We start from the raw sequence: 115,343 nt of genomic DNA, 5'->3' as shown, positions 1-115,343 counted from the left end.
AATTACTTTATATTCCCGCACGACAGCCGCCGAATCAAGGCCGATCGCGTCCGCATAATTTTTAAGATATCCCTGTATGAATACCGGTGTAGCAAAATCCAAATCGCCGGCTTCGATTTTTTCGATCGTTTCTAACGGCATTCGGGTTCGCAAGGCAACCGCCGCCGCCGTTATGTGCTGATCCGCACGCGCCTGACGCAACCATCCGGAAAGTTCTTTGTAATATGCATTACTCATCGTTTTTCCAAATACGTGTCCGTCAAAACCTGATACAACCTTGTCACAGGTAATCCCACCACATTGTAAAAATCACCATCAATACGATCTACAAAAATAGCGCTGGCATCCTGTATGCCGTAAGCCCCGGCTTTATCAAACGGCGCTCCGGTGGCAATGTACATGGCGATTTCTTCATCCCGCAACCGGCGAAAGTGCACCTGTGTTAATTCGTGTTCCACCTTATTCACATTGCGTGACCGGTGAGATATGGCAAATGCCGTATATACCTGATGATTACGCCCGCTCAAAAAACGCAGCATACGCCATGCGTCTTTCTCGTCGGACGGTTTTCCTAAAATATGCCCGTCCAAACACACGATCGTATCCGCCGCGATAACAATTCGCTCGGGATATTTTTGAGCAATATCCAAGGCCTTTTTTTGAGCAATTTCGCGCGCATACTCGACCGGTTCGTGGTGTTCAGAAACTTCTTCAATGGCACTCGGCATCACATCAAAATCAAAACCGACTTGTTTTAATATCTGTGCCCGTCGCGGCGAAGCGGATGCTAAAATAATCTTTCCTAAAACACGTGGCAAAAATGTGTCTATCACAATAAACCGAATAAGAATTTGGGTATGAATCTTCGACGTGTACAGCTAGTGCAATGTATTTGTTTTTTCAGGAAGTTACAAGCCTTTTTTGGCTTCCTAAGTCAAGCCTTTTCTTCACTGGATGATACGGCGTCCGTGATCGTCTGGGGTTCCTGACGGGGTTCATTCGGAGTTTGTACATGCGCTTGAATATCCCATTGAGGGTCATCTCTATGTAAAATAACCTCCGCAAGTTGGATATACGCTTTCGCACCGGCTGATGAAGAATCATAAGTAACAACCGGTTTTTTCTGAAATGCAGCGTCCCCTATTTTTACGTTCTTAGGGATAATCACTCCAAAAACCAAATCTTCAAAAACGGCTCGTGCATCGCGTACGGTTTTTACGCTGACATTCGTCCCTTTTTCATACATCGTGATCAAAATGCCTTCGATCTTGAGATACGGATTAATGGATTCGCGCACTTTACGGTAAAACTTCATCAATCGTTCCAAAGCATGCAACGCAAAAAAACCGCATTGAACCGGTACGATGGTCGAATCCGAAGCCGTAAATGCACCCAATGTCAGATTACTGAGAAAAGGTGGGCAATCGATGATAAAATAATCATAATCATTACGGACAAAATTAATCATAATGCGAAGCCGCGTGAGTTTTGCGGAGAGTTTCAAAAGTTCATTTTCTTCTTCGCTCGTCCATACATTGGACGGCATCACATCCAGACGCTCGGTACCGCTGGCGTATATCGCCTTTCTTACAATCGCTTCATCCAAACTTTCGGGATGTTTATACAGATCGTACACGCCAAACGTTGCATTTTCACGCGTAAAACCGACGCCGACACTCGCTGCGCCGCTCGGATCAAGGTCAATAAGCAACGTACGTTTACCAAACTTGGCCAACGACGCCGCCAAATTGATAGAAGTCGTTGTTTTCCCAACGCCGCCTTTGGGGTTGGCCACACAAATTACTTTGGGCATTTTTTTAATTACCTGTAACGTTCCGTAGCGTGATTTTACAAAGGTATATTGCCGTGTTTCTTTTTCGGATTGGTATCTACTTTATTTTCCAGCATGGCTAAAGCGCGAATCAGTTTGGGACGCGTCAGTTGCGGTTCGATGACATCGTCCACGTATCCGCGTTCGGCGGCACTATAAGGGTTGGCAAATTTTTCTTTGTATTCTTCCGTCAGTTTCTCTTCGGTCTCTTTCGGATTGGCCGAGGCGTCTATTTCTTTTTTAAAGATGATCTCAACCGCTCCTTTAGCTCCCATCACGGCGATCTCGGCCGACGGCCAGGCAAAATTCATATCGCCACGCACGTGTTTGGAATTCATCACGTCGTACGCACCGCCATAAGCTTTGCGTGTGATGACCGTGACTTTGGGCACCGTCGCTTCACAAAACGCATAGAGTAATTTTGCACCATGTTTGATAATGCCGCGCCATTCCTGATCCGTACCGGGCAAGAATCCGGGGACATCTTCAAAAACTACAAGCGGTATATTGAAACAATCGCAAAAACGAACAAACCGTGCGCCTTTAATCGAAGAGTCAATGTCCAGCACACCTGCGAGTACCGCCGGTTGGTTGGCGACGATACCTACGGAGCGCCCGCCGAGTCGTGCAAATCCGACAACGATATTTCCGGCGTATTCTTCGTGTATTTCAAAAAAATCACCGTTGTCCACGATAAGTTTGATCACATCTTTGATATCGTATGGTTTATTGGGATTGTCCGGAATGATGGTTTTGAGCGCCTCTTCACAACGATCAGCCGGATCATCGCAGGGTATCACCGGCGGATCTTCCATATTGTTGGATGGCATATAACTGTACAATTTTCTGATTTTCATCAGACAGTCCAATTCGTTTTCCGCCGCAACGTGTGCGACACCGCTTTTGCTTGCATGGGTCATAGCGCCGCCGAGATCTTCAGAACTCACATCTTCATGCGTAACCGTTTTGACCACATTGGGGCCGGTGACAAACATATAGCTGGTATTTTTGACCATCAGAATGAAGTCGGTAATCGCCGGAGAATATACCGCGCCACCGGCACACGGTCCCATAATCGCCGAAATTTGAGGCACTACTCCTGAAGCCAGTGTATTCAAAAGAAAAATATCCGCGTAACCGCCGAGACTTACGACGCCTTCCTGAATTCGCGCACCGCCCGAATCGTTGAGACCGATCACCGGCGCTCCGACTTTCATAGCGAGATTCATAATTTTTATGATTTTTTCGGCATGCACTTCCGACAAACTGCCGCCGAATACCGTGAAATCCTGACTGAAGACATACACCAAACGGCCGTCAATAGTACCATACCCCGTGACTACGCCGTCACCGAGCGGCCTTTCCTTATCCAAACCAAAGTCGTGCGAACGATGGCGTGCGAGCATATCCAATTCTTCAAAACTACCTTCATCTAAAAGAACAGCGATTCGTTCCCGTGCCGTAAGTTTACCTTTTTTATGTTGCGCATCGATGCGCTTCTGTCCACCGCCCAGCAAGGCCTCTGCTTTAAGGCGATGGAGTTCTTCTACGCGTTTATCAGACATATAGAGGCTCCGGAGTATTTATGATTGGAATTGTTATTTTTAGAAGTAAATTCATATCCATTAAAACTTACGGAATCGCCTTTTCTTTTTCAAACTAAAACATGCCAGAATCTTTTTCACACGACCTGAGTTTTTTTCGTAATACAGCGCAGGCCGAAACCAATCTGAAAAGCATTACAAACCAAACCCAACCGCACGATATCCGCTTTCTCAAACGGTTATTGGACGAATTACGCCCTTATCCGAATTGCGACGATATATTCAATTTATTTGAACGCCTTAGCCGTGCGGTGATTGATCGCATCGCTTTTTTTAAAATGCTCAGTGATACGCCGCCTACAACTGCACGTCTGGTGCGGCTCTTTGCATCCAGTCCTTTTATCGCGGAACTAATGATCCGTGATTTCCAATACGCTTATTTTCTCGTTCGCCCCGAGTACGATTGCCGTCCTTTTGACAAACTTGAGGTCCAGCAGCATATCCTCCGCCTTTTTCATAATCAAACGCCGTCGCTCAACAAAGTCATGGATGCTTTGCGGAAAATTAAACGCCGTGAAATGCTGAAACTGGGTATTCGGGATTATATACTACAGGATCCGCTCGAAAAAACCGTCGCATCCGTGAGCGACTTAGCCGAATGTGTACTGCAAGGTGCGTTGGATGCGCAACGCCGGGATATGGCGCCACGTTGGGGAAATCCGGAGACACCGTTTTGTGTAATCGCTCTTGGAAAATTTGGCGGGGGTGAGCTGAATTACAGCTCCGATATTGATGTGATGTTTGTCTATGAAGAAGAAAACGAATACATCGTGAACGAGCATCGCCTGACTCATCATGAATATTTTAATCGCTTAGCGTCCGGCCTGATCGCACACATTGCCAAAAATACATCCGAGGGTCAGCTTTACCGTGTGGACGCGCGGCTCCGTCCTGACGGCGATGCCGGTCCGCTTGCGCGGTGTGTTTCCAGTTTTTTATATTATTACGAAGCGCGCGGTCAAACGTGGGAGCGGCAAATGCTTATCAAGGCCAGACCCGTGGCCGGCGATTTGGAATTCGGTGCTCGTTTTATCAAACGGTTGGAACCTTTTGTGTATCCTAAAACTTTTTTCCAATCGCCCTTGCACGAAGTCGCCGCCATGAAGTGGCGCATCGAAGAGCAAAAATCCTCCGATCACCTAAACATCAAAATATGCCCCGGCGGAATCCGCGATATCGAATTTATCGTACAAGCACTTCAGCTTATCCACGGCGGACAAATGACGGAAATTCGAACCGGAAACACACTCAAAGGACTCAAACAGCTTTTTTCACAAAAACTGCTTTCGCCCAACGAATTTCAAACGCTGAGCTCCGCGTATATTTTTTATCGAAAAATCGAGCATATACTTCAGATCGAAAAAGACACCCAGAAGCACACCCTGAGCGGGACAACCGATGAATTCACAAAAATCGCGATTCTACTAGGTTATACGAACGGTTCGACTTTAGAATCAGTTTTAAATGAAAATTTGAAATCTGTTCGCGCGATTTATCTATCTGTATTTGAAATTGATAACCGTGCAACCTCAGTATTTTCGGGATTGATTTCAGAGGTGTGTTCTGAAGAGGGAATTCGTTTTTTGCAGGAACATCATTTCACCGATCCGGATCGAACGCATCGTACGATTCGCCTTTTGGCTATGGGACAGTTTCCCAAATTATACGGCAACTCAGTTCGTGAATGCCTTGCGGAACTGCTGGAAATCTTACTGACTGATGTTGGTCAGACGCACGATCCGGATTCGACGCTGGCACATCTTGAACGCATCGTCGCGGCGCAACCTTTTGCCGATATGCTATATCGCTCGTTGTCGCAAAATGCCGAATATCGAAAACACCTTGTTTATCTTTGTTCGTTAGCACCGGGATTGACACAGATTTTTTGTGAAAGACCTTCCTATTTGGATTGGCTGCAGATACAGCTCCCGACATGGTTATCAACGCCCCATCAGGACGGGCAAGCCATTTACCGTTTGACAAAAAATCTTCAGCACATTCGCCGTCTTGGTTGGGTTCAATGCGCCCTCACAAACCGCAACCAACCGACTTCGCCGTCAGAGCCCTATTTGTATCTTTCGAAGCTCGCGGACCACATTTTACAAACCGCCTTCAGTGAAGTGCTCTTGATGGAGGATCCAATTATTCTCTTAGGTATGGGAAAGTTGGGCGGAAGTGAACTGAGCTACCGATCCGATTTGGATGTCGTTTGGGTTTGTTCGGATGACGCGGATGTGGATCATTTTATTTCTCAAGCTCGCCGCGTTCATCAGCGCATCACCGACCACGCGTCCGAGGGGAAAATTTATGATATGGATGCCCGTTTGCGCCCGGAAGGTGCCCAAGCGCCGCTTGTCGTTACGCTGTCACGATATAAGGAATATTTTTCAAGCCGTGCCATGTTTTGGGAGGTCCAGTCGTTGATTAAGGCGCGTTGTATTGCCGGTTCGTCTGATCTCCACTCTCAATTCGAATCGTGGCGTTATGAGCAACTAAGGGCGGCATCAAAAAAATGGAATATTCGTCAAGAAATAACCAGTATGCGTGAACGTCAAATACGCGAAAAAATCAAATCTCCGGCCGATGCGGTGTATGAAATCAAAACATGCCGCGGCGGGTTGCTGGACATCGAATACCTCGTACAAGGATTACAATTACTTCACGGTGATCGTTTGCCACAATCACCGGTACACAGCACCGTACAGGCCATCAACAGCTTCACATCGACAGGCCTGCTTCTGGCTGACGATGCGTCTATACTTACAACCAACTATTATCTTTTACGGCGCATCGAAGAAGCGGCTTTTTTACTCTTCGAACGCAAGTCTTCGCGCCTGCCTTCCGATGAAAAACAGCTTGCCTTTATCGCCAATTTTCTCGAATTTGAAACTAGAGGCGCATTTCTAATGCGGCTTGAACAAATCAAAGAATCCAATCATCGTTTATTTCTCCATTATCTGGGAGTATAAATATGGAGCCGAAGATTATTTACGATAATCAGCAAAACCCGGGCATTCCCGTCGTCGGTAAAGTAGCTGCCGGAACACCGCGCTTTAGTGAGGAGGTTTCACTCGGCCATGTTGTTTCTTCCCGTTATTCGCCGGAGGATAAAAAACTTTTTGCACTCCAGATTGTTGGAGACTCGATGATCGAAGACGGTATTTTTAACGGAAACTACATCGTATGCCGTCAGACTAACGAATTTATCAATGGTGACATCGTTATTGCCTACGTCAATGAAGAGGCTACGGTAAAACGTATTTACAAACGCGGAAGTAAAATTATTTTACAACCGGCCAATGCCGAACTTTCGCCGATCGAAGTTGATCCGCAATATCAATCTTTTCGTGTCGGCGGCAAAGTTCTCGAAGTTTTGCGCCATTGATAACCTATTAAGAAATTCACACAAAGGTTGCTCCAAAAAGCGTCATCTGTAGCATACTGAATCACGCATCTGTTGTGCCGATTTTAGATTACCCACACAGATTCTTATTTTTCAGACAAGCTGGACGCATTTTCGAGTGACCTTTTTTATTGATAAGCCTAAACGATCATAGTTAATACATGAAAGTCATTTTAGCTCAAATCAATACCCGCGTCGGCGATCTCACCAATAATACGGAACGGATTATCCAACATATCAGTCAGGCGCGCTCCGAAGGCGCTGATCTGATCGTATTTCCTGAATTGAGTATTACGGGTTATCCTCCGGAAGATCTCGTTGAAAAAAAAGCTTTTGTCCGAAAAAATCAGGAAATGTTGGATCTGATCAGGGAAGCCACCGACGGCATCGGCGTTTTGTGCGGCTTTGTCGCGCCCAATAATGATCCGGAAGGTCATCATGTATTTAACGCAGCGGCATTGATCGAAAACCGCCAGATTATCGGCATACAATACAAAACGCTGCTGCCCAACTATGATGTATTTGACGAAATGCGTCATTTTGAACCGGCAAAACATAAAAAAATATTTACTTTTCGCGGTGTCAAACTCGGCATCTCCATTTGCGAAGACAGCTGGAATGACAAGGATTTTTGGAAGCGGCGCATCTATCACAATGACCCGATCGAAGAACTTTTCAATCAAGGTGCAGAAATACTGATCAATATTTCCGCGTCACCTTTCCATGTACAAAAACATCATTTGCGTTTGGAAATGTTTCGCAGCATCGCTATTAAATACCGTAAACCGATACTTTTCGTCAATCTTGTCGGCGGCAATGACAGCTTGATATTTGACGGGCGTAGTTTTGCGCTCAATGCGGAAGGAATACCAATCGCGGCCGGAAAGGCGTTTGAAGAAGATCAGGTTTCCCTCACCCTTCCTTCAACGCAAACGATCACTATGCCCAATCCGACAACCGAAGAAGAAATTTTTAATGCCCTCGTGCTCGGCGTACGGGATTATCTCCACAAATGCGGATTTCGCAAAGCCTTGATCGGATTGTCCGGCGGTATTGATTCGGCGTTGGTTGCTGCGATCACCGCGAGTGCCTTGGGCCCGCAGAATGTGATCGGCGTATCCATGCCGTCCCGGTATTCCTCAGATCACAGCCAAGATGACGCTCGCGATCTGGCTCGGAATCTCGGCATCACGTATCATAGCGTTCCTATCGAACCCATGTTCCATAGTTTCTTAGAGAGTTTATCCGGTAGTTTCCAAGGTTTGCCCGAGGATACGACGGAAGAAAACATCCAAGCCCGGATTCGCGGCAACATCTTGATGGCGTTTTCAAATAAATTGAACGCCATGGTACTTAGCACCGGCAACAAATCCGAACTGGCTGTCGGATACTGCACGATCTATGGTGATATGTGCGGCGGTTTAGCCGTGATCAGTGATGTGCCCAAGACGATGGTTTATCGCATTTCAAATTGGATCAATCGCGATAAAATAGTTATCCCTAAAAGTACCATCGAAAAACCGCCTTCCGCCGAATTGCGCCCCAATCAAACCGATCAGGATTCGCTTCCGCCTTATGACGTACTGGATGCCATTCTGAAAGCCTATATCGAAGATCTTTTAGAGGCCGATGAGATTATAAAGCTTGGCCACGACCCGGAAACGGTTCATAAAATTCTCAAGCTTATTGATCGGAATGAATATAAACGCAGGCAGGCTGCACCGGGTTTACGCGTAACTTCTAAGTCGTTCGGCTTTGGGAGGCGATTACCTATTGCTCAAGGTTGGCGGTAAAGTAGTATTATCGTTAGCCGTTATATTTTTTCTCTTATTATCAACCTATCGCACATCAAGCTTCTTTGGACAATGCAATCGCCTTTTGTATTTTTTCATGAAGCGATGTCGGCACGCAAGCGCGATCTGTACCGTTGTGACCGCATTTTTGTTTGATGAGATGGCTGATTTTTTCTTCAAATTCGACGAATGCTTTGCAAGGCGGACAATGCGATAGATGATCTTTGTAAGGCGCGACTTCTTCCAATGGCAATTCACCATCTAAATAAGCATACAAAAGTCGTTCAATTTCACCGCAATTGATCGGATGGTTCTGCGCATGCAGATCCGCCTCGCCATGATGTACATGACTCATAACCTCTCCTCCACTCCTCCGAAATTCATAACTCCGCTTTACTATTTATTTCTTCACATACCCGTATTCCACTGCATATTCCCATAGAGATTTTTGCAGCAGCTTACGCCCTCTGAATAATCGTGACATAATCGTACCGACAGGTACATCTAAAATATTCGCCGCTTCTTGATACGAAAAACCTTCGATCTCAACCAACATTACCACATCTTTAAATTGCTGAGGTAACGCCTGTATCGCCGCTTGGATATCTTTATCTAAAAATTGATTTAAAATATCCGTTGGCGCATCGTCCGGAAAAGCAGCACGACTTCTTACTTGGCTGTACAATGAAAACTCTTCGACATCATCGTAACCCGTCGTCGCAGGATCTTTTGCATTTTTACGGTATTGCGATATATGCGTATTGACCAAAATCTTAAAAAGCCACGCTCGAAGATTGGTACCTTCTTCAAACTGATGTATGGAACGAAAAGCCTTGTAAAATGCCTCTTGTACCAAATCTTCAGCATCCTGCGGATTATGCGTCATACGTAGCGCCGTATTATACAGCGATTCCGTATGTGCGAGTGCTTGCTTTTCAAAATCCTTAGACGTCATGAGCCGCCAAAAAATAGAACGTATTGAAATGTCAATTATTCCTATAAAACTACTTTTTTCTGCATGAACTTGCAAATAGTTTCTAATACCGATATTTTGCGCTGATTCTAATATTGATTTATATCATAGCGTACCTATTAACAAAAAATTGCATGAAAAACATTTATTACTTGTGGGCACTCACGTGGCTCTGTGCGCCCGGAACTTGGGCTATTACCTCGGATGAATACGGCAAAGTCATCAAGGAGATTGCCGCCAAAATACAGTCCTCTAATACAACCGGTAAACCGCAGCGTTTAGCTGTAGTTACTTTTGTACCGACCAAAGCCGATGCGGAAAATAAAAATGAATTTGGTGAATATATTACCGAATCGCTCATATCGGCTTTAGGCAGCACCAAACAATTTCGGCTTTTTGAACGCCGGCGATTGGACGCCGTTTTAAAAGAAAATGCTTTGATGATGAGCGATCTGATGAATAGCGAACAGGCACAGAAAGTCGGCGAACTTATTCCGATAGACGTTTTATTTTCAGGCACATATACCAAACTTAAAAACTATATTGATGTCAATTGCCGATTGATTGATGTCATTACCGGCGAGATTTATTTTAGTTTTTCGGGTAGCATCGCCATGACGGCCGATCTGGCCTCGTTATTTCCAGGAGAACACAATGTAGCCACCGCATCCACGGCGATATCCGAAGCGGAACGATGCAAACAAAATGCGGATTTGTTAAAACAAAAGCTCAACGATCTTACGACGCCATCCAAGATACAGTCCGCCGTTGATGAAGCCGTACGAATATCATTTGACACCGAATGCGGTAAAGTGCATTATGATGTGTTGTATGTCTTCACGCGGTATAAAATTCAAAACACGGCCTACAAAAAATTTTTGATACAAACTTTGGGGGGCATTGCCAATCCCGATCAGGATGATCGCACCAAAGAAACCATACGCTATTTTGCGGCAGACAGCGTGATCGATGAAGAAGAATGGCGTATCGGATTAGAAACGATAACACGGATGAGAAATTATCGTTTATACATTTGCCTCAACCTGCTCTTTCCTACCGACGATCTTAGGTTTTCGCCACGTGTCGATGCCTATCTAAATCGGGCACTCGACAATAAAATTGGCTTACCAAAGCCCATTTCGTTTAATCATGCGTTGGATCATTTAGCCGACGGTTTTAAAGATACACCCGCTTTAATGTCTTATGCTTACAAAAATTATCAGAAGCACATTCAGTGGGACTCGCAAGCACAAAAAGATATTTATGCCCTGCTCAATCGCCTGTATCAAACTTCGCCCACGGCTGAAAATAAGCGCCAAGCATTGGATTGGCTCAGCGAATATTTTCACCGTTTCGATGCCTCGGACGATATAGCCGATCGCCTTTTTGATTTCATCCGTCAATTTCGCTTGACCACCAATGCAGAGCGAAACAAAGAAATAACCGCTGTATTTCCCGAATCGGATTTGAAATACTTTGCAAATAAAACGTCCGAACGCATTGCCGCCAATGCACCAAAAACTCCTTACAAAAGTCAAAAAGACGAACGCATTGATTTCTGTTTGTGGTATGACATTGCCGTACCCGGCATTATACCTACCATGGACGAAGCCAAAGTAATACTTAGCGGTAAAGATAATTGGGATGAGCAGTTGCAAACATTGTTGATGATTGAAAAAATGGGAATGCAGCCTAAGCCTTTGGAATCGCAACTTATCGCAATATTCTCCAAACGAAATTTGGAACACAAAGAAACGCTGACTGAAATGCAATCATCGGCAATAGTCACCTTAGGGCATCTGAAAACTTCGGATCCTGCGGCAATTGATTTTATGATGGCTTCGCTTATGAGTTACGATTACCGGTTTTCGGATAATGCTAAAACAGCGCTTGTACAAATAGGAAAATCGGCCGTACCCAAGCTCACATCCAAATTGCAATCATTAACCGATCAGGACGGCGGACTTATGTACAGCATCGCTGAAATACTAGGTAAGATCGGCCCGGATGCACGCTCTGCAAAAACCGTTTTGCAACAAAGCCTCGGCAAGACTAATAATTCCGATGTACGGTATGCCATCGAATCGGCGTTACAAGCCATCGAGGGGCAATAATGAAACATTACTTTTTAATTATTTTGTTTTTCTTTGTTACTTCGTTTGGCCGATCTCAAGATCTTGCGGAAGACACAAAACCACGTATTCGAAAATCAGAATCTCTTCTGGTATATCCTCCCGCTAATCACGCACCGATTCACAAAGCCACGGCAGTTCATTTATTTGCATTTATGGCATTGATAGGACGCTCTGACATCACGCCTTCGGATCCTCGCGGTTTGGCCGTTACCCGCTTAAAATCTACCGACGATCCCGATAATCGTAATGACGACGATGATCTCACGGCTTACGGTGTCAATTCCGGTCAGAATAATATCATCTTCAACAGCTCTATGCAGGGCTTAGACGTGTATGAAGGCAAAGGTCCTCAGCAAAAACTCAAACGTCCGCGTGGCATCGCTTGCAATAGTGATGGTGATGTTTATATATCCGATACCGGTAATAATCGTATCGTCAAACTAAAGAATCCCGGAGGATATTTGCTTTTCGTCAAAGCTTCAGGAAAAAAAGGAAGCAAATCCGGCGAATATGATGAACCGCGCGGCGTAGCCGTAGATCAAAAAAATCAAGTCTACGTGACCGACTATAAAAATGATCGTATTCAGGTATTAGATTCCAACCTCATTCCGTGTCAGATTTGGGACAATGCGGCTGACGCTTCCGGTACATTGTCACTGTATCGTCCCGATGCCATTGCCGTGTCAGATGGCAGTGACCCGGATAATTTCACACAAGACCACTTTTTTATCGTCGTTGACATGGATGGCACACGCATTCAAAAATTAGGATTCGATGGACATTTTCAAATGGGCGTGGTTTCATCAGAATATGGCTTCGACAAAGTCAATCTGACATCGGTAGCTATTGACGGTTTTAATAATGTGTGGGTTACCGACGCAGAAAACCATGTTATTCATAAGTTTGATCGTGATCTTCGTTATATGGGCACTTTCGGTTCACCCGGTGACGGAGAAAATCAATTTATAGAACCTCGTGCCATCGCCATAGGAAAAAAATTTGGTCAGGTATTTATCGCCGATAAAATCAGCGCACAATATTATCATATCGGAACAGACATACAGAATCTCAATGTCGCGCTCAAGGATAGTCAGTTAGTATTTTCGTTTTATTTACCGGAAACATCCCGTCTTACGGCCCGCATCGTGGATGAAAAAGGAAAACTTGTCGCTACACTTGCCCGTAATAGCATGACATCGCCGGGAATCAAAACGCTACAGTGGAACAGAGCATATAAATCCAACAGCCCGTTGCGGGACATTTTACAATTTCGCGAACAAAATAAGTCCGATTCTTCACAAGGCAAACAACCCGCTATGACCGAACAATTAGCACCTTCAGGAATATATAAAATAGAGATTGAGGCCAAATCAACCTACATCTATAACCGTTATTTTACTGCCAAACGCGCATTAGAATTTGCTTTTTAAACAAGGAGGATACCGTGATTGATCACATCGTTTTATTCAAACTTAAACCGGGTGCAGATACTACCGCTATCGAAAACATGTGCGCTGCTTTGGAAGATCTGAAACATCGAATACCGCAAGTCATTGAAATTCATGCGCGGCCTAATTTTTCCGAACGTCGCCAAGGGCACGATATTATGCTTACGAGTCGTTTTAAAAATAAGGAAGATTTGCAAATTTATGCCGATCATCCTGAACATCTGAGGGTCGTTAAGGAACTCGTCGCGCCGATACGCGAATCGGTCATTGTGGGCGATATAGAGTTTTAATTTTTTTCGAAGAACATGAATTGACCAAACTTTAATTGATCGGCCAATGTTTCGATCTCCGTACGATCTTCTTTCGTCAGATACCACGAAAAGTTCTCATCAGCAAAAAAAAGAGGACTTTTTAAATTCATAGCCAAGACTGTCATAGCAAGAATATGCTGAGATAGAGCCCGCTCTGATGAGGATATCGGTATCGTTTCATGCGAAGCTTCATTCGTTTTGTTTTTTCCGAACAGCTGTTTATTTGTAAATTCAACTCGAAATTTCTTTAAATGCGTTTTAATCTGACGACTCAGTTCGTTTTTTCGAAGCTCGATTTGCGCGTTATAAAAATCCATAACCGTCTCGCGAACAAAAAGTAAATGCCGTTTTGATGTGATTTCCCGACGTTTCTGATCGGCCCGCGAAAGATGCTTATCTACGACAAGTTGAAGCGCTTGTATCTCCTGCTGTAACTTTTCTTTTCTTGCAACGGCCGCAGCCATCCGCTCTTTCAGTTCGAGCGCTTGCTGGCGATCCGATGCAACGGCCGCTTCCAGTTTCTGATATTGAGTTTCGTGCTGCGATGCAAATATCTGATCCAGTTCATCTTGCATTTGTTGGCGCTTCACGATCAATTTTTCAGTCGTTGATTTCAACTTTTGCAGATTATTTTGGTTCATGTACTGGCGCGTTTTTTTGAGAATCGTATATTGATGATACGCTTCTTCATGCGTGCGTTTTTCAGTTTGCCAATGCTCCATCGAAGAAGGATCATCCTGCATTTTGGACAACAACAAACGCAAACGACGCGCTTCGGACTCGTACGCTTTTTTTTGCGTTTTTATTTCCGGAGGTAATTTGCCCGTATGCGTGCGATCTATGACCTGTATCTCCTGCTCGATGCCTTCGAGATTTTTTTCTAAGTGCCGTCGTTGTATGATGTTTTCTTCGATGGTTTCTATTTCTTTAAGGGCTTTTTCATATAACCGCGCTTTACGATCCAGCGTACGTATTTCTTCTTCCGACGTATCTTGCAATACGTTGTTTTGCATGACGTTTTGATACGTCGTAATTTCAAAACCTAGTTTGGTAATTTCGCTGCGCTTTTCCTGAATATAGCCGGTGATGCGCTCGGCTTGTACGCGATCGTGTTGCGTTTGAATCAGTCTTTCGTCCAATTTTTGAAGTAATTCGGTATCGCTTTCCAAATCCTTTTCCAACACTAAAACCATTTGTCGCTTTTGTTCTAATAATGACAGTTCGTTTTGGACGAGGTTTTCTTCCGATTTGAGAATAAATACTTTTTCTGACGCTTTTTGTATCAATTCATTTAATCGCACTTCCATATTCTGTACATACCGAAGGCCTACCAACGAAGAAATCGGCATCGTCATGAGATCAGCCATAGTCGTTTCATCACAGAAAATAAGGCGCATCAAAAAATCGTACTGTTCACGCGCCCATTCATTGTGCAAAACAGTCTCACCATCATGTTCGCTCACCGGCCAACCTTGCGTTTCATACAAAAGCCATCGCGCCCAATCATCATACGTTCCCTGGTTTGTAAGGTCTAAAACCGTGCCGGCATCCGGATTTTCTACAGTCCATTGTTGTACAGCACCGCCGGTCCAATTCTTATTAAATCTTAAGGCACTCTTTCCGCAATACAACTCCAAATTGATTTCAGACGTATCGGAATGATTACGGTGAAACAAGGCAAAATTGCGATCAAAATGATCCGTGAGTACAGCGCGCATGGCCATTCGCAAACCGGTTTTTCCTTGGGACGGGCCCATCATCAAAGCGGAAAATCCCTCTTTGAATTCGGTCCGATACACCGAAAAACCCATAAAATCGCGTATTTGAAGCGATCGTATATACATAAATTCCTATTTAAACCTTGAAATAGTACGCGCTGTTGGTTAGGTTATTAAATCAAGTATATATATTCAATATTGACTTTTAAAGTGGCCTCAAAAAAAATCAACCGCCTTCCCGTCGTCACGATAGTCGGACGGCCCAATGTAGGAAAATCAACGCTATTCAACCGCATCATCGGACGTCAGGATGCCATCGTAGACGGCACACCCGGGGTAACACGGGACCGTCACTATGAAATCGCCGAATGGCGTGGAAAAAATTTTATTCTCATCGATACGGGCGGGTTTATTCCGGATTCGCATGATCTCATCAATACCGCTATCCGTGAGCAAGCGCAGCTGGCTATTGACGAATCCGATCTCGTTATTTTACTGATTGATGCCGTAAGCCAACTTTCCACGACAGAAATGAAAATTGCCGATGTTTTAAAACGTTCTAAAAAAACATCGTTATTGATAGTCAATAAAGTGGACAACGAAAAGGTCTATCAAAATACACTGGCGGATCAGGAAATTTATAAACTGGCCATGGGTCAACCGCTGATGATATCGGCGCTTAACAGTCGCCATATCGGCGACATGCTCGATCGTATCATGACGGCGCTTGGTGACCGATTTGCGGCCAGTCCGGACGAAATAACGACCGATACTAGCGCCATTCGTTTGGCTATTATCGGACGCCCCAATGTCGGAAAATCTTCTTTGGTCAACGCCATCATCGGTAAAAATAAACATATCGTTTCGGATATACCGGGAACAACGCGCGACGCGATTGATACTGATTTTATTTACAATGATACCGCATTCAAATTGATTGATACGGCCGGTCTGCGACGCAAGGCCAAAGTTAAAGAAAATCTCGAATTTTACAGCACTCTTCGTACACTCAAGACAATACAAGAGTGCGATGTAGCGATTCTCTTGATTGATGCGATTGAGGGGCTCGCGGCTCAGGACATTCGCGTACTCGAAGAAGCCCGGCAACTGAAAAAAGGATTAATTTTAGTTGTAAATAAATGGGATCTTGTTAAAAAAACAGACAAAACGGCGCTTGATTACGAAAAGCATTTGGACAAAGCACTCGGCGCAACCAAATATATTCCGTATGTTTTTACGTCGGCGCTCACCAAACAACGCGTTGCCAAAGTACTCGAAACAGCTAAAAAAGTGCATGACGAACGTAACCGGACTATTGCAACCGCGCAACTCAACCGCTTTCTCGAACGCATCATTGCACGCAATCACCCGCCCGCCGTACGCGGTAAAGAAATCAAACTGAACTACGCAACGCAAGTCAAATCACGGCCACCTGTATTCGCGATTTTCTCCAATGAACCAACCCTCATTCCGGCTAACTATCGCCAGTACATCGAAAATCAAATGCGGGATGAGTTTGGTTTTGAAGGCGTCCCTTTGTCACTAACTTTTAGAAAAAAAAGCAGGGATCGTTACGAATGATAAACCGTCTATTTGTATTTATAGTCCTTACTACAACCGGTTATGCCTTTGCCCAAGGACGACTTTCGCAAACGTGTAAAGACCACGCCGATGGCATTATCAGCGATCAACAAGCCTACGATACACTGCATGATTTGCTTACGACTTCGGATTCTACACCGATCCATGAGGCTGACAAATGCGGTTTTCCGGCAATTCAAACTTTACAAGCTCTTTCTCAAAAATTAAATAAATCGTTTGCTGTGCAGAAAAAATCTGCCGCATTTGTTTACAATCACGCGTTTGTAACCGGTTCAGGAAAAAATCGTACATTTAAAATATACTACGATACGGTCGGCACAGATAAAGTATCAACTATTGATGCCGACGCCAATACCATTCCCGACTGGGTCGAAGAAAACGGAAAGGCTTTTGAAAAATCATACCGTAAAGAAATCGATACCATGGGATATCGTGAACCCGTCAATATGAAGCGTGACGGATACTATGAGGTATACATTATCAACATCAGCGCTTACGGTCAGACGGCACCGGTGCAGCAATATCCATCCGGAAGCGATACATGGGAATCATTCATTGAAATTGAAAATGATTTTGTAGGCGGTGGATTCAAAACGCACGGTTATGACGCCATGCGGGTAACGGCGGCGCACGAATTTCACCACGCCATTCAATTGGCCTATAAATACGATACCGGTTATACGGACGGTTGGTTTTATGAAATGACTTCAACTTGGCTGGAAGATGTAGTATATGACGAGGTCAACGACTATTACGCTTATCTACCAAGATTTTACAGCAACCCCCACGTGTCTTTATTCAGCGAGACGACGTTTTTTGGTTACCATGTTACACATTGGTTGCATATGATGGAAAAGACCCGCGGCGCTTCTATAGTTCGAAATATATGGGAACGCATGCCCGACGAACGGGCGTTGATCGCTATAAATAATGCTCTCGAAGCCGAAACAAGTACTGACCTTAGAAATTCATTTACCGAATTTTCAATCTGGAACTATTTTACAAAAGATCGTTATGACAGTATTACATATTTTCAGGAAAGTCGCTCGTTTCCTGCGGTAAGTTTTTATAAAAACACTTTAATCGGTAATTTAACTTATACCGATGGCATACCCGGTTTGGCGGCACGGTATTATAACTTTAAAACCTTTGACTCCAGTGATATTAAAATTCGTTTCGAATCAGGTAGCCCTTCCGATTTTAATATCATTACCATTGAACGTTTGGAATCCGGCGATCCTTTTATAACCCGTCGAAGCCATGTTGACAGTTTTGTTGTATCGCATATGAAAGCGGGCGATTCTTTGATCGTTATCGTCAGCAACACGACTACAAATAAGACCAATACGACCTATACGATCAGTACCGGTTTAACAGACGGCTCTTCTTCACATGCAACGGCTACTAATCTGCAAATCTATCCTAATCCGATTCGAACGGATCTACATGACGTGGTCAATATCAAGTTTGATCTTCGAAAAACGGCATCCGTTGTTTTCGAGGTTTATACTATTTCAGGAAAGCGAATGGTACATCATAACTACGGCAAATTTGATCCTAATAATCATCTTTTAAATTGGGATATAAAAGATAATGCCGGAAAGTTTTTACCCTCCGGCATTTATATCTATCGTTTGAATATTGGCGATTATTCCAAAACCGGTAAAATCGCTGTCGTGCGTTGATGCGATTTTACAGACTAAACCGTTTCAACCCGAACCGTATTGGTCGCCCCGCGTCCGCCAAAAGGCAAACCTGCGGTTATCAGGATACGCTGGCCTGCAGATAGGATCTTACGCTTTACAAGATCTTTTTTAACTTTTTCAATACTTTCATCAATATCCTCTTTCAGATCAGCAACATTGATGCCGCGTACGCCCCACACAAGATTAAGTTGACGGCATACCTGCTCCGAATGTGTAATTGCAATGATGGGTGTACCGGGACGGTGTTTAGCCACGAGCTTAGACATAGCGCCCGTCATCGTAATATTAACGATGGCATCGGCTTCTAGCATATCGGCAAGCCCGCAAGCGGCGATGGCTATCCCCTCCTGCATCATTTGCAATTCTACGCCTGTCTTGCGACGTTTGCTCTGATCGTGGGGAATTTCTTTTTCGATCAGTTTAATGATTTGTTTCATGGTGGCGATGGTTTCCACCGGATATTTACCCGATGCTGTTTCCGCCGATAACATCACGGCGTCCGAACCGTCCAATATGGCATTGGCAACGTCCGAAGCCTCCGCACGCGTCGGACGCGGATTGTTAACCATCGAATCAAGCATTTGTGTTGCCGTGATCACCGGCACTCCGGCACGGTTGCAAAGATGAATCAATCGCTTCTGAATGGGCGGAACTTCTTCGGTTTTCATCTCAACACCAAGATCACCGCGCGCAACCATCAATCCGTCCGTTATCGCTATAATACGTTCTATACAATCAATAGCTTCCGGTTTTTCGATTTTCGCTACGACGGGTGTATTCTTGCCGTGCGCACGTATCACTTCTTTCACATGAAGTATATCTTCCGGTTTGCGAACAAACGAAAGCGCGACATAGTCTACGTCATTAGCCAAGCCGAAAAGCAGATCCTCCGCATCTTTTTCCGTCAACGAAGGGGCGCTGACATGCACACCGGGCAAATTGATCCCTTTGTTATTTTTCAGCACACCGCCGATGATGACTTCACACACCACATCGGTACCGGTCTTAGAGACGACACGCAGCCTAAGTAGTCCGTCATCTAAAAGTAAATCATCACCGACTTTTACGTCCCCGGGCAGTTCTTTGTACGTGGTGGAAACGATATGCTGATCACCATCTACATCCCTGGATGTAATTGTAAATTTTTCACCGATACGCAAATCAATAGGGCCGTTTTTAAAAACTCCCACACGTATTTTAGGGCCTTGCAAATCCTGAAGAAGCGCTACCTGCTTACCAACCTGCGCAGCCGCTTTACGAATATTGTCCATTACCTGACGATGCGCGTCATGCGAGCCGTGCGAAAAATTAAGACGCGCAATATCCATCCCGGCATCAATCATCCGTACCAAAGTTTCGTAATCGCTCGATGACGGACCAATCGTACAAATAATTTTAGCGCGGGTTTCAAATAAATTTATCATAAACTCCGATTAAGTTATTTAGCAGGTGTTGATTTTTTTTCATTTTGTTTAGCCTTTTTCTCCAGCATTTCGATCAAATCATCCGCCGGTTTACCGAGAAAATCTATCATCGTTTGCGCATCATCGGCTAATTCATGATTGGGATATTTTTTTATAAATTCTTCATACGCCGCTTTTGCACGATCATTGTCGTTCAGCCCGTTTTCGTAGGTGTATGCTTTTTTGAATAAACTGGCCACGGCTTGAGGCGTATTGGGATAGGTATTTACAATACGATCATAATATTCTATAGTCTTTGTAAATTCATTTTTATATTGCGCATACGCTTCGGCCGTTACACGCCACACTTCACACATCACGGTCGTATCGGATTTAAAACGTGTTTCCATACCGGCCAATAACGTAAACGCCTCATCCGTTTTGTTTTTTGTAAAAAGGCTGTCCGCCTGTTTAAATAAATCAGCCGCCGTCTCCGTTTTCGACGATTGGCATGATGAGATAAAACCAATCAAAACCAACGCAACGAACCAATACCTATTTGACTTCATATCGGCTTAATCCTTTTATATTGTTTGAAAATAAGTTTGTATGTAGTATCTCTGTTGAAATTATAACTAAACCCAATATGCCATCCCTGCGCGCAACACATGAAATTTTTAAAACCCATGTACTTCTCGTCCTCGAAGGGCGATTCGATCCGTATGATTCAGACAATGATTTGATCGCTCTCCAAAATGCCTACGATCTGATCCGCAAAGAAACCGGCCAAACGGATTTGATCCTTGAATTTAAAATGAAACACATCGGTTCAGTCGGAATCAATACGTTGATCAAAGCTTATCAAATGGCACGGACGAATGACGGACGGTTAATCTTCATTCAATTTCCTGATTCAGAAATCCGCTATCTTGAAATTACAGGGTTTAATCGCTATGTGTCGTGCCTGCAAAACCGCACGGAACTTTTCTGAAAAAGCGGCCTAATGTACACACTCACCCGATTTCTTGCAAGCGATAAACCCATATCGGTTCGACGGATCATCACGGAGTTTATTGAACTGAAAACAATATCTGTTAAAGTAAAAATTAAATGCTTATATGGCCTATCAGGTTTGGGTATAAATAAAAAAACCTGCCGAAAGCAGGTTTTTTTTCACATAACAATGGTATTACTTTTCAAAAGGCAAAATTTTGTGTGATCACTCCGGAAGCTGAGATGGTAATTTTTTGAGTTTGTGTACCCCCTTCATGCCATGCCACCAGATCATACGTCCCCGCCGGTACACCGGATAATGCATAACTTCCATCGGCTTCCGTCACGGTATAATACGGGTTTTGTAAAACCAGAACGACCCCGCCCATAGTCGAATGAATGTCACAAAACACTTTGACAACACCCGGCGTAGTAAATTTGACAGACTTGGAAACACCTTTGGCATAACGCCCAAGATCAAATTTGACAGAAGGCGAAAGTGAAAAAATATTGTGAAACAAATCATCTTCATTGGGGAAGTCCACTGTCGTTCCCGCCAGCACCGGTAAAATGCGCGGCGTAATGGCTATATTTTTTTGACGCATAGCAGGCCGGCTTTGCGGCGCGGGGAAATTACCCTTGGCCGAGGCAATATATACCACCGCTCTTTTTTCGCCGGCGGAACCGGATTTTAAACGTGATGTGTTTTTTCCGTATGATCCTTTTACGGCACGCCCGGTAGCATTAGCTGATCGAGGAAAACTGACCGTTCCTGTTATTTTACCATCGCCCGCCGGGCGCATCAGTATTACGTCATGATTTAAGCGGGCGTTTTGACCCATCGCTTCAAATAAACGCGTGGACGTACCTGTCACCGATAATATCCAAAAGGTTATCCCTGCTATCGCTGAAAAAATTAGTTTCATATGAATCCTCTTAAATGCTTTTAAAATGGTACGGATAATTGAACAGCCGTCAAACGGCTCATCGGGATTTCCGATTGATCAAATCGCGTCCACTGTTCGACAAGCTTCAATGTCACATCGGTCGTCACACGAAATCCGATACCCGCTTCATAGCGTTGAACATTATAATCCCACGGCGTTTTTTTAGAACTTAATTTAGATTCACGGATTTCGGAAAAACGCATAATATCGTACCGACCTGCGATATACCATCGTGGATGCAGTTTGTACTTGATATCAGAATAAACGCTCCAGTTAGACAGTTCGCCTTCGATCACCGTCGCATCCCAAGTGCTGCGTACAAATTCACCACTCATCATAAAATAGCGATAACTCAGTTCCCAATCCGCACCGTACGCCGTCTGATGGTACTCGCCTAGTCCTTTACCTTCTTCCAATAATCGCTGGTCATCGGCTTTCGACAAATACGGATTGTATGCTCCGGAAAAACCGATACGAATACCGGGAACCGGATTGAAACCGATACGACCGACAAATTGTTTGCCTTTATTCAGATCCGCCTCCGGATTGGATATGGAACCTTCCGTGACAGCCGCTTGATATTCAAACCAACCGATCGAGCCGAACATTTGTACACCAAAATCCCATCGCGCATCGTATACCGTCGGCGTTGCCGCTTCAAATCGCGAAATCGGTATATTGCCATCATATTTTTTTCGTTCACTCTTTCGGACGACCTGTTCCGCATTGTTCCAGAGATTATTCCAATCCAATGCCGTGCGGTATTGCCGCATCAGGGGTTGACCGATCAAAGGATTGACATCGGAAAATTCACGCTTGGCAAAGTTACCGAACGGATTCGGAATTTTTCCGATCATAAAATTGACGGCTTCATTGGGTACATCAAAAATTGTCACAAATGCACCTTGCAAGCGAATTCGATCCTTAGAACGATCATCAAAAAGAACTTCTACATCGGCGCGTATTTTCGAACCCTGTTGTGCATTAAACATCAACAATGTGCGCATATTGTTAAAATTATTATCCCCAAGCGTATTGGCATTCCCCGCTTTACGCCCGACGGCATGCGCGACATCCACAAAACCGCCAAAACCTACGGATGTTCCTTCCGTTCCGGCTTCCGTATTCGGAGCAACCGTTTCTTCCTGTGCATGAATCGGTGCCGCCAATAAACACACTGCAATCACAATCCAGCAAAATTTACTCATGGCCATATCCTCAAAATAATTTGATTACAACGTTTTTAGATATTCGATCAAATCGTTTTTTTCCTGCTCTGTCAATTCGATATCGAATATGGGTTTTGGCGTCACTTGTCCGGTGCCGTTCCACTTCCATGTTGTCATCTGCGCCGTAGTGATGGTATCTGCGTAATGATTGATCACAGCGCGCAATGACCCGGCCGATCCGTCATGCCAGTACGGCGCCGTTGCAAAAACCCATCGCAAAGACGGTACATCAAATGCCGGTCTAGCCGCTTTGATTTGAATCGAAAACTTACCGGAGAGCGTCTCTCCGGAATGACAAATATTACACTTACCCTGATTTTCAAAAACAATTTTACCGCGCGCTTGCTCGGCAGTTAAAGAACCATCATCATTTCGAAAAGGATTGGCAGGAACATCCAAAAATCGCATATATGCGCCGATGGCTTTTATTTCTTCATCGGTGGCCGTACCGCCCATAATACCCGTGATAACCGTTTTGGTCAACGTATCCAGATCGCTGCCACCTTGACCTTTCCATAGATAGGGCGCCGTCTCCGCTACGCCAAATAAGGTCGGAGTGGAATAGGATACCGCCACACCGCCAAGTGAATCATGAATCAAGTCCAAATGCCACTGCTTGTTATCCATATCTCCTTGAGGGTGACAAGTACCGCAGCTTAACTGTCCGCTGCCGGAAAACTTAGTATCGTTAAAAAGTTTTCTTCCATAAGCGATTTGCGCGTCTTCACTGATTTTTTCTTTCTCACAAGATTGCATAACCGAAAAAATCAAACTCAGAATAAGTACAAATCTCATTTTGTCATGTTTCATAGCTGTACTGATCGTTAGATATTATAAAGTTTTAAGATATTCTACGAGATCGTCACGTTCCTGCGCGGTCAACGGTGCAATAAGCCCATTGCCGGCATAATGTTCAATCACCTCGTGCAGTGTTTTGGCCGAACCATTATGAAAATAAGGTGCTATCGAATAAAGACCGCGTAATCCGACAGTACGAAATGTGCCGCCGGTATAAATATTTTTCGGAATAGGACTTCCGTAGGTCGGAGCAGGATGGCATGGCGCACAGTTGCCGCGATTAGGGTCTTCGTAAATGCTCTTTCCGCGTGCTTGCGCCTCTGTCAGTTGACCGTTGTCCGCCAAGTTCGGATTTTTTGGAAATGCCAGCGATCTTTGATACGCCACTAAAGCGGCCACTTCATCCTCCGAGGCCGTCCCACCCATAATAGTATCCGTATATAAACGCGTAACGGATTCCAACGAACGAAAGGAGTTTTTCCAAAGATACGGCGATCCGGTTTGTGCTATGCCCCATAAAGTAATGGTGCGAAATGAATCGGGAATACCGGCCGTCGTGTCGTGGATCGCTGCAAAATGCCAGTTACGGTTATCCGTGTGCCCTTCGGGATGACACGTCACACAGGACGTTTTACCGTCCGACGAAAATTGAAGGCTGCGAAACAGTTCACGCCCGCGTGTTATTAACGTATCTTCGGTAACAGGTTCTTTGTCACAACCGGTAAAACTCAATGCGCATAACATTAAAAAACAAAATCGCATAACGTATCGCCTGATATAGATAAAGTTTTATTGGGGTACTGAGACGATTACAACGCACAAACATACGCTAAATTCCCCGCGTACACAAGTATCGTTTTTTTTTGTAGGATACCGATAAAACTAAAAAGCCTCCTTATCGGAGGCTTTTTAAGCAATTTCATATCATCAAGACTTGCTTGTTCGCGAAATCCACAATGGCAATCCTAAATAATCCAAATTGAGATGTCCCGCCACTTCCTTTTGTTCACCGTTAATATCTACGTATTTATTGGGAACCGTCGCCGTTACAAAATAAATAACTTTGACACCCCAAAAATTCTTTTGATCCACAGTAACAGCGGCTACATCATCTCCCCGTGTATCTTGTTCATACGAAATATAAACCGCTGAACCGGATACGTCCATAACGGTTTTATCGTTTTTCATGAAATAAATGCGGATCGGCGTATCGGTTGATCGAATTTCAATATTTTTAAAAAATCCTGCCGCCGCTTTATTGGAGCAGGTCATATCAATTTTCCCGGTTCCAAACTTGATGGTGGTTCGCTGTTGCGCAACAAGCGACGCACCAACGATCAGGCTAACAAGCACTACTAAAATTCGCATAGACAGTCCTTTTTATTTTATACAACGGCGTAAGTTACATTTTCGTCTTTACACATTCAACCGAAATTTGCAATTACTTTTTGGGGTAGTCGTAAAAACCTTTTCCGCTTTTTACGCCATAATACCCTGCTGTTACCATTTTTTTGAGCAGCGGACATGGGCGGTATTTGTCGTCGCCAAGACCTTCATGCAATACATTCATGATGGAAAGACATACGTCCAAACCGATAAAATCGGCAAGTTGCAGCGGCCCCATAGGATGATTCATGCCGAGTTTCATTACGGTATCAATGGCTTCGACAGACGCCACACCTTCCATGAGACAGAATATCGCTTCATTGATCATAGGCATCAACACGCGATTGGAAATAAAACCCGGATAATCATTGACCTCGACAGGCACTTTGCCAAGTTTTTCGGACATAGTTTTGACCGTGTCATACGTAGCCTGGCTTGTTGCTAATCCACGGATCAATTCGATCAGTTTCATGACGGGCACGGGATTCATAAAATGCATCCCGATCACTTTATCGGCACGTTTGGTCACTGCAGCGATCTGTGTGATCGAAATCGAAGATGTATTGGTGGATAAAATCACGTCAGGTTTACATACGTTATCCAGAGTTTTAAAAATGCCCGCTTTTATTTCCGGGTTTTCGGATGCCGCTTCGACGACAAAATCACAGTTAGCCGCATCTTCGATTTTGGTGCAAAGCGTGATCCGCGCCAGTGCAGCGTTTTTTTGTTCTTCCGTCAAAGTACCTTTGGTAACCTGACGGCCCATATTTTTTTCGATATTCGCTTTACCGCGTTCGACAAATTCCTGTTTGATATCAATCAAATTGACATCGTATCCGGTTTGCGCAAAAACGTGAGCAATTCCGTTTCCCATAGTACCGGCGCCGATCACGGCGATACGTTTGATTTCCACAGATTCATCTCCTGTTATTATGTATAATCTCGTGATATGTTAAGTGCGACTAAAATGTACCCAAACCTTAAGAGAAGCTCAATAAAAAATCCCGCTGTGACGACAGCGGGATGAGTAAGACTCACGCGCCTTATGATAAGGCGTGAATTAAGGCGTGCCCATCTATGGATCACGCGGTGGCCATTGAAAACTTGAAGAGAACGCGATGGACTTGCTCTTTCAGTTCACTTAAATCGCTGGACTTGACGACATACGCCTCAGCCGCCCAACTGACGAAATCATTTTTAAACTGCGCGTACGCTGAATTGATAATCACCGGTATGCCAACATGCATAACCAGTACATTTGAGAGAAACTCCAAACCATCGCCTTCAGGCATCATGATATCAAGGATGATCAGATCGGGCTGATCAACCGGAAGTGATCGGTAAGCTTCGCGCCCATTGGCGTGGCAAATGACTTCGTGCCCCATTCTTTCAAACTCAGAACGATACAATAGCCTTAGATTCGGCTCATCTTCTATGACACAAATCTTAGCCATCGCGCTCTCCTTTGGGAAAAAAGTTCCTTTCAAGAACCTATCAATTAAACTTCACCGCCCCCAAAAAAGTTCCATCCGCGGATGCAATGCTGTTAAAGCTTGATAAGAAATGAGTTATGGTTTGTCTATGCGCACACGTTCGACATAGGTTGCACGCCCGGTTTCGACATTAACCTTAAAAAACAAGCCGTGAAAGCGCACATCCCCTTTGGAGGGCTCAAATTTGAAGTACGTTTGGAGTATAAATTTTTTTACCGTGGGCTCTTTTTGCATACCGATCACACCGTCGTGCGGGCCCGTCATACCGGCATCGGTAATATACGCCGTGCCGGATGGGGTGATCATTTCATCCGCCGTTTGTACATGCGTATGTGTCCCGATCACAGCACTCACACGCCCGTCAACATAATGACGAAACGCAATTTTTTCAGCGGTCGCTTCCGCATGAAAATCTACAATAATGATATTGGTTTCATCCTGAAGTTTTTCAATTTCGCGTTCACCGACGCGAAAAGGGCAATCTATGTCATACATATAGGTTCGCCCTTGCAGATTGATCACACCGATTTTGAGGCCATTTTTTAATTCGTATACCGTCGAACCACGACCTTCATTGCCCACAGGATAATTGAGCGGGCGAAGTAAGTATTTTTGAATCAACGGGTTTTCCGCATAAAATGTTTTCTTTCGATCCCAAATATGGTTACCGCTGGTGATCACATGTACGCCGAGATTAAAAAGATGCTGGCATTGCCCTTCGGTTATACCTTTACCTTCGAGCGTATTTTCACCGTTTGCCACAACAAAATGAATGTCACGTTCCTTGATGAGTTTGGGCAGCGTTTCTGTGACCATATCCAAACCGGATTGTGCAAAAATATCGGCAATGTGCAGGCAATTGATTTCCATGATGCTCCAAAAGTTAACCGTTCAATGAATCCGAAACTTAAATAATACCGTACAAACTTTTTCCTTTTTCAGCCAATGCATCCACACGACGCGTGACATCGGGATCTTCGATAAGCGGCGGTGCGTGATGCGGTTTGATCCGTGCGTCAATAACCAGAGGTCCCCTGCAACCCCAATGTTTATCCTCCACAAAAGCACCCGCTCCGTCCATATCAGCCGCCGGATCGGAACGCGTAAAAGTCACCCACAGAAAATTGTTGAGTTGTGCTTTGACTAACGTCACATCATCACAAACTATCCATAATGGCAAGTTTTCCAAATCTCTCTGATGTTCCAAATATTCGCATAAAACACGAATGGCTTTTCGGGCGGCTACGCGGTCGGAATATTGGGCTCCTCTGACGGCAACAATGCCCGGTAAAATAACGTGCGCATCGGAAAAACCCTCCGGTAATTTTAATTCCGAAGGCACCTGACTTGCCAATAAGCGACGGACTTTACCCGCGGATGCTATCACCACTTTAGACCCTTGATTAAAACCGAAACCTGAATAATCCAATGTATCAATCGTCGTTCGTGTCTGAAAATGCAGATCCTCCTCCCAACGCACCCGTGAAAGTACGTGTTGCAAAAATTTAGGAATATCATGTACATCAAGCGACAGATCGTCTTCTTTTGCGGTGATGAAGAGATACTTTGCCAAAGAAAGTTGCCCCTGACCGAGAATGGCATTGGCGATAGTAAGAAGTTCCTGCGGTTTACGTTCGCCGTAAGGCACATAACGCTCGCTGCCGATCGCAAGTAACAGCGGATGAACACCCGCGCCGTCCACCGCATTGACACCATGCAAACCGGCGATCACCGTAGGTATAACCGGCCCTGTGATTTCATGAATAATATCCCCGAACGATGTATCCTCTTGCGGCGGGCGTCCGACAACGGTAAACGGCCATACCGCGCCATCCCGGTGATACACCTGCTCCACCTCAATGTACGGATAGTCGTGCGTGAGACTGTAGTAACCTAAGTGATCTCCAAAAGGACCTTCCGGTTTTGTCGCTTGCGTATCAATAGTACCCGTAATCACAAAATCAGCATCCATGGATACCGCATGACCGTTTTGGTAACCATAACGAAAACGCCGTCCTGTCAGTACACCCGCAAACATCAGTTCGGATAAACCTTCGGGTAAGGGCATTACCGCCGCCAAGGTGTGCGCAGGCGGACCGCCGACAAAAATGCTAACACGCAACTTTTCACCACGACGAATGGCGGCGGCATGGTGCACGCCGATACCGCGATGAATCTGATAATGGCCGCCGACCTCACGATCCTGGATATACTGATTACCGGCCATTTGTATGCGGTACATGCCAAGATTGGACATTTTCCATCCGGGGTGATCCGGATGTTCGGAGTAAACCTGCGGCAATGTGACAAACGGCCCGCCATCCTTGGGCCAACAAGTGATTTGCGGAAGCTCACCGATACGGCATGTATTTTTTAAAACCGCACCGTTGCTTTTTTTCCATGGCAACATCGTCAACGCTGAAAATGGAACTCCAGCATAACGCAACGGGCGTTTGGCCAGATTCGCCGGATCAACTTTTAATTCGATCAGTTTTTGCACAGCCGCGAGCGTATGGCGAAACATAAAGCGCGTTCGGTCCATCGTTCCAAAAAGATTGGAAACAGCCGGGAAACGACACCCTTTGACGCGGGTAAATAATAATGCCGGACCTTGTTCTTGATATACGCGTCGTTGGATCTCCGCCATCTCAAGATAGGGATCCACTTCTTCATTAACGCGTATCAAATGACCGTGCCGTTCCAAATCGGCAATACAGTCGGATAAATTTTTGTACATCATAGCGTGGTAGTGTAAGCAATAAAAAACACTTCTAAAAGTGTTTTGAAAATAAGAAATATTGTTTAATATATGCGATGTTTTTTTAAACAATTATATTTTATATATTACATGCACAAAAGGTCATCCATGCACAGCTCGTAGCAAAATCACAGACCGTTTTTGATGTATTGTAACGGTCGGTTCGTCGGTTTCGGTTTGCACGATAACTTGTACAGCAAGTGCAAGAACACAGTTAAATTCAAAATAAAAGATAAATGCATGCAGCACAGCATTGTTTGGTTAAGGCGGGATCTACGATTAGACGATAATACGGCGCTTCTCCACGCTATAAAGGCAAGCCAATTTGTTTCACTTATTTTTATATTTGACAAACATATTTTGGATCGTTTGCCGGCCGATGACCGACGATTGAGCTTTATTTACGAATCGCTCACCTATCTTCAAAACAAATTGAAAGCCCATGGTGCGCCGACCGTACATATACTTTACGGTGAACCAGAAGTCGTTATTCCGCAGCTATTTTCTGAAAACAAAACGGATGCATTATTCTTTAATCACGACTATGAGCCGTATGCCAACGCGCGCGATACGGCGATAACGGAGGTATTAACCCAAAAAGGAATCCTTGTACACTCTTTTAAAGATCAGGTCATTTTTGAAAAATCAGAAATCGTAAAAGATGACGGCACGCCTTATAAAGTTTTTACTGCTTATAAAAACCGATGGCTGAATACGTATACCCATTCTTATCCGAATGCAATAACAGATAATACATCCATATCATGGAAAAAATTTTCTCCTCTGATTTCGTCGCTACCGCTTATTCATTCGCTGCAAGAGATCGGGTTTGTTAAGCGTGAAAATATCATACACGGCGGTTCCGATGCCGCTCAAAAACAATGGACACAATTTACCGGTGATTACCTCGAAAAATACGATACACAACGCGACTTGCCCGGACTGAACGCTACCTCTCACCTTGCGCCACACCTTCGTTTTGGTACGATCAGTGTTCGCCAGCTTATAGACTTTCTATCAAAACATGAGGCGCCGGCGGCTAAAGTTTTTTTGTCAGAACTCATCTGGCGTGAATTTTTCATGATGATACTTTGGCATTTCCCACACGTCATAATCCGTAGTTTTCAAGCCCAGTTTGACCGCATCGTATGGCCTAATCGCGAAGATTGGTTTGAAGCATGGAAATCAGGGTATACGGGTTATCCCATCGTGGATGCCGGTATACGTGAACTTAATGCAACGGGATATATGCACAATCGGGTACGGATGATCGTGGCTTCATTTTTGGTCAAACATCTGCATGTCGATTGGCGTAAAGGCGAGGCGTATTTTGCAGAAAAACTGTTGGACTATGAATTATCCAGCAATAACGGTAACTGGCAATGGGCCGCCGGTACCGGTGTGGATGCTGCACCGTATTTTCGGATTTTTAATCCTCTGACCCAAGGGAAAAAATTTGATCCGGATGCCGTATATATTCGGCGATGGGTACCGAAGCTGGAAAATGTTTCGCTTCGTGAAATACATGACCCGGATAAACGGCAAAACGGATTATTCAGCCATTATCCGCATCCTATCATTGATCTGGATCAGGAACGACAGACGTGTTTAGCGCTGTACAAAGTTTAAAAAAAATCCCCGAACGAAAAATCATCCGGGGATTCTACTCTATCAAAAAAAACCGTTTGTTAGTCCGGCAGTGTCTCTTTGCAGCTATCCTGATAGACCCACTGCAATATCATCGCTAACCTGGATACATCAACTGAAGGATGTCCGGATTTTAATTTGACGATAATAAGACTGGTCGAATCACCGGGTATAGCATTCGGTGTTGCATCGGACCCATTTCCTAAAACACCGGCATACGTGGATAAATCATAATTTCCAAGCTTCACAGCCGTCGAATGACAAGGTGATGCACATCCATCATCAAGTACGGCTTTTATGTCGGTTACATAACTGTATGGTTTTGGCGGATCCGGTGGGCCGGGTACATTACCAATATCTTCGGATTCGCTGCAGCCCACGAAGGCCAAAAGGGATAACATTATTATTAATATTTTCTTTTTCATTTGGCTGTCCTCAGAAATTTTTAAGTGAACCATCGGCTTTATGACACGTGTAACAAGTCGGATCCTGCCCTTCGATGTTATGGCAACTTACGCAGTTTTCCATATCTTTTTTGGCTAACTGAGCGTGCAAACCGCCGCCTACACCCGACGTAAAACCAGCTACCTTATGCCAAGCCGGTTTAGACATTTTATCATTATTATTGTGGCACTGTACACAGAAACTCTCAGCTTCGTGGCAGGTTTGACATTCGGAAGTTTTAGCCTTGGCATCAAAACGGTGTGTGAAAATGAAATCCAGTGCATGGGCTTTACTAATAATCTGACTGCTATTTTCACTCATACCCGACGGTGTACCGGACGGGCTGAATTCGTTTCTATTTTTCATTTTATTCAGATTACCGCCATTATGGCAATCTTCGCAGGATTCGGTGCTATGGCACATGCGGCAGTTGGCATCGCCTTGCGTAGCCACTTCGTGTTTATGCGTACGAATAAATCCGGCCATATGATCCGCAGGTTTGATAAAACGGATGTCCGTATGGCAAGTTTTACAATCATTGCTCGCCTGTGCGCCGTCATGGCAACCCATACAAGACTCCATCGCAGGCAGTGTACGTGCGCCGGTATACGCTTTGTTAGTTATTTCGCTGTGGCAGGTTTCACAATTTACATTTTTCATCCCGAGATGCGCCTTGTGATTAAAGGTCAATTCCCGTTTGGGCGCTTTGTAGGATGAATACGGTTCTTTGGGCTCAAGATGGCAGAGCTTACAGTCCGTCGTTTCTTTGTCGTGGCATTCGTAGCAGGCATCCATTTTGGGAAGATTGCTGTCCATCGCTTTTTCACTAGAAGTGATCGAAGCATGGCAGTCTTTACATTCAGCGCCGCCTTTAGTGGCGTGAAACTTGTGACTGTGTTTGATCAGCTTGGAGCGATCCTCTTCTTTGTATATAATCGCATAACGGCTGCCGATCTTATCTTGCATCTGAGCGGAAGTTTTCACCAGCGACGAAGCTTTGAGCGGCTCCGAAGAAGGAAAGAAAACCAAGGCAGCGGCCATGAGTCCGACCGCCGTAATGAGTATTATTCCGAGTAATTTCTTCATACCAGTGTCCGTTATAAGTTATATTTTATTGAAGAACCAATAATTGGCGCGCACAAAAAAGCGCAGGTCATATTTCGATCCGGCAAAAACCGGCGATGTTTTGATGTTTTGCGAAAGGTATTGTCCTTCGACATCCACGTTCATCGCCTGCATCAGATTATAATTGCAGCGCAGAACGGCCGTCATGGAACTATTGGTATATTGATATACCTGACGGTAGATATCTTGTGTGCTGCTTGACGAAAAATCGCTCGATGTGATGTCATCTTTCATGTCATATGTAGCATAAGTCAACCCACCATACAAATACATGTTTCGACGGACAGGGTAATACGAACTTAACGAAATCTGTTTGATCGTGCCGCCATAACCCAAACGCCATTGATAAGATACGTTGGTACGTTGATACGTGAGACCCGCACCGTAACGCCACGCGTCTTTCATTTTGTAAAATACGTTGGCATATTCACCGTTAAACGACCAATCGGTATTGAATTGATACGTTCCGCGCACCCACAGTTCCTGATTGGCATCAATGTCATCAAACTTCGCAAAAATGGTATTGTAATAAAGATCCGGTCGGCGGTACGCATACTGTACGGCAAACCACAGCGTATGCAACGGTTGGAATTGCACATCCGTAGATATCTTACGCACGTTGGAAGCCAACGCATCGTACGTCACATTATAAAACCAATTGATCTTTCCGAAAAAATTGCGATTGGCATCAAAAGCGATAAGCCGCTCATCCAAATCCGGACTGTAAACGAGGGTATCCGCGTTGCGCTCATTGATCGTATAGTAATATTGACCAATGCTGCGTCGTTCAACATACGTTAGGGCCATATGAGTTTGCGCCAACTTGGAAGTCATCACCTTGGCACCAAACGCGGAACGATCCGCCGGGCGCCCCATTTTTACAGTTCCATCGGCCGGAGGCAGTGCACCGTAGTAAGCCATAAATCCGTATTTGTCGGCGTTATAAAAGTCGTAACGGACACCATCTATCGAGGGTGCGCGTACACCGGCATAAACCTGCTGACGCCCTACGCGGGCTTCCCAACGATGATTTTTTGTCGGATCGGATTTCCACTGCGCATAAAGATTGTACACGCGATAATCCGGATTGTCCTGCCGCGCACCGGCCAGATCATAACTTCCGGTTACATATCCGTGCAACGAAATATTGGATTTCCAAATCCCGTTGGCATGAAAAATCGCCGTTTGATAACCACGAAAACTTTTTTGTGTGGTTGAATCCGCATACTGATTTTCCCAGGAATACACCGATGTCGAAAGCCGCGTTGAAAGCGTTTGGGCTGATGCGTCAAAAAGTACGACTGCGCCGCACAACACTATCAAGTAGCCAACTAATCTTTTTTTGATATTCATAGCAACCTCAGGCTTCAAGTCCATGAATCGTCGTAAATTATATGTCAAAATAAAGCTAATAAAAATACAGAAAGGCACTTATTTCATCAAAAGATATGCCCAAGTCGCAATACACCCTATGACAATTGTCATAAAATTGTAAAGAAAATTACAGCATTACTTTGCATTAATTATCATCAGTCAACAAACTGATGTAACCAGCGTTTTAACAACTTATGGGTCGTTTGATTTTAAGCATCAGAAGGTTTTTGCTTAAAATTTGTGGAACAAAGCGGAAAATAGATAAAAAATAAGGTCGCTCGTTTTAGCGAGCGACCTTTGAAGAATCGTAACGATCGTACTAATTAAAAGCCTGCATCCGTCATTTTTTCAATCGTATTCGTCAGCAGAGCTTCCGAATATTTGTAGTTGTGAATACCGAGGCTGGCTTCTCTCAGTGCAAACTGGAAGTTAATCATCGCACCGACTTGTACATACTTCAGCGATGGGAACTTCGGTAATGCTAAGTTTGCATCTTTTTGAGCTTGTGTCCATGAGCCGCTTGGATTGGGATTTCTCCATGCCCCGCCGGGATTGGATGAAGGATCATATATATTCAGATATCCATCCCAATTGCCTGTCGTCAAACCTGCCCACAAATTGGTTTCAGTATCACTGTCAGCGTGGAGGATCGGTGTTCCGCCGCCGGCCGCATTGATCTTCGTAGCCAATGTATTGAGCAAACCTTTGATCGTGTTCCGAGGATTTGTCCACAAGGTAGAGTTGCTGGAACTTACGCCGGTATGGCAACCGGAGGTATTGCAACCATTAAAGTTACCCTGCACCATAAATGTGTGTCCGCCACCACGACCACTGACCGTCGCCATGTGACAATCTTGGCAGGACGCAACGGAAGTGTGCGTTGAACTTTGAACTGTTTTAGATCCTGTGAATTCTACACCACCCATACCTGCAAATACAGCACCTACTACACCGTAGTGCACATGCATGCGATAGCTGGGATAGGTATGCGTATTGGAAGCACCCGTCGTTGAATCATAGAACATCCGATTCGGATCTAATGCTAAAGAATCATAATTGACGATATCGCCATTACTGAGCGTCGTGCTCTTTGTCATAGGACGCGGTTGATGGCACTTGATGCAAAGATTAGAACGACCATTGTCTTGAGCCAAATTGATCGTCTTATTGCCTTTCCACATATTCATCGCAACAGCCGCATTCGTCGTTAATACCGTATCCGCAGCACCATACGTCGTATGCGTACTGGCATGGCACGTACCGCAACCAATTTCGCCTAAGGCCTGGGAAGAAATAGTAGCATAACTATTGGAGTACTTGCCGGTACCTGCATTCAACGTAAATGTTGACGGAACATTGTTCTGAACAACATACAGGAATCCTTGTTGCGTGTGGCATACGGCGCAAGATGTATTGCCGGCTTCTTCAAAAGCGGCTTCGCCGTATTCATGTTTGGAAAACTGGAATTCAATTTTGATACGATCCACATCATTGGGATTGTGGCATGTTTTGCATGTTTCGTTTGCATCGGTACCATTTGTGCCATTTGTACCATCTTTGCCATCCGCTCCGGCGGGGCCTCTCGGGCCTTCGCAGCTATTGATAAACAAAAACGCTAAAAATACTAATGGTAGTGCGACGATGCCTGCAAATCTCATCAAGTTACTTCTCATCGCTTTTTACCTCCTACTTAGGATTGGTTTGGAGTTGAATCTCGCATATAAAATAAACACACGACCAAACCATCCCTATGATAATTGTCATAAATTTGTCATAAAAAATTTCACCTCATAAACGAAGTTTTATCAAAACTTTAAAAGCAAAATTTTGACTAAATTATTACAAACTGAAAATTTTTTTAATAAAAAAAAGCGAGGTTAAACCCGCTTTTTATACTTAAAATGAAATTCTTATCCCATAGCTTTAGGCACTAATCATACTTTTTCTTAAACCTTTGATATAGATCGGTTTGTTTATTATCAAGATTAATATCCCGGCCTTGTATATGATAGGTACTTGCTGTAGAATGATATTAGTGCCGAATGTTACCAGAATAAAAACAGAGTCGCCATAATTTAAAAAATTCGGTTCAGAATCTAATCGGTCGGATTGAACTACTTTCCTACTATGCAGTTACAGTTCCCGCGTTTCGTTTTTTGAGGGTGCACACATTGAAGTGATGCTCTTTGAGAATTTTATAAACGGTAGATTTTTTTAAACCAACGGAAGCGGTAATTTCACGAACCGACTTGCCCTGATGGTGCAAATCAATCACACGATGAATGGCGCTCTGGCGAAGAACGTACTTTGCCGATGGTACGTACGTACCCCTTAATCGTGAACAAATGGAAACAATTTTATCCAGTACATGATGACCCGGTTGAGCTATTATTTCGCTCAACGTCGTTACAAATTCTCTTGTTGTATCGTATTTCTCGTTTTTCACTTCAATTCCACCTTTTCGTTCGCCTGTATATTCATTTTATCCGTCATGTTGTGTTCGGATTTTTCTTCAAATCTAAAGCCTTACAAGCAGATATATCATTATCAGCAAAGCCGCTGTAAAAATAATAATCAACAAACGTATGACATAGCGTTCTCTGATTTCACGATCAGCCAAAAGTCACCTGTCTTAAACTGAGATTAGGAAATCGGATGATTTAAATATGCTATAAGATAACAAAAGCGCATAGGTTTGTATGTAGGACAAACTCTGATTTTGTTGTCGGGGTTTGTCCTACATGTTTTTTGCCGGAGAAATAGATAGGTCATCAATGACGTGGATTAAACCTGAAATTGATCAAAATCTGTAGGCGCTACGAATTTAAAGCCATCATTCTTTAAGCATTGCAGGTAAGAGCTATTTGATGATCGCAAACAAAGGCGGAAAGATCAATCAGACAAATTTATTCTCGATCGCATAACGTATGATTTCAGCCGTGGTATTCAGTCCTAGTTTTTTCAATAAGCGCTCACGTAAGGTGCTGACCGTTTTTACACTGATGCACAATTCGTCCGCTATCTCAGTTACCGTTTTCCCGCCACCGATCAGGCACAACACCTGAAATTCGCGCTGAGAGAGTTTTCGGTGTATAACCTCATCCGTTCCAAATGATACAGTCACGGCTTCGGCAATAGGTGCGGAGACAAATCTACCGCCTCGCATTACACGATGTATGGCTACAATAAGTTCATCCGTCAGTGATGTCTTACAGACAAAAGCGTTTGCACCGGCCTTGAGCACGCGTAAGGCATACTCCTCCTGTGTCTGCATAGATAATACCAAAACACGCTGATCCGGTTTTTCAGTCTTAATATGCCGAAGGACATCAAACCCATTGCGCCCGGGTAGAGCCATATCAAGCAAAATAAGATCATAATCCGAAATTCTGAATAGCTCCAAAGCTTTTTCTCCGTCGGATGCTTCGTCAATACGTACTTCTTTAAATTCGGCGCTCAATATTTTTTCAACGCCAAAGCGTACAACGGCATGATCATCTACAATAAGCACATACATATCATGACTCCACGGGTTCTGATGGCAGTTCAACACGGATATGGGTTCCCTGTCCGACAGCCGTTTTGATAAAAATATGACCGCCGACAGCACGGATACGCTCACGCATGCCGATCAGGCCGATTGATTTACTGCTCGTAAGATGTATTTCATCGATTCCCGATCCGTTATCATCGACGGTTAAAAATAGTTTACCTTGCGTTTGACTCAGCGTTACGGAAGCTTCGGTGGCGTTGGAATGGCGCAGGATATTGGTCACGCACTCCTGGAAAATCCTGAACGCCGTAATATTAGCCAAGTCGGATGCTTCTACATCATTTATATCCAACCGCCAATGGATATTCGTTTTTAAGATAATATCCCGCATATGCGCCGCTATTGCTGCCGATAAACCGATGTCGTCTAAAATAGCCGGACGAAGTTCCAGTGCAATAGACTGGACCTTTCGAGCGGCCTCGTCGATCAGATGTATTATGGAAGTATGGTCATCATCAACCACGGATGCTTCGATTTTCATCACCGCAAGGCTCTGCCCTAATTCATCGTGAATTTCGCGGGCTATTTTGAGCCTTTCGGATTCACGGGCTTGCACAAGATGATTGGATAATTCCCTGAGTTCTTTGTTTCTCTTATGCATGCGCTTTGATTGCATTCGGAATATGCCGGCTCCGGAAATCAAAACGATCACAATTATAGATAGACGAAAAAGTATGGTATCCCACCATGCGGTTTGAACGATAACCTTTATTCGTGCGGGCATGCCCACGATTGCACCGTCAAGCTTGGCCCGCAATGTAAAGAAATACTCGCCTGATCGAATATTGGCATAAGATACATCTCGCTGACCTCGGTGTACAGTCACCCAATGGCGATCTAAACCTTCCAATAGATATTCAAACTCCAACTCATCGGAACGCTGAAACCCGATGGCTGAGAACTGAAAAGTAAAAAAATTTTTATCATACGGGAGTACGATCGCCGTTTTTCGATCTATCACGGTATCCAATGGCCACGCTTCCTGAAAAACTTCAAACCGTGTAAGATAGGGCCTAAGAAGATTATCTTTTTTTTCAACGCTCTCCGGGAATACATGAATAAACCCTTCGACGCCTCCAAAAAGTAAAGTACCGTCTTTTTTTCTGAAGCCCGACCCGGGCTCGAACTGACGTATAGGCAAATCTTTACCGCCGGAAAAATTAGTAACCGATGGCTTTTGATTTTCATCACCCCAACGCAGCACCGTCAGACCATTGTTATTGGTAAGCCAAATCCGACCGTGCAAATCTTCCTGCACTGAATACACCATATCATTAGCCAAACCGTCCTTAACGGTAAATACCGTGGGTGTCAGATTTTGCATGTCCCATCGCTGAAGCCCTTTACCGGTCGCAACCCATAAATACCCTTTTCGATCAATGCACAATCCATATACATGATTGTCTTCGGCGCCATAACGTTCTCCGGAAAAATAACGAAACTGCCGTCGGCGCACATCGAAACGAATCAATCCGTGATGCCGTGTACCCAGCCACACGATGGAATCCGATTGTAAAGCAATGGCATTGACAAATTCGTAATTAGAATTTCCAAATCGTGATGAATCATACCGGTAGAGTTCAAAGCGTGCGCTGCTATAATCAAAACGGTTTAATCCACCTTTATAAGTACCTACCCACAGTACATCTGACAGCGTATCTTCGTAACAGGTGTAAACGCGATTTCCCGAAAGCGAGCCGAGCAAATTTTTATTTTGTACAAATCGCCTTATCGTTTTGTTCGCATCTTGCCGCCAAATACCTCCTAATCGGGAACCGATCCATAAGTTTTGCCTACGATCCCGGTAGATCATCCGTATTTGTAAGTTACTCATAGCAACCGGGAATACGCTGAATTGGCCTTCGGCCCATCGTGCTACGCCATTTTCTGTCCCTACCCAGACGGCGCTGTCTATGTCTTCCCAAAAGCAGCGCACCATATCGTGCGGTAATCCGTCTTTGGTGGCATAATGCTTATACTGTATCGCCGTTTTCGATATTTTATATAGTTCATGAGCATGCGTTCCGACCCATAATGTACCGTCAGAAGTTTTGATTAAAGCATTGACATAATCACGAAAAAAAACAGCATTATCGGGATCATTGCCTATATGATAAAAACGTTCCGAAACCATGTCGAAATAATTTAACCCTCCGTTCGATGTACCGATCCATAAGCCCGAGGCATCGGCAGTCGTTACACATCGTATGCGTAAATCATTGATACTATACCGATCTGTTTTTTGCGGCTGGTATGAACGCCATTGATTATAAGTTCGCCCCCATCGGATAAGACCATTGGGGGTGCCCATCCACACGACGGAGTCTCCCTGACTATAGATAGACCATACAGTCGAAATATCAGCAGTCGGTGCGCGGGTAGTCACCGCAGCTACGCGTGTATAAACACCTTTGTCCATATCCATTACGAGCATACCTAGTCCGGTAGTGCCGATCCAGAGTTCATCCGGATTATGAAGCGGCTGATACATGACACGTACAGGAAACAATATCGTCGAATCCGTTTTGTCTGGCCATTTTAGTGGATAGGATATAAAGCCATTTTCCGAAAACCGAAATAAGCCCTGCAAAGTCCCGACCCATAAACGCCCGCGAGCATCAGTAAAAAGACTTGTTACGCGACCATCTGAAACTGAATGCTGATCTTCCGTAATCACCGGATGACGGGAAACCTCCCCGGAGTAACGATTTATACGATTTAAGCCACGTTCGGTGCCGACCCATATACTTTCCAGACTGTCTTCGGCAATCGCTGTTATGTAATTACTCGATAGTGATGCGGCCAGAGAATCCGAGAGGTACAACTTCATTAGTGAGCCATCGTAACAATGCAACCCTTCACGGGTTCCGATCCATATCCGACCGTCGCGACTTTGCAAAAGACACGTTACCCTGTTTTGCAAAAGGCCGTGTTCACGGCCGATCTTATCTACATGATATGCTTCAGGCTGTGCGCATATTTGCGATAGATAACCTGTTAAGAGCAAATAAAAAAAATATAACCGGAATAGCATTAACGTGTTGTGTATCATGGACTGATATTTTTGAGGCCCTTAAAAAGTATCACACTTGCTATTTTTTCCAGCGCGAAATATTTTTTAGAAAAAGAAGAACACTCTAAGGCGTGCTAAAGAGAATCGATCACTCACGACACCTCGACACTACAGCATTATTGCAGTGACGAGGAGTTAAAATTAATGTATATACACAAGACACCAACACCGCTTCCCGTAGCATACACGGTAAATTTTGGAGCATAATGGTTAAACATAGTTTAAATAAACTCTATTATGCAATAGTCACTTGGTTTTGCCCTAGAATGCTCGATAGAGGAAATTTCAACTGTCAAAGCCGGTGCCCATACTAGGTTGTATCAATCATGTTTATCCGTATAGATTTTCGCGCACGCGAGTATTCCGGTATTTTGTATCGTTTATGATCAAAGCATCTATCTTCCGTCCAAAGCTTATCGCTGAACAAAAATTGATTCACTTCATCAGCAGCATCTTTTGGGATTTCGTAAAACTTTTACCTGAACCGTCTAAACTGCGTGCGGTCAGACGGTAGATGTACACTCCGGACGCCGCCATGCTTCCACGATTGTCTTTTCCGTCCCATTGGGCGAACTGATACCCCGCCGCATACTCGCGATCTGCAAGCTTACGCACCACCTGACCTAAAGCATTATAAATCGTAATTTCAATTTTTGATGCAACGGGAAGCGCAAACTTGATTGTCGTTGTCGGATTAAAGGGATTGGGATAGTTTTGATTTAATTCGAATCCTGTAGGCAAGCCCAAAAAACCCATATCGTGCGCATTGATATATGCTTCCGTTCCTACGAGCACTTTATAATGTCGCGCGTCGCTCGTTTTGGAAGTCAGGATTACAGGAATTTCTTTTTGTTGCTTCGCATCGTACATTACACGCAAATCCGTATCCATAACGCGCACACTGAAATTTTCCGGCAGATTCACCGGCTCGCCGATCACTATATGAGAACGCGTGATATTCGTTGACACTTCAAAATCCCACGTATGGCCTTCCTCCGATACGCGGCGCATATCGATCCCGTAGTCATCAGACTTCGATCCCCAATCCTTATGCGGAAAATAGAGGTGCAGACGCTGATCGCCCGGCGGTAACGGTGTATCGTAATAATCTTCTTCATCCACGGCATCATCCGCATGGGAAAGCGCACCGATAAAATTATGTTTATCTGCGATTTCTTCGCTTACGGCTTGAATATTGATCAACCATTCGCCTTTGTCAAAATCCGATGCAACGCTTCTCATAAGAGGTTTAGAAACACTCCCGGCCGCTTTAGGATAAATAAGCAAATTCCCATTGCCGATGACTTTTACGTAGTAACCGAACCACGGTTTGATCGAACTTACTTCCTGCCAATCTTTGTTGACGCCCCAAGTGTAGAATTTAGAATTTTCAATAGAGACTCCGGAAGAGGGAATAATATCCGACGTCGAAACGTCGAAATGGAACGGATTGCCGATAATATTCCATCCTGACTGTACGCTCACAGTGTATGGCGTTTCGGTAGTAAAAGTTTTGGCCGCGCCGGTTTTAAGCGAACCCTCTTTGGTCGTAATGAACCAATACCCTTTTCCGGAAGCAATATTACCGGTAAAAATCTGATTGCCGCTGCTATAGTTCCATATTTCCCACTCTTTGCCCTTTTCTCCAAAAATTGATCCAAGCACTGTATTCACATCTTTTGCGCCGGTGATGTCGAGAGGAATGGAGATAATTTCAAATTTGGATAGGTCATGTTTTTTGGCTACTGCTACAGGCTGACTATTACTTTTGGTCACACCGGAAGTTATAGCAGCGGTGATATGTTTTTCAGATTCCGATTGGTTTGAATTACCCACACGAGCACGAACAAAATAAACGGCACCGCGCGAAGCAATCTTATTCCACGGAATCGAATATGAATATACGCCTCCGGAATAATTCATATCTGCCGAATCCGAATAAGAAGCCGCGCCGCCGGCCTTATAATACAGCTTCACGATATCCCCATTGCCCCGATCCGCATTGATCGTAGCCTGTACGAGCGCTGATTGATTTTCTGTGACATTGGTAGGCGGTGTACCGGAATAGGCCAGCGTCAGATTTCCGGATGTAACATTGCGCGTGATGGTGGGTGCCGACTCTCCCCAACTATTCTTTGCCCGAACATTGTAGTAGTATGTCGCACCCAATTGCAGTGTGCTATCGGTGAATACTAAAGTACCGCTATGGACAGAATCTATAGCAACAAAACCGGTTGTTGCTTGGTTTGATCTGTAGATTTTATACTGCGACGGGTCAAAATCTGAAGCTGACCATGTCATCTGGATGCGATTGACTTTGCCTGACTCCAATTGTGCCGTAAAGCTGGAAGGCGTATCGGGTTCGCCGTAGGTCGTGACCTGTGCCGTGTCTGATGTGTAAGAAGTACCCCAACGATTTTTTGCAGTCACGTAATAAAAGTACACTGTTTTGCGTACACGACCTATATCATTGATATTCAGTTGCGTTCTGATCGTCGAATCCACACGCTGATAAGCGCCGGTACGCGTAGCGCCGCGATATATGAAATAACGAAAACTTGACGTGTCCCCTATACTTGCTTGCCATGCCAGTGTCACTTGTGTGGTATCTACCGGATTGGCGGTAAAATTAGCAACGCGTGTCGGCGGCACCGTATTGATCGTATAACCGAAAAATCCTCCGCCCAGTGAAACGCCCGAACCCGTACTGGTATCGGCAGCGATCACACCGATGGATGCCGAGATCACCGCTCCAGAACCCGATGGTTTATCAAATCCTGACGTGAACGAAGGTAGTAAAATTTGTTCTTGAGAATAAATAGGATTCCAATTTTGTGCAAATAATAATGATATGAGAATGATTTTTTTCATGAGAATACCTATGATTTATTGAAGACAATTGACATACTAAGCGTAAGTCAAAATCAAACCAATCGAGCAAGGCAAAATGGAGTTCGAAGACATATCGGTATCATTGAATTTTTAATTTAGATCGTCGTTTACATCATGCACGTCCAGAAAAAGTGTTGCTCAAATGCGATACTGCTATACAAGGCCGCTATTTGGAAAAAAATAAATTAAAAATAAAACTTCTTATAATTAAGTTCGGATTCAGTTATTCTTATCGACTGCAGATTCTTATCAATTGAATCAGAACATTGTTCTTTTTTAACCATAATATTTATGGACAAACCTTGTCAAGAATTTCGATTATTTTTTTTAATGCTTTGGATGGCTTGCTTCCAATTATAGCCTTGAGTATAGGATGGGATATAATATTAAGAATTCTCTTAAGGGTCTTACGCATTTTTGGGCGATACAATGAGCAGAAATTCGTTGTGATTGTTGTGGAAACAAGTAACACTTCCAAGTCATTGATTTCTGAATCCATTTCCAATGAAGCAATTCTTAACTCGTCTTTTGTTAGATTTTCTATTTCTTCAAGATTTAAATCATGAAATTCCATTTTAATTTCCTCCACTTTGAAGATTTGTACGATTTATTGATAACGTTAATTTCAAGGCGCGATTTCCATTAAAGTCATTGTTATACCATTTAGGAATGATCCACTATTAAAATTCAAAACCAATGGTGAGCTTCCAACAGTTGACACTTCAAGTTCGTAAGTAACCAAAGAACTTGAATTAGGTGAATCAACATATGACATTGAAAATGGCGTCTTAAACGGAACAGCATATGTTGTTATTTCCTGGGCCTTGATGGTGGTGGCTCCATTGCGTTTTAGTCTGATTATTCCTGTCCTGATATTCGAACCAGCATCAGCGCGAATTTCACTTGAAATTTGAATTAAGACATGGTTTGTAGTGCTCCCTACATTAAGCGATAAACTTATAACTGATTTTGTTTCTTCTGAATTGCATGAAACCTGACTACTATGACCATCTTGAACTATTTGTCTTATTTTCATAAACCCTGTAAGGTTCCCCCCGTCTCCCTGAATACTATTTGCAGTGACATTTCCTGTCGTAGCCACATTCTGACTACCAAAATCTGGATTGATTTTAGTTCCGGATATGCCCGCATTGGCACGTATGTCTGCATTCGTTATCGAGCCGTCGGTAATCGTAGAAGAGTCCACAGTATTTTTAGTTGCTAGACTCCCAAGGCCGTGTCCGCTGATGGAAGTCACCGTACCACTAATCTTGCTCGTCGCAATACCTGCCGTCGCGTTTATATCTGCATTGGTGATCGTTCCGTCCAATATTTTAGTGGATGTTATTGAGCCGTCAGGAATACTACCTGCGCCGACGTTGGTCAGTGCACTTCCATCTCCGCTAAATGATGTGGCCGTCACGCTTCCGCTTGTTGTGATATTTTGTGAACCAAAATTAGGTGTGATTTTCGTACCGGCGATAGCCGCTCCTGAAGCGACATGTCCGTCAGAAATCGAACCGGAGGCTATTTTAGCGGAAGTGATGCCGCCATCCAGAGTAGTTTTTGCCGTATCGGCTCGAACAGATGACAAACTATACGGCGTGCTATTCAGCGCAATGCGCGGTGACATCTCTATGCCACCGGATACTGTGATGCCCAGATAATAAGGTACATCAAATCGGAGCGTGGCCGGCAAAGGGCCGAGTTTGACGGAAAAAACACCGCGTCTGATCGAAACACTTTCGTTCTGGCTGTATTTTGAAGTGCCTCCGGATGGTTGATCGTAAATCTTGAAATCAATTGAATAATTGCCGTCCGGTTTGGGGTTGCCGTCCGCCTCCGTCAGCACACCCTGAAAAGTGATGTATTGTGGTATCTGAGCGTTGACGGGATTACTTCCGATAATAAGTAACAGCATTAGTGGTATGATACGCTTCATTGCTTATCTCCTGTATGTTTTATGTAGTTCAAGTCCGATGAAGAATATTCTTCCGGTTAACGGTGCATTGTCTTATTGTTACGGATTATTCGGCGGATCCGGAAAAACAGAAACCGGAGGTGATTTCTTGGCGGGCTTCATTAGAAACGCCGCTGCACCGCCGGCTATCACCACTCCGCCGAGGATATACCATTTGGTTTTGGAAACTCTATACGTGCCGGTGATTTTCTGCGCCATGATATCAAATACCGTAAGCAATCCGTCCGGTTTACCGCGGTATTCCTCATTGACCGTCACATCCACTTTGCCGGTAGTCACATCCAAAAGTTTGATCGTGACCGAATAAGTCTCTCCTATTTTGCCGATGTCTCCGGTTACCATCTTCTCTGCGGCCAATAACTGGCCGATCTCCACCGCGCACTCGCTGGAGTTACACACATCGGACATCTTAAAATCCTGCTCTTTGAGAATCTTGTCCATCTCACCGCGCTCAAGCACCGTGTATTTGCCGGTATTGGAAAACGAGTTACGAAACTTGCTCGTCAGCGCGGCTGCTTCCTGCGGCGTCAATCCCGATATGATCTTAAAATCCAATACTGCGGCCGTAGGCTTTCTTTCTTTCTCTTGTTTTTGACCGTATATACTTATGCCGAAAACGATCAGCATGAATACTACAGACCACCCTATTTGTCTCATGTCTTCTCCCCGTGTTTTTTGGAAATCATTGGTATGATTTTTTCATATATTCGTTTTGTTACAATCACCTGATAAAATAAAGCGTCTTATTCTAAGCTTGACGGCATACATTCACATCACAGCCACCATACGATGCACAGCAACAACAATCCGGAAATCGTGGCAAGCATCATCGTAAGACCGAAATCTCTTAAGAAATTATCTTTCACAGCTACTATCTCCACTTCAATGATCTTATTATTTCGTATTGGTCTTTTCAGAAATACCGCCGTTTTGGTCTTTGATTATTTTGTACACGGTTGATTTTTTCAGACCTGTTTTTTCGATGATGAGGCGCACCGGCATGCCGCGATGATGCATTTCGACCACATCACGCACCGCTTTCTGACGAAGCACATATTTTTCAGACGGTACGTAAGAACCTCTGAGGCGCGTACATATTAGTATAACCTTGTCCAATACATGCTGGTGCGGTTCGGCGATGATTTCCGTAAGTGCATCTATAAATTCACGTGTCGCATCGTATTTGCTGCTTTTAGACATAGCCGTACAGACCCCTTAAAAGACGAATATGAGAACCAAAAAAGGAATTAGACCCAAAAGACGTGTGCTTAAATTTAGACGACAGAATTTCCATCTCCCATAGCACGCGTGGAAATTCTGAATACGCGCTTATGCAAAAAAATCTTGTACATCGTAGCTATGGTGTTTAACTTTATTTACTCATATAGACACCATTCTTGGTTATTACATAACTGCATTCCCTCATGGATTCAGGTCATATGTCGGGCACATTGCTCAAAGCCATTGATTTTCAATTAGATAACGAAAGATCGTTTTGTGCAATGGCGTCTGATGGGCAAAGCAAATGACGACGAATAGGTACAAACTTGGGTTTATTGCTGGACGAGAAAATACAACTCTGTGTGAACACTTTAAGTCTTTGATAACTATTTGAGAGTGTGCTCAATAGCAGCAGGCGGATTATTTCTGATGTAAATTTGGTGATACATCAATGAGGCGATAAAGTATATAGTGGCTTTGTAATGAAAAGATTATAACTGCGTCGGGGTTGGATGCATTTGAGAAAGGTATTATTTTCCTTAATTTTTAGTGGTAACAAAAAAAAGCCGGTTAATTTTCCGGCTTTCATGAAGATCTATGCTACGTAAAATGTTCGGCGCATAAATTTGAAAGTTTAAATCAAAACCCGACTATAAACTTCATTGAGTAAATTCGTTTATTACATCTATCAAATCGTAGGGATATGACAGGCCTATATAGCATGCACGATCATCTTGCCTACCATCCGATGCTATATCCGCACTAAAAGCCTTTATTATGCCACCTTCAATTCGGATTGCTCTGCCAAATTGAATAAATCCTCCTGCCGTCCATATGAGTAGCTCTTCTTCTTGATCAGCGGTAGTGGCATGACCTAAAGAACCGTTTACCCCCAATCTAAGAAAGCCTTTATCAAATCCATGATACGCATCTATACTCAAAATCTGAGACCCCGGAGCTCCTATTTTTCCATGTTTAAAAACATCGATTTCCTTATGATGTTTTTCTTTCAAATCAATATAAAACCTCTCCTCAAGCCGTACCAGCCAAAATCTATATCCCCAACCCGACTTGACATTGAAATGCTTTTTAAGCCAAGGCTTTTCATCTTCAGACGAATTGTCTGACTGAGAAAAGACATCATGAGCCCACAGAAGCAAGAAAAAAAAATGATTTTTTTCATAAAACTCCTTCTTTTGAAGATGTTTAACTTCTATGAATAACCCCAAAAGCACATTGAAATATTTGTTTTTCTAAAAAAGAAAAGACTCTGTCTCCAAAATTTGCGGCTTTCGTAGTTATAATAAATTCTAATGAAAATACATAACGGTCATATAGCGCGATGATCGTTCATTGTTTTTCTTTTAACCCAAGTGATTCTGCCATTGCAGATGGCGATAGAGCTAAGCCCCAAAACCACGTTGGCTTAGAATATTTTTGGGTCAGGTAGTTTTTGGCTGTCTTAAGCGAAGACACATTCCCGATTGCTACAGATTCGTTTTTATAAATTTTTTTCCATGATAGACCGCCGACAAAAGAAAAATCTTTAAAAAGATCAACCGTACTTCCAATAAAAAAGACATCTAAGGGGGCTTTTGACAATTTTAAGCCAGTGAACAACCCCAAACGGTCATAATTATGTTTTTTCCAGTTGTATATGTTCGGATTATAAGTTTCCGGATCGCGAGGCCAATGCACTTCAATCGCTACGAACAACTGCTGTTTCCATTCTTTCCGATGTGCACTATCAGGTGATGCAATGATTCGACCTTCGCTGATTCTAAAATCATTTTTGACAAACTTGCTCTGCTGCACACCGACTTTAAGCAGTGCCCAATTCAACTCATGGATTGGAACTGTTATCTTCTTGCTCATTCTTGAGTTGTCATCTTGAATCACATCTATAATTATTTCAGCGTTTCCCGGGGGTTTAATATTTGAAACTTCATATACCTTATATGGGATGTTGCCCCCGTTACTTTTGGCGCTATATATTCCGAACCGATTTGATTGCTTAATAAAACTCAAAATGTCATTCACTGAATTTTCGATTGCAGATTTGTTTTTGATATAATTGACAGACGGTTCATCCATAATCCGATTACCGGCAACAAAGATATAAAATACCCTGGCGTTAAGAACTGCGCCCTGTTTTACGGATTTACCTCCAAGCGTCCAAGTTATCGCATTTCCGTCATCCATAATCGCCAAAACAGCAGTGTCTAGTTTAGATCCAAATATTGCGGTTATTGCAGAATTGATATCGTGTTCCTTGATCTCACCTTTTCTTATTAGCTTAACATTCTGAGAACTAGCTTGTGCGGTAAGAAAGAAAATGAAAATGCCGATAAAAAAACGGATCATAACATCTCCTCCTAAATTTGGTTTAACAATTCAATTAGAACGAAATTATTAAATACTTAGTTATTTGGCAGTGGAAGTTTTAGAGCATATTACACACTTCGCAGTTACTCATTGCTCTAAGAGCGGAAAACATTACATACTCGATTTTCCTATGAACAAAATTCACAAAAAGTTTTTAAGAAATAATTTTCTTGTACATCGCCATACCGATGTTTAACTTTGTTTACTCATATAGACACCGTTCTTGGTTATTTCATAACTACTTTCCCTCATGGATTCAGATCAGTTGCCGGGCACATTGCTCAAAGCCATTGATTTTCAATTAGATAATGCCGATGCGGTGAACCATCGTTTTGTGCAATGGCGTCTGATTGGCAAAGCAAATGACGGCGAATGGGTACAAACTTGGGTTTATTGCTGGACGAGAAGATATTTTTTTCGCAAGTTTCTTTGCGGGCAAATTCACTCTGCCGGTGATGCCGAAAAACTTATCGAAGAAGTCTATTTTTTATTCATTCAAAAACACGCTCATGTGCATACCCCGTCGCATTTTGCGGGATGGCTTTCGGTCATCTGCAAGTATCGCTTTCTCAACTATATTCGTTCTTGTCATCCGGAACAGTGGAACGAAGTACTGACAGAAGTGATCGGTAACGAAGCCGATAGGTCCATGATACATGATTTGGATGTAAAACTGTTTTTTGACAGAATCATCTCCGGAGAAATGCGCCAACTTCCGGACTATGTACAGACGGTTATTCACAAAAAAATATGGGAAGATAAAGAGTATCATGTGATCGCTCAGGAGATGGGACACAGCGTGGAAACCATACGCGCGTATTTTGCGCGTGGCATCAAAGCGCTTCGCAATTCCCATACAATCCGCGAAGCCTATGCAGAGAGTTATGAACCGAACCCCTAAATTGTCTATACCGTAAGAGATTGTATGCTGGACTCAAAAGAAAAACTCAGCCGTCAGGAAATTGCCGACTATGCGATGCGCAGTCATTTTCCTTTGACACCGGAAAAAGAAGAATCTATTCGCCGACGCATAGATCTGGATCCGAATGCTCAGGCTGAATTACAGGTCATGCTGGATCGTAAAACGGGATTAGATCGACTAACCCCCTCGGAAAATCATTTTGCACGGCTCCAACAGAAAACCACACCTTCTGTAAAATCTAATTTGACAAAAACCGTGTGGTTACGCGCCGCAGCCATTTTTTTGATCATAGTCGGGAGTTATTCCGGCCTAGTGGCTTATGTAAATTATCGGTTCGATCACGGGCCGCAAGGCTTGGCGCAGTTTCAAAAGGATTATGAGTTTGCCATAGCACCCGCCGCGACCCGCGGTTCCAATGAAAAAGAGCCGGAGGATATCCGGCTCTTCAAAGAAGGTGTGCGATTGTTATTTGAATCCAAAGAAACGACTCTGGGTTTGTTTCCGAGGTATGATAAAGAAAAACTAGTACTCACATTAAACACATTGGAATCAGTTCGTAAACTTACAACCAACTCCAAAGTTTTTTTGCGTGTCGAAATACTCACAGCACAAATAAATAAATACATCAGCGAATAGTTTTTAATTCGTAAAAAAACATATGAAACGTTTTTTGAAAATACCGAACAAGTAAAAGCAAGTAAATCATATGTCGGTATATGTAAATACCCATTGAATCATGAATAATATCTATGTAAAAAAACTGTACCTGACATAAATCTGCACTTTCTGAAACATTACAAAACCGTTTCAAGCTATATTTAATGCGAGCTGTCAAAGTATTTCATGAAACCTTTGTTACGAACTTCGATTTTGATGCCGTAATTTCTCATTCCTATTTTGCAATAATACTCGTCGTACGGCGTCGTTTTGCCGGAGTTAAAATAAAACCCAAAACGTATCAGTTCGCCAAGGGATACAGCTTTACCGTCGATTTCTACAAAAATTGTATCCCCTGTCAGCACAGTACCCATTGGATAACGGGAGAAAATGTTTTGTGATTTAAATTTTAATATTTTATCACGAATAATTTGAACTTTGGTCAGCACATCGTTATGAGATTTCACTTCCGGCAAACCGTCATCCCACATCGTCATATAATATTGAGACATTACGATGTAATTAGGCTGACCATCGGCGTCACCATTGTTAATTACATTGATAGAAATGTCGGCAATAATGTTTTTTGGTAAAGTTATGGATAGGTAGGAATTAGGATCACTGATCGGCCTATTGGATATTTGAACATCATTACCTCCTCCGGTCGGTGGAATAGCTGTGCCCGAATCATTGGTGTCAGTTGTGTTAACTGGCCCTAAAATACCGTACAAAGCATAAATAATTGCAAGCGTAAAAGTGCCTGAAACGCAGAGAGCGATCTTTTTCATACAAACACTCCTCTTTTTGAGATGGGTAGGACGATAAATTAAATTGAGAGAGACTTCTACATTAAACGCCATTCCTTATGATTAAGTTCCTTTATTTTGTGATGTATTGTTTGGTTGTATTCACAAAAGCTTCATCACAAGATTTCAAGCCAATCCAAAAAATGCTGAATGAAAGCAACCCACGCGGTGCGTTGCATGTTTTGGATAGTTTGATTTCATCATTGAGCAACCGAACTGACTCTATGCGTTGCGGTATTGAATATCTTCGGATAGGAGTGTTTTATCAAAATATTAACGACTATGCTTCTGCGATTGATCCTACCCGTAAGTCTCAACAGATATTTTTAAATACACATTATCCTGATTGGCTGGTTTATGCTTTATCTTTTGAAGCGCACTACAAACTGATGCTCAACGAATATTCCTCTTCTCTACTACTCCTACATGAGGCAATTAAAATTGCACGCGCTGATTCCGTGTTTAAAAAGAAACCGCATCCGTATTACTCTACACTTAACCGATTAGGATTAGTCAATTTTCATCTTGGTAATTACCGCGAAGCACTAGCTTGTTTTGATTCATGTAATATTTTTTTTGAGCGACTACATGATGAGTATGAATTAAGCTCGACCTACCTTCAGATGGGAAGAATTTTCAGAGAAACTAATGAGTTTCGAAAATCGGAAGAGTATTTTAATCGAGTTTTGGCAATGAGTTCTAAGCTCCATATTCAGCCAAATGATCGTAAATTAAGCGCTTATTCGGGCATCGCTGAATTGTATTACAAACAAAACAAATACGAAGAAGCAATAAAGAATCAACTACGATCCGTTGAAGAAATAAAAACGTTGAAAAGCGAAGCAGATGTCGTGTACAGCGAATTGGGATACTATTATGAACGTATCGGCAAATGGGATAAAGCCTCTGTTTCTTATAAAACTGCATTGAATTTATTAATGGAAAACTGGACGGCTTGTTCCGGATTAGCTAGAGTGGCCGAATCACAATCTAAAATAGAAGAAGCCGACAGCTTGTACCGTCGCTCTATCATGTTAGCTACTAAAAAGGCTGAATTAAATAAAGGTATCTCCATTGTTGCTATTTCTAAAAATATCGTCCCTGCTTATCTACATGCCGCGCGTTTTTATGCCAGACAAGGAAAAACTCAAGTCGCATTTAACCTCATTGAAAATACTAAATCACTGTACTCATCCAAACTGCTCCGACTTAGCGGTAATAGATCACTGAAAGCTTTATCAGACAGTTTATCTTCAATTGATCGACGCATTCGAAATATCTTTGGCCAATATCAAAATCATCCCATAGCTCTGCATGAGGCCCGCATATGGGATACCGAACGAGTTCACCTGTTAGACTCTTTACTTTTTTTGGAGGATTCTGCGAAATCACCATTTGAAAATACAAATCAATCCTCGAACGCTTTAAAGGACGCATTGGGTCAGTCCTACCAACTAATAGAGTACGGCCTCTGTGAAGATTCGTTGATTTCGTTTTTTATTACTGGCGATACGATGAAAATAAATATTTCAGGAATCCGTAAAGATAGTTTAATCCGATGGGCTGAAACTGTCTGTACAAATCAAACCACGGACGAAGTGGCGAGCAGAAAATTATACAATGCGTTGATTCACCCTTTTGAAGACATTCTTGATAAAAATAAAACACTCATCGTTGTCCCAGACGGGCCATTAACCCGTTTGCCCTTTGAATTGTTACTTTCATCAGATAAACCTAACGATATTTTGCTTCGACATTATCCTATAGTTTACGCCATATCAGCCAGTTTTTGGTTAGATCGCGTTCGTCGTTTTTCAAACGCACCTCGCCACTATGCTGGATTTGCATTTGCTTCATCTTCACTACGAAGTGATCTGCCTTACACTGAAAAACAGATGATTAGCAGCTCAAACACATTTGATAAAAGCCGATATTGGGTTAACCATCTTTCAGTAAATGAAATAATATCCCATATCGCTAATTATAAAATCATAGATTTCGCTACTCACGCTGTCGTATCCGATATCGAACCGATGTATTCACAAATTTTTTTTTCGGATCACAGTTCTCTTAAAATGTATGACATCTATGACTTTCGTATTGATGCTGACCTTGTCGTTTTAAGCGCCTGCCGCACCGGCTTGGGCAAACCCGTCGCCGGCGAAGGGCTCATGGGTTTCAATCAAGCTTTTGCGTATGCTGGTGCATACAGCCTGATCATGTCCGCTTGGGATATTGATGACGAAGCAACAGCCATGATTATGAGTGCATTTTATGAAGGTATTGCATCCGGACTTACGCGTGCAGAAGCGCTACGGCAAGCGAAACTAAAATATATCAATGAGGCGTATGAACTGAAACAATCGCCTTATTACTGGGCGGGGCTCATGCTCTGGGGCAACCCTGAGACAATTCCCTTGCACCGCGTGCCGTATGAGTTTATCGCTTTTTTGTTCATTCCTTTCGCGATTATTATCGTATCCCCTTTCATCGGAAGATTAAGAAAAAAGAAAAAATACTGACAAATAATTTCGAAATCATCTGATAGCCCAAAGTTCAATACCTAAGTTCAACTTTCAATTTGAATTACCAAAATTTTCGCTTGTTCGTATCTGTATTCTAAAACTCATGGCCATATTCGACAATTCAAACCCTATTTTCATGTGAATGATATCCCGGGTATTTGTCCCCTGTTTCGCTCTGTGAAGCAAAATGAATCGCCTTATGAAAAAGCCATCCTCGCCAATGGATAAAATTAATTTGATAGTTACATCCCATCATCAACTTGATAACGTGGCTTTTGAAACCAATTTGAACTAAAATATTACAAGCCAGGCTTTTTATAAAAAAAGCGGGCTTTGGCCCGCTTTCAATGATTAAAATGATCTCCTGTTATCAAGATATTCAGTTTTGATCATACTTTTTCTTAAACCGTTGATACAGATCGGTTTGTTTATTACCAAGATCAATATCCCGGCCTTGTATAAATGCCTGCTCTACTATAGATGTACGCATGTCCATAATATCACCGCTTACCACGATCAAGGTCGCATCTTTACCTTTTTCTATAGTACCCATACGATCATTTATACCTAAAATTTCGGCCGGTGACTTAGTGATAGCCGTCAACGCTTCTTCTTTAGACAAACCAAAAGCCACGCCCGATCCGGCTTGAAACGCCAAATTCCGCTGTTGCCAACTGCCGTCTATGGTAATGGCAAATGTAACACCGGCATCCAGCAAGAGTTTGGGCAGTTTGTAACGCAGATCGTAGTCTTCATCTTCACGCCCGGGTATCGCATGCGTATCCGTGATGATAACTGGTATATTATGCTCTTTCAAGAGCGGTGCGACGCGCCAACTATCATAACCGCCGATAATCGCGCCGAGTATATCGTATTTCTTCAAAAGTGCCACGGCCGCCTGAATTTGTTTAGCATCATTGGCACGAATGAATACCCGTCTTTTCTTTTCAAAAACAGGAATCACAGACTCCCATTTTAAATCAAGCGCGGCAGAATTACCGGTTTTTTTAGCTGTAAAATACGCATACGCATCCTCAAAAGCTTTGAATAGCTCGTTTAATGCTTTTTCCGAGTTTTTCTTTTGAACATCGGCCGGCGGCGCAAATATACTACTGGAGATCGACATAGACGGCCACTGCACGATCAAACCATTGTCCGCAGAAACCACCGCGTCTTCATAGTTCCATGCATCCAGCTGAACGACGGAAGCCGTTCCCGACAACGTGCCTCCCTGCGGCGTGATTTGCGCCAGAAGCACGCCATTGGAGCGCACGGTAGGAATAACACGGGAATCGGTGTTAAACGCTATCAATGCGCGCGCATTGGGATTGATCGAACCGACTTCCCGATCATCACGCGTCGGGCGTGCCGCTTCGATCTCCGACAAACCGAGCGTGCTATAGCAGGCAATCAACCCGGGATAAATTTCTTTTCCCGTTGCGTCCACCTCACGTGCGGTGGAAGGTTTGCTAAGCCCAGGGCCAATTTCGATGATTTTACCGTTATCCAGAAGGATGTCCGTTTTTTCCAGCACACGCCCATCACCGACATGTACGCGACCATTGCGTAACAGAATCGGCTGCTTTTGGGATGATGCGGGCGTCGGCAAATCCTGAGCCTGTGCGACGGAAGTGAACACCACCATGATCCATGTGGCCATCATATATATTTTTTTCAAATGCGTTCCTGATTTTTTCATATTTTTCTCCTATTCCTCACCGACACAGTGGTAACGAATTTTCTTCTGCGGTATGGGTTTTACGGCCGGGGTGCCGCCTTTTTTATCCGCGATCATTTTTTGTATTAACCGGCTGCGTTCCTGATCCACTTCGTTTTGCAAACGGACATCCGTTTCTTTATCAAAATATAAACGCCCGTCTACAAAAGTTTTTTCCGGCACGGCATAAATCGAAAGCGGGTTATTATTCCATACTACGATATCCGCATCTTTGCCGTTATCCAAGCTGCCCACACGATCATCCACGCGCAGCATTTTTGCCGGATTGAGCGTTACAAATTTCCACGCATCTTCTTCTGAAACGCCGGCATATTTTACCGATTTGGCCGCTTCCTGATTGAGTCGCCGCGCCATTTCGGCGTCATCGGAATTGATACCCACGGTAACGCCTTCCTGGTGCATGAGCCCAGGATTATGCGGTATCGCATCAATTACCTCATATTTGTATGCCCACCAATCAGCAAACGTAGAACCCGCCGCGCCATGTTTTTTCATCTTATCGGCTACTTTGTAACCTTCGAGAATATGCGTAAACGTATTGACGCGAAAACCCATTTCTTCGGCTACGCGCATCAGCATCGTAATTTCCGATTGGACGTAAGAATGGCATGTGATATGACGTTTCCCGTCGAGAATTTCGACCAGGGCATCAAGCTCCAGATCGCGGCGCGGAGCAACTTTTCCGGATTTTTCTCCGCCGGATTTCTGATAACTTTCCCACGTCGATTTGTATTCTTTTGCCGCCTGAAACGCATCACGGATGATTTGCTCAACGCCCATGCGGGTTTGCGGATACCGCGTCGTAAAATTATCACCCCAATTGGACTGTTTGACATTTTCACCGAGAGCAAACTTGATAAAGCCGGGCCAGTTTGGAAATTTTAATTCTTCAGCCGCGGCACCCCAACGTAATTTGATCAATTGTGTCTGTCCGCCGATCGCATTAGCGGAGCCGTGCAAAAGGTGCGACGATGTGACCCCGCCGGCCAATTGGCGATATATATCCGAATCCTCGGCATCCAAGGCATCGCCGATGCGCACTTCCGAACTCACCGATTGCGTACCTTCATTGACGCCACGGCTCACCGCAATGTGCGAGTGTTCATCGATAATACCCGTCGTCACATGTTTGCCCGTCCCATCAACGATCCATGCACCCGCTGGCGCCGAAAGATTTTTTCCGACTTGTTTGATTTTACCTTTTTCAAACAACACATCGGTTTCTTTTAAAATCCCTTTCGACGTATTAGTCCACACCGTAGCGTTTCGGATTAATACGGTTTGTTGTACGGGAATTTCTTTCAAACCGAAAGCCATATTGGGAAAGCTGATCGGTGATAATACGGACGAATCCGGCTTGATCGAATTATCTTCCGCCTTCGGTTCAAACGATTTGAACAACGTTCCGGACCAGCTCATCGTCTTACCTGAAGGAAATTCTCCGGTACCGGACAGACGTCCGTTGATAAGCAGCGCCTTCAAACGAACAAGCCCGGGCTCGCCGATCGAATCTCCACGAAACTGGATGGACAGCATATCCCCGTTAACCGAAGGAGTTACTTCTACGTTTTGCGAATCGCGGTACATAAAATTACCGCTCAACTTTGAAAGCGTACCATTGATCATCAGGACGTATGCTTTGAGATCCCCTTGGAGATTCCATACGCCGCGCGGATCTATCGCCGGTACGCGATTGACTTCATACGAGCGTCCTTTGATCCAGGATTGGGTGATCGTCGTATTTTTTTCAAATAAATTGCCGGAAGCGATTACCAGATTAGCCAATTTTCCTTTTTCCAGCGTGCCAACCTGTGCGTCTATACCGAGCATTTTGGCCGGCCGCGTTGTCAGGGCCTCCAGTGCTTTATCCGCCGGTAATCCCATCGCAATAGATTTATGAATGTTGGACCAAAATGATTTGTTGTCCTGCAAACCAGCCGAAGTCAATGCGAAGGAGATACCCGCCTTGGCCAATGCGCCGGGATTGGCCGGAGCCCATTCCCATTTTTTCATCTGGGCTAAGGAGACATTGCGCGCATCGTCTGGATCTTCGACATCATACGCTGAAGGAAAATTGACCGGTACGATCAATGATACGCCGTTTTGTTTGAGCGCTTCGATGCGTTCGTATTCATATCCTGCGGATTTGATAATGAACGTTTGTCCAAACTCTTTACCGATCTGCATCACCCGAAAAATGTCCTGCGTATTCGCTACTTCAAAAATCAAAGGCAGTTTAGCTGAAAATTGTGTATTGAGCGCTTCAAGAGAAATATTCACATCCGGACGGTTTTTGGAATTCATCGCTTTGCCATACCACGATGCATCGTAAAATGTTTGCCGGATCAGCGCGATCGTACCGATCAGTGAACTCGGATAATCTTGTGTAGAAACACCTTTATCAAATGAAAAATTGGCCGTCGCCTGACGACTTAAAATTTCTTCGGCGGCCGAAGACTCGCCCAAATTGACAATCGCTCCGGTGCCGCGCACAATACCGTCCAGCGGTCTGGCATGAACGGTCGTAAATCCCAACGCACGTAATTCGCCCGCACGTTTGGCATCTATGGTAAATTCCCGCGCCGCTTCAAATTCCGGTTTAACGGCTTGATTCCAGCTGTAAGCGCCTTTTTTGGATGTGTAAGGTTGCGGACCGTCGCTCCCCTTCTCTTTTGCCGGCGGTGCGATCCCGTAACCGGCGTAAGCGTCAATCAACCCCGGATAAATCCACATTCCCTTGAGATCATGGATGACGGCCTCACGCGGAATATTAACGGATTTACCGATCGCTTCAATGACACCGTCGCGAATGACGATCGTGCCGCTATCAATTTTTTGTCCGGGCCCGGGAATAATTGTAGCACCGACAAACGCATGAATCGAGGGCGTTTTATCATGCAGACCCTCGACCGGCCATGTTTGCTGCGCAGAAACATTTTTCAACGTAAAGCACAACAAACCGCACATTGCAAAACATAGAAATCGTTTCATCACACCTCACTGGGTTATGGTAAAAGAAATACATTCTGACGAAATGAAATATTGGGACAGACGATATACGGCGACAAATATACAAAGGTTTCTAAGTAATGAAAGCAAATTTCAACAAAAGCCTACAACAAGAGCAAGAATCGGGTCGTTTGGACGTCATGAACTATTTATCATTCAGCATAAAACAAATTTTAAAGGAGATTTGTATGACTAAATTCAAAATCGTTCCACTGCCGTTAAACTTAGCAGAACGCATTCGCACCGACCGAATGGACGATCAAGGTCACGCCGTCGTCGAACAAATTGCGACCGGCTACGGCCCGTGCCGCGTTTCGCTGAAACCCTTCAGGCCCGGTACGGACAGACGTTTGCTTTTTTCGCATTCTCCGTTTGAAGTGGATAACGCCTTCAACCAGCCCGGCCCTGTATTTATTCATGCCGAATCCGTAACGCCCTATGAAGATATACACCGATTTCCTCCGGAAATCAAAGCCGATAAAAAGCACTTTCCATTAACCCTCATTGGTTATTCCGATGATCAGCGTATGGTATACACCCGTCTTGTCGGAGATCGCGATGTAGATCAAATGATCAGCGACATTTTTGAAAAACATACAGATGTCGCATACCTCCATGCGCGCAATGCGGAAGCCGGATGCTACATTTGCCGGATTGATCGTGCAGAATAGCTCAACAACTTTGGTGTTTTTCATACGGTGTCTTAGTACGAAAAATGCGACGGGCGGTAGAGCCCACGCAACATAGCTAATCGCTTGAATTTCATCAGGAATCCCAGTAAGTTGATCCAGCATTGATGAAATAAGTCACGACTTGTTTCGTTATGCTAAGAATCAACCAAAGGAAAACACCAACGATGAATATTTCGTCGCAGACCAATTCGGAACAATTCAAAAAAGAGTTTGAAGAATTTTTAAAAGAAAAATACGGTACGGCCGATCCGGAACAAGACAGTGCAGGCACGAAAAATCAGGGTTCAACGCTGAAATCCGGTGAAAAGACCAATTTTGACCTGAAGCCTGAGGAATTGGAAGAATACCTCAACCAGTTCGTCGAATGCCAGGAAGAAGCGATCGAAGTCATCGCCACCAAGATCGCCACGCACTACAACCGTATGAAACTGGAAGACACGCTCACGGATGAACAAAAACTTGTAGGTAACATCAAAAGCAATGTTCTTCTCATCGGCCCTACGGGTGTGGGTAAAACGTACATCGTCAAACTGATTGCAAAAAAAATCGGTGTACCTTTCGTCAAAGGCGATGCCACCAAGTTTTCCGAAACCGGCTATGTCGGGGGCGATGTTGAAGACCTCGTGCGCGATCTTGTACGTGAAGCCGACGGCGATATCAAAAGCGCCGAATACGGTATTATCTATCTTGACGAAATAGACAAAATCGCTTCGGCACAAAACAACCGCGGTATTGATGTATCCCGTACCGGCGTTCAGCGGAACCTTTTGAAACTTATGGAAGAATCCGAAGTGGATCTGCGCGTACCGCATGACATGGCCGCCCAAATGGAAGCCGCGATGGAAGCCCAACGCACCGGCAAAGTGCAGCGTAAAAAAGTAAACACAAAAAACATCCTATTCGTAATGAGCGGCGCTTTCGGCGGCATCGAAGAAAACATCCGCAAGCGCATCAATCAAGTACGCATCGGCTTCGGCTCGGATCAGGAAGGCATTTCTAAACTCTCGCGCGGCGAACTGATGAAACGCGTAAAAACAGAAGACCTCGTCGAATACGGATTCGAATCGGAATTTGTAGGACGCCTGCCCGTCATCGCCGTACTCAACGAACTTACGGTTGACGCGCTATTTAATATTCTAAAAAACCCCAACAGCAGCGTGATCCTCAGCAAAAAGCGCGATTTTGCCGCTTACGGTATCGAAGTCGAATTTGATGACGACGCATTGCACATTTTTGCAGAACGTGCGTTTGTCCAAAAAACAGGCGCGCGCGGCTTAGTCAATATTTTAGAAAACGTATTGATCAAATTTGAAAAGAAATTACCGTCCACGAACATTCGTAAATTTCGCGTCACCAAAGACGTCGTTTTGCAGCCGCAAGCCGAACTCAACAAGCTGCTCACCTATTCTTCGATGAAAGAATTTCAACAGCAGTATCTCACGACGCACGGCATTATTTTTGAATTTTCCGATGTGGCCATTCAAAAAATCGCTCAGCGATCACAAACTGAAAAACGCTCGTTCCGGGCGATCGCTGCAGAGCTTTTTAAAGATTACGAATACGGATTAAAATTGGCCGGTAAAACACATTTTCTTGTAACGCCCGAAGTTTTTGATGATCCCAGAAAATATTTGGACGAACTGATTAAAAAATCGTATTCCAACAAATGAGTCGTATATGAAAAAGGTTGTTATCGTTGACGGCGTGCGAACGCCATACATAAAAGCCGGAACGCTTTTCAATAAAATGTCGGCGGTTGATCTCGGGAAACTGGCGATGCGTGAACTGATGGCGCGCACCAATCTTGACTGTAAACTCGTGGACGAAGTCATTGTCGGCAATATCGGCAATCCGCCCGAAGCCACCAATGTCGCCCGTATCATCGCGCTGGAGGCGGGAGTCCCCAAACACGTACCTTCCTTTACCGTCGGGCGCAATTGCGCCAGCGGTATGCAATCTATTGCCGATGCCTATCTACGGATTATCGCCGGTGAAGCCGATGTCATCATTGCCGGCGGAGTCGAATCCATGACTAAGGTACCTTTGCTTTTTTCGGAACGTGCGACCAATAAATTTGCCGCGATGATGCAAGCCCGTTCTATGCCGGCACGAATCGGCGCCATGGCCTCGTTTCGCCCCGGTGATTTCAAACCTGTGATAGGACTTCTCTTGGGGCTTACCGACGGATTTTGCGGACTTAATATGGGCGAAACCGCCGAAGTATTAGCCAAAGAATACGGCATTACCCGCAAAGAGCAGGACGAACTGGCGCTCCTGAGTCATCAACGCGCCATGACAGCAACGGACAACGGTATTCTCAAAGAAGAAATCATGCCGGTGTATTTACCGCCTGATTTTAAAAAAATCGCTGACGAAGATAACGGCATTCGAAAAAATCAGACTATGGAAGCGCTGGGCAAACTTCGCCCGGCGTTTGATAAAAAATATGGCACCGTAACAGCCGGCAATTCCAGCCAAATCACCGATGGCGCGGCGTTTGTTCTCGTCATGTCGGAAGAAAAAGCTAAAGCGTTAGGATATACACCGCTCGGCTCCATTCGCGGTTTCGGCTTCGCAGGTCTTGATCCGGAACGCATGGGACTCGGCCCGGTATACGCCACACCCGTCGCGCTCAAAAAAGCCGGCCTCTCCATGAAGGATATACAACGTATTGAGATGAATGAAGCTTTCGCCGCGCAGGTGATCGCCAATGAACGTTGTTTTGCTTCCAAAAAATTTGCCGAAGAAAAATTGGGACTAACCGAAGCGGTTGGTGAAATTGATCGCCAAATCCTCAACGTCAATGGCGGTGCTATTGCACTTGGTCACCCCGTAGGTTCATCCGCAACGCGGCTTGTTTTGACCGTACTCAAAGAGCTTAAGCGAAAAAATCTTCAGTTCGGTTTAGCTACGTTATGCATCGGTGGCGGTCAAGGCGGTGCGATGATCGTCGAACATAGTTAGGCGGCGTATCGTATGCACGGATTGACCACTGAAGAATTAGCACGCTACAATCGTCATCTTATTCTCAAAGAATTTGGCCTTGAAGGGCAACAAAAACTCAAATCAGCCAAAGTATTGGTCATCGGTGCAGGAGGCCTCGGCGCACCCTGTTTGCTTTATCTTACAGCCGCCGGCGTAGGAACTATCGGTATTGTTGATTTTGACACAGTTGATGCAAGTAATCTCCAAAGGCAAGTCCTATATACCGTGGATGATGTCGGTAAACCCAAAGCCGATACGGCCGCGCAACGTTTGAAGCAGCTCAACCCGTTTGTGCATTTTAATACACATCGCGAAAAACTCACTTCAGCCAATGCGATGGACATCATACGATCTTACGACATTATCGCCGACGGAAGCGATAACTTTCAAACACGGTATTTGGTCAATGACGCCTGTGTATTACTGAATAAACCGCTGATCTACGCATCAATATTTCAATTCGAAGGCCAGGTTTCGGTTTTTCATTATACAGATCCTTCCGGTACGCTCGGACCAAACTATCGCGATCTTTTTCCCACCCCGCCGCCGCCAGGTATGGTTCCCAGTTGCGCTGAAGGCGGTGTCCTCGGTGTTTTGCCGGGCATTATTGGCAGCATGCAAGCAAGCGAAGCCATCAAAGTTATCACCGGTATCGGAGCGCCGCTTAGCGGAAAACTTTTTCTGTGGAATGCGTTGACGTTTGAATCACGAACTATGAAATTTAAGCGCGATCCGGTCAATCCGATCAATGGCCTGCAACCGACCATCACCGCATTGATAGACTATGAAGTTTTTTGCGGAATTTCCGAACCCGAAAAACAAACTGCCGGAGAAATTTCACCGACCGAACTCAAACATTGGATAGATACCGGAAAAGATTTTCAACTCATTGATGTGCGCGAGTCATTTGAATACGACATATGCAATCTCGGCGGCACATTAATACCTCTTGCACAGATTATGCAAGAATCTGCCCGCATCGCCCCAAACAAACCGGTCGTGGTTCATTGCAAAATGGGCGGACGCAGCGCCAAGGCCATCGCGCAACTGCGCACGCTGGGCTTTGATAATCTCATCAATCTTCGCGGCGGTATCATCGCTTACGCGGAAACCGTAGATCCTTCATTGGCTAAATATTGACGTATTAGCGTACATCGTAGCGCAGAAATCGCACCAACGCTCCCAAAAAGGCAAATCCTGTTATCACGGCGAGGAGTACAATATCCCAAACCGATAACCGCCATGCATGCCCGGCGGAAACGGCTGGATGTGTAAATTCCGGGATGGATCGCACATCAATCGTTTTTTTCAAATCCGGTGTTTGCACGCGAAATCCGCGATCGCTATCCACTTCGATACGCAGTCCTTCGGCTCTATTTTCTCGGCGTTTTTTTTCCACAACATCGGAAAAATCTTTTTGATAGGTACGTATCGCGCCGTCGTAACGCTCTTTCAGAAAAATATCGGTCTGCGAAAAACGCATTGCCGCGAGCTGAAATAACGAAGCCGGCGACCAGCGCGCAAAGATCAAACCCAGTTCGATTTGCTCGCGTTTTCGGTTATCCAGTTCTTCATGTACTTTGCGTGTAAAACTTTCAATGTTTTCCTGTACGGACTTGCGGGCATTTTGATCTTCTTCCAGCCATGTCCACTCCATCTTATCGCGGTACATCTGTCGCTCGGATTCCGGTTGTTGCTGCACGTCATTATTGCGTTTCATCCAGGTTTCCGAAAGGTTTTGGCGCAATGTTTCAAATTGCGACTTGGAAAAACCTTCGATTTGGCTATCCACTTCGGCGGCTGTGGGCACCGGTAAAACCTGCCCCGATAGCATAACACCGAGGCGCGGCACGACAAAGGTGATCGTAACCCATAAAACAAGTAAAGTGAGAAACGATGCGGTCGAGTGCGAAGTCCATGATGAGATCAGAATTCCCAAAATTATAAAAAAAGTAAAGTAGAGCGCACCCGACAAAAATAAACCGCCTAAACGAGCATAGTGATCGGGTGTGAGAGGTATTTGCAATAATATCGCCATCAAAAATGATAGCAGCATCGGCACGATCAATGGAATTCCCAAACCCGCCCATGAGCCGATGATTTTTGCAACGATGTATGTGGATTTAGGGACACCGTTGGAAAACGTAAGCTTTAGCATACCGCTTTCTTTTTCACCGCTTACCGCATCGTATGTAAATACGATAGCAAATAACGATAACACCACTACGACTATAAAATTGAAATCCAAAAACCGAAATACGGCATACACGAGATCGCGGGAATAAATGCTGCTGCGCAGTTCGGGTGAATCCCATGTGTTGACATGCGCGACGCGTCCAATATCGTAATGGACTCCAAATGTCCATATCTGCATAGGATCCGGTTTGCGATATACCCGATTACCTACATTCATCCAATTGGTTTGTTCACTCAAATCTTGCCGGTTAAGCGCTATGCCTGTTTCGTAATCTTTCACGGCCAGCTTGTATTCACGGATACCGACCCACACACTGAGGATGATCAATAGCGTACACGATATAAATGTGGCTAAAAATTTAGGGCTTTGCAGTATGTTTTTAAATTCTTTGATGATCAATAGCGATAACATGGGTTTCTCCTTTTATCGTACGTCGTAACGAAGAAATGCAGCTGTGGTAGCCGCAAATATGAGCATATTGATGACGATCAAAATGGCCATATCCGGCAAAGCGGCATTGATTATTTCTGAAAAAGTCAACGATGGCATCACAAACTGCGGTAAATCGTAAGGATTGATAGGCTTCGGTTTTTCTTCAGACGAATCACCGATACGAATCATCATCATATGGCCACCCGGAGCTTTTCCCGTTTTTTCAAAAACAAATTGTTTGAATGTCTGTTTATACGATTTGACGGACTCTTCAAAACGATTACGAAGTTCCGAAGATGTCCCCGCCAATTGCATGGCGGCGAGCGAAAACGACGTCGCCGGTGAAATACGTCCCAAGGCAAAAGCCCACTGCTGTTGTATTTTTTGCCGGTTATCGCGGTCTTCATTTAATCGTTCATTAAATTCGACGACCTTCTTTTCCCGATCAGCGCGCGCTTTGTCCATAAATTCGTTAAATTCATTCATTGCTTTTTCAGGATCGTTTGAATTTGGTTTAAATTCGCCGATTTTTTGAAAATGTTCATTAAAGAGCTGCGATTGATGACGAAACTTTTGTGAGTTGATTTCATCCACGGACGGCACTTCGATCGCCCGACCCGCTAAGAGCACGGCCGTACGCGGTACGATCAGCACGGTAAAAATCCAGATAATCAAAAGCGCAAGAAACGCATGAGCCGATCGGGCTGTCAGCGAGGAAACCAAGATAGAAACACTAAGAAAAACGAAATAATACAACATTCCTGAACATACGATCAGCATCAGGCGCAGCCACTCCGCTCCGGTCAGCGGTACATTCATCACCATCAATATACCGCAGCCGATCAATATAGGAACCAGCAAAGGCAGAGCCGTTGCGGTAAAGCTGCCGACAAGTTTAGCAAAAATCACTTTATCTTTGGGCACGGCATGCGCCATCATCAGTTTGAGCGTACCCTGCTCGCGTTCGCCGTTAACAGCATTATAAGCCAGTAGTATCGCCACTAATGATAGAATCAGTTGAAATACAAACTCCAAATCCAGTAAACGGAATGCCGCGTAAACGGGATCTTCGCCATAACGCGTATGATCCGGTATCAATTCGGCGGCACCGGCCTGCACTTGTACTGAGCGACCGATATCGTTGCTCACACCGGATATAAGACTGGCTAACGGCGAAGGTGGTAGATGTATTTGTGGTTCGACGCGCGACCAATCTGTCACGCCTTCCAATTGGCGTAAATTTTCTCGCACCGCGCTTTCGTATTGACTTTGCAGAACTTGATAATTGCGCGCACCCATATAAAACGCCAACAAGATGAGCAACGATCCCATCCCGAAAAGCACGGAAAACTTGGGTGAGTTTAAAATATCGCGTATTTCTTTTTTCAGCAGTAACGTAAACATATAGTTTTATATTTAATTTGTGAAACTAATCGCCTAATTCGATCTGTAAAGCTTCAAAACGCCAAGGCGCTTTAGTTTCGATTTGAAAATTAAAAATTGCTTTCGCTTTCGCCGAGCCCACATGCACTTCCCAGGAACCATCCGCACGTGTTTGAAATGAACTCACGGTTATAACACCTAAATCCGAAAACAACCGATTATAATTTTGCAAACGTCGTTCCATCGGAGTAAAACCGTCTCCGCTTTTGGCATAATTTTCAAAAAACGCTTTCATCGTATTCGCGTTACCGCTATTGAAAGCCTCAACATATCGTCGGATCGTCAATCCCGCACCCTCTTTGGGTAAATCAAAAACCTCTGCACTCTCGCCGGGGCTATCTACCTCAACGGTTTTGATAACTTTTCCCATAGGGTTTTTACCGTTGCGTAAATATCCCTCAATGGATTCTAACAATTGATGCCCCATGTAATTATCATGATTACTGGCAATCATGAGCCGCGCTTTGATACCGGGAAAATTGGCAAACCCATAGAACGAAATCATATCTGATCCGGCCAGCACCGTAGGCTGTTTGGAGTCATAAACGGCCATGCGAAATGCCGGCGTACTTAATAATTTGTCCGTTTCAAATGAATCAAAAAAAAATTTCATATCTCGAAACGTAGATAAATAACCACCGTTCCCTCGTAAACTCCATAGGTGCCCGTCTTGATCATGCGGCATATCCAAAATAATACCGATATCCGCATGTTGACGGTATCCATGAGCTATTTTATTACGATCAAAATTAGGGCGATATGTGCCGGTATGATGCATGCCTAAAGGTTTCAGAATATACTCGTCCACATAGGCATCAAATGAACGACCGCTTATTTTTTCTATGACATAAGCAAGGCATGAATAACCTAAGTTAGAATATTTTTCGTGCACTCCCGGGCTTGAGAGTAAATTTAGACCTCTGATATGTTCTACCATTTCTTCTTTCGTCAGCGGCTCCGCATCAAATTTGATGCCCATAGGAAAGCCGGCGGTATGATTCAATAAGTGCTGAACGGTAATCTTATTCTTTTCTCCTGCGAGGCCGGGCATATATTTGGACAGCGGATCGTTGAGAGATAACTTTCTTTTTTCGACTAGTTGATAAATCGCAACACGCGTAAAATCTTTGACCGTAGAACCGATTTGTACAAAAACCGTACTGTCAAATTTTTGGTTATTACTTTCGTTAGCAAAACCAAAACCTTTGTAGTAGATCGGCTTGTCGTTGCTTTCAACCCACACCAATCCATGAAACCCGTCTCGTAAAGCTGATTGTATCAATGAATCTAACTCGCTTACTTGTGCATCACGCGATTGGGCCGTAGCAATAGAACTAATGAACCAGACTATGCAACATATTTTTTTCATAACCACCTTACTAATGTTTAATGCTATACGGCTACCGGTTCCATGTAACCCGCCATATATTCAATGTAGAGTTTCTCTAAATCTTCGTGCGCTAATTCATCGCGGTTTTTTTGCATCACGATTGAGCCGCGGTTCATAATTCCGATATGATCGGCCACTTCCTTAGCCCTGAAAATATCATGAGTGGACATAAGGATCGCTTTACCCTCTTGTTTTAGTTCGATCAGTAATCGGTTAAATTCATACCCCGCCTTGGGATCCAAACCCGATGTAGGTTCATCCAAAATAATGGCCGGAGCTTTTTTGATAATAGCGATGGCTATACCGCATTTTTGCCGCATGCCTTTGGAAAAGGTTCGGACTTTTTTGTTCATCGCTTCGCTTTGTAGTCCGACACGTGATAACGTGGCTGCCATTTCCGATTCGGTTATGTCTGCGCGACCGCCCAGCTTTGCAAAAAACTCAAGATTCTCCATCGCTGTAAAATTAGGATAGAGCATCACATTCTCCGACACAAAAGCCATTTGTTCTTTGGCCCTTAAAGGTTCCTGATGTGTGATGATTCCTTTGACTCTGGCCTCGCCGGATGTCGGGGTGATGAAATTGAAAAAAATATTAATTGTCGTCGTTTTACCGGCGCCGTTCCCTCCAAGCATCGCATATATTTCACCGGGATGAACCTGAAACGAAATACCGTTAAGCGCTAAAGCACCATCGTCATAACGTTTGGTCAATTGTGCCGCTTCTAAAATGGGTTGATTGTGTACTGTCATAAATACCTCTATTTACGTGTGAGTTTAATGCCGAACCAAACTATTCCACCGATAATGCTTAGAATCAGAACGATCAGCGCCATCGTGCCCAAAACATTACTTCCCGCCTGAATATCAATAGTAATTACCTTATCCTCGGCATTGACCGGTTGATTATCGGAGACGGATGAAGTTCGGATGCGCACTTCGTATTTACCGACGGCCACGTGTTCCGGCGGATAAAACTTAAATCGCACAACCGACTCTTCGTTTACATGGATCGAAGGAATCATCAGCGATTGTATTTCCTTCTTCCATTCCAAGGGCAGATCCACTTCAAACTTGATGTTATCAAGGCGGCGTGAACCGTCGTTGCGAATTTCAAGTGATGCTTCTACAGGCTCGGATTCTGTCGTGGCATAATACAACTTGGGCGCTTTGACCAATAAACGTGCATTGCCTTTGACGATGAGTTCCAGCCGGAGATAGCCTGCGTTGAGCGATTCGATCTCTTGTTGGGACCACACCTTATCGCGTTGCGTTTGGATGAGTGCCTGCTTTTCCTGCGGTATCGCTAATACATAAAACGGAATCGTTTTTTCGATTTGGACTTGTTCGGTAGGACGATCCGGCAGAAAAACGCGGAGCGATGCCTTACGGGTACGCGCCGATTCGGTAAACTTTAACTGGCTGAGTTTAGCATTGGTTGCCGCATCAAGAAAATAACGCGTCAGTTCCGGCGGGAGGTTCAATACTTCCAGCTTAAACGTATTATCCGTGCCGCTGAATAACTCCAACGTAAGATCAAATGTGGCATTGCTCCCGAGATCTGCTTCCTGTGAAAACTGCTCGGATTGGAATAATACTTTATTTTCCGTGGCGTCTTTTTGTAAAAAAATCCGCATGCTGCGCGATGCACCGTTACCATAAATAATATTCACGCTCACCACATCCAAATCTTGCAACATTACAAAATCCAGTGTCACGGGCTGTCCGTAGATCAATTCGTTGACTTTGGATTCGTACGGTTGACTGATGATCGCACCTTCCGTGTTCGTTACGGAGACGTAGATATTATTAATGTGGTCCGGTTGTAAGGAACGAAATAGCTCGTCTTCCATGGAAATCAACTTACGAAATTCCGCCTCACCGCCGGAGGTGTTCATCAGTTCGACACGAACACGCTTCTGTCCGCGTTTGTCCTGATATTTAACCGCGCGTGACACCGTGATAAATTGCTGTTCAAACAGCACCGCCAACAGCGATTGCTGATAGTTCACCTCAACATCGGCCAGTGAACGCCGGGCCCGTTCCAGTTCCGCGGGTGAAGCCAGTTGTTTATCAAACAATTGTTTAACGCGTTCGTATTCGGCTTTCTCCGATTCATAAACCTCTTTGGCGCGTTTTAATCCCAACAGCGGATATTTATCATCACGCTGGTTAAATGCATTATACTGCGCTACCAAACTAAAATCCGTACTGCAAAAGAATAGAACTGTAAAAGAAAACCACCTTAACATTATTTGGTTTCCTCTATTTCTTTTCCGTCCGGCGTACGTTTGATCATTTTACGTTTTGGTAAATGCTCGGGATCTATTTTGGCAAAACTGGCAATCATTTTTTCATCCCCGCGTTTTAGCCCGAGTTTGATCGTATCACCGACTTTGACTTTATCGTAAGCCGCTTTCAACTCGTTTGCGGTTTTTACCGAAACCCCGTTAACCATCACCAACACATCATTTTTTTCAATCCCTTGAGGTTTATAACCTTTGGGTAATGCGTGTTCAGGAAAAATCAAATCGGCAATCAAACCGTTCTCTTTTTCTGCAAATATAACCCCGACTTCATCCACCGGCTGCACAGGACCCGTAGCCATATAGCGAATACCTTGCGCGAATGCATTTCCTCCGACACCGAGCAGGGCCATACCTAAGATGAGGATTATTTTTTTCATACTGCGTTCCTTCCAAGTTTTATAGACGATGATGAATTACGCTAATGATACTTGATTTTAGAACTAGAGTTGTTAAGCCGGCGTAAAAGAGTTGTAAACTATGTAAAATGTGAATCGCAGCACACATTTCGATTGAAGACCGCTGTTCGAATGCCTATTTTTCACTATGGCAAAATCAAAACGATTACACCCGGGATGGATTATCGCGCTGCTTACCATAGCGCTGATCAGTATCGGAACAATGCAGTATATTTGGCTGGGGCGACTGAGCGAAGGCGAATTGACGCGCATGCGGAGTAATCTCCATATCAGCGCTACGCGTATGGCATCGGATTTTGACAGTGAAATATCGCGTCTACATGAATATCTTTTTCGAGTGGACTTTGATCAACCTGAACAGTTGCCCAATATCCTGCAAAGTACCGTCAATAAATGGCAAACCGGTGCTGTGCGTCAGGATCTGATTCGATCAGTTTTTTACGGTCGTATGTCTGAAAATAACACACCTGAGGTTTTTTTGTTGGATTCGGCAAAACCCGAACTTCATCGGGTTTCCGACACACTGTCAAACCCCATCGTTCTCAAATTACAGCGGATGCGTGCTATGCGCTCGACCGGTAAGGAAAAAAACAATCTGATTATCATGCAAGGCCACCTCCTTGCCGACTACCCATATATCATCGTGACTGTCAATCCGATGCGCAAAATGCTAAGCCTGCCGTGGGAGCAACCGGCTGAGGAAATCATAGCTGTTCTTTTGGATACGAATGCGGTCAAATCATGGATGGATAGTTTAGCAGGTATTCACTTTGGCCCATCATTCGAAAATGACGTAGATATCGCTGTTATCAATGATGACCAATCTGAATTTTTTTACAAATCCAATCCTAATTTACCGATCGCACATTGGTCAAAATCGGATATCAGCGCTGAGATTGCCCGTATTCGCACTCAAGATATGTTTATGGTTCGCGTCAAAGGCACCCGTGATAAAACGACCATGAAAACCCTGACCGTAACGCAATCCATTGAAACAAGCGAACGTACGTCAAACGGCGCATTTAATCCGATCATGGATTCGATCGTAACGCGGTTGCATGCCGACATCAAGACGTCAGGTTGCACGTTACGGGTCATACATCGTGAAGGCTCATTGGAAAATGCCGTCAAAATCGTACGATGGCGAAACCTTTTTATTAGCGCAGGCGTTCTGCTTATCATGGCCGCAGGACTCGTTATTCTTTTGATCGCACAACGAAAGGAACGGATATTAGCGAATCAGCAATTGGAATTTGTTGCCGGAGTTTCACATGAACTTAAAACGCCGCTTGCCGTTATCCGATCAGCCGGTGAAAATCTTTCCGATGCGATCGTAACCGATGCCAATGATGTGCGGCGTTATGGCGAGTTGATACGTGGTGAAAGCAAACGCCTATCGGACATGGTAGATCAGATTTTGGATTTTTCAGGTATCATCACCGATAAAAATTCATTAAAAATGGAGCGTTTGGATTTATCCATAATTATCACAAAATGCATCGCCTCATTTCCCAATGACACCCCGATTCATTTCGAAAACCGTCAAACGACGCATAACACGATTAAAGGTAATCATGAAGCTTTACAAACGATATTTAACAATCTGATCGCCAATGCGATCAAGTACAATCGCGCCAATGCACCGATACGTATCACGTTGACCGATGAATCGCCGTATATTCGCACCGATATAACCGACCGTGGTATTGGCATTGATAAAAAAGATATACCTCACATTTTTGAACCTTTCTTCAGAGCGTCCGGAGTACGCGATGCACAGATTCACGGCAATGGCCTCGGGCTCAGCATTGTGGAACGATATGTCGCATTGCATAGCGGCACTATCCGTGTTGAGAGCGAACCCGGTAAAGGAAGTACGTTTAGTGTTTTTCTTCCGGAGGGAACGTGAAAAAATTATTACTGGTCGAGGACGAACCCGGTTTAATTATAACTTTGTCGGATCGCTTACGGCGTGAAGGATTCGCCGTGGACATCGCTGAAAACGGCACCATCGCTTTGAGCAAAGCCCGAAAGAATCGTTATGATATTATTTTAATGGATGTGATGCTGCCGCAAAGTTCAGGTTTGGACGTGTGCCGCGATTTACGCGGCGACGGCGATCGTACGCCTATATTGATGTTGACCGCCAAAAGCCAGACGACCGATAAAGTGATCGGACTCAAACTCGGTGCCGATGATTATCTGACGAAACCTTTTGATATGAGCGAACTCACGGCACGTATCGAAGCGCTATTGCGACGTAGTGAACCGGCCAATCGCATGGAGGCGTCGGACAATTACAGTTTCAACAATATTGAGGTGGATTTTCGAAAAGCCGAAGTACGCGTCCATAAAAAAACAGTGGAGCTCTCAGCGCAGGAATTTCGATTGTTACGCTATATGATCGAGCATCGCAATGCGACTTTGTCCCGGGATGAATTACTTGAGAACGTTTGGAATTATGGCGAAGACATCACAACACGCACGGTGGATGTACACATGGCGTGGTTACGTCAAAAATTAGAGCCCAATCCCAAACGGCCTCAATATTTTATCACCGTCCACCGTCTAGGTTACAAATTTGTCGGCTGACTCGCCTTTTTTTCTAAGTCAGCCATCGCATCGCGCATCCACGATGGCATTGGACATTTCTGATTTTGATTATAATCATACACGACGATCAATCCTTCGCCTTCGGCCACGATGGCCTGTTGCGTTTCACTCCACACGGCATATTTCATGCGAAAACGATCGGCCATCACCTCGACCGTCGCAGCGCCTACGTGAATCTGATCCGGATAAGTCAGAGGCCGTTTAAAGCGGCACTGCGTCGAATGTAGAATGACGCCGATACCGTGTTCCCGAGCATGATCCCATACACCGATGCGTTGGAAATAATCGGAGCGCGCACTTTCAAAATAACGAAAGTACATGATGTTATTGACATGCCCCAGCGCATCCATTTCGCCCCATGCCACCGGCGTCGAATAAATCACCGGATAACCTCTCAATTCAGCAATCTCTTTTATCATCAACTAAACAACCCTCACGTTGTTCAAACGTTTTATGCAAATGATTCGCATACAATCGTCTAATCGCAAATCTAAAATTCTAAACTCTAAACTCTGCATTCATAACTCTCATTTTTCCTCAAAACTCGGCTTTCTTTCTTCCCTTATTCTGTTGGAGCAGCCAGTCATAAAGCGGGCCGTAATAATCCAACATGGCTTTTGCAGACAAGTCCTGACCCGTTTTTTCTTTCAAAACTTGACGCCAATCTTTGCTCGCGCCCGGACGCATAATCGAGCGAATAAACTCACCGGCTTCTTTGCTTCCGTAATAATTGCAATTGGCCGGATCTTGCTTGAGTATCTGCTTGGCAATATGGTCATGCATTTGGAATTTCAAAACACACGAAATGGCGTAATCATAATACTGCGCCGGATCGTCAATGATGTGCGTTTTGGTAGCCGCATCACAATATTCGGCACCACGCTCTTTCGGTGGAACTATACCTTGATATTTTTTGGCTAGTGCCCACCATGTCTTATTAAATTCTTCTTTGGGAAGATTTTTTTCGTACAGTTCGTATTCAAAATGCGTCATCGTACCCGCAGCAAATGGCAGAAAAACGATCGAACTATTGGATAAAGCGCTGTTGAGCAAAAGTTTGATCGCATCGGGCGTCTTAGTTTTATCAAATAAACCTAAACTGGCTAAATAAGCCTCTTGCGATGCAGCCACAGCCATCAGGTCACCCATCGCTTCATGGTACGCACGATTAGCTCCGGCACGCAAGGTAAGCGGCACTTCAGGATTGGTATAAGCGATGTAGTAATAAATATGCCCGAGCTCATGATGCGTCGTTTTAAACCATTCCATATTGGGTTCGACACTCATCAGCGAACGGTAATCCTGATCCAGATTCAGGTGCCATGCCGACGCATGGGTATTCTTTTTTCGTCCGCTTGCGGCATCGGCAGGATACAAATCAGAATTTTTATAAAAATTATCGTTCAGCTTTTCAAACCCCATGCTCATGTAAAATTTCTCAGCTTGCTCAACGACCCATTCTTTGGATTTTCCGGGTATATCCCCTTCACCCTGCAATCCCGGAACTAATCCCGGCCAATTTTGTGCCCAACGATTGGGCAGCCAGTGCGCCGGAAGATACTCCGGAACGGGTTGATTATACTTTTTGGCTAATTCGTAGCGTATATACGTATGCAGTTCTCTATACAGAGGTTTCAGATCTTCTGAAAATTGATCCATCAGTTGGATCACTTCGTCCGATGACATTCCATAATCGTGCGCTTCCAGATCAAAAAATGAACTGTACTTCATTTCGCGTGCTACTTTATTACGCAGCTCCTGCAGTCGGGCAAGATGGTCACGTTCGATTTTTCCGACTTCTTTGGACGCGGTCCAAACCGCCTCGCGTTCCTTGAGATCGGAAGAATTGCGCAACGCACGATCAATGTCATTCGCTGAATAAGGTTTGCCGTTAACCGTAAACTGGTAGCTATACAATGCACTGGTCGCTTCCGTATTGGCTTTGATCAGTTGGTCCACTACATCAGGCATGGTACCGGGTTGATGCGACGCGTCCAGCCATATTTTATCAAGCTGACGTATCGTTATGTCATTGAGTTCCGAACGGTGTTCTCTGAAAAACCGTACTTTCTGAATGATGTCTTTGCTGCCTGCAAACGCAGCATATTTTTTATTGGCTACAACACTCAAACTGTCGTTTACGGCATTGATGTCCGTGAGTGCTTTCCATTGGGCTTTGCTGGCTTCATAATAAACCGCCTGATACTCTTGATTATAAGATTTCAAAAAAGCATCCGCTTCTTCCTGCAACGTCTTACCGCAAGACAACAGCGAAGTAAACAAAAAAGCAGTTATAAAAAATCGTTTCATGACATTCTCCGGTAATCGTTATAAATCATAACTGAATCTTCGAAATGTAGAAATTCAATGGAAAATAACAAACCAAAACAATATTTTCCTCCGTTGTATTTTAGATGTAGAAGAAAGGATAATCTATGAAGCGTGTCTTAAAATGGTTGGCTATCGGTTTACCGGTTCTTTTTATCGCCATACAGTTTATTCGCCCCGAACGTACCAATCCTCCCATTGATCCGGAACGTACGCTCGAAAAACATGTCACCATTCCGGACGATATCAAAACCATGATGAAGACCGCTTGCAACGATTGCCATTCGCATGAAACCGTTTGGCCGTGGTACAGCGAAATAGCGCCGATCTCCTGGCTGGTCGCACACGATGTCAATGAAGGGCGCCGCCATTTGAATTTTTCCGACTGGAAAAAATACAACGCCCATCGTCAGGTTGAAAAATTAAATGAAATGGCCGGCGAGGTGCGTAGCGAAAAGATGCCGATGCCGATTTATCTGATCACTCACGGGGACGCCCGCTGGACGAAAGAAGATCGGAAAAAATTTCAAAACTGGGCCGAAGATGCCGCGGACGCTTTGTCGGAAAATTTACCGGACGAAGACAAATAATTCGTTTGCTTTTATAAAGCATTTCGATTATAGTTTCAAAAAAAATTGAAACTTTGTTAGCGATAAAATAAGGAGTCTACAATGTCTGTTGCCGAAAAATTGAATGTGCCGGCCTACGTTCCTTACAAAGTTAAGGATATGAGTCTTGCCGAGTGGGGCCGCAAAGAAATCAAACTCGCCGAAGCCGAAATGCCGGGACTTATGGCGTTGCGTGCCAAATATGGCGTTACCAAGCCGCTCAAAGGCGCGCGTATCGCCGGCTGTCTTCACATGACGATTCAAACCGCCGTTTTGATCGAAACCTTGGTCGAACTCGGCGCTGACGTCACCTGGTCATCCTGTAATATTTTTTCAACACAAGATCATGCCGCCGCCGCCATAGCCGCCGCAGGTATTCCTGTCTACGCCTGGAAAGGTATGAATGCCGAAGAATTTGACTGGTGTATTGAACAAACATTGTTTTTCGGTAAAGATCGCCAACCACTCAATATGATCCTTGATGACGGCGGTGATCTTACCAATATGGTCCTGGATAAATATCCGTCATTGGCCAAAGGCGTACGCGGTATCTCCGAAGAAACCACAACCGGCGTTCATCGTCTTTATGAGCGCGTCAAAAAAGGCACGCTTCCCCTTCCGGCGATCAACATCAACGATTCCGTTACCAAATCAAAATTTGATAACAAATACGGTTGCCGTGAATCGCTTGTGGATGCCATTCGCCGCGCTACCGATCTGATGTTAGCCGGTAAAGTCGCTGTCGTTGCCGGTTTTGGCGATGTGGGCAAAGGCTCGGCCGAATCCCTCCGCGATGCCAAGTGCCGTGTGATCGTTACGGAAATCGATCCGATCTGCGCACTGCAAGCGGCGATGGAAGGTTATGAAGTCAAAAAAATGGATACAGCCATCAAAGAAGCCGATATTATCGTTACCGCAACCGGCAACTGCCGCATCGTGACTGATCGCCATTTCCGCGCTATGAAAGATAAAGCCGTGCTTTGCAATATCGGCCACTTCGACACGGAAATTGATATGGCTTGGCTCAATAAGAACTATGGCCACACCATGGACACGATCAAACCGCAGGTTGATAAATATACCGTGGACGGCAAAGAGATCATCGTTCTTGCCGAAGGACGTCTGGTAAACCTCGGCTGCGCTATGGGTCACCCTTCGTTTGTGATGTCTAATTCGTTTACCAATCAAACGCTGGCGCAAATCGAATTGTGGAATAACAGTGCGAAGTACGAAAACAAAGTGTATACTTTGCCCAAACATCTGGACGAAATGGTAGCACGTTTGCACCTCGAAAAAATCGGCGTTGAGCTGGACGAATTGACCAGCGAACAGGCCGAATACATTGGCGTGGACGTCAAAGGGCCGTACAAACCTGAGATGTATCGTTATTAATAATTACGCACGACTCTGATGATCATTGAGCGATCCTAAGAGTTTAGGATCGCTTTTTTTATATTATCCCAAAGGTTGCTTGTGAAATCATTCACCGAACTGCTAAACGAAAAAATTATCGTATTTGACGGCGCCACCGGAACCAATCTGCAAACCCAGAATCTCACGGCCGATGATTTTGGCGGCGAAGCTTATAACGGATGCAATGAATATCTGCTCATTTCCAGACCTTCCGCTATGGAAAAAGTACACGTGGATTTTCTTGAGGCCGGTGCCGATGTCATCGAAACAGATACGTTTGGTTCCTCATCCATTGTTTTGGCCGAATACGATCTTCAGGATCGCGCTTACGAATTGAGCAAGTTGGGCGCCGCGTTAGCTAAAAAATGTGCGCTGGATTTTTCTACTCCCGACAAACCGCGTTTCGTGGCCGGTTCCGTAGGACCGACAACCAAACTACCCTCGCTCAGTCATATTGATTTTGAAACCATGCGCGCATCGTTTTATGAACAGTTGGCCGGCTTAATGGATGGCGGCGCCGATCTGTTTTGCATTGAAACCTGTCAGGATATCCTACAAACCAAGATCGCCCTGTGCGCTGCACAAGACCTGTTCCGTGAGCGAAAAAGAAAACTACCCGTCATTGTTTCCGTTACGGTAGAAACTACGGGCACGATGCTTATGGGAACCGAAATCAGCGCGGCCTTGACTACGCTAGAGCCGTATGACATCGTCGATGTCGTGGGTATGAATTGTGCAACCGGGCCTCAGGAAATGTCCGACAATATTCGTTTTCTGTGTCATAATTCACCCAAACATGTTTTTTGTATGCCCAATGCCGGCATACCGGAAAACATCGGCGGTAAAGCGCATTATCACCTATCGCCGGATGATTTAGTCAAATGGTTGATGCATTTTTCTAAAGATTTCGGTGTCAACGTCGTGGGTGGTTGTTGCGGTACTACACCGGCGCATATCAAACCTCTCGCCGAAGCGGCTGCACGCCTCAATCCATTAAAGCGTACATGGAATTATACGCCGTCCGTTGCTTCCATTTATATGAGTTCGCCGATGCATGTCGAACCCGCGCCTTTACTCATCGGAGAGCGCACAAATGCCAATGGCTCCAAAAAATTCCGTGAGCTCCTGATCGCCGAAAATTACGATGAAATGGTTTCCATGGGAAAAGAACAGACCCGCGAAGGCGCTCACGTGCTTGATGTGTGCGTGGCGTATGTGGGTCGCAACGAAGTGCGTGATATGGAGGAAACCATTCGGCGCTTCAATACCCAGATTTCAATTCCCATTATGATTGACTCGACCGAAGTCCCTGTGATTGAGCGTGCCTTGCAAATGCTCGGAGGTCGGGCCATCGTCAACTCGATCAATCTCGAAGACGGCGAAGAACGTACGGACAAGGTTTTGAGTCTGTGCAAACGCTACGGAGCGGCCGTCGTCGCGTTGACAATAGACGAAGACGGTATGGCCAAAACGCGTGAACGTAAGTTAGCCATTGCCCGACGCATTCGAACCATAGCCGTCGAAAAATACGGCATGCGGGATGAAGATCTTATTTTCGACACACTGACTTTTACGCTGGGCTCCGGTGATGAAGAATTTCGTAAAGCCGGAATTGAAACGATCGAGGCGATCCGTTTGATCAAACAAACCTACCCCGGCTGTAAAACCTTACTCGGCGTGAGCAATATTTCTTTCGGTCTTTCGCCGCAGGCGCGCCATGTGATCAATTCCGTATTCCTTCACTACGCTATCGAAGCAGGCCTGGATATGGCTATCGTCAATGCGCAAAAAATCATGCCCTTGTACAAGATTGATCCGCATGAACGTGAACTTGCACGCCAACTCATATTTGATGAACGCAAATGGGAGCCCGCCGCATGATCGTCCCTATTTTTCGCGTATTGTCTATTCTTTGCGGATTATTCTTTTTGATGACCGGATGGATATGGCAATATCTGATGGCTTTATTTGTTTTGCCGGTCGGTATGGCAGGAATGATTTTATGGTTTTCGGCTAACCGGATTGCGAAGAAATTACCGAATGAAAACGAATCCTCCGCACGTTGGTTGAACCAAGCCGCGTGGTGGATCAATATAACGGCTTTTCTATCGTCCGGTGTGGCTTTGCTGTATAATCTGGTTGCCGTTCGTTAATTCGTAACTTTTTCCCACAACCAGAATTTGTCGATTTCCCCCAGCAGACTGGTGCGCGAATTTTTTATTTTTTGATTATACCCTACTAATTCATCACGCCAATATAAAAAAGTCGCCGGCTGATCCTCGTGCAGGATCGCCTGCAAAGCACGCCACATCGGCGCTGCCTCTTCGGGATTGTTTACGCGCTTGCCGGCCTCAATCAAAGCATCTACGTTGGGATTTTGATATGAAATATCGTTATACGGATTTTTTTTCAAATCCGAACTCCACTCGCTTGTCGGATCAATCATAAGCGGCACGCCGATGCCGGAGATAAAAGCGTCGTATTTTTTATTCAACTCGTCATCATAAAACACATTTGTTTCGGCTGTTCGTACATCGCAGCGGATGCCAATTTTTTTTAGATCACGCTGTACAATAAGCGCCGCAAATTGGCGCCGGTCGTTACCCGCATCGTAGTATAGTTCAAATGAAAAAGCTCTGCCGTTTTTTTCTACGATGCCGTCGCCGTCACGATCAATCCAACCTTCCTGGGCTAAAAGACGCTTCGATTCTTCGGGTTCATAAGGCAGCGGACTCAACGTATCATTGGCAGCCCAACGAAAGACCGGTGAAATCGGTGTGATCGCCACACGCCCAAATTCCCCCATAAACCCATCTACGATTTCCTGACGGTGAATCGCCATCGTCAATGCCCGGCGTACGTATTTTGAACCAAACAACGGATGCGGTTGAATAGTTTTACCGGACGATGCATGATATATATGCTGATCTATATTTTGCCATCCGACATAATCATAATATCGCGAACGCATCGCCTCAATACGCAGTTCCGGATTGGTTTTGCGTAAATCCGCCACGTCTTGCGGCATAATCGGATACATCACATCCACATCACCCGTTTTAAGAGCAGTCAACCGCGTAGTATATTCGGGAATAATACGAAACACGATTTGGCGGGAAGCGGCCTGATACGGACTACGCGTGTTGCGTTCCAGCACGATATAGTCTTGTTTTTTCCAGATGGTTATGTCGTAATAACTTCCGGATAACGGCATGGTGTTGATAGTGTGCCGCCGCAACTCGGAGGGTTTAACATCTTTTAAAATGTGAAAGGGCAAAAATCCGGGTTGAAGATTGGTATCAAAAATCTGTAGCGGATAGGCACGAGTAAAATGAAATTCGATCGTACTATCATTGAGCGCGATGACCGATCGGTCCACGGATCCCAGGGCATCCGTCAGATACTGTATATGTTCTTTTTTTGTGCTGGCTACATCCGGATGGGCGATCATTTGAAACGTAAAGCGAATGTCATGCGCCGTCACACGTTCGCCGTCCTCCCAAAAAAAATCGGATCGTAAGTGGTAAGTCAAAACACGGCGATCGTCGGAGAAAGAATACGATTTAGCGAGAAACGGTTTGTACACGACACGACCTTGCAGTGAATCCCATTCCGACTCCAACAAACGCGGCAAAATACCGGTACAAACAATTCTGGAAAAAGCCGAAGCGTGTGTGACGGGATTGACAGCATCCGGCTCGGCGCGCACAGCGACAGTTATACGCTCCTCTTGCTGCGCTGGAACACAACTCAAGAGAAAGCCCGATATGAAACAAACCGCTATGGTTTTAATCATCATACGCCGGCAATATGAAGCATATCTTCAATGCGTGTAAATTTGATGCGCGGTCTTCCGGAAGCAATTCCTTTTTCTGTTTCGGCTTTATCGATTTTTAACCAATCGGCAAATGTTACAAAACGAATTTCCTTCGATTGAAGCCATTCTGCGGTAGATACAGTTTGATCAATGGGATGAATATGACCGGACTTCACATCCTCCAAAAGCATATTCACCGATTCCAGCGCGTCCGGTTTATTAGTACCGATTACTCCGGATGGGCCGCGTTTGATCCATCCCGCCGTGTATTCACCCACAATGACGGTACCATTTAATTCGGTTACCCGGCCATGTGCATTCGGTATGATACCTTTCTTTTCGTCAAAAGGAACATCTTTGAGCGCAACGCCTTTATAACCGATCGAACGAAATACCAAACCGACAGGAATCGTTTCTTGAACTTCCGTTCCCTTGGCTTTGATGTTGCCATCGGCATCTTGCACTAAGATATTTTTTTGTAAAACGATGTCCGCTACACCATCCCGCCCTTTAAGTTCGACAGGTGACCATAAAAATCGAAGCACCATTTTTTTTCTTTTACCGTCGGTCGTTTTATCCAGATAATCCTTCATAATTTCAAGATTTTTGGAAACACCGGAATCCGGATGCGCCTCCAAGTTTTTTTTGGATACTTCGTCCAGAGCACTCTCCGTACCCGGAATAGTGATCGCACATTCTTCCAATTCCCCCAGCTCTTTGATCTCCGCATTTGTAAATGCAGCTTGCGCCGGGCCGCGGCGACCGATCATGTATATTTCTTTTACATTGCTTTTTTGCAAGGCGGTTAGTGCATGATCCGCGATATCGGTTTTGTTCAGCTCTTCAATACTGCTGGCTAAAATACGCGCCACATCCACCGCAACATTTCCGTTTCCGATAATAGCAACGCGCTCTTGGGAAAGATCAAATGACAGATCGCGATAATCCGGATGGCCATTATACCAGGCTACAAAGTCCGTAGCCGGATGACTGCCGTTCAAGTCTTCCCCGGGAATGCCCATGCGGCGATCACTTTGTGCACCTACGGCATAAATCAAAGCATGATAACGCGCCTTCAATTCCTGACGTGTTATATCGCGTCCCAGCTCCACATTTCCATAAAAAGAAAACATCGGATGCGCCGCCGTTTTCTCATACACTTTGGTGACCGATTTGATTTTTTGATGGTCCGGTGCCACACCACCGCGAACAAGCCCATAAGGCGTGGGAAGCCGGTCGTACATGTCAATTTTTACGATTACATCTTTTTGTTTTAAAAGATGATCCGCCGCATAAAAACCGGATGGACCGGAACCGATAACCGCCACACGAAGCGGATTTTCTGCAGTACCTAATATGGACATAAAATACCTCGTAAGTTGATAAAAACAGCGGCGCAATATAAAAATAAAAAAGACACAGAATGTATGAGATTCGTCATACCGCTATTCTGTGTCTTGCATAAAAGAACAAAGGTTATTCAAATCAGATTCGCTCTACGATCAATGCACTGGCTTCGCCGCCGCCGATGCATATCGCCGCCATACCGCGCTTCTTGTTGTGACGCTGCATCGCGTGGATTAGCGTGGTCAAGATACGCGCACCGCTGGCGCCAATGGGGTGGCCAAGCGCAATGGCACCGCCATGGACATTGAGTTTTTCCGAAGGAATATTTAGTTGATTCGCAGCAGCCATACTTACTACGGCAAACGCTTCATTGATCTCAAAGAGGTCAATATCTTCGATTTTCTGATTGGCTTTTTGCAAAACCTTACCGATGGCATCGATCGGCGCGGTCGTAAACCATTCGGGTTTACGGGCCGATGAAGCTTGCGCCACGATACGTACCAACGGCTTGAGTCCGAGTTTATCCGCTTTTTCGCGGGACATCACGACCAATGCCGCAGCACCGTCATTGATCTTGGAGGCATTGGCTGCCGTGATCGTGCCGTCTTTTTGAAATGCAGGTTTGAGTGTCAGCATTTTTTCAAAATTTGCTTTTCCGGGTTCTTCGTCATCGGCAATCACAACGTCGCCTTTTTTGGAGGTCACGGTGACGCCTACGATTTCATCTTTAAATACACCTTCTTTGATGGATTTCTGCGCGCGTTCATAACTTGTTTTAGCAAAGGCATCCTGTGCGTCCCGCGGAATATTGCATTCTTTTGCACATAACTCGGCCGCACTACCCATATGAAAATTATTATACACGTCCCATAAACCGTCTTTGATCATGGCGTCCACGAGCTGGCCATGGCCCATACGATAGCCTGTGCGGGCTTTTTCCAATATGTACGGAATGTTACTCATGCTTTCCATTCCACCGGCCACCACGACATCCGCATCGCCGCATTGTATAGCTTGTGTGGCAAGCATCACGGCCTTAAGACCCGAACCGCACACTTTGTTGATCGTCATACACGTTACGCTTTCAGGCAGACCGGCAAACAGCGCGGCTTGACGCGCCGGAGCCTGTCCTTCACCGGCGGTGAGTACATTGCCCATGATGACTTCATCCACGTCGGTCGGTTTGATACCCGCACGCTTAACCGCCTCGGCTACGGCTATCGCGCCTAATTTGGTAGCGACGATTTCACTCAGCGCCCCTTGAAATGAACCGATCGGGGTACGCACCGCGCTGACTATGACTACTTCTTTCATATATACACTCCTGATTGCTTTATATAAGATATTGATTTAACAAACTAATACGCTTTTTCAAGCGATCGATGTTCTCTATTCGTTACTCGATTTGATGGATAAATTTTTTCGATGTATCGCGCCGGTCTGTTCATCATCATAAGCATCATACGCATTTATTATATCACGTACAAGTTTGTGACGCACGACATCATTTTTGTCAAAATAAACGAACGAAATACCTTCGATACCTGTTAGAATTTCTTTCACTTCGCGCAATCCCGACATCATACCGCGCGGAAGATCGCTCTGTGAGATGTCGCCGGTCACAATGGCACGGGCATTCGCGCCAAGTCGTGTGAGAAACATTTTCATTTGTGTCGGCGTGGTATTCTGCGCTTCATCTAAAATCACAAAGGCATTGCTGAGTGTGCGTCCCCGCATATAGGCCAGCGGTACGATTTCGATGACATGATGCGCCATATAATCTTGAAGTTTGTTCGAAGGTATCATGTCGTGCAACGCGTCGTACAGTGGCCGTAAATACGGATCTATTTTTTCATGCATATCACCGGGCAAAAATCCGAGGCTTTCCCCCGTTTCAACGGCCGGACGCGATAGCACAATACGGTCCACTTCTTTATTCTTTAATGCCGCTACCGCAATCGCCACAGCAAGATAGGTTTTGCCCGTACCGGCGGGCCCGATTGCAAAAATAATGTCGTTTTGCCGCGCTTCACGGATATACGATTTTTGTATATCCGACTTGGCCTCGATAAAACCTTTATGAGTAAACAATACGACGGCATTTAGATTTTTATGCGTGATAACACCCTCCGATTCGCTCGAATGCTCATCCCGGCCGGTTTTTACGAGACGTATCACCGTTTCCACATCCACCGAATCGAGGCGCGATTTTTTATTGGCCAAAAAGATCAATTCCGTAAAAATCTCTTCCAACTGGTGAACTTCGCTCGCATCGCCGCGGAGTGTTATATTTTCACCGCGCACTACGATACGTGCAGTATAAGCACGCTCAAGTATTTTCAGGTTGATATCATTGGGCCCCAAAAGAACCAGCGGACTGATTCCTTTGATTTTGATACTACGTTCTTCGGTATGAGGCAAAATAACTCCTTAACAAAGAAAAAGCTCCCGAATGCATTCATCCGGGAGCTTTTTGTTTACAGTTTTGACACGCGTGTCATTCGCCAGACATTAGTTCTTAGGAATGATCAGGATCGTGTGCGGATAGATCACTTTGGTATCAGCGCCTTTATTGATGTTATCAATAACGTTTTTATTCGCGTTATAGATCTTCCACCAGTCGGACGGATTACCGAGACGTGATTGAGCGATCGACTTCAGATTATCACCGCGTTGTACCCAGTATTCATTGGCTTCTTCGGAACGCGGAATGATAAACGTCTGATTGGCATAGATCAAATCCGGGTTTTTGATCTGTTCGCGGTTAGCAGAGTAAATTTTTACCCATTGGAACGGATCGGAATACACTTCCTTTTTACCGGAGATGCGCCACAAATAATCACCCATGACAACGCTATAGCTATCATGACGCGGTTTGGGCGGCGTATAGTTTTTTCCACGGCTGATCACCTGGTCCACACGGCTATTGAGATCATTGACTTTGTTATATGTTTCCGTCAATGCATAGCGCTTGTCTTTTTTAAGCGCCATGGTCTCGGCCTTGAGTGCTTCGAGTTCTTTTTGTTTTTCAGGTTTGCTCAACGCTTCGTCGCTCAGCTTTGATTGGTCAGCAACTTTGGCTTCAAGATCAGCGATCTGTTTTTTGTACGCTTCAACACCGGCTTTATCCGTACCAAGGGCAGCATAAATTTCCTGCCAAACTTGCTCGGTCTCTTGGTCTACTTTGGTGCCTTCTTCTTTGACACCGTTGATAGCTTTATTCAAGCTGTCAATCGTGCGCTGTTGAGCGGCTTGCTGTTGTTGTTGCGCAGCAACTTGAGCAGCCCAATCGGCTTTTTCCATCTTGACTTCATCTTGCGCTTGTACGGTTGCGCCTGTGATCAGGATCGAAAGGCCGAGCGCCAATAAGGATTTGATTTTCATTTTGGTAAGGTCTCCTCGGTCTTCGTTACTTATTATTCTTTTCAATTTCTTCCAGGCGCTTCAATACTTCAGATTTTTCTTTTTTGGCCTGTTCTAATTTTTGTTTTTTGGTTTGCACTTCCTGTTCGACGCGTTTCTTTTCATTCGTCAGCTCGACAACTTTGTTTTCCATGGACTTGGTCTTGGCTTTGTTGTCATCTAACTGCTGTAATTCTTCGCGCGTCGCGTAGCTTTTGCAGCTCGCCATAGTCAGCAGCGCAAAAAGACCGGCCACCAACAACGCCTTCGATTTCAACATAGTGAGTTCTCCTTCGTATAGGATTTATAAGTACTAAAATAATATAGATTTTAAGGCTCTATGGGTATAGTACGTATTTCAACGGATTTTGTCAAATAAAATAAGAATTTTTGTTTATTCATACTTTAGGTCAATGATATTATTGCTACCGCAGGCCGAACATGAAAATTTAGGGTATTTTTCGCCATATCGTATGATGTCATCATGCTTTTTGTTACAAGTTCTGCACCAATAGCGTATGGCAATTTTTTTTTGCCATACGATCATCAGTGTCTTTATCACAAGTATTTTAAACGGAGTTTTTACGTGTTGAGCCATACATATCCCCTCTTTTTTAAATAAGCGACGTTTTAGCGAATCGCATTTTCGAAACCTATCAACCAACGGAAAGCCCATGATTTGCCGGACTGCCCGGCCAGCGAAGGATCGCTGACCCATAGAGGAAATTCGGCTTTAATCGCATAATTACCCATCCACGAAGGAATAAACGCGGGCAGATACCGAAATCCACAACCTGCATCAAAAACCAGTGAGGGTATAGAATGCCTCCGCTTTCCGCTTTTACCGGATACACCGCCGGCGTCAAAAAACAGCATCGGTTCAAATTGAGTAATAAATAAAATTTCTTTTTTAATTAATGGTTTTAGAGGGTTAGTCAGTTTCAAATCCAGATTAATCGCAATAATATGCATACCCAACGCATTACTATCCGCATATCCGGCCATACTGCCTTGACCGTCGTAATAGATATGCCTTTGACCGGATGCATCACGCCAGCCTTTTTCAGGCAGCGTACCTCCCGATCGGTACCAAGGATTAACAAACATTTGGCGTGGCGAAGCGCCGGCCAGATAAAACTGATCTTGCAAAGGCACGTTTCCGTCAGCTAATCCTGCAAAGATTCGACTTTCCAGCGTAGCCACATTTCGTTTTAGTACCCAAGGCTTGTAATATGTCAAATCGGCTTTGGTAAATGTATAATCCGAGGCGAAAGTCGAAGTTTCGACGGTCATTTTCAGACGAGGACTGTCAAAGATTTGTGGCTGCCATTGTAAAGACGCCGTCAAAACATGGACGTCCCCTTTTTCCCAAAATACTCCCGGATTCAGATACGTCGAATTAAAACGACGCGACGTACGAAGACCTAATGAAACGTCATAATACGGAGGACGTTCGTAAGCACCGCCGAACCACTTCTTACGAAACGATAATTCATTCTGAAACACGCCGTCAAGTTTGTATGAAGCCATGTCAACAAAAACTTGCCTGCCTATGCTATACATCGGCGTACTATATGTTATTTCATAATCAATAGTCCTGCTTCGGGTGCCTGCGTATACCCCTGCTTTTATTTGGTGTTCATCGGTGGCCCATTTGCCTCTCATTTTCCAACCGATGCGGGCGGCATCCGTCTGATTGTACCACAAAGACGGCCGATGTTCGATCACGTACGTATCTGCCGTCGGTAAAATACCCAGCGGACGCTGCCAGTGCCACTCTGTTTTCGGGAGGAAACCACTGCGATTGTTCATCCGAAAGATATCCGGCAGCCGTCCGGATGTATCAATTTCAGCGCGGTCCACCGGCAAATCAGTTATCATCGTCAACGTATACGTCGGATCGGATGCGGGCCATTCGGTCCATCGTTTCAACCCCGGCTTATTCGGGTCATCGTGGCGCGCCGGAATGCGCACGCCGGTCCAGCTTCCGTCGGTCAGTTTCAAATACAAATCCACAGGCATTGTGATTGCGCCGCGACGAACTAATTTGACTTTTACCTGATTTTGACCGGCAGCGTTTTTTGAATTAGTGATGTGCGCTATGCCGTAGTCGCAATATTCTATTGTATTGAGCCATTGATCAAATAACGAATCTAATTTCTCACCGGTTTTATACTCGAGAAAACGCTTAAAATCGTCAGTCAGCGTATGATGCTTTTGGTATACTTCAAAAAAATCACGCATGAGACTGTCAAGGCGTTCACGCCCGTAGCGATATTCGAGCGCATTCATAAAAATCTGACCTTTGTAATACGTTGCCATAGAGTACGACGGATCGCTTTTGAAGTAGTCCGAATGCGTCAACACGGGCTCCTCGTAACCCTGCTTTACCCAATGCGCCCAACCGGTAAATGTAGCGATGCGCGCATCCTCGCGAGGAAACCATTTTTTTTGAAATTCGGTTTCGTATTCCCTATTGGCATACCGGCCAAATAAATGCTCCATAAGACGCGTCGTATAATAAGACGTGATGCCCTCATCAAACCAGGCCTCATGTGTCTCATCGTTAGCCAGCAAACCATAAAACCAATTGTGAATCAATTCGTGTGCCGTGACACTGGCAAGGCTAAAATTTCCTCGGCGTCCGGTAATAAAAACAATATTTGGATATTCCATCCCCCCGTCGCCGGCCTGCGCAACGGTCAGCTCCGGATACGGGTAACGTCCAACATGCGCTTCCATGTAATCAATAATCTTCGTTACCCATTCCTTCATAGGAGCCCATCGTTGTTCGACATCAGGCAGACACAATAAATTGACACGCACGCCCCGATGATCAAACATTTCCACTTTATAGTCGGGATCGGCAGCAAAAGCAAAGTCATGTATATCCTCTGCATGGTAGCGCCATGTGCGGTTTGGCACTGTCACCGACTGTTGTCGCGTAATTTCAGCGAGGTTGCGTTGCAAGGACTCGACCCCCTCCGGTATGGAATCCTGGTTGCCGTTTGACGGTAAAACGCGATCCATTGAAGTGCTTTCGGGTTCGCTCATCATCATAGCATAGATGTTATCGGCATTGGTCAGATGGCCGCTGGCGCCGACGATGTAGTGTGCGGGCAAGGTGATGCTGACGTCCCACGTGGCAAATTCACCAAAAAATTCACGAGCAAGATAATAATTCTTATGCCATCCGCGATGATCATAAACGCACAACTTGGGGTACCACTGAGCTATGGAAAAGCTCACGCCTTCCCGGTTGAAACGACCCATGCGCCGAATTTGTGCGGGAATTTTCACCTCAAAATCCAGCGTCAGCGTACAAACACCGCCCGGTGGAATAGCCTCCGCTAAAGTTATTTCCAGTAACGTATCGTCTTCACGTTGTGATAAGAGGCGACCAAGTTCGTCCCGAATATTTTGTACTTTGCTATAACCCAGATAGGCCTCCGGTACATACGAGATCAGACTGCCGCCGTAATATTTATCCCGCTCCTCGTGGTAACGATGCATACGGCTGTTTTTGCGGAATGCATTAACATAGAGATTCATATGCAAAGCGTGCAGTGTATCGGGCGAATTATTGGTATAGATAATTTTTTGTCGGCCGGTAAGCATGCCGGTCGCCGGGACGAGATCAACATCCATTACATAATGTATTTTTTGTTGCCATCGCGGAAGATAGGACTGGCCTATACTCCGCGCGGTTTGTGAGGCGAAAAAAAATACTACCCCTAAAATAAAAAAGCCTCGCGAACGGATCGGGAGACTTTTCAAATACAAAATATGCATAAAAATATTTACCGGCGAACGGACTTCATTTTTTTTCTAATTTCAAACCAACCCATATTGGTAAAACCGAAATCGGAGGTCATAAGTACTTTTTTCAACTGCCAAGCGCTCAAGGTCGGATATTGACGCACCGCACGTGCAAGATATTCATCCGGGGTTTCGTCGCCTTGGGTTGTGGCCGGTGTATTATCTTCTTCGTCTTCCGCCTCGTCGGCCGGTTTCGAAGCCTGTTTAGTAACAGGCGCCGCGGTTACGGGTTTGGCAACCGATGCCGCTTGCATAGTTTGAGTGCTGTCTTTCGGTTTAGCCGACATGGATCCGCCGGACTCTTTGACAAAGGCATCCACGGCTTCGTCCAGCGTATCGTACGCTTTGAGAATATAATGAAACTCGAGTAATTCAAAAACTTCATACACTTCGGGGATCATGCGAACTAGCTTAAGATCGCCGCTATTTTCTTTGATACCCTTGATTTCAGAAATAAAAATACCCCAGCCTGCGGAACTGATATAATCCACATCGCCAAGATCTACCACAATACGGTGTTGGTTCTTTTTGAGCAAAGAGCCTAGCGTACGTTCCAGTTCGGATGACGTCGTCGTATCAATGTACCCTCCGACCTTTATAACAGCGACGCTATCGCCAGGACCGGCGAACTTGACCGTAGTTTGAATACCCTCCATGTGCGGAAATCCTCTTTAGAATCTGACGGTTTGGTTTTTTTGCAATTGATTTCAACTTAATCCAATTTGCTTCCATGCGCAAGTTTTTTGTTTATGTAATTTTACTTAGTTTTCCATTTGTCTTTTTTACAAAAAATTCATAAATTACAACAATTAAACTGCACCGATTGAATAATAATATTGTGACTGACATTGCGATTTCGGTTTTGAGATATATCACGGCATACTCCATGTTTCTCAGAACGCATTATGTCTGAACTACGTAAAGATCCGATCGTCAATCGTTGGGTCATCATCTCTGAGGAACGCGGGAAGCGTCCGTCAGATTTTGCAGAGACGCCGTCGCAATTAACCACAAGTTGCCCTTTTTGTGCCGGTAACGAACATTTAACGCCAAGCGAAATTATGGCTTTTCGTCACGAAGGAACTATGAAAGATCAACCCGGTTGGTCTCTGCGTGTAGTGCCTAATAAATTTCCTGCGCTGATGGTAGAAGGTCAGGAGAGCCACCGGCATAATGGTTTTTACGAATTTATGGACGGTTTAGGTGCCCATGAAGTGATCATCGAATCGCCTCAGCACCAGTGTACGCTGGAAGAAATGAGCGCACCGGATTTTACCAATGTTATCCGCGCTTATCGTGACCGTATCCGCGACCTGCGCAATGATACGCGTTTGAAATATGCGCTCATCTTTAAAAATCAAGGTGCGCCCGCCGGAGCTACGGTGGAGCATACGCATTCGCAGCTTATCGCAACACCGGTCGTACCCAAAACTGTCGAGGAAGAATTGCGCGGCTCGCAAGACTTTCATCAAACTCATAACCAGTGCGTATTTTGCGGTATTTTAAATGATGATCGCAAAGATAATCGACGCATTGTATTAGACCGCGACGGTTTCATCACTTTGGAACCTTTTGCGGCACGTTTTCCGTTTGAAACATGGATTTTACCGGCAACTCATGAAGTGCGTTTTGAAGATATGAATGACGAAAAGATTAACGCTTTGGCTTCGGTTTTTCAGGAAACACTGATGCGCCTTCGGAAAGCGTTGAACCATCCGCCTTATAATTTTGTATTGCATACGGCGCCTCTCAATACCTATGTCCCCGATCACGCGTACCATTGGCATATCGAGATTATTCCTAAGTTGACGCGTGTGGCCGGATTTGAATGGGGCTCCGGTTTTTTTATTAACCCTACGGCGCCGGAAAATGCGGCGACGTATTTACGACAAGTTCGACTTTAATGGAGTTTGTTTAGGATATGAAAAAATCCAAAATTTTTTTTGTAGCACCGGCGGTTTACCCTTTTGCCCGTGACGGACGCGTAGCCGAATTTGCGGCCGGGTTGCCTGCACAATTGCAATCTATGGGACATGAAGTGCGCGTACTTATGCCCAAATACAGTCTGATCAATGAGCGAAAACACATCATCCGCGATATTATTCGGATGAAAGACATTCCCGTAAAAATGTATAACGGCGATCTGCCGGTGTCCGTCAAATCGGGCTTCATTCCGGAAACCAAAACGCAGATATATTTTGCCGAACAAGAAAAATACTACAAACGCTCCGATCTCTACCGTGATAAACGCACGGGCGAATATTATAAAGACAACGATGAACGTTTTATTTTGTTGGCCCGCACGGCTATCGAAACCTTAAAAACTCTGGGATGGCAGCCGGATATCGTACACTGTATAGATTGGCAGTCCGGCCTTTTGCCCGCCATGATCCGCGAAGAGCAGAAGCAAAATAATTTTTTCAAAAAAACGATCATTACATTTTCCGTTATTAACACGGAAGAACCCGCTTTGTTTGACAAATCCGTTTTTGACAAGGCCTTCGGCCAGGCGCACATCATCGAAAAAGAAAAATGCTTTCACAAAAGCAAATTCAGTTTTCTCAAAACAGCTATCATGCATTCCGATGCCGTCACGATACCGATGACGCATAAACATCTGAAGACCATCACCAAACCGGCCAACGATGTGGAGGCTATTTTGGCATCGGCCAAAATGGTGCAGGAGTCTTATTTTGGCGGAGAGCACAATTATTGGAGTCCGGTCAATAATAATACCTTATATAAATCCTATTCAGCGGAAAAACTTGAGCGAAAAGTCACCAACCGCGAAGGTTTTTTAGATGATAAACGTACAGGATTTGATCCGGCACACCCGATTTTTGGTATTCTGGTAGAGGATTTAGCTTCGCAGCATAAAGCGCTGTCTCAATTTCTCAAAGCTGTCAAAGATGTGAAGTTGCAACTGTTCATTTTGGCCAACGATTCGATTTCGTCCGTCTCATCTTTAAAACCGTTGATTACCAAAAATCCAAACCACACTTTTTTTACGATGCAGGATCCCGAAGAGCAGTTCCGGCACAATTTTTTTGCCGTAGCCGATATGTTGTATATACCTCCTTCGGATGACTTCGCCGAAATCTATTTTATGAACGGCATTCGTTACGGCGGCATACCCGTAATTCGCGAAGAATGTATCATCAGTGATCGTTTTACCCCGACCAAAGAAAAAAGCACATCCGGTAACGCGATTATTTACTCCGACGAAAAGGATATGGTCAAAAAAATAGCCGCCGCCGTTTCCTATTACGAAACGGACAAAAACGGCTGGGATCATCTTGTTCGTCATGCGATGAAATCCGATGCGAACTGGGCACTCAGCGCGAGTTCTATGATCAAGCTGTACGAAAAAGCGCTGGCTAAATTGAAGTAAGGGGCGGCGTTCTGATACGAATTATTTTTATATTCATTAGCGCCGGACTATTGACGGCTCAAACGCCCCGCTTTCAGTATCGGCTTGATATTCCCCGTCCGTCCTCCGATCAAGGTTACGTCACGCTCACGCTCACCGGAATCAAACTCAAATCGGCAACGTTTTGTATGCCGGCATGGTCACCCGGAAACTATCGTATCGTGGACTACGGGCGTTGGGTTGACAGTGTGCAAGCTTGGGACATAAAAGGAAAAGAAATATCTGTTTCACGCCTCAATAATAACGAATGGTTTGTCAAAAACGCACGCCAACTCGCACGCATCACCTACCGCATTCATGACATCCCCGAAGACAGTGTGCCTGTATTACCGACCACATTGAACTCTATGGATCGTTCGACATTTTTTTATAATGGTCCGAGCGTATTTGGCTACATCAAGGGTTATCAAACGGAAGCCTGTCAAGTCGAGTTTCAGCTTCCCTGTGGTTGGCGCGTATGGACGCCACTGTCACGCATTTCCGACTTCCGTTATGCGGCGCGTTCTTACGATGAACTGGTGGATGCGCCGGCGCTTTTGGGTACATGGCCTATCGAAGCTTTCCGTTTTACACTGGATAGCACGGATTATCATTTTGTCATCAATAGCGAAACGGACATAAAAACCGACACGCTTTTGAATCTTGCCAAAACCATTATACGTTACCAAAATCGCTTATTTGACGATCGTCCGAGTGAAGCGTATTATTTTTTATATAATTTTTTTGCAGCGGGCAGCCGGTACGGTGCTTTGGAAAGCACGCGTGCGTCATCGTATTACTTACCGCCTTTCGCGAGTCAGCGCAATTTGCGTTCATCGTACCTGATTCGCGTACTGGCTCATGAATTTTTCCATCGTTGGAATCCGGAACGTTTTCATCCCAAAGAACTACATATCATCAACTATCAAGCACCGCTACGAATACAGAACCTTTGGTTTATCGAAGGCGTTACTGAATATTATGCGCAGCTTACGCTGATGCGTACAGGGCTTTTATCGAAAAAAGTTTTTTATAATACGTTTCGCGATATTGCCGCTGAAAATCCTTCGGCCAATCTAGAGACGCTCAGCCGGAACGCATCGGAGATCGGCGTTGCCCCGGCTATGTACACACAGGGTTCGCTGACGGCATGGCTTATGGATATTGAGATGCGCGATCGAACGGATAACGCGGTTTCGATGGATAGTCTGATGGTGCGCATGCATCGTGCCTTCGGAAAAAAAGACAAACCCTATGATGACAAAACGCTCATCATGACCATCAAACAGTTCACCGGTGTTGATTTTACTTCGTTTTATTCGCACTACATTGCCGGCGGGAAACCTTTGCCGGTGCGGGAGATTTTGGAAAAAGCGGGGTTGGCCTATGATATCATCTATACACCGGCCCACGGTTGGTTTTGGGATGTAAGTGCCGGTGGAAAATTAGTTGTCCAATCGGTGTCTGAAAATTCAACCGCTTTTGCATTGGGCTTGCAATCCGGAGATATTGTCACGTCTATTCAGGAACAAACGTTACCTACGACGATGGACGGTATTCGGACTCGCATCGAGGCGCTCGAATCGCTCAGCGTGGGCGAATCGGTACGCCTCATGGTTCAACGCAACGGAAAACCTATAGCACTCAAAGGAACCATCGTCGCTTCCCAAAAACCGACGGTGAGCATTAAAGAAATCGCCGCTCCGACGGAAAAACAATTACGCATTCGCCAAAGCATTTTATCATCACCATAAAAAATAAACAGGAAATCCAACATGCTGTGTACGATCAAAATAAAAGTTACGCCTAAAGCGGGAGTCCTGGATCCCCAGGGCAAAGTTGTCATGTCTTCGCTTGAAACTCTCGGTTTTAACGGAATAGATGACGTTCGGCTCGGCCGGTATATCGAAATAAAAATGGAAGCCTCTTCAAAAGAAGACGCGGCACGTCAGGCCGATACGATGTGTCAGAAACTTTTGGCCAATCTTGTCATCGAACAGTATCAGATCGAAGTGGCATAGCTGCTAAAAACTTGTTGCATTTAAGTTTTTTTTTTAGCATGATTGCCCCGCCTTGTTGTATCAGGGCATTGTTTTATGTTCGGGGTGTAGCGCAGCCCGGTTAGCGTGCTTGGTTCGGGACCAAGAGGTCGGGAGTTCGAATCTCCCCACCCCGACGATACATATCGCAACACATGGATTTTATGTCGAAATAAAACAAATTTTTTAACACCAGCGCAAGCTGGTGTTGTTGTTTTAGGCTACGATACTAACTTAAGAACACATGAACGCCTTTCTCCGCATCGTTTGGACCATCTTCGAGAAGGACTTCCTTACCGAAAAGCGCACTAAAGAATCATTCAGTGCCATGCTGGTGTTTGGTATTCTCGTGTTGGTGGTGTTCAATTTTACTGTCAGCCCGGGTTCTCAGGAAATACAGGAGATTGGCGCCGGCATGCTGTGGGTCGCCTTTACATTTGCCGGCACTTTGGGACTTAACCGCGCTTTCGCATCGGAAAACGATAACGGCAATATGCAGGCGCTTATCATGGTGCCCGTTGATAAAGGCGCCATTTATCTGGGTAAATTGCTCTCCGGCGCGATGTTTATGTTTACCGTTGAACTGTTTATCATACCGGTGTTTGTACTCTTCTTTAATGTCAATATATGGGAACAACTCCCGGGATTACTCCTGATCAGCATACTCGGCACGCTTGGCTTTATCGGTACGGGTACGGTTTTTTCCGCCGTAGCACTGAATACCCGCATGCGTGAGGTGCTCTTGCCGGTGCTTTTGTTCCCGGTTACCATACCCATGATTATTGCAGCCGTCGAAGCCACAGCCGTTTTACTCCGTGGGGAACCTTTGTCCGGAGCCTTCGATTGGATTAAGATTCTCCTCGGTTTTGATGTCACCATTATCGTCACTTCGTTTCTCACCTTCGAATACATTCTTGAAGAATAGTTCACGCTGACTTTTGTTGCCTCACCTAACCATTTTGGTTAAATCGTTGACCCAACAATTTGCTTGAATCGCTTTGATTTTTTCACTATAGTGCCGCGTTTATTGAAAAAAACAGAGTTGTTAAAACATAGGTTTCACCAAAAACGGAGAGACATTTTGGAAGCTGTTGCATCATCCAAATCGGGAGCCAAACGTCCCGAAATCAAACGCGACACTCTTAAACAATGGTACACTCTGGCGCATATGAGTCGCCTGATCGATAATCAGGCTTCCATATTTATCCGCCAATCCAAAGGTTGGTCTTACCTCGCGATGTGCGGCGGACACGAAGGCATTCAGCTCGCCCTCGGCCTTTCCTTTCGCGCCAACAAAGATTTTCTTTTCCCCTACTACCGCGATCAATTGACATGCCTTGCCGCCGGCATTTCCCCTTATGAAATCATGCTCAACGGTCTCAGCCGCAAAGATGATGTGGCCAGCGGCGGACGCCATATGTCCAACCACTTTGCGAAACCGGAAATTCAGATCGAAAACGTTTCATCCTGCGTTTCCAATCACACGCTGCATGCGGTCGGTGTCGCGCGTGCGATCAAGTATTATAAATCCGACGCGATCGCTTTTGCCAGCTTCGGCGACTCTTCGTCCTCGGAAGGCTACGTGTATGAAGCCATGAACGGCGCTTCGCGTGAACAGTTACCGGTGATATTTATTATTCAAAACAATCACTACGGCATTTCGGTTCCCACCGAAGAACAAACAGCCAACTACGTCGTATCGGAAAATTTCAGAGGCCTCAAAAACTTGAAAATTTTCAATTGCGACGGCAAAGATTTTTTTGACAGCCGTCGCGCCATGGACGAAGCCATCGCGTACGTGCGTTCCGGTGAAGGTCCGGCCATCGTGCATGCCGATTGTGTTCGTATGAATTCGCACTCCAATAGCGATCGTCATGAATTATACCGTTCGCCGGAAGAATTAGCCGACATGCAAAAGTTAGATCCTTTGCATAAATTCCGTTCCTTTTTAGTCGAAGAGCGCATTTTTAGCGAAGACGAAATTACGGCGATCGAAAATGATAATAAAAACATCGTCGATGAAGCGGCTGCCAAAGCGGAAGCCGCGCCTACTCCCGATCCCGCGACCGCCATGGATTTTGTGACACCCGAACCGATTCAGGTCGAAGAAACGCCTACACCGGACGGCGAACCTACCGAAAAAATACTACAGGCGATGAACCGCGTATTTCACGAAGAATTTCGACATAATCCCGATACGTTTTTGTGGGGACAAGACGTCGCTTCCAAAGATAAAGGCGGTGTATTTAATGCGACCAAAGGCATGCAACAGGAATTCGGACGCGGGCGCGTATTTAATGCGCCGATTGCCGAAGATTTTATCGTCGGCACGGCCAACGGATTTTCGCGTTGGCATGATAATGTGCGCGTCGTGATCGAAGCCGCTCAGTTTGCAGACTATGTGTGGCCTGCGATGGAGCAAATCGTCGAAACGAGCCATGAATACTATCGCAGCAATGGTCAAAACTGCCCCAATATCGTAATTCGCCTCGCCAGCGGCGGATATATCGGCGGCGGCCTCTACCACTCACAAACTGTGGAGGGCATAATGGCTAATCTTCCGGGCGTGCGTGTCGTTGTACCGTCTTTTGCCGATGATGCGGCAGGACTTTTGCGTACCGCCATTCGCTCCCGCGGTATTACTTTTTTCCTCGAGCCTAAATTTTTGTACAATCAGATTTTTGCGCAAAGCCCCAAAACGGATGAAAATCATTTTGTACCGTTTGGCAAAGCCCGCGTGCGTCGTGAAGGCCAGGATGTAACCATCGTTACCTACGGAACACCCGTACATTGGTCTTTGCGTGCTGCCGGAAAAATGGCCGATAAAGGTATCCATGCTGAAGTGATCGACATCCGCTCCATCGTACCGCTGGATATGGAAACGATCAAACGCTCGGTTCAAAAAACCAATCGCGTTTTAGTCGTGACCGAAAATCAGGCTACCGGCGGATTTAGCGGTGAAATCGCAGCGCGCATAACTCAGGAATGTTTTGAATATCTTGACGCCCCGGTGACGCGCGTATGCAGTGCGGATTGCCCGATCCCCTTCTCACGTATTCTGGAAGCCGCGGTGCTGGTGGATGAAGCCAAAATCGCCCATGCTATCGAAAACATCATGGCCTATTGAGAATTTTTCGCGGACATAAAAAAAGGCTTCGGTTAAACACCGAAGCCTTTTTTGTTATACGAATGTAATCGTTTATTTGCGTTTCCTTTTTCCGCTTGTTTGCTTCTTCTTTGATACCGTTTTTTTGTTCGTGCTTTTAGACTTCGGCTTGCTCTTGGCTTTTTTAGCAGGTTTGTTTTTAGCGCTTACTGTTTTTTTAGGCGCGGCTTTCCCAAATTGTTTCAGTTTCTGTTTGGCTAGTTTCACCACCGCTTCCGTAGTAAAACCGAACTCTTCTAACAACGCTTTGATCGGAGCGGATTCGCCAAAACTGCGCATGGCGATGATACCGCCATCGGCTTCGATACCCGTATAACGCCGCCATCCGAAGCTGGCTGCGGCCTCAACGGCTATGCGGCAACGCACATCGCTCGGCAGTACTTTTTCCCAGTACGCCTTGCCTTGACGTTCAAATAAACTCCAGCACGGCAGGCTCACCACGCGGCATTTATAACCCTCCGCCGTCAGTTTTTCATAGGCCCCGATACACAGTTGTACCTCGGAACCCGTACCGATCAGAATGATATCCGGTTTACCTTTGCAGTCGGCTAAAATGTATCCGCCGCGTTGCGCACCGGAAGCCGGCGCGTATTTAGTGCGATCCATCGTCGGTAAAGCCTGGCGTGTCAAAATCAGAGCCGCCGGTTTATCCTTAAGTCGCATCATATATTTCCATGCTTCCGCCACCTCATTGGCATCCGCCGGGCGGATCACCTCAAGATTAGGAATAGCGCGCAACGAGCCGACTTGTTCGATCGGTTGGTGGGTCGGGCCGTCTTCACCGACACCGATACTGTCATGCGTGAAAACAAACAACGACGGCTGTTGCATCAGCGCCGCCAACCGAAATGTGGGTCGCATATAATCCGAAAAAATCAGAAAACCCGAACCGTACGCATGCAACCCGCTGAGTGTCATGCCGTTGACGATAGCGCCCATGGCATGTTCACGAATACCAAAGTGAAAATTTCGACCGTCGCGATTGTCACGACTAAAACTTTTTGCGCCTTTGATCAGAGTTTTCGTAGAGGGAGCAAGATCCGCGGCGCCACCGACAAGCCAGGGTATTTTGGCCGCTAAGGCATTGATCAACTGACCTCCGGCATCACGCCCCGCAACGCCTTTGGCGTCGACCGGAAATACCGGCAGATCGGCATCCCAACCTTCGGGTAATTCCCGTTTCTGAATTAACTCAAATTGTTTGGCCAGATCCGGAAACGCAGTGCGGTAAACTTCAAATTTTTTCTGCCATTCCTGCTCGTGTTGCGAACCTTTTTCTACGGCAAATTGGCTGTATGCTTTTACGTCATCCGGCACAAAGAATTTTTTTTCGGGATCCCAACCGTAAACCTGTTTCGTCGCTTTAATCTCCTCTTCGCCGAGCGGTTCACCGTGTGCCGAGTGCGAATCCTGTTTGTGCGGTGCACCGTATCCGATGTGACTATCCACCATGATAAACGACGGTTTACCTTTGGTTTGCTGAGCGCGCTCGATGGCGGACGATAACGCGTTGGTATCATTGGCATCGGTGATATGTTGCACAAACCAACCGTACGCTTCAAAACGTTTCATCACATCTTCGCTGAACGCCAGCGATGTCGAACCTTCGATCGTAATTTTATTGTTATCATAGATCCAAATGAGATTATCCAATCCGAGGTGGCCTGCCAGCGATGCGGCTTCGCCGGAAATGCCTTCCATCATACATCCGTCACCGGCCACGGCAAAAATGCTGTAATTCAAAATTTCATGGCCGGGGCGATTGAAATATTGCGCCAACCATTTTTCAGCGATGGCAAAACCGACCGAATTCGCCACGCCCGTTCCCAAAGGCCCCGTTGTCGTTTCGATGCCCGGAGCCAGACCGTATTCGGGATGCCCCGCACACTTGGAATGCAGTTGTCTAAACTGTTTGATATCGTCCAGCGAAATACCATACCCGTTGATGTGCAGTGTACTGTAAAGCAGCATGGATGCATGCCCTGCCGATAAAATAAAACGATCCCGGTTGGGCCAATGCGGATTGCCCGGATTGTGTTTCATAAATTTATCATACAGCGTAAACGCGATCGGCGCCAGAGCCATCGGTGTTCCGGGATGGCCGGAATTGGCCTGCTGTACCGCATCCATAGACAGTGTACGAATGGTATTAATACACAGCGATTCAAGGGTATTCGGAGCCATGAAGTTTTTCTCCCAAAGGTATGATTGAAAGGACGCCCCAAAGTTACACTATCCGTTGCGATAGATCAACGGAATATTTTATAACACAAATCCCCGGTTTATGGCCGGGGATTTGTGAAAAAAAATCAAACTAATTTTATTCGATCACAAGATTTGAAAAATCCTGCTTGGGTTTGGGATACTTCATATCAAGGGATTTGAGCGTATCTACCAGTATATTGGCCGTAGCCAAATTACGAAACCATTTTTTATTGGAAGGAATCACATACCACGGCGCATGTTTTTTACTGGTGTGGTTAAATACATCTTCGAATGCATCCATGTATTGTCCCCACATCGCACGTTCTTTGAGATCGTTGGCTGAAAACTTCCAATGTTTGGATTTATCGTCCAACCGTTCCTGGAGACGCTTGCGCTGCTCTTCTTTGGAAATATGCAGAAAGAATTTGATGATCGTGACACCGTTTTCCGCCTGCAACTCTTCAAATTCGTTGATTTGATTAAACCGCTGTTTTGCTGTTTTATCATTGATCCATCCGTGAACGCGCGTCACAAGCACATCTTCGTAATGCGACCGGTTAAAAATACATACATACCCCTTCGCCGGCACTTTTTGGTGAATACGCCATAAAAAATCATGCGAACGTTCTTCTTCGCTCGGGCCTTTGAAGCTATGCACCACGCAACTTTGCGGATTGAGTCCGCGCATCACGTGTTTGATCGTACCATCTTTACCGCCGGCATCCATGGCCTGCAATATGATCAGAAGTGATTTTTCTTTTTCGGCATATAAGAGTTCTTGCAGATCAATCATCTTCAGATTGAGCTTTTTAAACTCTTCCTTGACGGAATCATCGTTTTCGTAACCGAGGGTTTCATCCGGATCATAGTCCTTGAGTGAAATTTTTTTATCTTCGGGCACCATAAATTTCTTGATCATGACACGCTCCTCAGGTTAAAAACCCTTGATTAAAATACATTTAGGTCATATTCTTGCACTACGCAAATATACGATCACGTTTCAATATACGGAGTTTTCATGAAGATTTCCCTGACTTGGATCAAGGATTATGTTGATATCAAGTTGTCCCCGCAAGAGCTGGCCCATCGTCTTACGATGAATGGACTTAATGTCGAAGCCATTTTGGAAAATGATCCTTTCAAAGGTGTGGTCCTCGGTAAAGTGCTCGAAGTAACCAAGCATCCCAATGCCGATAAACTGTCTCTCACCAAGGTAGATGTCGGCACGGACATACTGAACATCGTCTGCGGAGCGCCCAACGTCAAAGCCGGCCAATTGGCCCCCATCGCTACGATCGGCACGATGATGCCGGGAAATTTTGAAATCAAAAAAGCAAAAATTCGCGGCGAAGAATCCTGCGGTATGATTTGCTCCAAAAGCGAATTGGGATTTGAAACCGGCAAGTCGCCCGGCATTTGGGAACTTGATTCTACAACGCCGCATACCTTAGGTCAATCGTTTGCTGCGTTTATCGGAAGCGGCGAAGTCGTACTGGATATTGATGTGACCAGCAATCGTCCCGATTGCCTCCATATGCTCGGCATGGCACGCGAGATCGCCATGATCGAAAATACGACCATCCGTATGCCCGACGTGCGTGTCATCGAATCCTCGGAAAAAGCCGAAGCGCATGCGTCTATCGCTATCGAAGATCGCGAAGGCTGCACACGCTATGCCGGCCGCGTCATACGCAACGTCACGATCGGCCCCTCGCCGGATTGGCTGGTCAAACGACTCGAAGCCGTAGGTATTCGTTCGATCAACAACATCGTGGACATTACCAATTTTGTCATGCTGGAATGCGGCCAACCGCTGCACGCTTTCGACTACGATCATCTGGCCGGCCACAAAATCATCGTGCGTAAATCCCGCAAAGGCGATACGTTTCAAACGCTGGATGATAAGTCGCACACACTCAATGATGAAACAGTGATGATCTGCGACGGCGAAAAAATGATCGCTATCGGCGGTATCATGGGCGGAAAAAATTCGGAAATTTCGGATTCGACCAAAAATGTTCTCCTCGAATCGGCCCATTTTGACGGAAAACGAATTCGCCGCTCATCCAAACATCTCGGCATCATGTCGGAAGCATCCAATCGTTTTGGCCGGGGCATCAACCCCGAAGGCGTGATCTACGCCATCCAGCGCGCCGCACAACTGATGCATGAACTGGCCGGGGGCGAAATTCTCGCCGGTGTATTGGATGTTAACTTTTCAATAACCAAACCGGCGGTGATCACATTGCGCTCGGCATCGGTTACGCGCCTTATCGGTCAAGAAATCCCCGACAACGATATCGCGGATATTCTTACGCGCCTTGGCTTTGGCGTCATCAATAACGGCGACGGTTCATTTATCGTCACCGCGCCATCGCATCGCGTAGATATCGAAATCGAGGAAAATCTGATTGATGAAGTGGCCCGCATTTACGGTTTTGATCGCATCCGTCCCAGTACCGGCGCCTACGGACACTATCATCACGAACCGCCTTCCGGCGAAAAAATGATGCACCAAACCCGCGCCGCTTTACGTGAAGCCGGTTTATCGGAAGTATATACCAATGCCATGGTACATCCGTCATCGCAGATGGCCGTCGAACCGGAGGGTGAAAAGTATTTTGTGCGCCTGATGAACCCCATCAGCGAAGACATGTCCGTCATGCGCATTTCCATGCTGCCGAGTTTGCTGGAAGTCGTACGCGGTAATCTATTTCGTAAAAACGACAGCATGCAGATCTATGAAATCGGGCGGACGTACCGCAACGAGGGCGATCCACTGCCGGCGGAACGTAACGTATTGGCCGGTTGTATCGTCGGCCAAAGCGCCCCTACCCACTGGGCAACCAAACCCCGTGCCGTAGATTATTATGATCTTAAGGGCATTGTCGATCGGATTATGGGGAAGTTTTGGCTTGATTCGCTACAGTATAATCCTTATCATTCTTTCGTATTTGCGCCCAATTCGGTTTCCATATCCTGTCTTGCTTCGGATTCTCAGGTATTAACACTTGGTCGCTTTGGACGTATACAGAATGCGGTCTTACGGGCATTGGATATTGACACGACCGTTTGGGCTTTCGAAATAGATTACGATGTTTTACGACGTATCGGAAAATTCAGAAAAACATTTGATCTGATTTCCAGATTTCCATTTATTCGCCGCGACTTGGCCTTGATCGTGGATGAAAAAATGCAGGCCGGCGTGATACAGAATGCCATACGGTCCAAGGCCGGTGCGCATTTGACCAACTTGGAAGTATTTGATGTGTATCACGGCAATCAGGTAACACAAGGTCAAAAAAGCCTCGCGTTTGCGTTGCGATTCGAATCCGTCGAACGTACTCTGACGGAGGATGAGATCGATGCGACGATGCAATCCATCATCGCGTATGTCGAAAATCAATTTGGCGCAAAACTGCGATAACAGGTAATAACAAAATTGGCGCGAGCATCCGAAAAACATTCACGTACACGCAGTGCCGGCTCCCTTGATTTGGTGGAAATCCGGTTAAAAAAATTGCTACAGGATCTGCATGATGCGTATGCGGAGATCGGACGTTTGCAGGAGATCACGCAGCAAGCGGACCATCAGGTGACGGAAGCCGTTGCCGAAAAACAGCGTGAACTCGACGACAAAGAAAAAATCGTCCGGCGGCAACAAAACCTGATCAAGACCAAAGATGCGGCGTATCAGGAATTGCAGGATGCGTATAACGCCCTTCGCCGTGAGGCCGATGAACTAAAACGCGGCAGTGAGTCCCCGGCACAGACCGTGGAAATACGTTCTGAACCTAAAGCGATGCTGGATCCCGAATTCAGAACGCGCATGCGGGTGCAATTAGAAAGTGTTTTGAATAAAATAAACGAGTTGGAAAAAATTATTTAATTTTGCGATAACAGTGGATAAGAGTTCCGTCAAAGTCAACATCTACGGCAGCGAATATGTGATCAAAGGCGATGATAACGCCGATCACATTCGCGCAATTGCCGATTATGTAGACCAAAAGATGAAAGAGATCAACAAAAGCGGTGCGATCAAATCCCCGCTCAAAGTGGCGATCCTTGCGGCGCTGAATATTACGGACGAGTTTTTCAAAACCAGCGCCGATCAAACGAAGACGATTGAAACGATGGAAAACAAGGCTCAGAAAATGCTGGACATGCTGACGCAGGCCCCCCTGCCCGAAACGCTGGACCTGACACCTGAGGCTAACGAACAATCGGCTGCCGAAGAAATCAATCTTTTTTCGCAGAAATAGTCTTCACTCTGACATTATCCCCTGTTGTCCTTTGGCGCACAGCGCCCGAAGGTCACAGGGTTTTTTTATAGATCAACGGAGTTAGATCAAGACAATCATGGAAATTGCTATTTTTATTTTAGCAGCGCTGGTATCCGCCGTAGCGGCCTTTCTTTTTGGGCAAGTGTACGCGACTAAAATCGCCGTAGCCAAACGCATTCGCGAAGCCGATGAAGAAGCCCAGCAAATTCGCAAAACGGCCCAGTCCGATGCGGAAAATCTCAAAAAAGAAAAGCTCATCGAAGTCAGCGATGAATGGTATAAAAAACGCCATGAGTTTGACGAGCAAACCAAAAGCACGCGCATTCAGATCAAAAACCAGCAAGATGAATTACTCAAGCGCGAACGTGCCGTAGAGCAAAAAGGAGATTTGCTGACGCGTAAAGAAAAAGACGTCGATCAGAAACAACAACAAGTGCAGACAAAACTTCAAGAAGTCACCAAAAAAACCGAACAACTTGAAGCGATGATCAAAAACCAGAACGATAAACTGGAAACCATCGCACGCATGACGACGGAAGAGGCCAAACAGGTGCTGATGGCCAATATGCTGGAAAAGGCCAAAGAAGATGCGGCCAAATCCATTCGCAATATCAAAGAACAAGCGCAAATACAGGCCAAAGATCAGATCAAAAATATCATGTTGCAAGCCGTACAACGTACGGCCATGCATCACGTGACTGAAAGCACGGTTACTGCATTTAAACTGCCGAGTAATGAAATGAAAGGCCGTATCATCGGGCGTGAAGGGCGTAATATCCGTGCCTTCGAATCCATTACGGGTTGCGAGATCATGATTGACGATACGCCCAATACGATCATGATTTCGGGATTTGATCCGATCCGTCGTGAAATCGCACGAAAAACGTTGGAAGCACTGATCACGGACGGACGTATTCATCCGGGTCGTATCGAAGATGTGTACGAAAAAGCCAGACGGGATTTCGATGAACATATCATGAATACCGGAGAACAGGCGCTTTTTGAAGTCGGTATACACGGCGCCCATGTCGAAATAGTCAAACTGCTCGGCAAACTCAAATACCGTCATCAGTACGGACAGAATCTCCTGCAACATAGTATGGAAACGGCCGCCATTGCCGGTATGATCGCATCCGAATTAGGTTTTGACGCACAACTTGCCAAACGCGCTGCGATACTGCATGATATCGGATTTGCCGCCGACCGCTCCGATCAACCGCATGCCGTCGTGGGCGCCGAATTGGCACGTAAATTCGGTGAAAACGCCGTCGTTCAAAATGCCATTTTATTTCATCATGACGACCCGATGATCGCCCACCCTATCAACGTGATTTTGTACACGGCGAATATGCTGAGCAAAGAACGTCCGGGCGCACAAAAAGAAGTGCTGAATAATTATCTGAAGCGCCTCAATAAATTGGAACAAATTGCGATGAGCTTCAACGGCGTACGCGAAGCGTTTGTCGTTCAGGCCGGGCGGGAAATACGTGTGATGGTTGATTATGCGACACTCGACGATAACCGCGCTATTCAAACGGCCGACGATATCGCACAACGTATCGAAACCGAAATGGAATATCCCGGACAGATCAAAATCACGGTGATTCGCGAATACCGTGCCGTGGATATTGCAAAATAGTATTCTCTGACAATTTAAAAGATTATATCCCTCATCGGTATCAAGGCATGCCAATCATCCTTGTTTCATGAGGGATTTTTATTGTTGCCCGAATTCACATTACTTCCCATTTCGAAAATACTTTGAGCAATTCGACCCCTTGATGCAAAGCCGCGGATGAATATTGCACGATCGGAATACAATCATAGGGTAATGCCACCGATATTTTTTCATTCCCCGCTTTAGTGAGTATAACCGCCAGCGGCTCCTGTGCCGGAACGATCCCACCGGTAACCGTACTAAATTCACACAATCCTCCGGTCGGGCTATAGATAGTTTTATAGTCTTGTAAACGGCATGCGAATAGGGACTCCGCGCTATCACGGCCTTTTGGTTTTATCGGGTCGCATGTTCCCCTGTGCACTAAATAATTAATAATACCCATCGCATCGCCGCGCGCATCTTTTGCGGAGTAAGCTTCCTGATTGCCGAGTTCGATCGTATAGGCTTCAACGGGGCACGGCACACTTAGCTTTTGACTTAATGTCCACCAAGGGCAAAATACCGCTTCATCCATTGCACCGGCAAAAAGATTGGGAATAAATAAAACATACGGAATATTCAAATACCTCACGGTTTGACGCGCATACTCCGGCGCATACACATGGCGTACCGAATGCGAAGCGCAATGAAGGTCAAGCACACTATCCGCCTCGACAGCCATACGTTGTAAAGTCAACGCCAGTTTGCGGCCATAACCCATTTCCGTAAGCGGCTTCTGCAGTTGCTGTTCCAGTTTACGGGTCAGCTCATGTCGTAAAATTTTTTGAATACTATTTTGTGCATCGCTGCGAATGGTTTTAACCAAGTTTTCTATGTCTATGCCGTCTTCATTATTCAAAGCATCCCAATAAAGGCGATTCCAATTATCGCCATACGTCGGATCAAATCTTCCCTGCGTATATTCTCCGGTTTTATTATTTAGTGCATAAGGGTTGGCCGCCGGGACAAGTGTCACCGTGCCTTTGGGCGGGTGATCTGTAAAAAAACGAATTAAAAAATCAATCACGGCGGTACCTTGTAATTCCGCACCGTGCATGCCGGATTGTATATATGCCGACGGCACAGACGGATCACCTTCAAAACGAAAGACATCTATATTCAGAATTTGACCTGATGCCAAAGTCCGTACCGGTATCGTGGTGTGCGTATAGTTTTTCATTTTACTTCAGCCAATTTTCAGCCGGCACGCTTTCGCGCACCACGGCGTATTGATTGTTTTCTATAATGATCTCTGCAGGAATATCGTGGCACAAAAAGTACGGCATACTTTCCGTAAAGCCGTATGCACCGCATTGGCGAAACACAAGCCAATCGCCGCGTTGTATATCTTCAGGCAAATCATGCAAACCCAGATCATCCAAGGCCGTACATAAGGGGCCGTGCAGTTTGAAAGATTGGGTTTTCGCAGACGAAGGCTTCAGAGTGTGTACAGGAAACGAGGCATGCGTGAGGGCCGGACGGGCGATGTGATTGACACCGCCTTCTAAAATCAGAAGCTCCGTGCCGCGTACCTGCTTACGATCCATCACACGTGTAAGATAATTTCCGAAACCGCCTACGGCATAACGTCCGAGTTCTAACCAAATCGAAGGTATTTCATATTGCTTGCGAATTTTTTGCAACGCGTCATCCACTTCAATCCATCGCAATTCGCGCGCATCGGCATGATACGGTACGCCGAGTCCACCCCCAAGGTCAAGCACCTCCAAAGGTTTGCCGATATGTTGCATCAAGCGCTTAGATTCGACGGCAATACGATGCCAAAAAAAATTGAGTTTTTCTATGTCGCCAATATTGCTCCATTGGAAAACATGACAACCTAACACATTGCAATGAGGAAACGATTTCCACGACACCGATTGCCAAACCTCTGGCGGTAATCCAAACGGGGTGATGGCGCTGCCTCCAAGCACGCTCGCGCTCTTTTCGTCCCAGTCTAATTGAAGGCGAAGAAGAACCTGAATAGGCTTGTGGGTCGTTGATGCAAGCTGCTGCAGCATTTCAAGTTGGTGCACGCTCTCTACGATGATCGTACAAACGCCGGCATTTAACGCTTCCGTGACGAAGGCTTCGTCTTTAGCCGGGCCGGTAAGTAATATGTTTTTTGGTGCGATGCCCGAATATCTTAGGATTTGCCGTAATTCGCCGAGGCTGGCGGCGTCCGCCGAAAAAGAACACGCACCCATTGTTCGCAGAATGGCCGAAAGCGGATTGGCTTTACAAGCGTACCACAGGCGAACGCCTTCCGAGCGTAACGTCATAGCATGCGATCGTAAACCATCCAGATCGTAGGCAAAAAAAGGTTTTCGCACCCGGTCGGCGGCCTCTTGTAACAGTGTAAGGTGATGCGCCGTCAATGCCTTCATCGCAACGCCTCTTCCAGTTGTAACGCGGCGTTGCTTTTCGCATCGCGGTATTTGACGATGATCGCACAAGCCGTTGCGAGACCGCGTTCTTTGGCCCAGGTCGATGCCAGCGGGCGCGTACCGGGTACGACGACGGCCAAATCGGGAATTCTGGCGCCACGTCCCAATTCTTTTTCATGTACGGCGTCGTACACCGTGACACCGCGCGAAAGGACCACACCGGGTGCGATCACGGCTCCGGTACCGACACATATACCCTCTACGATCACCGCGTCCGCACCCACAAAGGCATCGTCTTCGATCACCACGGGAGCGCTGCCGACCGGCTCCAATACGCCGCCGATTTGTACACCGGCACTCAGATGTACACGTTTTCCGACCTGCGCACACGAACCGACCAACACATGACTGTCCACCATCGTTTGTTCGTCTATATATGCGCCGACATTGATATACGACGGCGGCATAATCACAACACCGGGTGCCACATAAGCGCCGCGTCGTACGGATGAACCGCCGGGCACGAGTCTTATTTTTTGTTTCGGCTGAAAGCTTCGGGGAATCATCGAATCTTTATCCACAAATCCGCCATAGCGTCCGTAGGTGGGACGATTCATGGCGATCAGTTTACCTTCGCGAAAAGCGGATAGTATGGCTTCTTTGACGGCAACATTAGCCCGCCAAAAACCGTTATCATACGTCGCGGCCCGTATCTCTCCGCGCTCCAGTTGTTCTAATATTTTTTTCCAATCGTTTTTCATCCGTATTGCTCCATCCATCGTTGCACTAGACTGTCCGCCATGATTAATTTATTTCGATCCGGTAAATCTTCCATAGAAAGCGGCGGTCGCACATACGCCGAAGTGATCAACCCTAATTCGTGCAATAAAGCTTTAGCCGGTACAGGATTACTGGCCAAAAACATCGCATCGGAAGCCGTACGCCATGTCGGTAATAATACGCCGGTATCGCGGTTCACACAACGGTAAACAAATTCGGCGGACGCTTCCGGCCACACATTGCTCATCACAGAGACCAGCCCCATGGCTCCGGCCGATGCAAAAAAAGGTGTTAAGCCGTCGTCCCCGCTAAAGAATGCAACACCCGGTGCGGCTTCACGGTAATCCTGAAATTCGGTAACGCTCCCGCTCGCCTCTTTCACTGCCCAAAATCGCGAATGATCCTTAAGTTCACGCAGGACGGACGTATGCAACTTCACGCCTGTCCGGGATGGCACATTGTATAACATACACGGTTTTTGAGAGGCCTCGAGCAGCGCAGCAAACCAACTACATTGGCCCCGTGCACCGGGTTTCGCGTAGAGCGGCGTGACCAATAAATACGCATGGATAAATGCGTGCTGATTATTCTCTTCAATCCACCGCTGGGTGGCGTCCAAATTGAATCCGCCGACGCCGACCATAACCGGGACATGGAGTTTGCAAGTTCCGGTGAAGCGGACCACTTCCCTTTTTTCATCATCGTTTAACGCCAGGCCCTCGCCCGTACTTCCGAGTATCACCACACCGTTTCCGGCGGCTTCTTGACGACGTAATAACCGTTCAAAGGATAAAAAATCAATTTTTCCGTTATCCAAAAACGGCGTCACGATCGCTGTCCATAGTGTAACCGATTGCAGATTTTTCATAGCTTATTGTCCTTCGTTTAGCCAGGTTTCAAACACATCTTCCAGAGGAAAAATACCGCTGGGATAATCCTGCGGCCGGGATCGTTTTTCGATGAGCTTTTGGGCCGTCCATATCGCACCGCGCGCAAATACGGATCGGTCTTCGACATGATGTGAGAGCATAAGTTTTTCCGATGCGGTAGCCAACACAAGCGAATGAAATCCGACAACGTCACCCGTACGATCGCTGTGAATGGGTATTTGTTTTCCGTAATGCTGCCGGATACTGAGCGCACTGCCGCTGGGTTTGTCTTTTTTATGTATGTGATGCACTTCAAATATCTCCGCTTCCGATCCGGCCCATTGGCTTTCAAGGCGTCTGAATTCGCGCGCCATACGAAACATCCATTGCATACCCATACTAAAATTGCTCGCCGTTATCCAAGTGGCGCCGCTGTTTTCTACAGCGCGCCGCACGTCCATTGTCCATTCAAATCCGGTGCTGCCACACACGACGGGAACGGCGGACTGAATGAGTACCGGTACCAGGTCATTCAACACATGACCGGGCACAAAAACGATCGCCACGTCCGAATTTTTCAACGCCTCAACCGTCGGTGGATTTTTGGAATTAAAAACCGCCGCGATTTCATCCGGAGGCAATAAGCGTTCCACGGCGCCGCCGGTTTTCCCGTTTCCGATCAGGCTGATTTTAGGCATACGACCTCACTTTCGATAAACGCACGGTGAAGTGCGCTAACGGCTTGTGGCGCATCCGACTGATGCATCAGAAAGCACATGTTATAAGAACTCGCACCCTGACAAATCAAACGCACATTAAGACCGGCGATCGCGTCAAAGGTGCGCGCCGCAATACCGGGTGTTTGTTGCAGATTGTTTCCGACCAGTGCGATCAGCGTCAGGTTTTCCTCGATCGCGACATCCGCAAACCGGCGAAGATCCTGGAGCAACTCTTGTTTTTCGGAAATTTTTTCACCGGACGAACCCAGGCTCGTGCCGTCTATCGTAAGCGCCACGCTGACTTCGCTGGTCGTCACAAGATCAACGCTGAGTTTATGATCGGCCAGCACGCCGAACATTTTGGCAAGAAAACCGTGCGTATTGAGCATGCGCAAACTGCTCACCGTTATAAGCGTCTGATGCTTGCGCATCGCGATGGCACGTACCAACGGCTTATCATTGACATCCGGTTCGATCCACGTTCCGCCGGCTTCGGGTTCAAATGTCGAACCCACAAACACATGAATGCCTTTGCGAATAGCGGGCCACAGCGTTGCCGGATGTAAAACTTTAGCGCCAAAATTGGCCAATTCAGCGGCTTCCGAAAAACTGATTTTAGGAATAGTTTGCGCAGCCGGCACCAAATTGGGATCCATCGTAAAAATCCCCGGTACGTCCGTCCAAATCAAAACTTCTTTAGCCGAGAGCGCCTCTCCCAATAATGCCGCGCTATAATCGCTACCGCCGCGCCCCAGTGTGGTCGTACGGCCGTCGGTCGTTGCACCGATAAAACCTTGGGTCACAATAATCTGTTCACTGCACAGTGGGAGCAATTTTTTCAGGCACGCAGTTTTTATACGATCCGGTTGCGGCTCGGCTTTGCCAAACACCTCATCGGTAATAATAAATGATCGGGCATCGGCTTCCGTGACATTATTTTTGAGATGAAAGAGCATTTTGCCAAATATACGCGAGGCCAAGCGCTCACCGAATGAAAGCCATGCATCGAGCCATACTTCGCGATTTTCCGATGCAGAAAATAACGACATGTGATTTTGTGCGGCAACGATCAATTCATCTACTGCAGAAGAATCAAGTTCCAGTGCATGGCACATCGTGCGATGCCGGTCTTCAATTTTTTTAAACGCCTGATCCGCCGACACCGTGTCGCATGCGCATAGATCGTGATATACTTTGAGCAGCGCGTTCGTCGTACCGGATGTGGCGCTCACCACGACGACACGTATGCGGTTATCGGCAATAACGATACGCGCGCTTTGGCGCATCGCTTCGGCTGTGCCCATACTGGTACCGCCAAATTTGGCGATAATGAGATCGTTCATGACTCCATTCCTCAGGTTATAAATAAAAAATTCCTTACAAACGGTAAGGAAGAGTCATGATACGGGAATTGTACGGGATTGAGCTTAAGGAAGGCCTTAATGCAGATCGCGACGTCAATTCCGGAAGCGCTTCATGCATCATGACAGTCACGTGGGTTTAACCTCCGCAACCAACAACCGATTTTCCAGATCCGTTGTTTCGGCGTCTATCACCGCCATTCACTGCTCTAGCGTGCCGGATGCACTCGCAATGAATTTTTTTGTAGACGCTCCTCTTCCGAAATATGTGATACATTGGTAAGATAGAACGAAAAAAAAGAAATGCAACGGGAAAAACGATGTGCCGAATTTTTGAAACGAATTAACCTAAAACAAAAAACCTTTTTTTGCCGATCGAAAAAATTTATGCATAAAAAAAAGGCTGCACCACCTGTGCAGCCTTTGTATATCTACGGCCTATGCGTATAACTAAAACGGTAAATCATCACTGCCCGAGGAGCCTCCCGCATCGGCGGCATGATCCATACCTCCGCCCATATCGGCCGGATGCGGAAGCGACGCTTCGCCGCGGCCTCCGTCCATCTTAGCGCCCAGCATTTGCATGTTATCGGCACGAATTTCCGTTACATATTTTTTCTGACCGTCTTTGTCGTCATACGAACGTGTCTTGATCTTACCTTCCACGTAAACGAGCGAACCTTTTTTAAGATATTGGCCGCAAATTTCGGCCAATTTATTCCACGCCACGATCCGATGCCAATCCGTGGATTCGATCAGCTTACCTTCTTTATCTTTGTAGGATTCGTTGGTAGCGACATTAAACGTCGCAACCGGCGCACCGCTCGGTGTATATCGCAGTTCCGGATCACCGCCCAGACGGCCGATGATGATGACTTTATTGAGTGTTCCTTTTGACATAAGTATATCCTTACTCTTCTATCGTTTTATTTTGATTTTTTTTCGGATGCGGTCGGCGCAGGCTTCGGCGATTCTTTTTCCGTCGCCGCCGGTGCGATACCCAATTCCTGACGCACGCGGGTTTCGATTTTTTTCAAAATGACCGGATTATCGGTCAGATATTGTTTCGCATTTTCGCGGCCTTGGCCGATTTTTTCATCTTCAAAAGAAAACCATGTTCCGCTTTTTTGGACGATATTCATCGTGGACGCCAGGTCCACCAAATCGCCTTCGCGCGATATGCCGGTACCATACATCAGATCCACTTCGACTTCTTTGAAAGGCGGCGCCAGCTTGTTTTTCACCACTTTGACTTTGGTGCGGTTACCGACAAGATTTTCACCGGCTTTGATCTGTCCGATGCGACGAATGTCCACACGAATGGATGTATAAAACTTCAAGGCCCGTCCGCCGGTCGTCGTTTCGGGATTGCCGAACATGACGCCGATCTTATCGCGCACCTGATTGATAAAAATAACGCAGGTTTTGGATTTGCTCACCGCGCCGGTCAGTTTACGCATGGCCTGGCTCATGAGGCGCGCCTGCACACCCATGGTCGCATCGCCCATTTCGCCGTCAATTTCACTGCGGGGAACAAGGGCGGCAACGGAGTCAATCACGATCACATCGACGGCATTGCTGCGAACCAGACGTTCGGTAATTTCCAGAGCTTGTTCGCCGTTATCGGGCTGAGAGACCAAAAGATTATCAATATCCACACCAAGGCGCTTGGCATATATCGCATCGAGTGCGTGCTCGGCGTCGATAAATGCTGCCACGCCGCCGACTTTTTGCGCTTCGGCTATGACATGCAGCGACAGAGTGGTTTTACCGGAAGATTCCGGCCCGTAAATTTCCGTAATACGTCCGCGGGGAATACCGCCGACGCCCAGTGCGGCATCGATCGAAATGGAACCGGTGGAAAACACCTCGACCTGCATGGCCGTGCGCTCGCCCAGTTTCATGATAGATCCCTTACCGTATTCTTTGACAATGTCTGTCAGCGTGCGGTCCAACGCGGCTTTTTTGTCTTTGTCCGACAATACCATTTCGTCTGCCATCCTAAGCTCCTTGTTTCGTGTGTGTCTGTAGTTGTGCTTTGTTATTTACGTGCGCAAAGTATAAAAACGCTTTTTTACGTGCAAATAAAATTCCGTGCAAAACATCGTACAGTCAAAGCTTGCCGGTTCATAGATACCGACAAGCTCTGGCGTGCACAAAACGGATGTCATGCGGTGGCTTCGGCAAGAATTTCCATTTCTTCCTGTACACCTTCCGACTCCGACGGCTTGGCGTTCTTATGCCCCAGCATCTGCATCGTTTCGGCGACGACTTCCGTCAACGCATGTTTACCCCCGCTCTTGTCATCCCACCGACGTGTTTTCATCGGACCCTCCACGCATACCAGAGACCCTTTTTTCAAATACTGGCCG

94 protein-coding genes, 1 tRNA gene and 1 pseudogene (1 of these 96 running past the window's edge) are annotated in these 115,343 nt (G+C 45.4%); 34 read left to right on the top strand and 62 right to left on the bottom strand.

Translation table 11 applies throughout. The features are described 5' to 3' along the window. The 4 genes from HUU58_06040 to HUU58_06025 all read right to left on the bottom strand — a co-directional run. Window positions 1-237: the 5' portion of a helix-turn-helix domain-containing protein gene (locus tag HUU58_06040; protein NUN45225.1), read on the bottom strand. Its footprint begins 546 nt before the window's first position; the window shows 237 of its 783 coding nt (coding positions 1-237); its start codon is at window positions 235-237; its stop codon lies off the left edge, out of view. Then, window positions 234-818 (bottom strand): septum formation inhibitor Maf, encoded by a 585-nt coding sequence (maf, locus tag HUU58_06035; GenBank protein NUN45224.1) that lies wholly within the window; start codon window positions 816-818, stop codon window positions 234-236. The genes HUU58_06040 and maf overlap by 4 nt, the downstream gene beginning before the upstream one ends. 116 nt (window positions 819-934) lie before the next feature. Next, a complete protein-coding gene (locus HUU58_06030; protein NUN45223.1) occupies window positions 935-1,813 on the bottom strand; it encodes a ParA family protein in 879 nt (292 codons plus the stop codon). Between the two features lie 35 nt (window positions 1,814-1,848). Beyond that, entirely contained in the window at window positions 1,849-3,396 is a 1,548-nt protein-coding gene (locus HUU58_06025) for an acyl-CoA carboxylase subunit beta (GenBank protein NUN45222.1), read from the bottom strand. 101 nt (window positions 3,397-3,497) lie between these two features. On the opposite strand from HUU58_06025, the gene HUU58_06020 reads away from it, so the two are divergent. The 3 genes from HUU58_06020 (at window position 3,498) to HUU58_06010 (ending at window position 8,631) form a co-directional block, all read left to right on the top strand. Further along, the gene (locus tag HUU58_06020; protein NUN45221.1) at window positions 3,498-6,404 is read left to right on the top strand and encodes a hypothetical protein; all 2,907 of its coding nucleotides are present in this window, start codon (window positions 3,498-3,500) and stop codon (window positions 6,402-6,404) included. 2 nt (window positions 6,405-6,406) lie between these two features. Beyond that, on the top strand, window positions 6,407-6,820 hold the full coding sequence (gene lexA / locus HUU58_06015; protein NUN45220.1) for a repressor LexA: 414 nt from the start codon (window positions 6,407-6,409) through the stop codon (window positions 6,818-6,820). Window positions 6,821-6,999: 179 nt separating this feature from the next. After that, entirely contained in the window at window positions 7,000-8,631 is a 1,632-nt protein-coding gene (locus HUU58_06010; protein ID NUN45219.1) for an NAD+ synthase, read from the top strand. 55 nt (window positions 8,632-8,686) lie between these two features. Here the strand turns inward: HUU58_06010 and HUU58_06005 are convergent, their stop codons facing one another. Next, on the bottom strand, window positions 8,687-8,986 hold the full coding sequence (locus tag HUU58_06005) for a zf-HC2 domain-containing protein (protein ID NUN45218.1): 300 nt from the start codon (window positions 8,984-8,986) through the stop codon (window positions 8,687-8,689). Between the two features lie 45 nt (window positions 8,987-9,031). Beyond that, entirely contained in the window at window positions 9,032-9,586 is a 555-nt protein-coding gene (locus HUU58_06000) for a sigma-70 family RNA polymerase sigma factor (protein ID NUN45217.1), read from the bottom strand. Window positions 9,587-9,738: 152 nt separating this feature from the next. Here HUU58_06000 and HUU58_05995 point away from each other — a divergent pair, with 152 nt between their 5' ends. The 3 genes from HUU58_05995 to HUU58_05985 are packed head-to-tail and all read left to right on the top strand — an operon-like array spanning window position 9,739 to window position 13,477. After that, window positions 9,739-11,718, top strand: coding sequence for a hypothetical protein (locus HUU58_05995; protein NUN45216.1), 1,980 nt, complete (start codon window positions 9,739-9,741; stop codon window positions 11,716-11,718). Next, window positions 11,718-13,169, top strand: a complete 1,452-nt coding sequence (locus tag HUU58_05990) for a hypothetical protein (protein ID NUN45215.1) — start codon at window positions 11,718-11,720, stop codon at window positions 13,167-13,169. The genes HUU58_05995 and HUU58_05990 overlap by 1 nt, the downstream gene beginning before the upstream one ends. A gap of 14 nt (window positions 13,170-13,183) precedes the next feature. Beyond that, on the top strand, window positions 13,184-13,477 hold the full coding sequence (locus tag HUU58_05985; GenBank protein NUN45214.1) for a Dabb family protein: 294 nt from the start codon (window positions 13,184-13,186) through the stop codon (window positions 13,475-13,477). Here the strand turns inward: HUU58_05985 and HUU58_05980 are convergent. Then, on the bottom strand, window positions 13,474-15,342 hold the full coding sequence (locus HUU58_05980) for a hypothetical protein (GenBank protein NUN45213.1): 1,869 nt from the start codon (window positions 15,340-15,342) through the stop codon (window positions 13,474-13,476). The two genes, HUU58_05985 and HUU58_05980, sit on opposite strands and share 4 nt — an antisense overlap. An 84-nt stretch (window positions 15,343-15,426) precedes the next feature. On the opposite strand from HUU58_05980, the gene der reads away from it, so the two are divergent. Together der and HUU58_05970 are read left to right on the top strand one after the other, a co-directional pair. After that, window positions 15,427-16,797: a ribosome biogenesis GTPase Der gene (gene der, locus HUU58_05975; protein ID NUN45212.1), complete on the top strand. Its 1,371-nt coding sequence runs from the start codon at window positions 15,427-15,429 to the stop codon at window positions 16,795-16,797. Further along, a complete protein-coding gene (locus tag HUU58_05970) occupies window positions 16,794-18,503 on the top strand; it encodes a T9SS type A sorting domain-containing protein (protein NUN45211.1) in 1,710 nt (569 codons plus the stop codon). The genes der and HUU58_05970 overlap by 4 nt, the downstream gene beginning before the upstream one ends. A 14-nt stretch (window positions 18,504-18,517) precedes the next feature. Here HUU58_05970 and pyk read toward each other — a convergent pair whose 3' ends face one another. Then, window positions 18,518-19,948 (bottom strand): pyruvate kinase, encoded by a 1,431-nt coding sequence (gene pyk, locus HUU58_05965; protein ID NUN45210.1) that lies wholly within the window; start codon window positions 19,946-19,948, stop codon window positions 18,518-18,520. Window positions 19,949-19,962: 14 nt separating this feature from the next. Further along, window positions 19,963-20,496 carry a tetratricopeptide repeat protein gene (locus HUU58_05960; GenBank protein NUN45209.1) on the bottom strand — a complete coding sequence of 178 codons (534 nt, stop codon included), beginning with the start codon at window positions 20,494-20,496 and terminating at the stop codon, window positions 19,963-19,965. Window positions 20,497-20,573: 77 nt separating this feature from the next. Here HUU58_05960 and HUU58_05955 point away from each other — a divergent pair, with 77 nt between their 5' ends. After that, window positions 20,574-20,918, top strand: a complete 345-nt coding sequence (locus HUU58_05955; GenBank protein ID NUN45208.1) for an STAS domain-containing protein — start codon at window positions 20,574-20,576, stop codon at window positions 20,916-20,918. A 205-nt stretch (window positions 20,919-21,123) separates the two neighbouring features. Here HUU58_05955 and HUU58_05950 read toward each other — a convergent pair whose 3' ends face one another. The 9 genes from HUU58_05950 to HUU58_05910 all read right to left on the bottom strand — a co-directional run bounded on the left by HUU58_05950 (window position 21,124) and on the right by HUU58_05910 (window position 29,513). Beyond that, the gene (locus HUU58_05950) at window positions 21,124-21,846 is read right to left on the bottom strand and encodes a carboxypeptidase regulatory-like domain-containing protein (protein NUN45207.1); all 723 of its coding nucleotides are present in this window, start codon (window positions 21,844-21,846) and stop codon (window positions 21,124-21,126) included. Between the two features lie 20 nt (window positions 21,847-21,866). Next, window positions 21,867-23,075, bottom strand: coding sequence for a hypothetical protein (locus tag HUU58_05945; GenBank protein ID NUN45206.1), 1,209 nt, complete (start codon window positions 23,073-23,075; stop codon window positions 21,867-21,869). Window positions 23,076-23,099: 24 nt separating this feature from the next. Beyond that, on the bottom strand, window positions 23,100-23,906 hold the full coding sequence (locus HUU58_05940) for a c-type cytochrome (GenBank protein ID NUN45205.1): 807 nt from the start codon (window positions 23,904-23,906) through the stop codon (window positions 23,100-23,102). A gap of 21 nt (window positions 23,907-23,927) precedes the next feature. Beyond that, window positions 23,928-24,656, bottom strand: coding sequence for a c-type cytochrome (locus HUU58_05935; protein NUN45204.1), 729 nt, complete (start codon window positions 24,654-24,656; stop codon window positions 23,928-23,930). Window positions 24,657-24,821: 165 nt separating this feature from the next. Continuing rightward, a complete protein-coding gene (locus tag HUU58_05930; protein ID NUN45203.1) occupies window positions 24,822-25,262 on the bottom strand; it encodes a hypothetical protein in 441 nt (146 codons plus the stop codon). Window positions 25,263-25,335: 73 nt separating this feature from the next. Then, window positions 25,336-26,193 carry a 3-hydroxybutyryl-CoA dehydrogenase gene (locus HUU58_05925; GenBank protein ID NUN45202.1) on the bottom strand — a complete coding sequence of 286 codons (858 nt, stop codon included), beginning with the start codon at window positions 26,191-26,193 and terminating at the stop codon, window positions 25,336-25,338. Window positions 26,194-26,362: 169 nt separating this feature from the next. Continuing rightward, entirely contained in the window at window positions 26,363-26,734 is a 372-nt protein-coding gene (locus tag HUU58_05920; protein ID NUN45201.1) for a response regulator, read from the bottom strand. 114 nt (window positions 26,735-26,848) lie between these two features. Beyond that, a complete protein-coding gene (locus HUU58_05915; GenBank protein NUN45200.1) occupies window positions 26,849-27,643 on the bottom strand; it encodes a TIGR00282 family metallophosphoesterase in 795 nt (264 codons plus the stop codon). Window positions 27,644-27,680: 37 nt separating this feature from the next. After that, a complete protein-coding gene (locus HUU58_05910; protein ID NUN45199.1) occupies window positions 27,681-29,513 on the bottom strand; it encodes a UbiD family decarboxylase in 1,833 nt (610 codons plus the stop codon). Between the two features lie 258 nt (window positions 29,514-29,771). On the opposite strand from HUU58_05910, the gene HUU58_05905 reads away from it, so the two are divergent. Then, window positions 29,772-31,160, top strand: a complete 1,389-nt coding sequence (locus HUU58_05905; protein ID NUN45198.1) for a deoxyribodipyrimidine photo-lyase — start codon at window positions 29,772-29,774, stop codon at window positions 31,158-31,160. A gap of 59 nt (window positions 31,161-31,219) precedes the next feature. Here the strand turns inward: HUU58_05905 and HUU58_05900 are convergent, their stop codons facing one another. The 14 genes and pseudogenes from HUU58_05900 to HUU58_05835 all read right to left on the bottom strand — a co-directional run bounded on the left by HUU58_05900 (window position 31,220) and on the right by HUU58_05835 (window position 49,205). Beyond that, the gene (locus tag HUU58_05900) at window positions 31,220-31,603 is read right to left on the bottom strand and encodes a hypothetical protein (protein ID NUN45197.1); all 384 of its coding nucleotides are present in this window, start codon (window positions 31,601-31,603) and stop codon (window positions 31,220-31,222) included. A gap of 10 nt (window positions 31,604-31,613) precedes the next feature. Beyond that, the gene (locus HUU58_05895; GenBank protein NUN45196.1) at window positions 31,614-32,708 is read right to left on the bottom strand and encodes a hypothetical protein; all 1,095 of its coding nucleotides are present in this window, start codon (window positions 32,706-32,708) and stop codon (window positions 31,614-31,616) included. An 18-nt stretch (window positions 32,709-32,726) separates the two neighbouring features. Next, window positions 32,727-34,100, bottom strand: coding sequence for a hypothetical protein (locus HUU58_05890; protein ID NUN45195.1), 1,374 nt, complete (start codon window positions 34,098-34,100; stop codon window positions 32,727-32,729). A 344-nt stretch (window positions 34,101-34,444) separates the two neighbouring features. Further along, the gene (locus HUU58_05885; GenBank protein NUN45194.1) at window positions 34,445-35,779 is read right to left on the bottom strand and encodes a hypothetical protein; all 1,335 of its coding nucleotides are present in this window, start codon (window positions 35,777-35,779) and stop codon (window positions 34,445-34,447) included. 467 nt (window positions 35,780-36,246) lie between these two features. Next, entirely contained in the window at window positions 36,247-36,567 is a 321-nt protein-coding gene (locus tag HUU58_05880) for a helix-turn-helix domain-containing protein (GenBank protein NUN45193.1), read from the bottom strand. A gap of 450 nt (window positions 36,568-37,017) precedes the next feature. Continuing rightward, window positions 37,018-37,638, bottom strand: a complete 621-nt coding sequence (locus HUU58_05875) for a response regulator transcription factor (GenBank protein NUN45192.1) — start codon at window positions 37,636-37,638, stop codon at window positions 37,018-37,020. A gap of 2,896 nt (window positions 37,639-40,534) precedes the next feature. Continuing rightward, window positions 40,535-40,726: pseudogene (locus HUU58_05870) on the bottom strand (hypothetical protein). Between the two features lie 456 nt (window positions 40,727-41,182). Continuing rightward, window positions 41,183-43,618: a T9SS type A sorting domain-containing protein gene (locus HUU58_05865; protein NUN45191.1), complete on the bottom strand. Its 2,436-nt coding sequence runs from the start codon at window positions 43,616-43,618 to the stop codon at window positions 41,183-41,185. Between the two features lie 310 nt (window positions 43,619-43,928). Then, a complete protein-coding gene (locus HUU58_05860; protein NUN45190.1) occupies window positions 43,929-44,213 on the bottom strand; it encodes a hypothetical protein in 285 nt (94 codons plus the stop codon). 51 nt (window positions 44,214-44,264) lie between these two features. After that, window positions 44,265-45,581, bottom strand: a complete 1,317-nt coding sequence (locus HUU58_05855) for a hypothetical protein (GenBank protein NUN45189.1) — start codon at window positions 45,579-45,581, stop codon at window positions 44,265-44,267. Between the two features lie 78 nt (window positions 45,582-45,659). Then, the gene (locus HUU58_05850; protein NUN45188.1) at window positions 45,660-46,277 is read right to left on the bottom strand and encodes a hypothetical protein; all 618 of its coding nucleotides are present in this window, start codon (window positions 46,275-46,277) and stop codon (window positions 45,660-45,662) included. A 237-nt stretch (window positions 46,278-46,514) separates the two neighbouring features. Beyond that, window positions 46,515-46,820 (bottom strand): hypothetical protein, encoded by a 306-nt coding sequence (locus tag HUU58_05845; protein ID NUN45187.1) that lies wholly within the window; start codon window positions 46,818-46,820, stop codon window positions 46,515-46,517. A gap of 680 nt (window positions 46,821-47,500) precedes the next feature. Then, window positions 47,501-48,076, bottom strand: coding sequence for a hypothetical protein (locus tag HUU58_05840; GenBank protein ID NUN45186.1), 576 nt, complete (start codon window positions 48,074-48,076; stop codon window positions 47,501-47,503). A 115-nt stretch (window positions 48,077-48,191) separates the two neighbouring features. Next, the gene (locus HUU58_05835) at window positions 48,192-49,205 is read right to left on the bottom strand and encodes a hypothetical protein (GenBank protein NUN45185.1); all 1,014 of its coding nucleotides are present in this window, start codon (window positions 49,203-49,205) and stop codon (window positions 48,192-48,194) included. 271 nt (window positions 49,206-49,476) lie between these two features. On the opposite strand from HUU58_05835, the gene HUU58_05830 reads away from it, so the two are divergent. Both HUU58_05830 and HUU58_05825 read left to right on the top strand, forming a co-directional pair. Next, window positions 49,477-50,127, top strand: a complete 651-nt coding sequence (locus HUU58_05830; protein NUN45184.1) for a hypothetical protein — start codon at window positions 49,477-49,479, stop codon at window positions 50,125-50,127. Window positions 50,128-50,151: 24 nt separating this feature from the next. Then, entirely contained in the window at window positions 50,152-50,784 is a 633-nt protein-coding gene (locus tag HUU58_05825; GenBank protein ID NUN45183.1) for a hypothetical protein, read from the top strand. 182 nt (window positions 50,785-50,966) lie between these two features. Here HUU58_05825 and HUU58_05820 read toward each other — a convergent pair whose 3' ends face one another. Next, window positions 50,967-51,593, bottom strand: coding sequence for a hypothetical protein (locus HUU58_05820; protein ID NUN45182.1), 627 nt, complete (start codon window positions 51,591-51,593; stop codon window positions 50,967-50,969). Between the two features lie 161 nt (window positions 51,594-51,754). On the opposite strand from HUU58_05820, the gene HUU58_05815 reads away from it, so the two are divergent. After that, window positions 51,755-54,133, top strand: coding sequence for a CHAT domain-containing protein (locus tag HUU58_05815; GenBank protein NUN45181.1), 2,379 nt, complete (start codon window positions 51,755-51,757; stop codon window positions 54,131-54,133). A 382-nt stretch (window positions 54,134-54,515) separates the two neighbouring features. On the opposite strand, the gene HUU58_05810 is transcribed toward HUU58_05815, so the two are convergent. Together HUU58_05810 and HUU58_05805 are read right to left on the bottom strand one after the other, a co-directional pair. Next, the gene (locus HUU58_05810; protein NUN45180.1) at window positions 54,516-55,835 is read right to left on the bottom strand and encodes an amidohydrolase family protein; all 1,320 of its coding nucleotides are present in this window, start codon (window positions 55,833-55,835) and stop codon (window positions 54,516-54,518) included. A gap of 9 nt (window positions 55,836-55,844) precedes the next feature. Then, complete coding sequence (locus tag HUU58_05805) at window positions 55,845-58,865, bottom strand: amidohydrolase family protein (GenBank protein ID NUN45179.1); 3,021 nt, start codon at window positions 58,863-58,865, stop codon at window positions 55,845-55,847. 206 nt (window positions 58,866-59,071) lie between these two features. Here HUU58_05805 and HUU58_05800 point away from each other — a divergent pair, with 206 nt between their 5' ends. From HUU58_05800 to moeB, 4 genes are all read left to right on the top strand, one after another. Beyond that, window positions 59,072-59,554, top strand: coding sequence for a DUF1203 domain-containing protein (locus HUU58_05800; GenBank protein ID NUN45178.1), 483 nt, complete (start codon window positions 59,072-59,074; stop codon window positions 59,552-59,554). 185 nt (window positions 59,555-59,739) lie between these two features. Then, window positions 59,740-61,245: an AAA family ATPase gene (locus tag HUU58_05795; GenBank protein NUN45177.1), complete on the top strand. Its 1,506-nt coding sequence runs from the start codon at window positions 59,740-59,742 to the stop codon at window positions 61,243-61,245. 7 nt (window positions 61,246-61,252) lie between these two features. Continuing rightward, window positions 61,253-62,539 (top strand): thiolase family protein, encoded by a 1,287-nt coding sequence (locus HUU58_05790; GenBank protein ID NUN45176.1) that lies wholly within the window; start codon window positions 61,253-61,255, stop codon window positions 62,537-62,539. Between the two features lie 12 nt (window positions 62,540-62,551). Then, window positions 62,552-63,700 (top strand): molybdopterin-synthase adenylyltransferase MoeB, encoded by a 1,149-nt coding sequence (gene moeB, locus HUU58_05785; GenBank protein NUN45175.1) that lies wholly within the window; start codon window positions 62,552-62,554, stop codon window positions 63,698-63,700. A gap of 4 nt (window positions 63,701-63,704) precedes the next feature. On the opposite strand, the gene HUU58_05780 is transcribed toward moeB, so the two are convergent. The 6 genes from HUU58_05780 to HUU58_05755 are packed head-to-tail and all read right to left on the bottom strand — an operon-like array spanning window position 63,705 to window position 70,707. Next, on the bottom strand, window positions 63,705-65,168 hold the full coding sequence (locus tag HUU58_05780) for an ABC transporter permease subunit (protein NUN45174.1): 1,464 nt from the start codon (window positions 65,166-65,168) through the stop codon (window positions 63,705-63,707). 12 nt (window positions 65,169-65,180) lie between these two features. Continuing rightward, the gene (locus HUU58_05775) at window positions 65,181-66,593 is read right to left on the bottom strand and encodes an ABC transporter permease (GenBank protein NUN45173.1); all 1,413 of its coding nucleotides are present in this window, start codon (window positions 66,591-66,593) and stop codon (window positions 65,181-65,183) included. A gap of 25 nt (window positions 66,594-66,618) precedes the next feature. Continuing rightward, window positions 66,619-68,001, bottom strand: coding sequence for a serine hydrolase (locus HUU58_05770; protein NUN45172.1), 1,383 nt, complete (start codon window positions 67,999-68,001; stop codon window positions 66,619-66,621). A 23-nt stretch (window positions 68,002-68,024) separates the two neighbouring features. Continuing rightward, the gene (locus tag HUU58_05765; GenBank protein ID NUN45171.1) at window positions 68,025-68,753 is read right to left on the bottom strand and encodes an ABC transporter ATP-binding protein; all 729 of its coding nucleotides are present in this window, start codon (window positions 68,751-68,753) and stop codon (window positions 68,025-68,027) included. A gap of 29 nt (window positions 68,754-68,782) precedes the next feature. Then, window positions 68,783-70,273 carry a hypothetical protein gene (locus HUU58_05760; protein NUN45170.1) on the bottom strand — a complete coding sequence of 497 codons (1,491 nt, stop codon included), beginning with the start codon at window positions 70,271-70,273 and terminating at the stop codon, window positions 68,783-68,785. Beyond that, window positions 70,273-70,707 carry a PDZ domain-containing protein gene (locus HUU58_05755; protein ID NUN45169.1) on the bottom strand — a complete coding sequence of 145 codons (435 nt, stop codon included), beginning with the start codon at window positions 70,705-70,707 and terminating at the stop codon, window positions 70,273-70,275. The genes HUU58_05760 and HUU58_05755 overlap by 1 nt, the downstream gene beginning before the upstream one ends. Before the next feature lie 166 nt (window positions 70,708-70,873). Between HUU58_05755 and HUU58_05750 the strand changes: the two genes are divergently transcribed. Together HUU58_05750 and HUU58_05745 are read left to right on the top strand one after the other, a co-directional pair. Further along, complete coding sequence (locus HUU58_05750; protein NUN45168.1) at window positions 70,874-72,655, top strand: HAMP domain-containing histidine kinase; 1,782 nt, start codon at window positions 70,874-70,876, stop codon at window positions 72,653-72,655. Then, complete coding sequence (locus tag HUU58_05745) at window positions 72,652-73,338, top strand: response regulator transcription factor (GenBank protein NUN45167.1); 687 nt, start codon at window positions 72,652-72,654, stop codon at window positions 73,336-73,338. Before HUU58_05750 ends, HUU58_05745 begins: the two co-directional genes overlap by 4 nt. Here HUU58_05745 and HUU58_05740 read toward each other — a convergent pair. After that, window positions 73,320-73,778 (bottom strand): acyl-CoA thioesterase, encoded by a 459-nt coding sequence (locus tag HUU58_05740; GenBank protein NUN45166.1) that lies wholly within the window; start codon window positions 73,776-73,778, stop codon window positions 73,320-73,322. The genes HUU58_05745 and HUU58_05740 overlap by 19 nt on opposite strands. Before the next feature lie 118 nt (window positions 73,779-73,896). Continuing rightward, on the bottom strand, window positions 73,897-75,669 hold the full coding sequence (locus HUU58_05735) for a M2 family metallopeptidase (protein NUN45165.1): 1,773 nt from the start codon (window positions 75,667-75,669) through the stop codon (window positions 73,897-73,899). A gap of 125 nt (window positions 75,670-75,794) precedes the next feature. Here HUU58_05735 and HUU58_05730 point away from each other — a divergent pair, with 125 nt between their 5' ends. The 4 genes from HUU58_05730 (at window position 75,795) to HUU58_05715 (ending at window position 79,861) form a co-directional block, all read left to right on the top strand. Then, a complete protein-coding gene (locus HUU58_05730; GenBank protein ID NUN45164.1) occupies window positions 75,795-76,277 on the top strand; it encodes a heme-binding domain-containing protein in 483 nt (160 codons plus the stop codon). 81 nt (window positions 76,278-76,358) lie between these two features. Next, window positions 76,359-77,687, top strand: a complete 1,329-nt coding sequence (locus HUU58_05725; GenBank protein ID NUN45163.1) for an adenosylhomocysteinase — start codon at window positions 76,359-76,361, stop codon at window positions 77,685-77,687. Window positions 77,688-77,762: 75 nt separating this feature from the next. Beyond that, window positions 77,763-79,589: a homocysteine S-methyltransferase family protein gene (locus HUU58_05720; GenBank protein NUN45162.1), complete on the top strand. Its 1,827-nt coding sequence runs from the start codon at window positions 77,763-77,765 to the stop codon at window positions 79,587-79,589. Beyond that, window positions 79,586-79,861: a hypothetical protein gene (locus HUU58_05715; protein NUN45161.1), complete on the top strand. Its 276-nt coding sequence runs from the start codon at window positions 79,586-79,588 to the stop codon at window positions 79,859-79,861. Before HUU58_05720 ends, HUU58_05715 begins: the two co-directional genes overlap by 4 nt. On the opposite strand, the gene HUU58_05710 is transcribed toward HUU58_05715, so the two are convergent. The 8 genes from HUU58_05710 to HUU58_05675 form a co-directional block, all read right to left on the bottom strand. Further along, complete coding sequence (locus HUU58_05710) at window positions 79,858-81,507, bottom strand: ABC transporter substrate-binding protein (protein NUN45160.1); 1,650 nt, start codon at window positions 81,505-81,507, stop codon at window positions 79,858-79,860. The two genes, HUU58_05715 and HUU58_05710, sit on opposite strands and share 4 nt — an antisense overlap. Next, window positions 81,504-82,889 carry an FAD-dependent oxidoreductase gene (locus tag HUU58_05705; GenBank protein ID NUN45159.1) on the bottom strand — a complete coding sequence of 462 codons (1,386 nt, stop codon included), beginning with the start codon at window positions 82,887-82,889 and terminating at the stop codon, window positions 81,504-81,506. Before HUU58_05705 ends, HUU58_05710 begins: the two co-directional genes overlap by 4 nt. 121 nt (window positions 82,890-83,010) lie before the next feature. After that, window positions 83,011-84,186 (bottom strand): acetyl-CoA C-acetyltransferase, encoded by a 1,176-nt coding sequence (locus tag HUU58_05700; GenBank protein ID NUN45158.1) that lies wholly within the window; start codon window positions 84,184-84,186, stop codon window positions 83,011-83,013. A 75-nt stretch (window positions 84,187-84,261) separates the two neighbouring features. Then, the gene (locus HUU58_05695) at window positions 84,262-85,293 is read right to left on the bottom strand and encodes a PhoH family protein (protein NUN45157.1); all 1,032 of its coding nucleotides are present in this window, start codon (window positions 85,291-85,293) and stop codon (window positions 84,262-84,264) included. 90 nt (window positions 85,294-85,383) lie between these two features. After that, a complete protein-coding gene (locus HUU58_05690) occupies window positions 85,384-86,256 on the bottom strand; it encodes a LysM peptidoglycan-binding domain-containing protein (GenBank protein NUN45156.1) in 873 nt (290 codons plus the stop codon). Window positions 86,257-86,281: 25 nt separating this feature from the next. Then, window positions 86,282-86,554, bottom strand: coding sequence for a hypothetical protein (locus HUU58_05685; GenBank protein NUN45155.1), 273 nt, complete (start codon window positions 86,552-86,554; stop codon window positions 86,282-86,284). A 350-nt stretch (window positions 86,555-86,904) separates the two neighbouring features. Then, window positions 86,905-89,892, bottom strand: a complete 2,988-nt coding sequence (locus tag HUU58_05680; protein NUN45154.1) for a hypothetical protein — start codon at window positions 89,890-89,892, stop codon at window positions 86,905-86,907. A 182-nt stretch (window positions 89,893-90,074) separates the two neighbouring features. Beyond that, window positions 90,075-90,749, bottom strand: coding sequence for an STAS domain-containing protein (locus tag HUU58_05675; GenBank protein NUN45153.1), 675 nt, complete (start codon window positions 90,747-90,749; stop codon window positions 90,075-90,077). Between the two features lie 249 nt (window positions 90,750-90,998). Between HUU58_05675 and galT the strand changes: the two genes are divergently transcribed. The 7 genes from galT (at window position 90,999) to HUU58_05640 (ending at window position 98,668) form a co-directional block, all read left to right on the top strand. Next, window positions 90,999-91,997, top strand: a complete 999-nt coding sequence (gene galT / locus HUU58_05670; protein NUN45152.1) for a galactose-1-phosphate uridylyltransferase — start codon at window positions 90,999-91,001, stop codon at window positions 91,995-91,997. 17 nt (window positions 91,998-92,014) lie between these two features. Then, window positions 92,015-93,484, top strand: a complete 1,470-nt coding sequence (locus HUU58_05665; protein ID NUN45151.1) for a glycogen/starch synthase — start codon at window positions 92,015-92,017, stop codon at window positions 93,482-93,484. Between the two features lie 50 nt (window positions 93,485-93,534). Further along, complete coding sequence (locus tag HUU58_05660) at window positions 93,535-95,256, top strand: M61 family metallopeptidase (protein NUN45150.1); 1,722 nt, start codon at window positions 93,535-93,537, stop codon at window positions 95,254-95,256. A gap of 21 nt (window positions 95,257-95,277) precedes the next feature. After that, a complete protein-coding gene (gene purS / locus HUU58_05655) occupies window positions 95,278-95,523 on the top strand; it encodes a phosphoribosylformylglycinamidine synthase subunit PurS (protein ID NUN45149.1) in 246 nt (81 codons plus the stop codon). Window positions 95,524-95,603: 80 nt separating this feature from the next. After that, window positions 95,604-95,678 (top strand) — tRNA-Pro (locus tag HUU58_05650). A gap of 107 nt (window positions 95,679-95,785) precedes the next feature. Continuing rightward, on the top strand, window positions 95,786-96,466 hold the full coding sequence (locus HUU58_05645) for a heme exporter protein CcmB (protein NUN45148.1): 681 nt from the start codon (window positions 95,786-95,788) through the stop codon (window positions 96,464-96,466). Window positions 96,467-96,709: 243 nt separating this feature from the next. Next, a complete protein-coding gene (locus tag HUU58_05640) occupies window positions 96,710-98,668 on the top strand; it encodes a 2-oxoisovalerate dehydrogenase (protein NUN45147.1) in 1,959 nt (652 codons plus the stop codon). Between the two features lie 72 nt (window positions 98,669-98,740). Here the strand turns inward: HUU58_05640 and tkt are convergent, their stop codons facing one another. Together tkt and HUU58_05630 are read right to left on the bottom strand one after the other, a co-directional pair. After that, entirely contained in the window at window positions 98,741-100,891 is a 2,151-nt protein-coding gene (tkt, locus tag HUU58_05635; GenBank protein NUN45146.1) for a transketolase, read from the bottom strand. Between the two features lie 136 nt (window positions 100,892-101,027). Further along, window positions 101,028-101,831, bottom strand: a complete 804-nt coding sequence (locus HUU58_05630) for a polyphosphate kinase 2 family protein (GenBank protein ID NUN45145.1) — start codon at window positions 101,829-101,831, stop codon at window positions 101,028-101,030. A gap of 99 nt (window positions 101,832-101,930) precedes the next feature. Between HUU58_05630 and HUU58_05625 the strand changes: the two genes are divergently transcribed. The 4 genes from HUU58_05625 to rny all read left to right on the top strand — a co-directional run bounded on the left by HUU58_05625 (window position 101,931) and on the right by rny (window position 106,834). Next, window positions 101,931-104,339, top strand: coding sequence for a phenylalanine--tRNA ligase subunit beta (locus HUU58_05625; GenBank protein ID NUN45144.1), 2,409 nt, complete (start codon window positions 101,931-101,933; stop codon window positions 104,337-104,339). Between the two features lie 15 nt (window positions 104,340-104,354). Continuing rightward, window positions 104,355-104,801 (top strand): hypothetical protein, encoded by a 447-nt coding sequence (locus tag HUU58_05620; protein ID NUN45143.1) that lies wholly within the window; start codon window positions 104,355-104,357, stop codon window positions 104,799-104,801. Window positions 104,802-104,814: 13 nt separating this feature from the next. Next, on the top strand, window positions 104,815-105,174 hold the full coding sequence (locus HUU58_05615; GenBank protein ID NUN45142.1) for a cell division protein ZapA: 360 nt from the start codon (window positions 104,815-104,817) through the stop codon (window positions 105,172-105,174). 97 nt (window positions 105,175-105,271) lie between these two features. After that, window positions 105,272-106,834, top strand: a complete 1,563-nt coding sequence (gene rny, locus HUU58_05610; GenBank protein NUN45141.1) for a ribonuclease Y — start codon at window positions 105,272-105,274, stop codon at window positions 106,832-106,834. Window positions 106,835-106,928: 94 nt separating this feature from the next. Here rny and HUU58_05605 read toward each other — a convergent pair whose 3' ends face one another. The 9 genes from HUU58_05605 to HUU58_05565 form a co-directional block, all read right to left on the bottom strand. Continuing rightward, entirely contained in the window at window positions 106,929-108,035 is a 1,107-nt protein-coding gene (locus tag HUU58_05605; GenBank protein ID NUN45140.1) for a succinylglutamate desuccinylase/aspartoacylase family protein, read from the bottom strand. Window position 108,036: 1 nt separating this feature from the next. Then, window positions 108,037-109,242 (bottom strand): PLP-dependent decarboxylase, encoded by a 1,206-nt coding sequence (locus tag HUU58_05600; protein NUN45139.1) that lies wholly within the window; start codon window positions 109,240-109,242, stop codon window positions 108,037-108,039. After that, window positions 109,239-110,021 carry a 2,3,4,5-tetrahydropyridine-2,6-dicarboxylate N-succinyltransferase gene (locus HUU58_05595; GenBank protein ID NUN45138.1) on the bottom strand — a complete coding sequence of 261 codons (783 nt, stop codon included), beginning with the start codon at window positions 110,019-110,021 and terminating at the stop codon, window positions 109,239-109,241. Before HUU58_05595 ends, HUU58_05600 begins: the two co-directional genes overlap by 4 nt. Further along, window positions 110,000-110,881, bottom strand: a complete 882-nt coding sequence (locus tag HUU58_05590) for a 4-hydroxy-tetrahydrodipicolinate synthase (protein NUN45137.1) — start codon at window positions 110,879-110,881, stop codon at window positions 110,000-110,002. The genes HUU58_05595 and HUU58_05590 overlap by 22 nt, the downstream gene beginning before the upstream one ends. Window positions 110,882-110,893: 12 nt before the next feature. Continuing rightward, on the bottom strand, window positions 110,894-111,589 hold the full coding sequence (locus HUU58_05585) for a hypothetical protein (protein ID NUN45136.1): 696 nt from the start codon (window positions 111,587-111,589) through the stop codon (window positions 110,894-110,896). After that, window positions 111,571-112,953 carry a lysine-sensitive aspartokinase 3 gene (gene lysC, locus HUU58_05580; protein NUN45135.1) on the bottom strand — a complete coding sequence of 461 codons (1,383 nt, stop codon included), beginning with the start codon at window positions 112,951-112,953 and terminating at the stop codon, window positions 111,571-111,573. The genes HUU58_05585 and lysC overlap by 19 nt, the downstream gene beginning before the upstream one ends. 468 nt (window positions 112,954-113,421) lie before the next feature. Further along, a complete protein-coding gene (locus tag HUU58_05575) occupies window positions 113,422-113,871 on the bottom strand; it encodes a single-stranded DNA-binding protein (protein ID NUN45134.1) in 450 nt (149 codons plus the stop codon). 26 nt (window positions 113,872-113,897) lie between these two features. After that, a complete protein-coding gene (gene recA / locus HUU58_05570; protein ID NUN45133.1) occupies window positions 113,898-114,971 on the bottom strand; it encodes a recombinase RecA in 1,074 nt (357 codons plus the stop codon). Between the two features lie 167 nt (window positions 114,972-115,138). Then, window positions 115,139-115,343: single-stranded DNA-binding protein (locus HUU58_05565; GenBank protein ID NUN45132.1), on the bottom strand; the 205-nt coding region annotated here is incomplete at its 5' end.

The sequence above is a fragment of the bacterium genome, from assembly GCA_013360215.1.
Taxonomy (GTDB): domain Bacteria; phylum CLD3; class CLD3; order SB21; family SB21; genus JABWCP01.
The sequence above is the reverse complement of the archived record's forward strand: the minus strand, read 5'-3'. Positions and strand labels throughout refer to the sequence as shown.

Coding starts and splice junctions, on each gene's coding strand:
- HUU58_06030 (NUN45223.1), bottom strand. CDS start 1,813: ATGCCCAAAGTAATTTGTGTGGCCAACCCCAAAGGCGGCGTTGGGAAA.
- HUU58_06025 (NUN45222.1), bottom strand. CDS start 3,396: ATGTCTGATAAACGCGTAGAAGAACTCCATCGCCTTAAAGCAGAGGCC.
- HUU58_06020 (NUN45221.1), top strand. CDS start 3,498: ATGCCAGAATCTTTTTCACACGACCTGAGTTTTTTTCGTAATACAGCG.
- lexA (NUN45220.1), top strand. CDS start 6,407: ATGGAGCCGAAGATTATTTACGATAATCAGCAAAACCCGGGCATTCCC.
- HUU58_06010 (NUN45219.1), top strand. CDS start 7,000: ATGAAAGTCATTTTAGCTCAAATCAATACCCGCGTCGGCGATCTCACC.
- HUU58_06005 (NUN45218.1), bottom strand. CDS start 8,986: ATGAGTCATGTACATCATGGCGAGGCGGATCTGCATGCGCAGAACCAT.
- HUU58_06000 (NUN45217.1), bottom strand. CDS start 9,586: ATGACGTCTAAGGATTTTGAAAAGCAAGCACTCGCACATACGGAATCG.
- HUU58_05995 (NUN45216.1), top strand. CDS start 9,739: ATGAAAAACATTTATTACTTGTGGGCACTCACGTGGCTCTGTGCGCCC.
- HUU58_05990 (NUN45215.1), top strand. CDS start 11,718: ATGAAACATTACTTTTTAATTATTTTGTTTTTCTTTGTTACTTCGTTT.
- HUU58_05980 (NUN45213.1), bottom strand. CDS start 15,342: ATGTATATACGATCGCTTCAAATACGCGATTTTATGGGTTTTTCGGTG.
- HUU58_05970 (NUN45211.1), top strand. CDS start 16,794: ATGATAAACCGTCTATTTGTATTTATAGTCCTTACTACAACCGGTTAT.
- pyk (NUN45210.1), bottom strand. CDS start 19,948: ATGATAAATTTATTTGAAACCCGCGCTAAAATTATTTGTACGATTGGT.
- HUU58_05960 (NUN45209.1), bottom strand. CDS start 20,496: ATGAAGTCAAATAGGTATTGGTTCGTTGCGTTGGTTTTGATTGGTTTT.
- HUU58_05955 (NUN45208.1), top strand. CDS start 20,574: ATGCCATCCCTGCGCGCAACACATGAAATTTTTAAAACCCATGTACTT.
- HUU58_05950 (NUN45207.1), bottom strand. CDS start 21,846: ATGAAACTAATTTTTTCAGCGATAGCAGGGATAACCTTTTGGATATTA.
- HUU58_05945 (NUN45206.1), bottom strand. CDS start 23,075: ATGAGTAAATTTTGCTGGATTGTGATTGCAGTGTGTTTATTGGCGGCA.
- HUU58_05940 (NUN45205.1), bottom strand. CDS start 23,906: ATGAAACATGACAAAATGAGATTTGTACTTATTCTGAGTTTGATTTTT.
- HUU58_05935 (NUN45204.1), bottom strand. CDS start 24,656: ATGCGATTTTGTTTTTTAATGTTATGCGCATTGAGTTTTACCGGTTGT.
- HUU58_05930 (NUN45203.1), bottom strand. CDS start 25,262: ATGCGAATTTTAGTAGTGCTTGTTAGCCTGATCGTTGGTGCGTCGCTT.
- HUU58_05920 (NUN45201.1), bottom strand. CDS start 26,734: ATGGCTAAGATTTGTGTCATAGAAGATGAGCCGAATCTAAGGCTATTG.
- HUU58_05915 (NUN45200.1), bottom strand. CDS start 27,643: ATGGAAATCAATTGCCTGCACATTGCCGATATTTTTGCACAATCCGGT.
- HUU58_05910 (NUN45199.1), bottom strand. CDS start 29,513: ATGATGTACAAAAATTTATCCGACTGTATTGCCGATTTGGAACGGCAC.
- HUU58_05905 (NUN45198.1), top strand. CDS start 29,772: ATGCAGCACAGCATTGTTTGGTTAAGGCGGGATCTACGATTAGACGAT.
- HUU58_05900 (NUN45197.1), bottom strand. CDS start 31,603: ATGAAAAAGAAAATATTAATAATAATGTTATCCCTTTTGGCCTTCGTG.
- HUU58_05895 (NUN45196.1), bottom strand. CDS start 32,708: ATGAAGAAATTACTCGGAATAATACTCATTACGGCGGTCGGACTCATG.
- HUU58_05890 (NUN45195.1), bottom strand. CDS start 34,100: ATGAATATCAAAAAAAGATTAGTTGGCTACTTGATAGTGTTGTGCGGC.
- HUU58_05885 (NUN45194.1), bottom strand. CDS start 35,779: ATGAGATTTGCAGGCATCGTCGCACTACCATTAGTATTTTTAGCGTTT.
- HUU58_05875 (NUN45192.1), bottom strand. CDS start 37,638: ATGTATGTGCTTATTGTAGATGATCATGCCGTTGTACGCTTTGGCGTT.
- HUU58_05865 (NUN45191.1), bottom strand. CDS start 43,618: ATGAAAAAAATCATTCTCATATCATTATTATTTGCACAAAATTGGAAT.
- HUU58_05860 (NUN45190.1), bottom strand. CDS start 44,213: ATGGAATTTCATGATTTAAATCTTGAAGAAATAGAAAATCTAACAAAA.
- HUU58_05855 (NUN45189.1), bottom strand. CDS start 45,581: ATGAAGCGTATCATACCACTAATGCTGTTACTTATTATCGGAAGTAAT.
- HUU58_05850 (NUN45188.1), bottom strand. CDS start 46,277: ATGAGACAAATAGGGTGGTCTGTAGTATTCATGCTGATCGTTTTCGGC.
- HUU58_05845 (NUN45187.1), bottom strand. CDS start 46,820: ATGTCTAAAAGCAGCAAATACGATGCGACACGTGAATTTATAGATGCA.
- HUU58_05835 (NUN45185.1), bottom strand. CDS start 49,205: ATGATCCGTTTTTTTATCGGCATTTTCATTTTCTTTCTTACCGCACAA.
- HUU58_05830 (NUN45184.1), top strand. CDS start 49,477: ATGGATTCAGATCAGTTGCCGGGCACATTGCTCAAAGCCATTGATTTT.
- HUU58_05825 (NUN45183.1), top strand. CDS start 50,152: ATGCTGGACTCAAAAGAAAAACTCAGCCGTCAGGAAATTGCCGACTAT.
- HUU58_05820 (NUN45182.1), bottom strand. CDS start 51,593: ATGAAAAAGATCGCTCTCTGCGTTTCAGGCACTTTTACGCTTGCAATT.
- HUU58_05815 (NUN45181.1), top strand. CDS start 51,755: ATGCTGAATGAAAGCAACCCACGCGGTGCGTTGCATGTTTTGGATAGT.
- HUU58_05810 (NUN45180.1), bottom strand. CDS start 55,835: ATGAAAAAATCAGGAACGCATTTGAAAAAAATATATATGATGGCCACA.
- HUU58_05805 (NUN45179.1), bottom strand. CDS start 58,865: ATGAAACGATTTCTATGTTTTGCAATGTGCGGTTTGTTGTGCTTTACG.
- HUU58_05800 (NUN45178.1), top strand. CDS start 59,072: ATGACTAAATTCAAAATCGTTCCACTGCCGTTAAACTTAGCAGAACGC.
- HUU58_05795 (NUN45177.1), top strand. CDS start 59,740: ATGAATATTTCGTCGCAGACCAATTCGGAACAATTCAAAAAAGAGTTT.
- HUU58_05790 (NUN45176.1), top strand. CDS start 61,253: ATGAAAAAGGTTGTTATCGTTGACGGCGTGCGAACGCCATACATAAAA.
- moeB (NUN45175.1), top strand. CDS start 62,552: ATGCACGGATTGACCACTGAAGAATTAGCACGCTACAATCGTCATCTT.
- HUU58_05780 (NUN45174.1), bottom strand. CDS start 65,168: ATGTTATCGCTATTGATCATCAAAGAATTTAAAAACATACTGCAAAGC.
- HUU58_05775 (NUN45173.1), bottom strand. CDS start 66,593: ATGTTTACGTTACTGCTGAAAAAAGAAATACGCGATATTTTAAACTCA.
- HUU58_05770 (NUN45172.1), bottom strand. CDS start 68,001: ATGAAAAAAATATGTTGCATAGTCTGGTTCATTAGTTCTATTGCTACG.
- HUU58_05760 (NUN45170.1), bottom strand. CDS start 70,273: ATGTTAAGGTGGTTTTCTTTTACAGTTCTATTCTTTTGCAGTACGGAT.
- HUU58_05755 (NUN45169.1), bottom strand. CDS start 70,707: ATGAAAAAAATAATCCTCATCTTAGGTATGGCCCTGCTCGGTGTCGGA.
- HUU58_05750 (NUN45168.1), top strand. CDS start 70,874: ATGGCAAAATCAAAACGATTACACCCGGGATGGATTATCGCGCTGCTT.
- HUU58_05740 (NUN45166.1), bottom strand. CDS start 73,778: ATGATAAAAGAGATTGCTGAATTGAGAGGTTATCCGGTGATTTATTCG.
- HUU58_05735 (NUN45165.1), bottom strand. CDS start 75,669: ATGAAACGATTTTTTATAACTGCTTTTTTGTTTACTTCGCTGTTGTCT.
- HUU58_05730 (NUN45164.1), top strand. CDS start 75,795: ATGAAGCGTGTCTTAAAATGGTTGGCTATCGGTTTACCGGTTCTTTTT.
- HUU58_05725 (NUN45163.1), top strand. CDS start 76,359: ATGTCTGTTGCCGAAAAATTGAATGTGCCGGCCTACGTTCCTTACAAA.
- HUU58_05715 (NUN45161.1), top strand. CDS start 79,586: ATGATCGTCCCTATTTTTCGCGTATTGTCTATTCTTTGCGGATTATTC.
- HUU58_05710 (NUN45160.1), bottom strand. CDS start 81,507: ATGATGATTAAAACCATAGCGGTTTGTTTCATATCGGGCTTTCTCTTG.
- HUU58_05705 (NUN45159.1), bottom strand. CDS start 82,889: ATGTCCATATTAGGTACTGCAGAAAATCCGCTTCGTGTGGCGGTTATC.
- HUU58_05700 (NUN45158.1), bottom strand. CDS start 84,186: ATGAAAGAAGTAGTCATAGTCAGCGCGGTGCGTACCCCGATCGGTTCA.
- HUU58_05690 (NUN45156.1), bottom strand. CDS start 86,256: ATGAAAATCAAATCCTTATTGGCGCTCGGCCTTTCGATCCTGATCACA.
- HUU58_05685 (NUN45155.1), bottom strand. CDS start 86,554: ATGTTGAAATCGAAGGCGTTGTTGGTGGCCGGTCTTTTTGCGCTGCTG.
- HUU58_05680 (NUN45154.1), bottom strand. CDS start 89,892: ATGCTTACCGGCCGACAAAAAATTATCTATACCAATAATTCGCCCGAT.
- HUU58_05675 (NUN45153.1), bottom strand. CDS start 90,749: ATGGAGGGTATTCAAACTACGGTCAAGTTCGCCGGTCCTGGCGATAGC.
- galT (NUN45152.1), top strand. CDS start 90,999: ATGTCTGAACTACGTAAAGATCCGATCGTCAATCGTTGGGTCATCATC.
- HUU58_05665 (NUN45151.1), top strand. CDS start 92,015: ATGAAAAAATCCAAAATTTTTTTTGTAGCACCGGCGGTTTACCCTTTT.
- purS (NUN45149.1), top strand. CDS start 95,278: ATGCTGTGTACGATCAAAATAAAAGTTACGCCTAAAGCGGGAGTCCTG.
- HUU58_05645 (NUN45148.1), top strand. CDS start 95,786: ATGAACGCCTTTCTCCGCATCGTTTGGACCATCTTCGAGAAGGACTTC.
- HUU58_05640 (NUN45147.1), top strand. CDS start 96,710: ATGAGTCGCCTGATCGATAATCAGGCTTCCATATTTATCCGCCAATCC.
- tkt (NUN45146.1), bottom strand. CDS start 100,891: ATGGCTCCGAATACCCTTGAATCGCTGTGTATTAATACCATTCGTACA.
- HUU58_05630 (NUN45145.1), bottom strand. CDS start 101,831: ATGATCAAGAAATTTATGGTGCCCGAAGATAAAAAAATTTCACTCAAG.
- HUU58_05625 (NUN45144.1), top strand. CDS start 101,931: ATGAAGATTTCCCTGACTTGGATCAAGGATTATGTTGATATCAAGTTG.
- rny (NUN45141.1), top strand. CDS start 105,272: ATGGAAATTGCTATTTTTATTTTAGCAGCGCTGGTATCCGCCGTAGCG.
- HUU58_05605 (NUN45140.1), bottom strand. CDS start 108,035: ATGAAAAACTATACGCACACCACGATACCGGTACGGACTTTGGCATCA.
- HUU58_05600 (NUN45139.1), bottom strand. CDS start 109,242: ATGAAGGCATTGACGGCGCATCACCTTACACTGTTACAAGAGGCCGCC.
- HUU58_05595 (NUN45138.1), bottom strand. CDS start 110,021: ATGGATGGAGCAATACGGATGAAAAACGATTGGAAAAAAATATTAGAA.
- HUU58_05585 (NUN45136.1), bottom strand. CDS start 111,589: ATGCCTAAAATCAGCCTGATCGGAAACGGGAAAACCGGCGGCGCCGTG.
- lysC (NUN45135.1), bottom strand. CDS start 112,953: ATGAACGATCTCATTATCGCCAAATTTGGCGGTACCAGTATGGGCACA.
- HUU58_05575 (NUN45134.1), bottom strand. CDS start 113,871: ATGTCAAAAGGAACACTCAATAAAGTCATCATCATCGGCCGTCTGGGC.
- recA (NUN45133.1), bottom strand. CDS start 114,971: ATGGCAGACGAAATGGTATTGTCGGACAAAGACAAAAAAGCCGCGTTG.